This window comes from Nocardioides aquiterrae (assembly GCF_039526625.1).
Lineage (GTDB): Bacteria > Actinomycetota > Actinomycetes > Propionibacteriales > Nocardioidaceae > Nocardioides > Nocardioides aquiterrae.
This window is the reverse complement of record NZ_BAAAJE010000002.1, coordinates 86,579-167,593: the sequence shown is the minus strand read 5'-3', so window position 1 is coordinate 167,593 and position 81,015 is coordinate 86,579. Positions and strand designations below refer to the sequence as shown.

The 81,015-nt window shown below is 73.5% G+C and carries 81 protein-coding genes, 1 pseudogene and 1 riboswitch; of the genes and pseudogenes, 46 read left to right on the top strand and 36 right to left on the bottom strand.

The features are described from left to right. Together ABD086_RS03270 and nicT are read left to right on the top strand one after the other, a co-directional pair. Positions 1-598: cobalamin biosynthesis protein (locus ABD086_RS03270; RefSeq protein ID WP_343905609.1), on the top strand; the 598-nt coding region annotated here is incomplete at its 5' end. Then, complete coding sequence (gene nicT / locus ABD086_RS03265) at positions 598-1,680, top strand: Nickel transporter NicT (protein ID WP_343905607.1); 1,083 nt, start codon at positions 598-600, stop codon at positions 1,678-1,680. The genes ABD086_RS03270 and nicT, both read left to right, overlap by 1 nt. Positions 1,681-1,840: 160 nt before the next feature. On the opposite strand, the gene ABD086_RS03260 is transcribed toward nicT, so the two are convergent. From ABD086_RS03260 to cobN, 3 genes are read right to left on the bottom strand one after another with little or no spacing between them, the layout of a single operon-like run. Beyond that, positions 1,841-2,566: a cobalt-precorrin-6A reductase gene (locus ABD086_RS03260; protein WP_343905605.1), complete on the bottom strand. Its 726-nt coding sequence runs from the start codon at positions 2,564-2,566 to the stop codon at positions 1,841-1,843. After that, positions 2,563-3,303, bottom strand: coding sequence for a precorrin-6A synthase (deacetylating) (gene cobF, locus ABD086_RS03255; protein ID WP_343905603.1), 741 nt, complete (start codon positions 3,301-3,303; stop codon positions 2,563-2,565). Before cobF ends, ABD086_RS03260 begins: the two co-directional genes overlap by 4 nt. Further along, entirely contained in the window at positions 3,300-6,893 is a 3,594-nt protein-coding gene (gene cobN, locus ABD086_RS03250) for a cobaltochelatase subunit CobN (RefSeq protein ID WP_343905601.1), read from the bottom strand. The genes cobF and cobN overlap by 4 nt, the downstream gene beginning before the upstream one ends. Before the next feature lie 36 nt (positions 6,894-6,929). Continuing rightward, positions 6,930-7,043, bottom strand: a riboswitch (cobalamin riboswitch). Positions 7,044-7,231: 188 nt separating this feature from the next. Between cobN and ABD086_RS03245 the strand changes: the two genes are divergently transcribed. Further along, on the top strand, positions 7,232-8,080 hold the full coding sequence (locus tag ABD086_RS03245) for an aldo/keto reductase (protein ID WP_343905599.1): 849 nt from the start codon (positions 7,232-7,234) through the stop codon (positions 8,078-8,080). A gap of 10 nt (positions 8,081-8,090) precedes the next feature. On the opposite strand, the gene ABD086_RS03240 is transcribed toward ABD086_RS03245, so the two are convergent. Next, positions 8,091-8,825, bottom strand: a complete 735-nt coding sequence (locus tag ABD086_RS03240) for a 4a-hydroxytetrahydrobiopterin dehydratase (protein ID WP_343905597.1) — start codon at positions 8,823-8,825, stop codon at positions 8,091-8,093. Between the two features lie 164 nt (positions 8,826-8,989). On the opposite strand from ABD086_RS03240, the gene ABD086_RS03235 reads away from it, so the two are divergent. From ABD086_RS03235 to ABD086_RS03225, 3 genes are all read left to right on the top strand, one after another. Continuing rightward, on the top strand, positions 8,990-9,364 hold the full coding sequence (locus ABD086_RS03235) for a DUF2267 domain-containing protein (RefSeq protein WP_343905595.1): 375 nt from the start codon (positions 8,990-8,992) through the stop codon (positions 9,362-9,364). A 369-nt stretch (positions 9,365-9,733) separates the two neighbouring features. Continuing rightward, positions 9,734-10,231, top strand: a complete 498-nt coding sequence (locus tag ABD086_RS03230; protein WP_343905593.1) for an SseB family protein — start codon at positions 9,734-9,736, stop codon at positions 10,229-10,231. An 89-nt stretch (positions 10,232-10,320) separates the two neighbouring features. Then, entirely contained in the window at positions 10,321-11,310 is a 990-nt protein-coding gene (locus tag ABD086_RS03225; RefSeq protein WP_343905591.1) for an LLM class flavin-dependent oxidoreductase, read from the top strand. Positions 11,311-11,342: 32 nt separating this feature from the next. Here the strand turns inward: ABD086_RS03225 and ABD086_RS03220 are convergent, their stop codons facing one another. The 3 genes from ABD086_RS03220 to ABD086_RS03210 are packed head-to-tail and all read right to left on the bottom strand — an operon-like array spanning position 11,343 to position 12,531. Next, entirely contained in the window at positions 11,343-11,723 is a 381-nt protein-coding gene (locus ABD086_RS03220; RefSeq protein WP_343905589.1) for an HPF/RaiA family ribosome-associated protein, read from the bottom strand. Between the two features lie 59 nt (positions 11,724-11,782). Then, positions 11,783-12,160 carry a DUF2267 domain-containing protein gene (locus ABD086_RS03215; protein ID WP_343905587.1) on the bottom strand — a complete coding sequence of 126 codons (378 nt, stop codon included), beginning with the start codon at positions 12,158-12,160 and terminating at the stop codon, positions 11,783-11,785. 35 nt (positions 12,161-12,195) lie between these two features. Then, entirely contained in the window at positions 12,196-12,531 is a 336-nt protein-coding gene (locus tag ABD086_RS03210; protein ID WP_343905585.1) for a hypothetical protein, read from the bottom strand. 194 nt (positions 12,532-12,725) lie between these two features. Here ABD086_RS03210 and ABD086_RS03205 point away from each other — a divergent pair, with 194 nt between their 5' ends. Beyond that, positions 12,726-12,920 (top strand): hypothetical protein, encoded by a 195-nt coding sequence (locus ABD086_RS03205; RefSeq protein ID WP_343905583.1) that lies wholly within the window; start codon positions 12,726-12,728, stop codon positions 12,918-12,920. A gap of 31 nt (positions 12,921-12,951) precedes the next feature. On the opposite strand, the gene ABD086_RS03200 is transcribed toward ABD086_RS03205, so the two are convergent. From ABD086_RS03200 to ABD086_RS03190, 3 genes are all read right to left on the bottom strand, one after another. Then, positions 12,952-13,761, bottom strand: coding sequence for a patatin-like phospholipase family protein (locus ABD086_RS03200; protein WP_343905581.1), 810 nt, complete (start codon positions 13,759-13,761; stop codon positions 12,952-12,954). A gap of 106 nt (positions 13,762-13,867) precedes the next feature. Beyond that, a complete protein-coding gene (locus ABD086_RS03195) occupies positions 13,868-14,542 on the bottom strand; it encodes a sortase domain-containing protein (RefSeq protein WP_343905579.1) in 675 nt (224 codons plus the stop codon). A 40-nt stretch (positions 14,543-14,582) separates the two neighbouring features. Then, complete coding sequence (locus ABD086_RS03190) at positions 14,583-15,428, bottom strand: prolyl oligopeptidase family serine peptidase (RefSeq protein ID WP_343905577.1); 846 nt, start codon at positions 15,426-15,428, stop codon at positions 14,583-14,585. An 85-nt stretch (positions 15,429-15,513) separates the two neighbouring features. On the opposite strand from ABD086_RS03190, the gene ABD086_RS03185 reads away from it, so the two are divergent. From ABD086_RS03185 to ABD086_RS03175, 3 genes are read left to right on the top strand one after another with little or no spacing between them, the layout of a single operon-like run. Further along, positions 15,514-17,631 carry a thiamine pyrophosphate-dependent enzyme gene (locus tag ABD086_RS03185; protein WP_343905575.1) on the top strand — a complete coding sequence of 706 codons (2,118 nt, stop codon included), beginning with the start codon at positions 15,514-15,516 and terminating at the stop codon, positions 17,629-17,631. Positions 17,632-17,640: 9 nt separating this feature from the next. Next, positions 17,641-19,170: an L-piperidine-6-carboxylate dehydrogenase gene (gene amaB, locus ABD086_RS03180; protein WP_343905573.1), complete on the top strand. Its 1,530-nt coding sequence runs from the start codon at positions 17,641-17,643 to the stop codon at positions 19,168-19,170. Between the two features lie 31 nt (positions 19,171-19,201). Next, a complete protein-coding gene (locus ABD086_RS03175) occupies positions 19,202-20,158 on the top strand; it encodes a lipid kinase (RefSeq protein ID WP_343905571.1) in 957 nt (318 codons plus the stop codon). Between the two features lie 51 nt (positions 20,159-20,209). On the opposite strand, the gene ABD086_RS03170 is transcribed toward ABD086_RS03175, so the two are convergent. The 7 genes from ABD086_RS03170 to ABD086_RS03140 form a co-directional block, all read right to left on the bottom strand. Next, a complete protein-coding gene (locus ABD086_RS03170; protein ID WP_343905569.1) occupies positions 20,210-21,376 on the bottom strand; it encodes an HNH endonuclease signature motif containing protein in 1,167 nt (388 codons plus the stop codon). Positions 21,377-22,335: 959 nt separating this feature from the next. Beyond that, on the bottom strand, positions 22,336-22,971 hold the full coding sequence (locus tag ABD086_RS03165; RefSeq protein WP_343905567.1) for a LuxR C-terminal-related transcriptional regulator: 636 nt from the start codon (positions 22,969-22,971) through the stop codon (positions 22,336-22,338). A gap of 14 nt (positions 22,972-22,985) precedes the next feature. Then, the gene (locus ABD086_RS03160) at positions 22,986-24,578 is read right to left on the bottom strand and encodes a phytoene desaturase family protein (protein WP_343905565.1); all 1,593 of its coding nucleotides are present in this window, start codon (positions 24,576-24,578) and stop codon (positions 22,986-22,988) included. Next, entirely contained in the window at positions 24,578-25,792 is a 1,215-nt protein-coding gene (locus ABD086_RS03155) for an aminomethyl transferase family protein (protein WP_343905563.1), read from the bottom strand. The genes ABD086_RS03160 and ABD086_RS03155 overlap by 1 nt, the downstream gene beginning before the upstream one ends. 38 nt (positions 25,793-25,830) lie before the next feature. Further along, positions 25,831-26,574, bottom strand: coding sequence for an amino acid ABC transporter ATP-binding protein (locus ABD086_RS03150; RefSeq protein WP_425571548.1), 744 nt, complete (start codon positions 26,572-26,574; stop codon positions 25,831-25,833). Between the two features lie 11 nt (positions 26,575-26,585). After that, a complete protein-coding gene (locus ABD086_RS03145; protein WP_343905559.1) occupies positions 26,586-27,488 on the bottom strand; it encodes an amino acid ABC transporter permease in 903 nt (300 codons plus the stop codon). Continuing rightward, the gene (locus ABD086_RS03140) at positions 27,485-28,402 is read right to left on the bottom strand and encodes a transporter substrate-binding domain-containing protein (RefSeq protein WP_343905557.1); all 918 of its coding nucleotides are present in this window, start codon (positions 28,400-28,402) and stop codon (positions 27,485-27,487) included. Before ABD086_RS03140 ends, ABD086_RS03145 begins: the two co-directional genes overlap by 4 nt. 112 nt (positions 28,403-28,514) lie before the next feature. On the opposite strand from ABD086_RS03140, the gene ABD086_RS03135 reads away from it, so the two are divergent. From ABD086_RS03135 to ABD086_RS03090, 10 genes are all read left to right on the top strand, one after another. Next, positions 28,515-29,045: a TetR/AcrR family transcriptional regulator gene (locus tag ABD086_RS03135; RefSeq protein WP_343905555.1), complete on the top strand. Its 531-nt coding sequence runs from the start codon at positions 28,515-28,517 to the stop codon at positions 29,043-29,045. Then, positions 29,042-30,262, top strand: coding sequence for a cytochrome P450 (locus ABD086_RS03130; RefSeq protein ID WP_343905553.1), 1,221 nt, complete (start codon positions 29,042-29,044; stop codon positions 30,260-30,262). The genes ABD086_RS03135 and ABD086_RS03130 overlap by 4 nt, the downstream gene beginning before the upstream one ends. After that, positions 30,259-31,035, top strand: a complete 777-nt coding sequence (locus ABD086_RS03125) for an SDR family oxidoreductase (RefSeq protein ID WP_343905551.1) — start codon at positions 30,259-30,261, stop codon at positions 31,033-31,035. The genes ABD086_RS03130 and ABD086_RS03125 overlap by 4 nt, the downstream gene beginning before the upstream one ends. Beyond that, positions 31,032-32,357: a cytochrome P450 gene (locus ABD086_RS03120; protein ID WP_343905549.1), complete on the top strand. Its 1,326-nt coding sequence runs from the start codon at positions 31,032-31,034 to the stop codon at positions 32,355-32,357. Before ABD086_RS03125 ends, ABD086_RS03120 begins: the two co-directional genes overlap by 4 nt. 124 nt (positions 32,358-32,481) lie before the next feature. Next, positions 32,482-32,682: a ferredoxin gene (locus ABD086_RS03115; protein WP_343905547.1), complete on the top strand. Its 201-nt coding sequence runs from the start codon at positions 32,482-32,484 to the stop codon at positions 32,680-32,682. Then, complete coding sequence (locus ABD086_RS03110) at positions 32,679-33,299, top strand: nuclear transport factor 2-like protein (protein ID WP_343905545.1); 621 nt, start codon at positions 32,679-32,681, stop codon at positions 33,297-33,299. Before ABD086_RS03115 ends, ABD086_RS03110 begins: the two co-directional genes overlap by 4 nt. Beyond that, positions 33,296-34,747 carry an aldehyde dehydrogenase gene (locus tag ABD086_RS03105; RefSeq protein ID WP_343905543.1) on the top strand — a complete coding sequence of 484 codons (1,452 nt, stop codon included), beginning with the start codon at positions 33,296-33,298 and terminating at the stop codon, positions 34,745-34,747. The genes ABD086_RS03110 and ABD086_RS03105 overlap by 4 nt, the downstream gene beginning before the upstream one ends. Before the next feature lie 16 nt (positions 34,748-34,763). Further along, positions 34,764-35,495 carry an SDR family oxidoreductase gene (locus ABD086_RS03100; RefSeq protein WP_343905541.1) on the top strand — a complete coding sequence of 244 codons (732 nt, stop codon included), beginning with the start codon at positions 34,764-34,766 and terminating at the stop codon, positions 35,493-35,495. Further along, entirely contained in the window at positions 35,492-36,292 is an 801-nt protein-coding gene (locus ABD086_RS03095) for an NAD(P)-dependent oxidoreductase (protein ID WP_343905539.1), read from the top strand. Before ABD086_RS03100 ends, ABD086_RS03095 begins: the two co-directional genes overlap by 4 nt. A 70-nt stretch (positions 36,293-36,362) precedes the next feature. After that, positions 36,363-36,743 (top strand): carboxymuconolactone decarboxylase family protein, encoded by a 381-nt coding sequence (locus ABD086_RS03090; RefSeq protein ID WP_343905537.1) that lies wholly within the window; start codon positions 36,363-36,365, stop codon positions 36,741-36,743. On the opposite strand, the gene ABD086_RS03085 is transcribed toward ABD086_RS03090, so the two are convergent. From ABD086_RS03085 to ABD086_RS03070, 4 genes are read right to left on the bottom strand one after another with little or no spacing between them, the layout of a single operon-like run. Continuing rightward, complete coding sequence (locus ABD086_RS03085; protein WP_343905535.1) at positions 36,736-36,981, bottom strand: hypothetical protein; 246 nt, start codon at positions 36,979-36,981, stop codon at positions 36,736-36,738. The two genes, ABD086_RS03090 and ABD086_RS03085, sit on opposite strands and share 8 nt — an antisense overlap. Positions 36,982-37,030: 49 nt before the next feature. Further along, complete coding sequence (locus ABD086_RS03080) at positions 37,031-37,336, bottom strand: hypothetical protein (RefSeq protein WP_343905533.1); 306 nt, start codon at positions 37,334-37,336, stop codon at positions 37,031-37,033. 27 nt (positions 37,337-37,363) lie between these two features. Continuing rightward, positions 37,364-37,918, bottom strand: a complete 555-nt coding sequence (locus tag ABD086_RS03075) for a TerD family protein (protein ID WP_343905531.1) — start codon at positions 37,916-37,918, stop codon at positions 37,364-37,366. A gap of 10 nt (positions 37,919-37,928) precedes the next feature. Then, positions 37,929-39,113, bottom strand: a complete 1,185-nt coding sequence (locus ABD086_RS03070) for an MFS transporter (protein WP_343905529.1) — start codon at positions 39,111-39,113, stop codon at positions 37,929-37,931. A gap of 90 nt (positions 39,114-39,203) precedes the next feature. Between ABD086_RS03070 and ABD086_RS03065 the strand changes: the two genes are divergently transcribed. From ABD086_RS03065 to ABD086_RS03020, 10 genes and pseudogenes are all read left to right on the top strand, one after another. Next, positions 39,204-40,289 carry a phosphatase PAP2 family protein gene (locus ABD086_RS03065; protein ID WP_343905528.1) on the top strand — a complete coding sequence of 362 codons (1,086 nt, stop codon included), beginning with the start codon at positions 39,204-39,206 and terminating at the stop codon, positions 40,287-40,289. Continuing rightward, the gene (locus ABD086_RS03060) at positions 40,286-42,079 is read left to right on the top strand and encodes an MFS transporter (protein WP_343905526.1); all 1,794 of its coding nucleotides are present in this window, start codon (positions 40,286-40,288) and stop codon (positions 42,077-42,079) included. Before ABD086_RS03065 ends, ABD086_RS03060 begins: the two co-directional genes overlap by 4 nt. 46 nt (positions 42,080-42,125) lie before the next feature. Beyond that, positions 42,126-43,592 carry a hypothetical protein gene (locus ABD086_RS03055; RefSeq protein ID WP_343905524.1) on the top strand — a complete coding sequence of 489 codons (1,467 nt, stop codon included), beginning with the start codon at positions 42,126-42,128 and terminating at the stop codon, positions 43,590-43,592. A 24-nt stretch (positions 43,593-43,616) separates the two neighbouring features. Further along, entirely contained in the window at positions 43,617-44,636 is a 1,020-nt protein-coding gene (locus tag ABD086_RS03050; protein ID WP_343905522.1) for an LLM class flavin-dependent oxidoreductase, read from the top strand. Further along, positions 44,627-45,190 (top strand): DUF4396 domain-containing protein, encoded by a 564-nt coding sequence (locus tag ABD086_RS03045; RefSeq protein ID WP_343905521.1) that lies wholly within the window; start codon positions 44,627-44,629, stop codon positions 45,188-45,190. The genes ABD086_RS03050 and ABD086_RS03045 overlap by 10 nt, the downstream gene beginning before the upstream one ends. 26 nt (positions 45,191-45,216) lie before the next feature. Continuing rightward, a complete protein-coding gene (locus tag ABD086_RS03040) occupies positions 45,217-45,429 on the top strand; it encodes a heavy-metal-associated domain-containing protein (RefSeq protein ID WP_343905519.1) in 213 nt (70 codons plus the stop codon). Further along, complete coding sequence (locus ABD086_RS03035) at positions 45,426-46,277, top strand: hypothetical protein (RefSeq protein WP_343905517.1); 852 nt, start codon at positions 45,426-45,428, stop codon at positions 46,275-46,277. The genes ABD086_RS03040 and ABD086_RS03035 overlap by 4 nt, the downstream gene beginning before the upstream one ends. Next, a pseudogene (locus ABD086_RS03030) lies at positions 46,267-48,484 on the top strand (heavy metal translocating P-type ATPase). Before ABD086_RS03035 ends, ABD086_RS03030 begins: the two are co-directional and overlap by 11 nt. Positions 48,485-48,534: 50 nt before the next feature. Then, positions 48,535-49,203, top strand: a complete 669-nt coding sequence (locus ABD086_RS03025; RefSeq protein WP_343905516.1) for a response regulator transcription factor — start codon at positions 48,535-48,537, stop codon at positions 49,201-49,203. A 26-nt stretch (positions 49,204-49,229) separates the two neighbouring features. Then, a complete protein-coding gene (locus tag ABD086_RS03020; protein ID WP_343905514.1) occupies positions 49,230-50,462 on the top strand; it encodes a sensor histidine kinase in 1,233 nt (410 codons plus the stop codon). Positions 50,463-50,469: 7 nt separating this feature from the next. Here the strand turns inward: ABD086_RS03020 and ABD086_RS03015 are convergent, their stop codons facing one another. Then, complete coding sequence (locus ABD086_RS03015; protein WP_343905512.1) at positions 50,470-51,897, bottom strand: MFS transporter; 1,428 nt, start codon at positions 51,895-51,897, stop codon at positions 50,470-50,472. A gap of 64 nt (positions 51,898-51,961) precedes the next feature. Continuing rightward, a complete protein-coding gene (locus tag ABD086_RS03010; RefSeq protein WP_343905511.1) occupies positions 51,962-52,693 on the bottom strand; it encodes an alpha/beta fold hydrolase in 732 nt (243 codons plus the stop codon). A 203-nt stretch (positions 52,694-52,896) separates the two neighbouring features. On the opposite strand from ABD086_RS03010, the gene ABD086_RS03005 reads away from it, so the two are divergent. Genes ABD086_RS03005 through ABD086_RS02995 form a run of 3 tightly spaced genes read left to right on the top strand, consistent with a single transcriptional unit; the run spans position 52,897 to position 56,278 of the window. After that, positions 52,897-55,032, top strand: coding sequence for a DEAD/DEAH box helicase (locus ABD086_RS03005; protein WP_343905509.1), 2,136 nt, complete (start codon positions 52,897-52,899; stop codon positions 55,030-55,032). A gap of 44 nt (positions 55,033-55,076) precedes the next feature. After that, positions 55,077-55,589: a sigma-70 family RNA polymerase sigma factor gene (locus ABD086_RS03000; RefSeq protein ID WP_343905508.1), complete on the top strand. Its 513-nt coding sequence runs from the start codon at positions 55,077-55,079 to the stop codon at positions 55,587-55,589. Next, a complete protein-coding gene (locus ABD086_RS02995; protein WP_343905506.1) occupies positions 55,586-56,278 on the top strand; it encodes an anti-sigma factor family protein in 693 nt (230 codons plus the stop codon). The genes ABD086_RS03000 and ABD086_RS02995 overlap by 4 nt, the downstream gene beginning before the upstream one ends. Here ABD086_RS02995 and ABD086_RS02990 read toward each other — a convergent pair. Next, a complete protein-coding gene (locus tag ABD086_RS02990) occupies positions 56,268-58,301 on the bottom strand; it encodes a CDP-alcohol phosphatidyltransferase family protein (RefSeq protein ID WP_343905505.1) in 2,034 nt (677 codons plus the stop codon). The two genes, ABD086_RS02995 and ABD086_RS02990, sit on opposite strands and share 11 nt — an antisense overlap. A 20-nt stretch (positions 58,302-58,321) precedes the next feature. Between ABD086_RS02990 and ABD086_RS02985 the strand changes: the two genes are divergently transcribed. Genes ABD086_RS02985 through ABD086_RS02960 form a run of 6 tightly spaced genes read left to right on the top strand, consistent with a single transcriptional unit; the run spans position 58,322 to position 62,630 of the window. Beyond that, positions 58,322-59,326, top strand: a complete 1,005-nt coding sequence (locus tag ABD086_RS02985; RefSeq protein WP_343905504.1) for a zinc-dependent alcohol dehydrogenase — start codon at positions 58,322-58,324, stop codon at positions 59,324-59,326. Then, the gene (locus ABD086_RS02980; RefSeq protein WP_343905503.1) at positions 59,327-59,707 is read left to right on the top strand and encodes a 6-pyruvoyl trahydropterin synthase family protein; all 381 of its coding nucleotides are present in this window, start codon (positions 59,327-59,329) and stop codon (positions 59,705-59,707) included. Further along, positions 59,704-60,600, top strand: a complete 897-nt coding sequence (locus tag ABD086_RS02975) for a glycosyltransferase family 4 protein (RefSeq protein WP_343905502.1) — start codon at positions 59,704-59,706, stop codon at positions 60,598-60,600. The genes ABD086_RS02980 and ABD086_RS02975 overlap by 4 nt, the downstream gene beginning before the upstream one ends. Beyond that, positions 60,597-61,349, top strand: coding sequence for a lysylphosphatidylglycerol synthase transmembrane domain-containing protein (locus ABD086_RS02970; RefSeq protein ID WP_343905500.1), 753 nt, complete (start codon positions 60,597-60,599; stop codon positions 61,347-61,349). Before ABD086_RS02975 ends, ABD086_RS02970 begins: the two co-directional genes overlap by 4 nt. Then, the gene (locus ABD086_RS02965) at positions 61,342-62,037 is read left to right on the top strand and encodes a RibD family protein (RefSeq protein ID WP_343905498.1); all 696 of its coding nucleotides are present in this window, start codon (positions 61,342-61,344) and stop codon (positions 62,035-62,037) included. Before ABD086_RS02970 ends, ABD086_RS02965 begins: the two co-directional genes overlap by 8 nt. Continuing rightward, entirely contained in the window at positions 62,034-62,630 is a 597-nt protein-coding gene (locus tag ABD086_RS02960) for a GTP cyclohydrolase II (RefSeq protein WP_343905496.1), read from the top strand. The genes ABD086_RS02965 and ABD086_RS02960 overlap by 4 nt, the downstream gene beginning before the upstream one ends. Positions 62,631-62,897: 267 nt before the next feature. Here ABD086_RS02960 and ABD086_RS02955 read toward each other — a convergent pair whose 3' ends face one another. Both ABD086_RS02955 and ABD086_RS02950 read right to left on the bottom strand, forming a co-directional pair. After that, positions 62,898-63,287 carry an HNH endonuclease signature motif containing protein gene (locus ABD086_RS02955; protein WP_343905495.1) on the bottom strand — a complete coding sequence of 130 codons (390 nt, stop codon included), beginning with the start codon at positions 63,285-63,287 and terminating at the stop codon, positions 62,898-62,900. Further along, the gene (locus ABD086_RS02950) at positions 63,257-64,060 is read right to left on the bottom strand and encodes a DUF222 domain-containing protein (RefSeq protein ID WP_343905494.1); all 804 of its coding nucleotides are present in this window, start codon (positions 64,058-64,060) and stop codon (positions 63,257-63,259) included. The genes ABD086_RS02955 and ABD086_RS02950 overlap by 31 nt, the downstream gene beginning before the upstream one ends. A gap of 564 nt (positions 64,061-64,624) precedes the next feature. Here ABD086_RS02950 and ABD086_RS02945 point away from each other — a divergent pair. After that, positions 64,625-65,935 (top strand): LLM class flavin-dependent oxidoreductase, encoded by a 1,311-nt coding sequence (locus tag ABD086_RS02945; RefSeq protein ID WP_343905492.1) that lies wholly within the window; start codon positions 64,625-64,627, stop codon positions 65,933-65,935. Between the two features lie 480 nt (positions 65,936-66,415). Here ABD086_RS02945 and ABD086_RS02940 read toward each other — a convergent pair whose 3' ends face one another. Beyond that, positions 66,416-67,201: a ceramidase domain-containing protein gene (locus ABD086_RS02940; protein ID WP_343905490.1), complete on the bottom strand. Its 786-nt coding sequence runs from the start codon at positions 67,199-67,201 to the stop codon at positions 66,416-66,418. Between the two features lie 17 nt (positions 67,202-67,218). Between ABD086_RS02940 and pdxR the strand changes: the two genes are divergently transcribed. Next, positions 67,219-68,658 carry a MocR-like pyridoxine biosynthesis transcription factor PdxR gene (pdxR, locus tag ABD086_RS02935; protein WP_343905488.1) on the top strand — a complete coding sequence of 480 codons (1,440 nt, stop codon included), beginning with the start codon at positions 67,219-67,221 and terminating at the stop codon, positions 68,656-68,658. Here pdxR and ABD086_RS02930 read toward each other — a convergent pair. The 3 genes from ABD086_RS02930 to ABD086_RS02920 form a co-directional block, all read right to left on the bottom strand. Next, on the bottom strand, positions 68,582-69,886 hold the full coding sequence (locus ABD086_RS02930; protein ID WP_343905486.1) for an APC family permease: 1,305 nt from the start codon (positions 69,884-69,886) through the stop codon (positions 68,582-68,584). The two genes, pdxR and ABD086_RS02930, sit on opposite strands and share 77 nt — an antisense overlap. A 67-nt stretch (positions 69,887-69,953) precedes the next feature. Beyond that, the gene (locus ABD086_RS02925) at positions 69,954-71,483 is read right to left on the bottom strand and encodes an MXAN_6640 family putative metalloprotease (RefSeq protein ID WP_343905484.1); all 1,530 of its coding nucleotides are present in this window, start codon (positions 71,481-71,483) and stop codon (positions 69,954-69,956) included. A gap of 80 nt (positions 71,484-71,563) precedes the next feature. After that, positions 71,564-71,962 carry an FAD synthase family protein gene (locus tag ABD086_RS02920; RefSeq protein ID WP_343905482.1) on the bottom strand — a complete coding sequence of 133 codons (399 nt, stop codon included), beginning with the start codon at positions 71,960-71,962 and terminating at the stop codon, positions 71,564-71,566. A 45-nt stretch (positions 71,963-72,007) separates the two neighbouring features. On the opposite strand from ABD086_RS02920, the gene ABD086_RS02915 reads away from it, so the two are divergent. The 3 genes from ABD086_RS02915 to ABD086_RS02905 all read left to right on the top strand — a co-directional run bounded on the left by ABD086_RS02915 (position 72,008) and on the right by ABD086_RS02905 (position 74,483). Next, complete coding sequence (locus tag ABD086_RS02915) at positions 72,008-73,270, top strand: DUF445 domain-containing protein (RefSeq protein WP_343905480.1); 1,263 nt, start codon at positions 72,008-72,010, stop codon at positions 73,268-73,270. Between the two features lie 246 nt (positions 73,271-73,516). Next, on the top strand, positions 73,517-74,233 hold the full coding sequence (locus tag ABD086_RS02910) for a tyrosine-protein phosphatase (RefSeq protein WP_343905478.1): 717 nt from the start codon (positions 73,517-73,519) through the stop codon (positions 74,231-74,233). A 4-nt stretch (positions 74,234-74,237) separates the two neighbouring features. Beyond that, positions 74,238-74,483: an RNA-binding S4 domain-containing protein gene (locus tag ABD086_RS02905; protein WP_343905476.1), complete on the top strand. Its 246-nt coding sequence runs from the start codon at positions 74,238-74,240 to the stop codon at positions 74,481-74,483. Between the two features lie 8 nt (positions 74,484-74,491). Here ABD086_RS02905 and ABD086_RS02900 read toward each other — a convergent pair whose 3' ends face one another. Further along, entirely contained in the window at positions 74,492-74,860 is a 369-nt protein-coding gene (locus ABD086_RS02900) for an FKBP-type peptidyl-prolyl cis-trans isomerase (protein ID WP_343905474.1), read from the bottom strand. A gap of 107 nt (positions 74,861-74,967) precedes the next feature. Here ABD086_RS02900 and ABD086_RS02895 point away from each other — a divergent pair, with 107 nt between their 5' ends. Further along, entirely contained in the window at positions 74,968-76,008 is a 1,041-nt protein-coding gene (locus ABD086_RS02895; protein WP_343905472.1) for a PP2C family protein-serine/threonine phosphatase, read from the top strand. A gap of 3 nt (positions 76,009-76,011) precedes the next feature. On the opposite strand, the gene ABD086_RS02890 is transcribed toward ABD086_RS02895, so the two are convergent. After that, entirely contained in the window at positions 76,012-76,443 is a 432-nt protein-coding gene (locus tag ABD086_RS02890) for a CBS domain-containing protein (protein WP_343905471.1), read from the bottom strand. Between the two features lie 51 nt (positions 76,444-76,494). Then, on the bottom strand, positions 76,495-77,361 hold the full coding sequence (hisN, locus tag ABD086_RS02885) for a histidinol-phosphatase (RefSeq protein ID WP_343905469.1): 867 nt from the start codon (positions 77,359-77,361) through the stop codon (positions 76,495-76,497). 48 nt (positions 77,362-77,409) lie between these two features. Between hisN and ABD086_RS02880 the strand changes: the two genes are divergently transcribed. Continuing rightward, on the top strand, positions 77,410-77,856 hold the full coding sequence (locus tag ABD086_RS02880; protein ID WP_343905467.1) for a DUF2231 domain-containing protein: 447 nt from the start codon (positions 77,410-77,412) through the stop codon (positions 77,854-77,856). Here ABD086_RS02880 and rsgA read toward each other — a convergent pair. The 3 genes from rsgA to ABD086_RS02865 are packed head-to-tail and all read right to left on the bottom strand — an operon-like array spanning position 77,853 to position 80,641. Beyond that, on the bottom strand, positions 77,853-78,851 hold the full coding sequence (gene rsgA / locus ABD086_RS02875) for a ribosome small subunit-dependent GTPase A (protein ID WP_425571547.1): 999 nt from the start codon (positions 78,849-78,851) through the stop codon (positions 77,853-77,855). The genes ABD086_RS02880 and rsgA overlap by 4 nt on opposite strands. Next, the gene (gene aroA, locus ABD086_RS02870; protein WP_343905465.1) at positions 78,848-80,125 is read right to left on the bottom strand and encodes a 3-phosphoshikimate 1-carboxyvinyltransferase; all 1,278 of its coding nucleotides are present in this window, start codon (positions 80,123-80,125) and stop codon (positions 78,848-78,850) included. The genes rsgA and aroA overlap by 4 nt, the downstream gene beginning before the upstream one ends. A 21-nt stretch (positions 80,126-80,146) precedes the next feature. Further along, a complete protein-coding gene (locus ABD086_RS02865; protein WP_343905464.1) occupies positions 80,147-80,641 on the bottom strand; it encodes a DoxX family protein in 495 nt (164 codons plus the stop codon). Positions 80,642-81,015: the final 374 nt, after the last annotated feature.

The following is an 81,015-nucleotide window of genomic DNA, read 5'->3' as shown; positions in this document are numbered from 1 at the left end:
CGCCCGGCGGCGGCTCACGCACCTGGTGGGCCGCGACACCAGCCGGCTCGACCCCGCCGAGATCTCCCGGGCGGTGGTGGAGTCGGTCGCCGAGAACACCTCCGACGCCGTGGTGGCACCTCTCGTGTGGGGCGCCCTGGCCGGCGTGCCCGGCCTGCTCGGCTACCGCGCCGTCAACACCCTCGACGCGATGGTCGGTCACCACGGCCCCCGCTACGAGCGCTACGGGTGGGCATCGGCGCGCCTCGACGACCTGGCCAACCTCCCCGGCTCGCGCCTGACCGGCCTGCTCGCGGTCGCGCTCGGCGGCGACCCGCGCCGCGCCTGGCGGGCGTGGCGCCGCGACGCGGCCGCCCACCCCAGCCCCAACGCCGGCGTGGTCGAGGCGGCCTTCGCCGGTGCCCTCGGCCTCCGGCTCGGCGGCCCCAACGTCTACGGAGCGGGCGGTGAGCGGCGCACGGAGCACCGGGCCGTCCTCGGCGACGGCCCGGCGCCCGGCGTCGCGGACGTGGCGCGGGCGGTCCGGCTCGCGCGCACGGTCGCGCTCGGCTCCGTGGTGGCCGCGGTCGCGGTCGCGTCGCGGGGAGGAAGCCGGTGATGGCGCTCTCGTCCTGGACCCGCCGCGACCGGCTCGAGGCGGCCGTCCTGCTCGGCATCGTCGCCCTCATGCACGTCGTCGGCTTCGGCCTGCTGTTCGGCCTGGTCGGGCCGCACCAGTACACCGTGGGCGACCAGGTCCTCGGCGTCGGGCTCGGCCTCACGGCGTACACCTACGGCGTGCGGCACGCGTTCGACGCGGACCACATCGCCGCCATCGACAACACCACGCGCAAGCTCCGGGGGGACGGCCGGCGGCCGAAGTCGGTCGGCTTCTGGTTCGCCATGGGCCACTCCGCGATGGTCTTCGTGCTCGCCGGGCTGGTCGCCGTCGGGGCGCACGTGGTCGGGGCGCTCTCGACCGACGGCTCCCGGACGAACGCGACACTCGGCCTCGTCGGCACCCTGAGCTCCGGGTGCTTCCTCTACCTGATCGGCCTCCTCAACCTCGCCGCGCTCGTCGGGATGTGGCGGGTCTGGCGCGGGCTGCGGCGCGGGGAGTACGACGAGCGCGAGCTCGAGTCCCAGCTGGCGAAGCGCGGTCTGCTCGCGCGGATGCTGGGCGGTCTGACGCGGGCCATCTCCCGGCCGATCCAGATGTTCCCGGTCGGCGTCCTGTTCGGCATCGGCTTCGACACCGCCACCGAGGTGGCGCTCCTGGTCCTCGCCGGGACCGGGGCCGCGGCCGGGGTCCCGTGGTACGCGATCATGGTGCTGCCGCTGCTCTTCGCGGCCGGCATGACGCTGTTCGACTGCCTGGACGGGCTCTTCATGAGCGTCGCCTACGACTGGGCGTTCCTGCGGCCGGTGCGCAAGGTCTACTACAACCTGACGATCACCGGCCTGTCGGTGGCGGTGGCGCTGGTGATCGGCACGATCGAGCTGGTCTCGGTGCTCCACGACAGCGGTGGCTGGACCAACCGGTTCAGCGACGCCGTCAGCTCCGTCGACCTGGACCACGTGGGCTTCGTCGTGGTCGGGCTGTTCGTGGTCGTCTGGGCCGCGGCGATCGCGTACTGGAACCTCGGCCGGGTCGAGGAGCGCTGGCAGCCGGCGGGAGACGGCTACGAGGAAACCTCCTAGGGCGCGTCTCCCACGTCCATGGCCTGCTGCGCGTCGCCCATCACGCACTCTCGCGGCGTTGCCGTCGCTCGCTGGACGAGCCAGTACGGCGTCGCTCCGGCGCCTTGCGAGAGCACGCGCTGGGCGACGCTCGCGACGGCCGAGACGTGAGAGACACGCCCTAGCGGCGCTCCCGCACCCAGGAGACCGCCTCGCCCACGGTGTGCACCGTCGGCACACCCGCCGGGCCCTCGGGACGGCGCACCACCACGACCGGCACGCCCAGCTCGGACGCGGCCTGCATCTTCGGCCAGGTGGAGGTGCCGCCGGAGTCCTTGGTCACCAGCACGTCGGTGCGGTGCTCCCGCATCAGGGCTCGCTCGCCCTCCAGGTCGTAGGGCCCACGGCTGGTCAGCAGCCTCCACCCCGGCGGCAGCGTCAGGCCCGGACGGTCGACGACCCGAGCCAGCACCGCGTGGTCCGCCAGCCGGGGCACGAAGCGGGCCAGCTCCTGGCGTCCCACGGTGAGGAACGGCCGCGCCCCGAGCTCCGCCGCGACGTCGGCCGCCTCGTCGTGGTCCTCGACGTAGCGCCATCCGGGAGCCGGCGCCCATCCGGGTCGCTCGAGCCGGAGGAGCGGGACGCCGTCGGCGCGGCAGGCGGCCGCGGCGTTCGCCGTCATCCCGCGGGCGAACGGGTGCGTGGCGTCCACCACGACGTCGTACTCGACCAGGGCCCTGCGGAGGCCGTCGACGCCGCCGAAGCCGCCGATGCGGACCGCGCCGACCGGCAGCCGCGGCTCCGCGACCCGCCCCGCCAGGGAGGAGGTGACGTCGACGCCCTCGGCGAGCAGCCGCGCCGCGAGGTCGCGGGCCTCGCCGGTGCCGCCCAGCAGCAGGAGCCTCATGCGAGCGACGGGGTGGCCCGTCGGGGCGCCCGCAGCAGGTAGACGTCCATCACCCAGCCGGCGGCCGCCCGGGCGCGACCGCGGGCGCGCTCGAGCTCGGGCGCGACCGCGCCGACGCGGCCGGCGACCAGCTCCTCGGAGTCGGTGCCGAGGTTCGCGCCCCACCAGATCGACCACTCCTCGAGGCCGGTCAGGTCGGGGTCGCCACCGAGCATGACGACGACGTTCGTCTGGCCGGCCGCGACGTCGGCGCGCAGCCGGCGCGCGGTGGTCACGTGCACCGGCGCGCCGACCTGGTGCAGCACGATCCGGTGCCGGGCCGCCAGCAGCTGGGGCGCGCTGATGCCGGGCAGCACGTCGTACTCGACGTCCAGGCGCTCGGCGAGCCGCTCGACGACCCGGATCGTGGAGTCGTAGAGCGACGGGTCGCCCCACACCAGGAACGCGGCCGTGCCGCCGCGCTCGCGCAGGACCCGCTCGTACGCCGCGACCCGCGCCTCGTGCCAGGCCGCGACCGCGCCCGGGTAGTCCGCCGGGTCGCGCCGGTCGCGCTCCGGGTCCGGGACGGGGACCACCTCGACGTCGTGCTGCTCGGCGACCACGCGGCGCAGGGCGAGCAGCCCGTCGTCGCTGCTCTTCTGGGCCGCGACGACGTAGTCGCAGCCCCGCAGCGCGTCCCGCACCTCGGGCGTCACGTGCTGCGGTCCCATCCCGATGCCCAGGACCCGCACCCTCACTCGCGGTCCTCGAGGTCGCCCTCGACCTCCAGGTAGACCTGGCGGAGCCGGTCCATCACCTCGGGGTCCGGTTCGGCCCACAGGCCGCGGTCGGCCGCCTCGTGGAGCCGCTCGACGATGCCGCGCAGCGCCCACGGGTTGGACCGGCGCAGGAACTCCTGGTTGGTCTCGTCGAGGACGTACTCCTCCGCGAGCTTGCCGTACATCCAGTCGTGCACGACACCGGCGGTGGCGTCGAAGCCGAACAGGTAGTCGACGGTCGCGGCCAGCTCGAAGGCGCCCTTGTAGCCGTGGCGCTGCATGGCCGCGATCCAGCGCGGGTTGACCACCCGGGCCCGGAAGACGCGGGCGGTCTCCTCGGCCAGCGTCCGTGTGCGCACGGCGTCCGGGGAGGTCGAGTCGCCGACGTAGGCCCGGGGGTCGGAGCCGGTGAGCGCGCGGACGGTGGCCACCATGCCGCCGTGGTACTGGAAGTAGTCGTCGGAGTCGGCGATGTCGTGCTCGGCGGAGTCGACGTTCTTCGCAGCGACCTTGATGCGCCGGTAGTTGGTCCGCATGTCGTCGGCGGCGGGGGCGCCGTCGAGGTCGCGGCCGTACGCGAAGCCGCCCCAGGCGGTGTAGACCTCGGCGAGGTCGGCGTCGTCGCGCCAGGTGCCCGACTCGACGACCTGGAGGATGCCGGCGCCGTAGGAGCCCGGCTTGGAACCGAAGATGCGGGTGGTCGCGCGGCGGACGTCGCCGTGCTCGGCCAGGTCCCGCTGCGCGTGGGCGCGCACGTGGTTGCGGTCCAGCGGCTCGTCCAGCTCGGCGACCATCCGCACCGCGTCGTCGAGCATCGCCACCACGTGCGGGAACGCGTCGCGGAAGAACCCGGAGATGCGGACCGTGACGTCGACCCGGGGCCGGCCGAGCTCGTCGAGCGGGACGACGTGCAGCCGGCTCACCCGACGCGAGGCCTCGTCCCAGTCCGGGCGTACGCCGAGCAGGGCGAGCACCTCGGCGACGTCGTCGCCGCTGGTGCGCATCGCGCTCGTGCCCCAGACCGAGAGCCCGACGCTCGCGGGGTACTCGCCGGTCTCGTCGAGGTAGCGCTGCAGCAGCGACTCGGCCATCGCCTGCCCGGTCTGCCAGGCGAGCCGGGACGGCACGGCGCGCGGATCCACGGTGTAGAAGTTGCGACCCGTCGGCAGCACGTTGACCAGGCCGCGGAGGGGAGATCCGGAGGGGCCGGCCGGCACGAAGCCGCCCTCGAGGGCGTGCAGGACGCCGTCGAGCTCGTCGGTCGTCCGCGCCAGCCGCGGGACGACGTGGTCGGCGGCGAACGCGAGGACGGCCCGGACCGCGGGCTCGTCGTGGAGCGAGGGGACCACGGCGGTGTCCCAGGCGGCGGCCTCCATCCGCTCGACGAGGTCGCGGGCGCGCGCCTCGGCCTCGTCGACCGCCTTGAGGTCCTCGGCGTCCTTGAGGCCGAGCGCGGCGCGCAGCCCCGGCACGGCGTTGCCCACACCGCCCCAGACCTGCGCGGCGCGCAGGATCGAGAGCACGAGGTTCACCCGGGCCGTGCCGGTCGGCGGCTCGCCGAGGACGTGCAGGCCGTCGCGGATCTGGGCGTCCTTGATCTCGCAGAGCCAGCCGTCGACGTGGAGCAGGAAGTCGTCGAACTCCTCGTCCTCCGGCCGGTCCTCCAGCCCGAGGTCGCGGTGCATCTCCGCCGACCGCATCAGCTGCCAGATCTCGCCGCGGACCGCGGGCAGCTTCGCCGGGTCCATCGCCGCGATGTTGGCGTGCTCGTCGAGCAGCTGCTCCAGCCGGGCGATGTCGCCGTACGACTCCGCGCGCGCCATCGGCGGCACCAGGTGGTCGACGATGGTGGCGTGCGCGCGGCGCTTGGCCTGCGCGCCCTCGCCCGGGTCGTTGACGAGGAACGGGTAGACCAGCGGCAGGCTGCCGATCGCCGCGTCCGGGCCGCACCCGGCCGAGAGGGCGGCGTTCTTGCCGGGCAGCCACTCCATCGAGCCGTGCTTGCCCAGGTGCACCACCGCGTCGGCCCGGAAGCCGTGCTCGAGCCAGCGGTAGGCGGCGAGGTAGTGGTGGCTCGGTGGGAGGTCGGGGTCGTGGTAGATCGCGACCGGGTTCTCCCCGAAGCCGCGCGGCGGCTGGATCAGGACGACCACGTTGCCGGCCTGCAGGGTCGCCAGCACCAGCTCGCCGTCGTCGTTGACGAACAGGCTGCCCGGCGACTCGCCCCACGCCTCCACCATCGCGTCCCGCAGGTCGCTCGGGAGCTCGGCGGTCCAGGCGTCGTACTCGGCCTTCGTGATGCGGACGTGGGCGTCGGTGAGCTGGGCGGAGGTGAGCCACTCCTCGTCCTGGCCACCGGCCGCGATGAGGGCGTGGATGAGAGCGTCGCCGGCCTGGGTGTCGTCCTCGAGGTCGAGCAGCGGCAGCACCGGGTTCTCACTGCCGAGGTCGTAGCCCTCCGCCCGCAGCCGGCGCAGCAGGCGGATCGCCGAGACCGGGGTGTCGAGCCCGACGGCGTTGCCGATGCGGGCGTGCTTGGTCGGGTACGCCGACAGCACGATCGCGAGCCGCTTCTCGTCGTTCGGGACGCGACGCAGCCGGGCGTGGTTGACCGCGATCCCGGCGACGCGTGCCGCGCGCTCGACATCGGCGACGTAGTGGGGAAGGCCCTGGTCGTCGACCTCCTTGAACGAGAACGGCGCGGTGATGATCCGGCCGTCGAACTCGGGGATCGCGACCTGGGTGGCCGAGTCCAGCGGCGTCACGCCGTCGTCGGACGCCTCCCATTCGGCGCGGCTGCTCGTGAGGCACAGGCCCTGCAGCACCGGGATGTCGAGGGCGGCCATCCGCTCGACGTCCCACGCCTCGTCGTCGCCGCCGGCGGTCGCGGCCGCCGGGACGCTCCCGCCCGCGGCCAGCACCGTGACGACGAGCGCGTCCAGCGTGCCGAGCGCCTCGTACAGCTCGTCGGGCGCCGAGCGCAGGGAGCCGGCGAAGACGGGGACGCCGACGGCCCGGCCGGTCGCGTCCACGGCGTCGGCCAGCGCGTGGGCGAAGGCGTTGTTCCCGCTCGCCTCGTGGGCCCGGTAGTACAGCACCCCGACGCGGGGGAGTGCGGGGTCGGGCTCCGGCCGGGCGGCGTACCCCCACGCCGGGACGGCCGCCGGCGGATCGAACCCCTCGCCGGTGAGCAGCACCGTGTCGGAGAGGAAGGCGTGCAGCTGGGCGAGGTTCGCCGGCCCGCCCTCGGCGAGGTAGCGGTGCGCCTCGGCCGCGACGCCGATCGGGACGGTCGAGAGCTCCATCAGCTCGGCGCTGGGCTGCTGCTCGCCCCCGAGCACGACCACCGGAATGCCCCGCTCCCGCAGCTCGCCCACCCCGGGCCAGAGGTCGTGCGGAGAGCCCAGCAGCCGGACGACGACGAGGTCCGCGTCGGCGACCGCGCCCGCGAGCTCGGCATCGCCGGCGCGGCTCGGGTTCGCCCAGGCGTACGACGCCCCGCTGGCCCGTGCGGAGAGCAGATCGGTGTCGGACGTGGACAGCAGTGCAAGGCGCGCAGGCGCGGCCATGGCCGGTTCCTCCTCCGGGGTTCTCGCCCCGTCCATCGGTCGGATACGCCCGCGGCCAGTGTCTGGCTGCATCCCGCGAGCGGGATGTCACAGTGGCGGAACCGCCCCGGAGTCGCACCGGGTTCCTGCACCACAGGCAGTGGGCAGCCTACGGCAGCCCTGAGGGTCGCCACTCGTCGGCGGGACGACCGTGAGACGGGTGTGCTGCGGTCCCGAGCGCGACCGGATGCGGCACATCCCCCAGACGTGGGATGCCGGCGGAGGTCGGCAGTGCGAACGTGACTTGCTGCGAGTGCAGAGCGCGAGCAGCCGACCGAGGGCATTGCGGAGGTGTCTCCATGCCGACCCAGACCGTTCCTACCGTGCGCCTGCCGTCCGGCGAGGCCATCCCGGTCATGGGCCTGGGCACGTGGCACCTGGCCGAGAACCGGGACCGCCGACAGGCCGAGATCGACGCCCTGCGACTCGGCCTCGATCTCGGGCTCCGGCTGATCGACACCGCCGAGATGTACGCGGACGGTGCGACGGAGACGCTGGTGGGCGAGGCCATCGCAGGCCGACGGGACGACGTGTTCCTCGTGAGCAAGGTGCTGCCTGCGCACGCGACGTACGAGGCAACCGTCAAGGCGTGCCGCAGCAGCCTCAAGCGGCTGGGCACGGACCGGCTCGACCTCTACCTGCTGCACTGGCGTGGCCCGGTGCCCCTGGAGGAGACGGTGCTCGCCTTCGAGGAGCTGATCCGACTGGGCCTGATCCGGTACTGGGGCGTCAGCAACTTCGACATCGACGACATGGCCGAGCTCATGCAGGTGCCCGGTGGTGCGGCGGTGCAGACGGACCAGGTGCTCTACAACCTGATGCGACGGGGCGTGGAGTTCGACCTCCTCCCTGCGCTGCAGGAGGAAGGCATTCCCCTCATGGCCTACTCGCCGATCGAGCAGGGTCGGCTGCTTCCCCACTCGGTGCTCGCGACGGTTGCGGACCGACACGGAGCCACCCCGGTGCAGGTCGCACTGGCCTGGCTCATGACGCGCGACGGCGTCACCGTGATCCCCCGCGCGAGCTCGGAGCACCACGTCCGGGAGAATCGCGCGGCGATCGAGCTGGTGCTGACCGAGCAGGACCTGCGCGCGCTGGACGCGGTCTTTCCGCCGCCGCGCACCGCACAACCACTGCAGATGATCTGAGCAGCGTCGGTCAGACGTTGTCGACGATGTCGCTGATCCGGGCGGCCAGCTCGATGTCGAGCTCGGTGACTCCGCCACGGGAGTGGGTCCAGAGCAGGTACGTCGTGCCGTCCTGGTCCTCCTCCACCACGGCGTGGTGGTTCAGCTGCTCCTCGACGCGGGCGATCCGCTCGCGGACGTCGTCGGCCACCTCGGCCGGCAGGCTGACCGTGCGGCGGATCCGGTGCTCGTCGCCGGTCCACCCGGGCAGCTCCTCGAGCGCTCCCTCCACCTCCTCGCGGGTCAGCACGGGCGGGGCCGCAGAGTCGAGCCGGGTGGGCGGCGTGGGCGGGGTGGGCGACGCGGTGGCCTCTCCCGAGCGGGCCGGGGGTCGCGTGAACAGGTCGCCGAACTCGTCGGGCAGCTCGGCGCGGAGGGTCTCGGCGACCGCAGGATCCATCTCGGCGACGAACGACAGCACCGCCTGAGCGACGTACCGCGCTCGCTCCGGGTCGTCGCCGGGGACCGAGGAGACCGTCGCCAGGAAGGACGCGAGCCCGGGGTCCTCCACCGGCGTCGTCGACTCGGTCACGATCTTGGCGAAGCCGCGCGGCAGCAGGCCGGCCAGGCGCGCTCGACCGTCGGGGCCGACCCGGCGGGCCACGCCTGCCAGGACGCTCTCGGTCTCCCTCTCGACGCGGTCGAGGTCGTCACGACCGGCGCGCTTGGCGACGGCGTTCACCAGTGCCTTGTGTCCGATGGCCATGTCTGTGGGCCGCCTTTCAGGGTGCGCCACAGCACCCGTTCACCTCGGTGGCCTCCACGTAACGCCGGTGGACGACCACCGCGCAATCGGCAGAGCTGCCAGTAGACCGGTCCGGCACGCCGTGCACAGACTGCCGGGAGCCCGACCGAAGGAGTTGAGGGGTCGTGACGTACGACGAGTTCATCAGGTCGGTGGCCGATGGTGCCGGCATCTCGCAGGCGGAGGCGGAGCGCCTCACCGCCGCCACCTTGCGGACGCTGGCAGAGCGGATCACCGGTGGGGAGGCCGATGATCTCGCGGCGCAGCTTCCCGAGGAGCTGAAGCCCTCCCTGACAAAGCCGGGCGAGGAGGCCGAACGGTTCGACGTCGACGTCTTCGTGGCGCGGGTCGCCGAGCGCGCCGGGACCGATCCGGACCAGGCGCTGGCGCATATGGGCGCGGTGTTCGCCACCCTCCGCGAGGCGGTCTCGCCCGGAGAGCTCGACGACGTCGCCGCCCAGCTGCCCGACGGCCTGCGGGACCTCCTCGGCTTCCACTGACGGGGCGGGTGTGACGTCACCGACGTTGGAAAGCCCTCCCGCCGACCTAGGCTCGACACGAGGGTCTCGTCGCTCGCCGCGACGGGGCCCGGTTGGTCGATCCCGGAAGGTGGAGGCGATGACCTGCCTCGTGTGCAAGTCGGACACTGTGGAGGGCCACTGCCCCAGGACCAGGCCCGGGTGTGCCTGGTACCGATGCGTGAGCTGCACCACGGTCGTCGACGTCGCCCGGCGGATCCTCTGGCTGCCGTCCCACCAGGTGGTCCGGTACGGCTGAGCCGGAGGACACGCCCCCCGAACACGGGATGTCCCGGCCTGCCGGCCGACCTAGCGTGGTGCGTCGGTGCATCTCTCGTGAGAGGAACGGCCATGAGCACATCGGCCCCAGACGACCAGGCTGCCGATCAGGCTGCCGATCAGGCTGTCGACCAGGCTGCCGACCAGGACGGGAGCGGTCCGGGCGGCATCGATCCGCGGGTCCTGCTCCACGACCTCGCGAACAGCATGGCGCTGCTGCCGCAGGAGCCGCCGCCCGAGGGTGAGGAGCTGCCCGAGGGCGCGATCGCGCTGCCGGTGATCGAGCAGGACGGCACGCGGTACGTCCCCGTGTTCACCTCGGAGGAGGCGCTGCGCGCTGCCGGGGCAGACTCCTCGACCGCCCTCGAGATGCCCCTCGCGCAGCTCGCGGAGACCTGGCCGGACGAGAACCTGTGGCTCGCCGTCAACCCCTCCACCCCGGAGGGCCTGGCGATCCCGCCCGAGGTGGTCCGGGCGCTGCCCGGCTTCGTGCATCCGGCGGGCGACGCGGGGGCCGCGGTCCAGCAGGACCAGCAGGGCCAGCAGGGCGACGCGGGACAGTCGGGCTAGCCGGGCGCCCGTGTCACGACCGCGCGACCCGGGTACCCGCCGGACCCGTCCCCGGCCCAGCCGCTGACAACCAACTGGAGGGTGCTGCCATGCGCTTCCCGCTGTCCGTCCTCGATCTCGCTCCCATCGCTCGCGGGGACACCGCCAGCAGCAGCATCGCGGCCACCGTCGCCCTCGCCCAGCGCGCGGAGGGGCACGGCTTCCTCCGGGTCTGGTACGCCGAGCACCACAACATGCAGCACATCGCCTCGTCCGCGACCAGCGTGCTGATCGCGCACGTCGGCGCGCAGACGAGGTCGATCCGGCTCGGTGCGGGCGGGATCATGCTCCCCAACCACTCGCCGCTGGTCATCGCCGAGCAGTTCGGCACTCTCGAGGCGATGTACCCGGGCCGGATCGACCTGGGTCTGGGCCGCGCACCCGGCTCGGACCAGAACACCATGTACGCGCTGCGGCGGGACCCGAAGTCGTCCGACACGTTCCCGCAGGACGTCCTCGAGCTGCAGGCCTACCTGGCCGGGGAGTCCCGGGTGCCGGGCGTCGACGCGGTCCCGGGCAAGGGTGCGCGGGTGCCGCTGTACATCCTCGGCTCGTCACTCTTCGGCGCCCAGCTCGCTGCGGCGCTGGGCCTGCCCTACGCCTTCGCCAGCCACTTCGCGCCGCAGGCGCTCGAAGCCGCCGTCGCGACCTACCGCCGTGAGTTCAAGCCCTCCGCGCAGCTGGGCGCGCCGTACGTCATCGCCGGGGTCAACGTGATCGCGGCCGACACGGTGGCTCAGGCGGAGGAGAACCTCGAAGCCGTCCGCCGGACGATCGCGGTCGGCCTGTTCGGGCGCGGCCAGACCTTCACCGACGAGGAAGCCGACCGCCTGCTGCAGCGGGGCGCCGGCGAGCACATCGACCAGATGCTCACCTACGCCGCCGTCGGAACCGCGCGTGAGGTCGCCGACTACCTCGAGGCGTTCCGGAGCAAGGCCGACGCCGACGAGCTGATCACCGCCCACCAGGCGCCCACGAAGGAGGGCCGGCTGCGGTCGGTCACGTTGACCGCCGAGGGCATGGGAGCCGACCGCGTCTGACGCGGGCGCAGGAGCGGACGCAGGACGAGAGCTCAGCGGGGCTTGGCCCGCAGCTGTCGGTTGCCCTTGGGGTCGCGCTTGGTCTTCTCGTCCTCGAGCTGCCGGACGAGCTCACGCTTCGCGGCCGCGAGCGCGCCGTCCAGGTCCGGGTCGACGACCCTGGCCACCAACGGCGGGTATCCGGGCAGCTCGGCCCGCAGGGTGACCTGCTGCTCCCTCTTGCCGCGCTCCTTCACCGAGACCTCCACGGTCACGCTCGCCGGGTCCCAGCGGGACAGGTGCGTCTCGAGCGTGGCCAGGTGGCGGCGCACGAGTGGACGGTCGGCTTCCGAGAAGCCGCCGCTCAGCACCAGCACCTCGTCGAGGACTCCGGTCCGAGAGCTCTCCGCTCGGGGACTTTCGCTCTCACTCACGCTGGCCTCCTCTGGACGGCTGCGCTGCAGCCGGTGGCTTCACTGGTCGAGCTCGCCGGTCAGGCCTTCGCGCCGACGAGGCTCGAGTAGTCCTTCGGGAGCTGGGTGAGGACGTCTTCGAGCTGCTCCCGCGGGGTCTCCTCGCGCAGCGTGGCGAACACCGCCCGGATGCCGGCTTCCGCCCGCTCCGGGTCGGTTCCTGCGCGCTCGGCGACCCGACGGACGAACTCCTCGGCGCCGAAGCGCTGGGCGGGTTCGTCGGCCCCGGTCAGGTGCGGCTCGAGCTCGGCGGGGACGTACCTGGCCAGCTGTGCCGCCTCGCCGCCGCTGATCCGCTCCGCCAGCGTCTGCAACGTGGCTGCGGTGAGCGCGCCGGCGGCCTGGAGGCTGACGTCGGCATGTCCTCCTACCTTCGTGATGAACTCGTCGTACTTCATCGCACCACCCTCGGTCGGTGTGCGGGCGGCCCTCGTCACGTGGCTCGGTCGGCGGTGTCCTGAGTGGTGTCCTGGTCGTCGCTCGTCGCGGCATCTCCGAGTGCTCGCACCAGCTCCTTGGCGTCGTCGCCGTCGAAGTCCTCGATGATCTCGACCGCCACCGCGGTGGGCACGAACTCGTCCGCATCCGGGTCGTAGTAACCCTCCAGGCGTTCGACCAGGACGACGAGCTCGCCGTCGTCGCCCGCGTCGACGTCGTCGGCGACGCTGTCCAGCGCCGTGGCGCGGCTGCTGTCGCTGTCGTCACCGGTGCTGCGCCGTGACTCGGCCCGGCCTCGGAGGAATCGGGAGAATGCATCGCGCAGGGCCATGAGGGCGGTCCCTTCCGGACTCGGGGATGAGGCTCAACTCCCGAACCATGCTGGTCCGGCGCCGGGGGGCCGTGCATCCCGCGAATCCGGTAGTCGGGCGACCCCGTTCCCGGGCGCTCGCGAGGAGCCTCGTCAGCCGCCACCGGAACGCGGATGGTTGCTTAGGTCGGGGCGGTCGGGGTACGACGGGGAGCATGACTACCGACCCGGGCTTGCCGGAGGCCGATCCGGCCGACGTCGCTGAGCAGCAAGAGGACGTGGCGCCTCCCCCCGACGACGAAGAGGCGCACGTCGAGCCGGACGAGCCCCCGTGGGAGGCCGACGAGGCGGACGTCGCCGAACAGCGGACGGAGGTGCCCGGCATCGAGGACGACCTGGGCGAGGACTGATCCTCGCCCGGCCCGTACCCAGGGCTCGACGTCAGCCGGCCGACCTGCGGTCGGACGCGGTCGCGATCCCCTCACCCCACCGCGCGCCCTGCTCGTAGGCGAGGGGGTAGACGGCGCGGGCGCGGTCGGGGTCGAACAGGGCCAGCGGTCGGACGCCGACGATCGTCGCCATCTCCCGGTTCGGCCGGATCATGTGGATGCTGGCCTCCGGGTGGCGGTCCTGCCACTGGCCGAGCTCGCGCTGCAGCAGGGCGCCGGCGATCCGGCCCATCGCACCCATCACCCGCCCCGCCAGGGGTGCCACGACGATGACCCGGTCCGCCTCGTCGGCCGCGTCGACCGACGTGGCCGACCACATCCCGCCGTCGACGTACCAGCGACCGGCGACCCGGTGTGGCGGTAGCAGGCCGGGGACGGCCGACGAGGCGGCCACGAGGTCGGCCAGCGGGTAGGTGCCGCCGTCGAGGATGTGCCGGCGCCCGGACCGCAGGCTGACGGCGGAGACGGAGACCAGAGGATGGGTGGCCTCGCCGAAGGCCAGGCGGGCGATGTCGGCCAGGATCCCGGGGCGCCTGGCGGGCACGGTGGGCACCGGCAGGTCGGCGAGGTCGTCGTACGACAGGCCGAGGGCCAGCGCCGAGGCGGTCCAGGACCCGGCCGACGTGCCCAGGGACGGCGCCGCGGCGACGGGCAGGCCAGCAGTGGCCAGGCCGGCGGCGACCCCGGCCGTGTAGGCGATGCCGACGACGCCGCCCCCGCCGTACACCATGGCCAGGGGGTGCCGGTGCTCGAGCAGCGCCGGATGGCCGTCGACCCCCACCCGCGCGTGTCGTCGGGCCATCGCAGCCTCCCGGGGTTGCCTCCGTCCCCAGCGTGCCGGGCTCCCGGCGCGGCGATCAGGGCCGGAATCCCCGGCGCCCCCTCGCCATAGGTCCCGCGTCCGGGCCCTACTTCTTGTGCCAGTACGGGTTCGGCACCCGGCGGACCAGCTTGCCGATCTTGTCGATGCGGTGCTCGGGGTTGCCGTAGCGGTCGGTCCAGTAGTTGCCGCGGGCGTGGTCCTCGGGCGTCGCGCAGGTCGAGATCGTGATGTAGCCGAACCGCGGCTCGACGCCGGGGTGGCCGGGCACCGCGGCGCGCTGCTTGCGCAGCGACTCCGCGGAGCGGAACGACACCCAGCGGGTCCGGGTGACGCGGTAGACGTAGCGCCAGCGGCCGGAGTCGACGAGCACCTTGGCGCCCTTCTTCAGCGACGGGGTGTGGTGGAAGATCCCGCCGTGCGCGGTGCGGTGGGCGGTCACCTGGTAGTTGCCGATGCCGCCCGGCCCGATGCCGCCGTGCGGTCCGTACGGCGCGGCCGCGATGCCGCGGTTCTGGATCCGGGTGCCGGGACCGTCGTCGGTCTTCCCGCGATAGGCGACGACCAGCAGCCGGTGGATGCGCGGCCGCGCCGGGATCGTCAGTCGCGCGTCGCGCGGCTTGCCGCTGCTGTAGTGGACACGGGGATCCGAGCCGGTGCGAGCCGAGGCGGAGGCCGGAGCCGGCGCGCCGGCCAGGGCGACCGCGGCCGCGACGGTGGTGGCGACGAGCGCGGCGCCGGGTCCCGAGAGAGGTGAACGCATGCCCTGCTGTGACCGGTGGCGGCGACCCGCATGCGTCGGACTAGGGCAGGCCCAGCAGCCAGTCGGCGACCGGCTCCCCGGCGACGTCCGCGCGGAACATCCCCAGGTGGTCGACGTCCGGGACGACGTCGACGGTCACCGGGTGGCCGGCGTGCTCGAGTGCGTTGGCGAACTGGATGGTGAAGTCGACCGGCACCGTGGGGTCGTCCTCGCCGTGCATCAGCAGCACGGGTACGTCGGGGCGCCGGTCGGCGCGCACGACCGGGTTCGCGTTCTGCCAGGCGTCGGGGGCTCCGTCCGGGCCGACGTCGAACAGGGCGGCCGCCACGTCGGGCATCCGGCTGATGTCGTACGGGCCGCTCAGGCCCACCAGGGCGTCGGGCTCCACGGCCGGCGCCCGGCAGGGGAACGAGAAGTCGTCGTACGTCAGGACCGCGAGCGCCGCGAGGTGCGCGCCGGACGAGTGGCCGAGCACCGCGACCGGGTCCGGGCGGTAGCCGCGCGCCTGGAGCCGCTGCACCGCGACCGCGACGGCGCACAGGACGTCCTCGACGGGCACGGGGTAGACGACGCCGTCCTCGGCGGCCCGGATGCGGATCGGCGCGGCGGCCACCCCACGCGCGGCGAGGTCGGCCGCGAGCGGCGCGAGTCCGGCGGGGTCGGAGGTGGTCCACGAGCCGCCCGGCACCATCACCACCAGGGGCACGCGGCCCCGGCCGCGGGGCAGGTAGACGTCCTCGGTGAGCCCGGCGGCGTACCGGATCGTCAGCGACGGGTCGGACGCCGGGGTCTCCGGCGACCACGACCTCGCCGCCGGGCCGGAGCCCGCGCAGGAGCTCAGGGCGAGGAGCAGCGCCAGCGCCGGTGCGGCGGTGCGGGCAGGCATGGACCACCACCTCCCGACCATTCTCGGGAGGCGGCGGCCCGGGTCGCCAGGGTCCTTGGACCCGCGGATCTGCCAGAGTTGCCCCGTGGCGGAGGCGATCGACGAGCACCTGGTCGACCGGGTCCGGTCGCTGCCGCCGGCCAGCACGTCGTACGACGGCGACCCGGCGGTGCTGCTCGACCTGCTCGACGCCCAGCTCCAGTCCCGGCACCTCGACCTGGCCGCGCGCCGGCTGCAGGCGCAGGGGGAGGGCTTCTACACGATCGGCTCGGCCGGCCACGAGGCGAACGCCGCGGTCGGGCTGCTCACCCGGGTCGACGACCCGGCGCTGCTGCACTACCGGTCCGGCGGGTTCTACGCCGCCCGGGCGGCCCGGCACGGCGGCACCACGCCGGTCCGCGACGTGCTGCTCGGCCTCACCGCGGCCGCCGCCGACCCCGTCTCGGGCGGCCGGCACAAGGTGTTCGGGCACCCCGCGCTGCACATCGTCCCGCAGACGTCCACGATCGCCTCGCACCTGCCGCGCGCCGTCGGCCTGGCCTTCGCGCTCGGCAACCTCGCGGACCTCGCCCCCGAGCGGCGCTGGCCCGAGGACGCCGTCGTCGTCTGCTCCCTGGGCGACGCGTCGGTGAACCACTCGACCGCGCAGGGCGCGCTCAACGCGGCGGGCTACCTCTCCCGCCGCGGGCTCGACGTCCCGCTCCTGGTCGTGGTCGAGGACAACGGTCTGGGGATCAGCACCCCCACGCCCGAGGGCTGGGTGGCGGCCACGCTGGGCGGTCGGCCCGGCATCGAGTACGTCGCCGCGCCCTCGCCGCGACCGGACCGGCTGCTCGCCGACGTGGCCCGCGCCGTCGACCTGGTGCGCGAGCGCCGGCGGCCGACGGTGCTGCACCTGAGCACGGTCCGGTACCTCGGGCACGCCGGCTCCGACGTCGAGCTCGGCTACCGCACCCAGGCGGAGATCACCCGCGACCTGGAGCTCGATCCCCTGCTCGCGACCGCGGCGTACCTCGTCGAGCAGGGGGTGCTCACTCCCGGCGAGGTGCTCGACCGCTACGAGCGGATGCGCGCCACGGTGACGGAGGCCGCCGCCGCGGTCGTCGGCGAGCCGCGCCTCGCGTCCCGGGCCGCGGTGGTCCGGCCGCTGCACGACCCGGACCCGCGGCCCGTATCGCCCGCGACGCCGTCCGCCGTAGCGCCGGGGGAGCCGCTGACCCTCGCGCAGTCGATCAACACCGCCCTCGGGCAGGTGCTCGCCGAGCGACCGCACGCGATCGCGTTCGGGGAGGACGTGGGCGTCAAGGGCGGGGTGTACGGCGTGACCCGCGGCCTGCGCAAGCGCTTCGGCGGGCGCCGCGTCTTCGACACGCTGCTCGACGAGCAGACCGTGCTCGGCACCGCGCTCGGCACGGCGCTGGCCGGCCTGCTGCCGATCCCGGAGATCCAGTACCTCGCCTACCTGCACAACGCCGAGGACCAGCTGCGCGGCGAGGCGGCGTCCCTGGCCTTCTTCTCCGACGGGCAGTACCGGAACCCGATGGTGGTCCGCGTCCCCGGCCTCGCCTACCAGAAGGGGTTCGGCGGCCACTTCCACAACGACAGCTCGCTCGCGGTGCTCCGCGACGTGCCCGGCCTGGTGCTGTGCGTGCCCAGCCACCCAGCGGACGCCGCGCCGCTGCTGCGCGAGTGCGTCGAGCTCGCCGAGGCCGAGGGCCGGGTCTGCGTGGTCGTCGAGCCGATCGCGCTGTACCACTCCCGCGACCTGCACGAGCCCGGCGACGCGCTCTGGACCGCGCCGTACGACGGCGCCGGGCCGGGCCGCGGTGCTCGCGCGCACGGTGACGGGCCCGACCTGCTGGTGGTGACGTTCGGCAACGGCGTCCCGATGTCGCTGCGCGCGATGCGCGCCGCCGGTATCGACGCGACGGTGTTGGACCTGCGGTGGCTGGCGCCGCTGCCGGCCGACCAGCTGGCGGCGTACGCGAGCGGCTTCGACCGGGTGCTGGTGGTCGACGAGACCCGGCGCTCCGGAGGCGTGGGGGAGGGGATCGTCGCCACGCTGGTGGACCGCGGGTACGACGGGCGGCTGGGCCGCGTCGCGGGCGCGGACTCCTACGTCCCGCTGGGCCCGGCGTCCCGGCTGGTGCTGGTGACCGAGGAGGAGATCGCCGAGGCGGCGCGGGGGCTGCTGGGGGTGTAGGAACGTCCCATGACGACCCTCCCCACCCAGGCCGAGCTGGCGGCGCTCGCGCTCGAGACCGCCCGGCGCTGCGGCGTCGACACCGACGCCCTCGCCGGCGACGTGACCACGACGTCGCCGATCAACGGGCTCCCGGTCACGAGCCTCGCGTGGCAGGGCGCGGCCGAGGTCGACGCCGCGGTGGCGCGGGCGCAGGAGGCGTTCCTCGCGTGGCGCCGGGTGCCGGCCCCGGGCCGCGGTGCGCTGGTCAAGCGGTTCGGCGAACTGCTCGCCGAGCACCGGGACGACCTGGCGACGCTGGTCAGCATCGAGGCCGGGAAGATCACCTCCGAGGCGCGCGGCGAGATCCAGGAGATGATCGACATCTGCGACTTCGCGGTCGGGCTCTCCCGCCAGCTGTACGGGCGCACGATGCCGTCCGAGCGGCCCGGCCACCGGCTGATGGAGACCTGGCACCCGCTCGGGGTCGTGGGTGTCGTCTCCGCGTTCAACTTCCCCGCGGCCGTGTGGTCGTGGAACACCGCGGTGGCCCTCGTCTGCGGCGACCCGGTCGTCTGGAAGCCCTCGGAGCTCACGCCGCTCACGTCGCTGGCCTGCCACGCGGTGCTGCAGCGGGCGATCGCCGAGCAGGGCGCCCCGGCCGGCCTCTCGCAGGTGCTGCTCGGCGGCCCCGAGGCCGGCGAGGCCCTGGTCGGGCACCCGGGCGTCGCGCTGCTCAGCGCCACCGGCTCGACCCGGATGGGCCGGGCCGTCGGACCGCGGGTCGCCGAGCGGTTCGGCCGCTCGCTGCTCGAGCTCGGCGGCAACAACGCCGCGGTGGTCGCGCCGAGCGCGGACCTCGACCTGACCGTCCGCGGCATCGTGTTCTCCGCCGCCGGCACCGCCGGCCAGCGCTGCACGACGATGCGGCGGGTGATCGCGCACCGCAGCGTCGCCGACGAGCTGACCGACCGGCTCGCGTCGGCGTACGACCGGTTGCCGATCGGCAACCCGATGGCCGCCGGCACCCTCGTCGGCCCGCTGGTCAACCGGCGCGCGTACGACGCGATGACGTCGGCGGTGGAGCAGGCGCTCGCGGACGGCGGGACGCTGGTCGCGGGCGGCGGCCGGGCGCTGGCGGACCTCGCGCCCGAGGCGTACTACGCGCGCCCGGCGATCGTGCGGCTGGAGAAGCAGTCCGACGTCGTGACGCGCGAGACGTTCGCCCCGCTGTTGTACGTGCTGCCGTACGACGACTTCCGCGAGGCGATCGACCTCAACAACGCGGTACCGCAGGGGCTGTCGTCCAGCGTGTTCACGTCCGACGTCGCCGAGGCCGAGCTGTTCCTCTCCGCGGAGGGCTCCGACTGCGGCATCGTCAACGTCAACATCGGCACCTCCGGCGCCGAGATCGGCGGCGCCTTCGGCGGCGAGAAGGAGACCGGCGGCGGCCGCGAGTCCGGCTCGGACGCCTGGCGCGCCTACATGCGCCGGGCCACCAACACCGTGAACTTCTCCGGCGAGCTGCCGCTGGCCCAGGGCGTCGACTTCACCGTCTGAGCCGTTCGCACCGGGGTCGTACGCTGAACTGATGGGCACGGACGCGGGGCTCGGACCAGCGGCGCTGGTCGTCAACACCGCGTCCCGGCGGGGTGCCGACGCGTTCCCGGTGGCCCGGGAGGCGCTTCCCCGGCACGGCATCGAGCTGGGCCTGACGCGCGCCGTCACGGATCCCTCGACCCTGCCCGACGTGGTGCGAGAGGCCGCGACCTCCGGGTATCGGCTGGTCGTCGTCGGTGGTGGGGACGGCACCCTCAGCGGTGCCGCGGGGGTCCTGGCCGGCCTGCCGCGGCCGTACCACGCGGTGCTCGGCGTGCTGCCCCTCGGCACCGCGAACGACTTCGCCCGGACCCTCCACATCCCCCCGGACGTCGAGGCGGCGAGCCGCGTGGTGGCCACGGGGAAGGTCGTCGACATCGACCTGGGACGCGCCAACGACAGGGCGTTCCTGAACGTCGCCTCGCTCGGGCTGTCGGTGGAGGTGGCACGCGAGTCGAGGCCGGCCCTCAAGCGCTGGCTGGGGCCCGCGGCCTACCCGGTCGCCGCCCTCCTCGCCTACCGGCGGCACCGTCCCTTCCAGGTGCGGTTGGAGTTCCCCGACGGTGAGCAGGAGCCCCTCGACCTCGGCGACCTGCTGCAGCTCGGGGTCGGCAACGGCCGCCACTACGGCGGCGGTGCCACGGTTGCTCCGGACGCCGGCATCGACGACCACCTGCTGGACGTCTTCGCGATCGAGAAGGGCCGGCTGCGCGACCACGTGACCATCGCCGGCCTGCTGAGAAGCGGCCGGTTCGTCGAGCACGAGAAGGTCCGGCACCTCACCACCACGCAGGTGGTCGTGACCACGGACGGCGGGGAGCAGGAGGTCAACCTGGACGGCGAGATCGGCACGGCCACGCCGGCGCGGTTCCGGGTCCAGAGCAACGTCCTCGACGTGGTCGTCCCCCAGCACGCGCGAGACCTTCGGCGCGAGGCCCGACGCGAGTAGGGCGTCGGCCGGCCGTGTGGTCGAGGTAATCCTGATCTCCGGGCTTTCGGCCTACGTTCGTCGGTGGTAGGCGGCGTGGTGTCGGGGGCAGAGGAGTCGGGCGTGTTCGGTGTCGGTGGGTCCACCGTTGGCCCATGCGAGGTCGTGGTGGGTGTGGCACATGGCGGGTGGCCAGTCGCAGCCGGGTTCGGTGCAGTGCTGGTCGCGGAGGGCGATCGCGATCCGCTGGGCGCGGGTGTGGAAGCGGCGTTTGCGGCCCAGGTCGAGGACCTGGGAACGGCCGCCGAGGACGACGGGGAGCAGGCCGGCCTCGCAGGCCAGCCGGCGGGCCAGGGCCGGAGAGATCTTGCCGCCGGTGTCGAGCAGGCAGGCCTGCTGCAGGCGTTCTTCGAGGACCTCGAGGGGGATGGTGACCACGACCGTGGCACCGACGCCACCGGTGGCGGGTAGGTCCTTGTCCCGGATGCGTTCGATGAGCTCGCACAACGCGCGGCCCAGGGCCTGGGGTCCGGGCCGGCGCGGAGCGCCGGCGCCCTCGGTGGCGGTGCGGTGTCGGGGGTTGGTGAAGGCCAGCAGCATCTTGGTCAGCGCGGCGCCGTGGAAGGAGGGGATGGTGAACGTGCCGTGGCACTTGCCGTGCCCGTCGTCGCGGATCTTGAGCTTCGCGGCGACCAGCGCGTCGGCCTCCTCGCGCGCGAGTTGCTCGGCTTCGTAGGCGTCGACCAGGTCCGGGGCGACGACCTCGAGCAGCCGCTTGCCCAACAGCCGCAGCACCCTCGCGTCATGACTGCGGGCTTCGGCGACCAGGTGCCGTTCGGCCTTGTCCACCAGGCCGGGGTCCAGGTCGGCGGGCAGCTGGTCGAGGGCGTCGACGATCACCTGGGCCTGCTCCACCACCAGGTCACCGGCGGCCAGTGCCGCGCGCAGTCGGGTGCGGGTGGCCAGGGCGTGGCCGAGCCGGGTGGTGCGGAGCACGGCGGGGCGGCGCTGGCGGGTGGCGTGTGCCCAGGTGTCGAGGGTCTGGTCGTCGGCGTGTTCGGCGACCCGGGCTTCGAGCTCGGCGGCCCGGGCTTTGAGGCGGGTGATCTCGACCAGGGTGGCCCGGGTCTCCTCGGGGGTCATCGACCACACCGAGGAGTCGGTGACGGTGTCGAGCTCCGCGTGCGCGTGGGCGACCGCCACCGCGATCCGGTGTCGGGGGGTCGCCATCGCTGTCATGGCTCCACTCAAGCACTGGCCACCGACATCGCGACCCCGCAATCGCCTTGTTTCACAGGGTTCTGGGCATTTCGTAGGTAAAGTTTCGGGGCCACTTTCCGTCCACAGGCCACACACGCGCGCGGCCGAGAGCCGGGCGGCGACCGTGGCCACCGCCCGCCGTCCCCGCTGCTGCCTTGTCGGTCGCAACCCCAGGCCACCTGCACGGTTCCGGGGGTCTCGACAAGCTCGACCAACGGGGGCCCGCCGGACGCGGCCGTGAGCCGGGCGGCGACCGTGGCCACCCGCCCGCCGTCCCCGTCGGTGCCTTGTCGGTCGCAACCCCAGGCCGCCTGAAAGGTTGGGGGGTCTCGACGGGCTCGACCAGCGGGGGCCTCGGTGGTTTCGAGGCTCGCTTCGCTCGCACCTCAACCACCGGGTACGTCCGGTGAGTCCCCGTCGCTGCCTTGTCGGTCGCAACCCGACGCCGCCTGCACGGTTCCGGGGTCTCGACGGGCTCGACCAACGGCGATCCAACGGACGCGGCGGTGAGCCGGGCGCCGGCCGTGATCACCCGCCCGCCGTCCCGTCGCTGCCTTGTCGGTCGCAACCCCAGGCCGCCTGCACGGTTGGGGGGTCTCGACAGGCTCGACCAACGGGGGCCCGCCGGACGCGGCCCGTGAGCCGGGCGCCGACAGCGACCACCCGCCCGCCGTCCCCGTCGCTGCCATGTCGGTCGCAACCCCAGGCCGCCTGCAACGTTCCGGGGTCTCGACAGGCTCGACCAACGGCGATCCAACGGACGCGGCCGTGAGCCGGGCGCCGACCGCGACCACCCGCCCGCCGTCCCCGTCGGTGCCTTGTCGGTCGCAACCCCAGGCCGCCTGCGCGGTTCCGGGGTCTCGACGAGTTCGACCACCGGTGACCCACCCACGTCGGGACGGCACAGCGCCCCAAGCCGCACGGCGACCGTCAGCCGGTCACAACCCCGTGTCGTCGGTGGACTCGAACCCGTGCCGGATGCCCCAGGCGACGGCTTCCGAGCGGTTGCGGGCGCCGATCTTGGCGTACGCCGTGCGCACGTAGGTCTTCACGGTGTTGATGCTGAGGTAGGACCGGCGGCCGATCTCGTCGTTGGTGAGGCCGCGGACGATGAAGGTCAGCATCTCCGCCTCGCGCTGGGAGAGGCCGAGGGCCTGGCCGGGCCAGGTCATCACGGCTTCGCCGTCGTCCTCCACGCGCTCCGGCTCGTGGCCGTCGTGGATCGCGACGATCGCCGCGACCAGCTCCTGCGCGCTGGCCCGCTTGCTGACGTAACCGGCGGCACCGGCGCGGCGGGCCGCTTCCTCGGGGTAGTCGTCCCAGCTGTAGACGATGACCAGGGCGTCGTTCTCGGCGACCACCTTGCCCAGCTTCGGGTCGTCCTCGAAGAGCCGGCCGAACGTGTCGAAGAGGATCACGTCGGGGTCGTGGGTCATCGCCACCTCGGTCGTCAGGGCCACGACGTGCACCTGGTCGGGGTAGCTGGCGAGCATCTGGGCCAGCCCGAGCAGGGCGATCTCGTAGTCGTTCGAGAGAGCGACGCGGATCGGCCGGGGGGCGTGGTCCTCCGACAACAGAGCTCCTCCAGTCAGCGCTTGAGATCGGACAGGATGCGCCGGCTGGCGAGCTTGCCCGGCGAGCCGATGACACAACCACCGGGATGCGTTCCCGATCCGCACTGATAATACCCGTCGATCGGCGTCGCGTACTGGCTCCAGCCCGGTGCGGGACGGAAGAAGTACATCTGCGGGGCGAGGAACTCGCCGGCGAAGATGTTGCCCTCGGTGAGCCCGGTGTGCCGCTCGATGTCGACCGGGGTGACCACCTCGCGGTGCAGGACCAGCTCGCCGAAGCCGGGGAAGTGCGACTCCAGCACGGCCTGCGCCTTGTCGGCGAAGCTCTCCCGCTCGGTCTCCCAGTCGCTGCCGCGCAGCTCGTACGGCGCGTACTGCACGAAGCACGACATGACGTGCTTGCCGGGCGGCGCCATGTCCGGGTCGACGACCGACTGGATGGCGCCGTCGATGAACGGCCGCTCGCTGTACCAGCCGTACTTCGCGGCGTCGAAGGCGCGCTCGACGTACTCGATCGTGGGACCGATGTTGAGGAAGCCGCCGTAGTGGTCGACGGTGTCGGGCAGCGCCGGGAAGACCGGCAGCCCGTCGAGCGCGAAGTTCACCTTCGCGGAGACGCCCCGGTACCTGGTGCGCTCGACGTTGTCGACGAGGTCGCCCGGCAGCTCGCGCGGGTCGACCAGCTCGAGGAAGGTACGCCGGGCGTCGAGCGCGGAGACGACCACGGGGGCGTGGAACTCGGTGCCGTCCTCGAGGGCGACACCGGTGACCCGCCCCTCGCGGGTGATCACGCCGGCGACCTTCGACTCGAGCCGGATCTCGGCGCCGAACGCCTCGGCCGCGCGGGCCAGCACCTGGGTGAACCCGCCGTTGCCGCCCTTGTGGAACGCCCACGAGCCGAGGTGGCCGTCGTGCTCGCCCATCTTGTGGAACAGCAGCACCAGCCCCGAGCCCGGCGACATCGGGCCGACCTGGGAGCCGATGATCGACGAGGAGGCGTGGTAGCCCTTGATCGCCTCGTGCTCGAAGTAGTCGCCGAGCCAGTCCGCGGCGCTGCCGGTCAGCAGCCGCACCGTGTCGTGCATGACGTTGCGCTCGATCGAGCCGAGGTGGTCGAGCAGCCACGCGACGTCCGCCTGGTCCTCCGGGTCCTTGCCCCACAGGTTCGGCGGCGGGTTGTCGAACAGCGGCTGGATCGCCTGGCAGACCCGGTCGAGGTCGTGGTGGTAGCGCTCGTAGGCGTCCGCGTCGTGCCGGGAGTGGCGCCGGATCTCCTGCACGTTCTGGGCGTGGTCGTCGCCGAGCAGCAGGTAGTCGCCGTCGCCGGTCGGGTGGAACGACGAGGGCATCATCAGCGGCAGGAAGCCGTGCTCGACGAGGTTCAGCTCGTGGATGATCTCGGGCCGCAGCAGGCTCAGGGCGTAGGAGAACGTCGTGAACGAGAAGCCCGGCACCAGCTCCTCGGTGATGGCGGCGCCGCCGACCAGGTGCCGCTGCTCGAGCACCAGCGTGCGCAGCCCGGCCTTGGCCAGGTAGCCGGCGTTCACGAGGCCGTTGTGGCCGCCGCCGACCACGATGGCGTCGTACGTCGAGGGGGAGCTGGTCATCAGCGGGCCGTCTTTCTCGCGGGGTTGAACAGGGGCAGCCGGGCCGTCTGCGCGGGGACGGTCACGGTGTGGTGGTTGAGCGTGAGCTCGACGCGCACGGTGGTGCCGGGCGCCGCCAGGTCGGGCCGGACCCGGCCCATCCCGATGTGCCGCTGCAGGACGGGGGAGTACATGAACGCCGTGGCGTAGCCGATCTCCGCGCCGGCGTCGCCGTCGACCTCCTCGCGCAGCATGACCTCGTAGGGCAACGGGTGCGGATCCTTGGGCGGCAGCAGGCCGGCGCCACGGTAGAGCTCGTTCCAGGCCTCCCAGTCGACGACGAAGCCGGTGGTCGCCCAGCGCGAGGTGCCCTCGGCGAGCTCGCGGCGGATCGCGTCGCGGCCGACGAACGGCCGGGCGTCGTCGTCGATGCCGCGCAGCATCCAGCCCATGCCGAGCTCCTTCGGCGTCACGCGGTCGGCGTCGACCCAGGCGGTGCGGCTGTTGTGCCAGTCGACGTCGATGAGCGCGAGACCGGCCTCGATCCGCAGCATCATCAGCGCCTCCTCGCCGAAGGGGCGCACGCCGTGCGGCCGGCCGGCCTCCAGCACGGCGTCGAGCACCGCGACGGCGTCGTCGGCGCCGACGGTGAGCTCGAAGCCGAGGTCGCCGGTGTACCCGGTGCGCGACACGGTGACCGCGGCGGTGCCGATCTTGCCGGGGGCGTGGTCGAAGTAGCCGAGGCCCTCGACCGCGTCGGTCAGCTCCGCCAGCACGAGCCGCGACCGCGGGCCCTGGACGGCGAGCATCCCGTAGTCGTCGGTGACGTCCTCGATGGCCACCCGCAGGTGCCGGGCGTGGTCGGCGAACCAGGCCTGCGCCGGCCGTGCGGCGGTCAGCAGGAACTCGTCGGCCGCGTGGCGGAACACCACGCCGTCCTCCATCACGAACCCGCGGTCGTCGCACCAGACGGTGTACATCGCCTGTCCGGGGCGGCAGGTGCGGATGTCCCGGGTGAGCACGCCCATCAGCAGCCGCTCGGCGTCGGCGCCGGTGATCCGGTACTTGAACAGGGGGGAGGTGTCGAAGACGCCCACGCTGTTGCGGACCGCGAAGTACTCGTGCTTGGGCGCATGGCTGTAGCGCAGCGGCGACAGCGTGCCCTGCCAGTGCGTGTAGAGGTGCTGGTCGTTGAGCTGGCTCAGCCGCTCGTGGAACGGCGTGGTCCTGATCATGGGGTGCCTCCTGGCCGGTGAGCCAGCATATTCAGCGGTCAGAGCACCGCGTCGAGGAACGTCTTCGTCTCGGGGCGGGTCGGCGACGAGACGATCTGCTCCGGCGGGCCCTCCTCGAGGATCCGGCCCTCGTGGAAGAAGCACATCCGGTCGGCGACCTCGCGGGCGAACCCCATCTCGTGGGTGACGACCAGCATCGTCATGTGCAGGTCCGTGGCCAGCGCGGTCATCACCGCCAGCACCTCGCCGGTCAGCTCCGGGTCGAGGGACGACGTCGGCTCGTCGAAGAGCATCACGTCGGGGTGCATCGCGAGCGCGCGGGCGATCGCGACCCGCTGCTGCTGGCCGCCGGACAGCCGGATCGGGTGCTCGCCGGCCTTGTCGGCCAGGCCGACCCGGTCGAGGAGGTCCAGCGCGCGGGTCCGGATCTCGGCCTCCTTGCCCTGGCCCGCGCACAGCGGGCCGACCATGACGTTGTGGAGCGCGGTCATGTTCGGGAACAGGTTGAAGTGCTGGAAGACCATGCCCGTGTGCAGGCGCAGCTGGCGGATCTGCCGGCGCTTGCGCCGGGTCCGGTGCCCGCCGCCGAGGCGGACGCCGGCCACCTCGATCGTGCCCGCGGTCGGGTCCTCGATCATGTTCACGCAGCGCAGCAGCGTCGACTTGCCCGAGCCGGACCGGCCGAAGATCACCACGACCTCGCCGCGCTCGACCTCGAGGTCCACGCCCCTGACGACCTCCAGGCCGCCGAAGCTCTTCTGCAGGCCCTGGATCCGGACGATCGGCTCGCCCATCACACGCCCCCGTCGTGGTCGATCGTCGCGATCTTCACCGGTGTCCGCACGTAGCCGCGGGCCAGCCGGTTCTCCAGCCGGCGCTGGAAGAACGAGAAGATCGCGGTGAGGCCCCAGTAGAGCAGCGCGCAGGCGAGGTAGGCCTCGAGGTTCTTGAAGTCGGCCTTGCCGAGGACCTGGGCGCGCCGGAAGATCTCCGCGCTCGCCATCGTCACGCCGAGGAACGACACCAGGGCGGTGTCCTTCATCATCGCGATGAACTCGTTGCCGGTCGGCGGGATGATCACCCGGAACGCCTGCGGCAGGATCACCTTGCGCATCTTCTGGCCGTGCGTCATCCCGAGCGCGTCCGCCGCCTCGGACTGGCCGACCGCGACGGCCTGGATGCCGGCGCGGAAGATCTCGGTCATGTAGGCGCCGTAGTTCAGGCCGAGCGCGATGGTGCCGGCCACGGCCGGCCCCAGGATCAGCGCGGTCTCGAAGCCGGCGGGGAGCCAGCCGTACTTGTCGCTCAGGTTCCGGGCGGCGGGCGGCAGCGCCAGGTAGATGAGGAACATCTGCACGATCAGCGGCGTGCCCCGGAAGAAGGACACGTAGAAGCCCGAGATGCCGTAGGCGATCGGGTTCGACGACAGCCGGGCCAGGGCGCCGAGGGTCGCGAGCACGATCGCGATCACGATCCCGCCGATCGCCATGGTGATCGTGAAGCGCAGGCCGCCGGCGATGTACCGGATGTTGTCCTGGATCCACTGGCGGTCGATGCCGGCCGCCACGAAGAACAGTGCGAGCAGCACGAAGATGACGACCCAGACGAGCGCCACCTTCAGCCGGAACGGCACCCGCGCGCTGGCGAGCGCGAGCCGCTCCAGCGGTGCCTCCGGCTGCTGCGGCTCCGCGGTCACTGCTGCGAGACGGTCAGGTCGACGCCGTCGTACCACTTCTTGGAGAGCTCGCTCAGCGTGCCGTCGGCGTGCATCTCGCCGACGATCTTGTCGACCGCGTCGGCCAGCGGGGCCGGGTCCTGCTCCGAGGACTTGTCGATGGCGACCGCCAGCGGCTCGTAGAACACCGGGTCGCCGACGATCTTGACCGGGTTGCCGGCGTCGGCGTAGCCCTGGGCGGTCGTCAGCGAGGTGATGACGGCGTCGAGGCGGGTGCCGTCGCCGAGCGCGAGGTCCTGGAGGGCGGTGGTGTCGGTGTCGTAGCCGTGGATGTCGGCGTCGTCGATCACGAAGTCGAACGTGAAGCCCTTGATCGCCAGGGTCTTGTCCAGGTACTGCTCGTAGGTGCAGCCCGAGCAGACGCCGATCTTCTTGCCGTCCAGGTCGGTGCTCAGGTCCGTGACACTGGTGTTGTCGGAGTTCACGACCACGACCGCGGGCGTGTAGTAGTAGGGCTGGCTGAAGTCCAGGACCTTCTGGCGGGCGTTGGTCGGGGTCATCGAGCCGACGCTCATCTGCCAGCGGTCGTTCCAGCTGCCGGCGGTGATGACGTCCCAGCTCGGCGTCTGCCAGTCGATGCCGACGCCGAGCCGGTGCGCGATCTCGGTCGCGACGTCGATGTCGAAGCCCACGAACTCGTTCGTCTTCGGGTCCAGCGACGACTGGGGCGGGTAGGACGGGTCCGTCGACACCGTGATCTTCCCGCGGTCGCACACCTCCTTGAGCAGGCCCGTCGGCTCGCCCTGGCCGCAGACCCCGCTGCCGGCCGCCGGCTGGTCCGACCCGCCGCCGCCGCTGTCGGAGCCGCCGCAGCCCGCGAGGAGCAGGGCCGTGAGCAGCGTCGTCGCCGCCACCAGGGTGTGCCGCTTGAACATGGACAGCCTCCTCGACGAGGGGCGGACGGGGTCCGCGTTGTTCGCAGGATGACAGAAACGCGGGTCGTGCGGGGGCTTGCGGACAAACCGGAACACGTTCTAATTTGGACAGGTGTCCAGCCCGACCGTCGAGCTCCTGCTCGAAGCCGGCCGCGAGGAGCTGCGCGCGGTCGGGCCGCACACGCTGACGATCCGGACCGTCGCTAAGCGCGCGGGCGTCTCCTCCGCCACGGCGTACACCTACCTGGCGTCGAAGAACCGCCTGTACGCCGAGCTGTTCTGGCGTTTCCTCGTCGAGGACGGCGCCGGCGCGCCCGCGGGTGCGGACCCGCTCGAGCGGGTCCGGTCGGTGACCCGCCACCTGTCGCAGCGGCTGGCCTCCGCCCCGGAGCTGGCCGCGGCCGTGACCCCGGCGCTCCTCGGCACCGACCCCGAGGTCGAGGAGCTGCGGCTGCGGATCGGCGGCGAGCTGGTCCGCCGGTTCCGGGCCGCCGTCGGTGCCGCCGACCCCGCGCTGGTGGAGGCGCTGGGCCTGGCGTTCTCCGGCGCGCTGCTCCAGGCGGGCATGGGGCTGATGACCTACACCGAGATGGGCGAGCGGCTGGACGCGGTCGTCGCGGTGATCATGAGGGGCAACACATGACGACGGTGCAGAGCAGCCCGACCGTGCTGGACCCCTACGACTACGCCTTCCAGGACGACCCCTACCCGACGTACGCCTGGCTGCGCGAGCACGAGCCGCTGCACCACAACCCGGACCTCGACCTCTGGGCGCTGACCCGGCACGCGGACGTCGCCGCGGCGATGCGGACCGAGGGCACCTACTCCAACTCCCACGGAGTCGCGATCGAGAAGTCGGCGTGGGGCCCCTCGGCGTACAAGGTGATGTCGATCCTCGGCATGGACCCGCCCCGCCAGAAGCGGCTGCGCTCGCTGGTGTCACGCGGCTTCACCCCGCGCCGGGTCCACGACCTCCTCCCGCGCATCCAGCAGCTCACCGACCGCTACCTGGGCGAGTGCATGGAGCGGAGCGAGTTCGACTGGATCGCCGACTTCGCCGGCAAGCTCCCCATGGACGTCATCTCCGAGATGATGGGCGTCCCCGAGGAGGACCGCGCGGAGGTGCGCCGGCAGGCCGACATCGTCGTCCACCGCGAGGACGGCGTCCACGACGTGCCGCCCGCGGGCGCCGAGGCGTCGCTCTGGATGGTCGCGTACTTCATCGACATGGTCGCCCAGCGGCGGCGGCGGCCGACCGACGACCTCACCAGCGCGCTCGTCGAGGCCGAGATCGACGGCGAGCGGCTGACCGACGACGACGTCATCGCGTTCCTGTTCCTCATGGTCGTCGCCGGCAACGAGACGACGACCAAGCTGCTCGGGCACGCGGCGTACCACCTCACCCGGCACCCCGGGCAGCAGGCGCTGGTCTTCGGAGGTGCCGGGAGCCCCGAGCTCGTGGCGCCGTGGGTCGAGGAGACCCTGCGGTTCGACACCTCGAGCCAGCTCCTGGCGCGCTACCTGCTGCGCGACGTCGAGCTGCACGGCCGGGTCGCCCCGCAGGGCTCCAAGCTGCTGCTCTGCCTGGGCTCGGCCAACCGCGACGAGGCGGTGTTCTCCCGGCCGGGCGAGTACGACATCACGCGCGACGCCGACGAGCTGGCGAGGATCCTGTCCTTCGGCGGCGGCCGGCACTTCTGCCTCGGCGCCAACCTGGCCCGGCTGGAGGCGCGCGTGGCGCTGACCGCGCTCGTCGAGCGCGCCCGCTCGATCGAGGTCGACCACGACGCCTGCCGGCGGGTCCACTCGGTCAACGTCCGCGGGTTCGCCGTCGCTCCCATGCGGGTGGTGGCGAGATGAGCAAGTACGTCCAGCCGGACCGCCGGCCCGCCGTCGTCACCGGCGCGTCCTCGGGCATCGGTGCCGCGACCGCACTCGTCCTCGCGGCCGCGGGCTACCCGGTCGCGCTGGGCGCGCGTCGTACCGACAAGTGCGAGGACGTCGCGGTCGCGATCCGGGAGGCCGGGGGAGAGGCGTTCGTCCACGCGCTCGACATCACCGACGCCGACTCGGTCGACGCGTTCGTGAAGGCGGCGACCGCCGACCTCGGTGACATCGAGGTCCTCGTGAACAACGCCGGCGCCGTAGGCCCGGGCGTCGTACACGAGGTGGACAGCGAGCGGTTCGCCCGCGAGCTCGACCTCAACGTCGTCGGTGCGCACCGGATGGTGCGCGCGGTCGCTCCCGGCATGGTCGAGCGCCGTCGTGGCGACATCGTCTTCGTCTCGAGCGACGTCGCCGTCCGCGCCCGGCCGTTCATGTCGTCGTACGCCGCCGGAAAGTGGGGTCTCGAGGGCATGGCGCACGCGATGCAGATGGAGCTCGAGGGCACCGGCGTCCGGGCGTCGATCGTGCGCCCTGGTGGCACGTGGAGCGAGATGGGCTCCGACTGGGACCCTGAGGCCGGCGCTGAGGTGCTCAACCACTGGGTGCGCTTCGGGTTCGCGCGCCACCCGCACTTCCTGAAGCCGCGGGCGATCGGCGAGGCGATCAGCACGATCGTCTCGGCGCCGCGCGGCGTGCACCTGAACCTCGTCGAGGTGACGCCCGAGGCACCGTTGGAGGACACGTGATCCGCGAAGTCTCCTACGCCGTTCCCGATGACGGGCACGGCCACCTCGCCGAGATGCGGGTCGACCCGATCGGCCTGTTCCAGCGCGTGTACGACGAGTGCGGCGAGATCGGCCGGTTCCGGCTCGCCGACCAGGACGTCGTGCTGGTCTTCGGCGCGGAGGCGCAGGAGCAGTTCTTCCGGGCTCCCGACTCGACGCTCGACCAGGCCGCGGCGTACCCCTTCATGACGCCGATCTTCGGCAAGGGCGTGGTCTTCGACGCCTCGCCCGAGGAGCGCCAGCAGATGCTGAAGAACCAGGCGCTGCGCGGTGACATGATGCGCGGCCACGCGTCGACGATCGAGGCCGAGATCCGCCGGATGGTGGCGGACTGGGGCGACGAGGGCGAGATCGACCTGCTCGACTGGTTCGCCGAGCTGACGATCTACACGACGTCGGCCTGCCTGATCGGCAAGCCGTTCCGCGAGGAGCTCGACGCGTCGTTCGCCAAGGCCTACCACGACCTCGAGCGCGGCACCGACGCGATCGCCTACGTCGACCCGTACGCCGACATCGAGTCGTTCCGCGTACGCGACGCCGCGCGTGAGCGGCTGGTCGAGCTGGTGCAGGGCATCATCGACCGCCGCAAGGAGCGCGGGACGGTGCCGCGCGACGAGCGCGACCTGCTCGACGTCCTGATCTCGATCGACATGAGCGCCGACTACGTCACCGGCATCTTCATCTCGATGATGTTCGCCGGGCACCACACCTCGTCCGGCACCGCGTCGTGGGCGCTGATCGAGCTGATGCGGCACCCGCAGGTGATGAAGGACGTCGTCGCCGAGCTCGACGACCTGTACGCCGACGGGGCGGAGGTGTCGTTCCAGGCGCTGCGCTCGATCCCGCGGCTGGAGGCGGCGCTCAAGGAGACCCTGCGGCTGCACCCGCCGCTGATCATCCTGATGCGCGTGGTGGCCGAGGAGATCGAGCTGGCCGGCCACACCATCCCGGTCGGCACCGTGGTCGCCGCGTCGCCGCGCGTGTCGAACCGGATCGCCGCCGACTTCCCGGAGCCGGACTCCTTCGACCCGGGCCGCTACCTGGACCAGCGCCAGGAGGACCTCCAGAACCGGTGGACGTGGATCCCGTTCGGCGCCGGCAAGCACCGCTGCGTCGGCAACGCGTTCGCGATGATGCAGATGAAGGCGATCTTCTCGGTGATCCTGCGCGACTACGAGTTCGAGATGGCCCAGCCCTCCGAGACCTACCGCGACGACGTCTCGAAGATGGTCGTCCAGCTCCAGCAGCCCTGCCGGGTGACGTACCGCCGGAGGCGGCGATGAGCGCCACGCCGTTGGTCGAGCTTGTCGAGACCCCCGCACTCGAGGCAGGCGCGCAACCTTCCGGGGTCTCGACGACGCTCGCTGGCGCTCGCTGCTCGACCAACGACGTTCCCGGGGGTGCCCGATGAGGGTGGTCGCGGACCTGGGCCTGTGCCAGGCGCACCAGATGTGCCAGGGCGAGGCGCCGGACGTGTTCGGCTTCGACGCCGCCGCCGACCAGGTGACCGTGCTCCAGGAGCACCCCGACGAGTCCCTGCGGCCGCAGGTGCGGGCCGCGGTCCGCTACTGCCCGGCCATGGCGCTGGCCATCGAGGAGGATCAGTGAGCATCACGAGGGCCGAGATCGAGGCGTTCTGGGCGACCTGGCTCGACGTCAACCGCCGGGCCGAGCGGTCGGGCGACTGGCGGCCGATGGCCGACTGGTACGCCGAGGACGCGACGTACGGGTGGATGCTGACGCCCGACGAGCACTTCATGGCCGTGGGCCGCGAGCAGATCCGGGACTGGGCGATCGGCATCGAGATGGACGGCTTCGACGGCTGGCACTACGACTACCAGGCGACCGTGATCGACGAGAAGAACGCCATGGTCGTGGGGTTCTGGAAGCAGCGGGCCGGCATCGTCGACGACGAGACCGGACGCGAGTTCGAGATCCCGGGCCTGGGCGGCAGCTGGTTCGGCGTCGAGCGCCAGCCCGGCGGTGAGCTGAAGTTCGCCTGGCAGCGCGACTGGTTCGACTTCGGCGCCATGGCGCACACCATGGGCCGGGTCGTGAAGTCGGGCAAGGCGCCGGACAGGCTGATGCAGCGGCTCCAGGTCTTCGGGCTGGAGGTGCCGGGGCACTACCGGCCCGAGGACCTCCCGTCGACGGTCTGGCCGCCGCCGGTCGAGCGCGGCGCCCACATCACGCAGCAGAGCATCACCCAGGAGCCCACGGCATGAGCCTCCCGCCACCGGCCCAGCAGCTCATCGACGGCAAGCTCGTCGGTGCCGCGGCGACCTACCCGATCCTGAACCCGGCCACGGGACAGGAGATCGGCGTCGCCCCCGACGGGACGGCCGCCGACGTCGACGCCGCGATCGCCGCCGCCCGCCAGGCCTTCGACGAGACCGACTGGTCGACGAACACCGCGTTGCGGGTGCGCTGCCTGCGCCAGCTGCACGCCGCCCTGCTCGACGACGCGGACGCCTTCAAGGAGCTCACGACCGCCGAGGTCGGCATGCCCGGCTTCATGATGGGCGCGGCCGGCTTCGACGTACCGGTCGACGGGCTGCGATGGGTGACCGACCTGCTGGAGTCGTACGAGTTCGAGACCGACCTCGGCGTCGCCGAGCCGATGGGCATGCCCAGCCGGCGCACGGTACGGCGCGAGCCGGTCGGTGTGGTCGCGGCGATCACGCCGTGGAACGTGCCGACCCAGATCAACCTCGCGAAGATCGGGCCCGCGCTGGCCGCCGGGTGCACCGTCGCGCTCAAGCCTGCGCCGGACACCCCGTGGGTCGCGTGCGAGCTCGGCCGGCTGGTGGCCGAGCACACCGACATCCCCGCGGGGGTGGTCAACGTGGTCACGCCCCAGGCGAACGAGGTCGCCGCCCTGCTGGCGACCGACCCGCGGGTGGACATGGTGTCCTTCACCGGCTCGACGGCGACCGGCCGCTCGATCATGGCCGCCGCCGCACCGACCCTGAAGAAGGTGTTCCTCGAGCTCGGCGGCAAGTCGGCGGCGATCGTCCTCGACGACGCCGACATCGCTGCGGCGGCCGGTGCGACCGCGTTCGCCGCCTGCATCCACGCCGGCCAGGGATGCGCGCTCACCACCCGGCTCCTGGTGCCCCGCGAGAGGTACGACGAGGCCGTGCAGGTCGCCGCCGCGACCATGGCGTCGATCGGCGCCAAGGACCCGGCCGACCCGGGTGCGATCTGCGGCCCGGTGATCTCGCGGGCGCAGCGCGACCGGGTCGAGTCGTACCTGCGGCTGGCCGAGGAGGAGGGTGGCACGTTCGCCACCGGCGGCCGGGTGATCGACCGGGACGGTCACTGGGTCGAGCCGACGGTGATCGCAGGCCTGGACAACTCCTCGCTCCTGGCGCAGGAGGAGATCTTCGGCCCGGTGCTGGTCGTGATCGCGCACGACGGCGACGACGACGCGGTGCGGATCGCCAACGACTCGCCGTACGGGCTCTCGGGCTCGGTCGAGTCCGGGTCGCTCGAGCGGGCGAGGGCGGTCGCCGCGCGGATCCGCACCGGCACGATCGCGGTCAACGGCGGGGTCTGGTTCAGCCCGGACGCCCCGTTCGGCGGCTACAAGCAGTCCGGCCTCGGCCGGGAGATGGGGGTCGCGGGGTTCGAGGAGTACCTCGAGACGAAGACCGTGGCCGAACCCGCCTGACAAGGGGAAGACGAGCATGCGTTTCGAGAACAAGGTCGTCGTCGTCACCGGCGCCGCGCAGGGCATCGGCGAGGCGTACGCGCGGGCGCTCGCGGCCGAGGGGGCCTCGGTCGTGGTGGCCGACCTCGCCGTCGAGGCGGGGGAGAAGGTCGCGGCCGACGTCGGCGGGCTCTTCGTGCGCACCGACGTCTCCTCGCACGAGGACGCGGCGGCACTGGTCGCCGCGACCGTCGAGCGGTTCGGCGGCATCGACGGGCTGGTCAACAACGCCGCGATCTACGGCGAGATGGAGTTCGACCTGCTGATCAGCGTCGACTGGGACTACTACCGCAGGTTCATGTCGGTGAACATGGACGGCGCGCTGGTGATGACCCGCGCGGTCTACCCCGAGCTGCAGCGGCGCGGCGGCGGGTCGATCGTCAACCAGTCGAGCACCGCGGCGTACCTCTACTCCGGCTTCTACGGCCTGGCCAAGGTCGGCATCAACGGCCTGACCCAGCAGCTGGCCCACGAGCTCGGCGGCATGAACATCCGGGTCAACGCGATCGCGCCGGGGCCGACGGACACCGCTGCGACCCGCACGCAGGCGGGCGACGCCGCGAAGGAGCTGGTCAAGGACCTCGCGCTCAAGCGGATGGGGCAGCCCGAGGACATGGTCGGCGCCTGCCTGTTCCTGCTCTCCGACGAGTCGGCGTGGGTGACCGGTCAGATCATCGCGGTCGACGGCGGACAGACGTTCCGCGCATGAAAGTGGGCTTCGTCGGTCTCGGCAGCATCGGGAAGCCGATGGCGCTCCGCCTGGCCGCGGCCGACGGCATCGACCTGACCGTGTACGACGTGGCGCCGGAGCCGGTCGCGGCGCTGGTGGCCGCCGGGGCGACCGCGGCGCCGGGCGTCGAGGCGCTCGGCGCCGACGTGGTGTGCGTGATGGTGCGCGACGACGACCAGGTCCGCGAGGTCGCGCGGGCCGTCGGCCCGGGGCCCGTGCTGGTCGTCCACTCGACGGTCGCGCCGGGCACCCCGGCGGAGCTCGCGGCGGAGGGGCTGACGGTGCTCGACGCCCCGGTCTCCGGCGGGCCGATGGGTGCGGCCGAGGGCTCCCTCGCGATCATGGTCGGTGGCTCCGGCGACGCCCTCGACGTCGCCCGGCCGGCGCTGGACGCGCTGGGCTCGAAGGTCGTGCACGCCGGTCCGCTCGGCGCCGGCACCCGGATGAAGCTGGCCCGCAACCTGGTCCACTTCGTCGCGTTCACCGCGGTGACCGAGGCCCAGCGGCTCGCCGAGGCGGCCGGCCTCGACCTGGAGGCCCTGGGGGAGGTGGTCCGGCACACCGACCGCGTCACCGGCGGGCCGGGCGCGATCATGTACCGCGACACCACGGCGCAGCTCGACCCCGGCGACTTCTGGTACGGCGTGTTCGACCACGTGCGGGCGCTGGGGGAGAAGGACCTGGCGTTCGCGATCGCGCTCGCCGACGAGCTGGGCGCCGACGTACCGCTGGCACGCGAGGCGCTGCCACGGCTGGGGAAAGGGCTCGGTGTGTGAACACCCCACGGAATTCTGGCTTTCCCCCGCTTCGCTCCTCCAACCCACAATTCCGAGGGGACCCCGAGTAATGGGCAAGTTCGACGACCTCCCGGAGGTCCGCCGCCGCGGCCTGGAGAGGATGGAGCAGGTCTACGGCTTCGAGATGACCGACGGGACCGGCGACTTCTTCGCCTACACCGCGGACCACCTGTTCGCCGACATCTGGAACCGGCCCGGGCTCAGCGACCGCGACCGGCGGCTGCTGCTGATCGGCCTGCTCACGGGCTCCAACCAGCACGACGTGCTCACCATCCAGATCCCCGCGGCGTACGCCGCCGGCGAGCTCGACGAGCAGCAGCTGCGCGAGATCGTGATCCTGCTCTGCCACTACGCCGGCTGGCCCAGCGGCTCGCGGGTGAACCAGGTCGTGGAGGAGACGATCGCGCAGGCGCAGCAGGCTCCTAGGTGACCGACAGCCCCACGATGAGGAGCGGGACGCCGACCAGCCCCATGTTCGACACCAGGTCGTAGGTGATCCGGTCGCGCCAGGCCAGGCAGGCCGCCACGGCGCCCAGGGCCACGGCGATCGTGAAACCGACCTCGCCCCCGAGCAGGTCGGCGGTCGCCGCCCACACCACCAGCACGCCGATCACCAGCGAGACCGCCCACAGGCCGGTGCGGTCGGCGACGGGATCGGGGGCGGCCATGGAGGACCGGTACCCACCCCGCCCCCGTTGAATCTCGACTCGACGTGGGTCAGAGGCCGTCCTCGTCCAGGTACGAGCGCGGGGGCGGCGGCTCGGAGGGCTCGGGGTCGAGGAGCCCGGACCAGCGCACCCCGAGCCGGGCGCCGACCGCCACGAGCGCGACGAACAGCGCGAGCTGCCCCAGGAGGCCGATCGCGGCGCCGACGAAGGCGACGAAGGCGTTGCCGTGGTGCTCGAAGCCCTGGTCACTCGGCCACTGGGTCGCGGCGAGCACGCCGCCCAGCACGGAGGCGAGCACCCCGCCGACGGCGAGGAACACGACGGCGTTCTCCGCGTCTTCCCGAGGAGTCCCCATACCGGTGTTGTACCCCAGCGGGACGCCTCAGAGGAACGGGCGGAGCTTGGCGGTCGACTCCGACGGCACCCGCATCGCGATGCCCCGGCCGATGGTGACCAGCTTCCAGCCGGCGCCCTGGCGGACCAGCTTCGCCAGGACCAGCCCCGTCTCGGGCACGCCGTTGGTCATCGTGAACCGGGCCAGCTCGGTGCCGCGCTCCTCGTCGACGATCCGGCAGGAGGCCCGGGCGATCCACTCCAGGCTGTGGCCCTGGTAGCTGCTGACCACGAAGAACACGGTGTCGACCGGTCCGTGCACCCGGGCCAGGTCGACGGTGATCTCCTCGTCGTCGCCCTCACCGCGGCCGGTCTTGTTGTCGCCGAGGTGCACGACCGAGCCGTCGCGGGTGCTCAGGTTGTTGTAGAACGCCAGGTCGAAGAGCTGCCCACCGGCGAACTGCACCGCCGAGGCGTCCAGGTCGACGTCCGGCAGCCCGCTCCCGGCGGCGCCGGCGTTCGGCAGCCGGTCCCACCCCAGCCCCATCCGGACCCGGGTCACTCCGTCGAGGTCCAGCTCCTCACCGCGGCTCAGCTCGATCACGTCGCCGAACCTACCCCCGGTGCCGCACCGCCGGGACCAGCGTCGCCAGCGCGACCGCCTGGAGGACGGCGACGACCGTCACCAGCAGCCCGAGGTGGTCGGCGTAGAGGGCCCCCGCCAGCACGCCGCCGACCAGGGCCGCCCCGCCCTGGGCGGCCGCGAAGACGCCGTACGCCGTGGCCAGCGACTCGTCCGGCACCAGGTCGGCCACGAGCGCCTTCACCGTCGAGTCCTGGACGCCGGTCGCGAGCCCCCACAGCACGACGCCGGCGAGCACCGCGCCGAGGGCCGGGGCGAACACGAGAGCAGGGACGGCAGCGACCAGCAGGGGCAGCGGGTACAGCACACGCGGGCCGATCCGGTCGTAGGCGAGCCCGGTGCCCAGCGCGGCAACGGCCTCGACGGCCATCGCGCCCGCGTACACCACCGGGACGACCGCGAGCGAGACCAGCCCGGCGTCAACGAAGGCGTAGGAGACGACCCCGAAGGTCATCAGGCCGAGCGTGCTCGCCGAGCACGAGAAGGCGAACAGGCGGAACGACCGCGGCAGCCGGACCCGCTCGTGCCGCGGCCGCCGGGGCCGCGGACGCGGCTCCTCGATCGGCGCGTGCCGGCGCAGGTCGGCGAGCAGCACCAACGAGACGGCACCCGGGATCGCGAGCACGAGGAAGCCGAGCCAGAGCTCGCCGGACAGCGCGGCGCAGCCCGCGACCACCAGCGGCCCCGCGAACGCGCCCACCTGGTCCAGGGCCTTGTGCACGGCGAACCCGCGGCCCCGCCCCACCGACGCCGCCATCCCCGCGAGCAGCGCGGACTTCGAGGGGGAGCGGATCGCCTTGCCGGTGCGCTCGGCGAGGATCAGCAGGCTGGCCACCGCCACCCCGGCGCCCCCGAGGAACGGGGCGATCGCGAGCAGCGGCACGCAGACGGCCGTGAGCCCGTAGCCCAGCGTGGTCAGGCCCCAGTGCCGACCGGTCCGGTCGGCGACCGGGCCGGTGACCAGCCGCAGCGCGAGCGCGACGGCCTCGCCACCGCCGGTCACGAGTCCGACCGTCACCGCGGACGCGCCGAGGGAGCCCAGGAACGGCCCGGCCGCCGACCGCATCCCCTCGTAGACCATGTCCGCCGCGAGCGACACGACGCCGAACGCGACGACCGAGCGCCACGGGGTCCACGTCGACGGCGTCACGGTCATCGAGCCAGTGTCCGCCATCGCGATGCGAGGCAAACCCGCAGGTAACGATAAAGTCACAAGCGTGCTGGCGGTGATGACGGCGGGTACGGCGTGAGCGCGCACGAGCAGCTCCGCCCCCTCCCGGAGCGGACCGACCGGACGGGCGAGCGGCCCGCGCCGGCCGGCGGCACGTCGCGCCGCGAGGCCCTCCGCCTGACCGCCGTGCTCTGGTCGATCGTCGCGGTGTTCGCGATCATCACGTTCGCTCGCTCCCAGCAGGTGGGCGTCCCGATGCGCGACCCGGGCGGCCGGATGTTCAGCGGCCGCCTGCAGAGCGCCGTCACGCTCGGGCTGGTGCTCGTCGTGGTCGACGCCGCCGTCCGCACGCTCTGGCGCCACCGCGCGGCCCGGGGCTTCCTGCCGGCCGCCTGGCGGACGCTGCGTGAGCGCTGGACGCTGCAGCGCACCGCCCTGGTGGTCTCGGGCCTGGTCGCCTACCACGTCGTCTACGTCTGCTACCGCAACCTGAAGAGCTGGGACGCGTTCAACACCGACCGCGACCAGCACCTGCTCGACTTCGACCGCACGCTGTTCCTCGGCCACAGCCCCGCGGAGCTGCTGCACGGCCTGCTCGGCACCGACCTCGCCGCCCGCCCCCTGGCGTTCTTCTACGAGGTCTTCGTGTACGTCGTCGTCGCGGCCGTGGTCGGCGCCGTCGCGCTGCTGCCGCGGGTCAAGGACTCCTACGTGATGCTCTTCGCGGGCATCTGGGTCTGGATCCTCGGTGTCGGGTCCTACTACCTGGTGCCCAGCCTCGGTCCGTTCGCGTCGGCCGCGGAGGAGTTCGCGAAGCTCCCCCCGACCGGCGTCACGGCCTCACAGGCCGAGTACCTCGTCGACCGGGCGCACCTGCTGGCCAACCCGGCCGCGCCCGACGCCTTCGCCAGCATCTCCGCGTTCGCCAGCCTGCACACGGCGTTCACCTGCGCGATCCTGCTCGTCGCCCTGTACCTGCGGATGCGGCTGCTCAGCATCGTGCTGGCCGGCTACCTGGCCGTGGTCATGGTCGCGACCATCTACTTCGGGATGCACTTCGTCGTCGACGACATCGCCGGCATCGTCATCGCGCTGGTGGCCGTGGCGCTCGCGCGGTTCACCGTGCACTGGCCGCGGCTCGAGGCCCGGGACGAGGGATGACGCTGGTCGAGCGGCCGCCGCTGGTGGTGCCCGACCGGATCCGGTCCGTCCCGCCGGTGCTGGCGGCGCTGCTCGTCGCCGCCGTCCTGCACCTCCTCTGGTGGCAGTTCCTGGCGACCTCCGGCGGGGACATCGCCGCCCAGGACGCCTGGGCCGAGTTCGCCCGGACCCACCCGGGCAGCGCCTACAACCTCGGCTGGTACGGCGGCATGCACCCGGTGTCCTACAGCGTCGTCTCGCCGTACATCATGGCCGCGATCGGCGTCCGCACCTCGATGATCGTCGCCGGCACCCTCTCCGCCGGCCTGCTCGCCTGGCTGGCCGTCGGTCGCAGGGAGGGCCCGGGCCGGTGGCAGGTCGCGCTGTACGGCGCGGTCGCACTGGCCGGCAACGCGCTCTCCGGCCGGGTGACGTTCGCGCTCGGCACCCTCTTCGGCCTGCTCGCGCTGTGCGTCGTGTTCGCCTGGCCGTGGGAGCGACCCGCCCGATCCGCCCGATCCGCCCGGTCCGCGCGGTGGGGCCGGGGCGTGCTGGCGGTGCTCGCGAGCGCGCTCGCGACCGCCTCCAGCCCGGTGGCCGGTGCGTTCCTCGGGCTCGTGGCCGTGGCCCTGTGGGTCCGCCGCCGCCGGGCGGCGGCGTGCGCCCTCGGCATCCCGCCGATCCTGGTGGTGGCGGTCTCGGCGGCGCTCTTCCCGTTCTCGGGACGCCAGCCGATGGCGTGGTACTCCACGATCCTGCCGGTCGTCATGGGCGTGGCCGTGGTGATCCTGACCCCGCGCCACTGGCGGCTGGTGCAGGCGGGCGGCGTCCTCTACGTGCTCGCGGTCGTCGGCGCCTGGCTGATCCCCTCGCCGGTCGGCACCAACGTCTCCCGGCTCGGCCTGCTCTTCGGTGGCGTCGTCCTCGTCGCCGCCGTCGCGCTCGGCCCGTGGCGCACGTCGCTGGTCGGCCGCCGGTACGGCGCCCGGGCCGCCGCGGTGCTGCTCGGCATGGCCCTGATCACCTCGACGATCTGGCAGACGGCGTACGCCGTGCGCGACGTGGTGAGCTCGGCGCCGCCGGCGTCGTTCACGTCCGACATCGACCCGCTCATCCACGAGCTCCAGATGCGCGACGCCGACCTCGGGCGGGTCGAGGTGGTCCCGACCAAGAGCCACCGCGAGGCCGCGGCGCTCGCTCCCCACGTCCCGCTCGCCCGGGGCTGGAACCGGCAGGCCGACGCCGAGCGCAACCCCGTCTTCTACCGCGACCGCGAGCTGAGCGCCGACGCCTACAAGCGCTGGCTGCGCCGGTGGGCGGTCCGGTTCGTGGTGCTCTCCACGGCTGCGGCCCCGGACCCGGCCGCTGCCGACGAGGCGGAGCTGGTAGCCGGAGGGCTGCCGTACCTCGACCGGGTCTGGTCGGACGACCAGTGGGCGCTCTACGAGGTCCGCCACCCGACGCCGCTGGTGTCGCCGCCCGCGAAGGTGGTCGCCTATGACGCCGCCGAGCTGACGATCACCACGCCGGTCGCGGGACGGATCGTGATCCGGATCGCCGACTCCCCGTGGCTCAGCCTGGTCGACGCGAACGGCGACCCGCTGCCCGACGTCGACCCCACCGAGGGTGCCGAGGCCCTGGGGAGCGGCGGCCCGGCGTGCCTGACCCACCTCGACTCCGAGAAGAGCGACGACGCGACGCGGGGCCCGCGCGACGACTGGCTGGTGCTGCACGCTCCCGCGCCCGGCACCTACCGGATCGCGGCGCCGTACAAGCTCCCGCGCGGCACCTCCTGCCCGCCGATGCCGTAACCCGCACTTCATCGTTCCTTCAGGTCGCCCGCCTACCGTCGGAGGCGTGCTCGACGCAGCTCGACGTCCGACGTTCCTCCGGGCGCCCCGGGCCGCGGTCGTGGGTGGGCTCGCGGCGGTGGCGGCCGCCGCCTGGCTACCGGTGTTGAGCCGTCCGCTCAGCCCCGACGAGGGCGGGTTCCTGATGGTCGCCGCCCAGTGGGGCCCGGGCACGTCGCTGTACGGCGACTACTGGGTCGACCGGCCGCCACTGCTGATCGGCCTGTTCCAGCTCGCGGACCTCGCGGGCGGAGCGGTCGCCCTCCGCGTGTTCGGGATCCTCGCGGTCGTCGTCTCGGTGCTGCTCGCGGGAGAGCTCGGCCGGCTCCTGGCACCCGGCCGACCGATCGCGGCGGTGGCGGCCTCCGCCACCGCCGCGATCTTCCTCGCCACGCCGTTCTTCGGCACCACCGAGGTGAACGGCGAGCTGCTCGCGCTGCCGTTCCTGCTCGGCGGTCTGGTGGCGCTGGCCCGCCGGTGGTGGGCGGCCGCCGGGGTCCTCGCGGTCGCCGCCGCGGCCGTGAAGCAGAGCGAGGTCGACGTGGCGGTGGCCGCGGTGGTGGCGATCGGCGCCCTGGTGTGGCAGCGCGCGTGGGCGACGGCGGCGCGCGGCGCGGCCGCGTTCGTCGCGGCGGCGCTCGCGTCGACGGCCGTGATCCTGGCCTGGGCGGCCGCGAACGGCACCGACCCCGCCGGGCTCTGGGACGCCGTCGTGATCTTCCGGGGCCGGGCCGCCGAGGTGATCTCCGCGTCCGCGAGCAGCGCGACCGACGAGCGCGCGCACCTGCTCCTCACGTCGTTCCTCGTGAGCGGAGCCGCGGGCGTCGTGCTGGTGGCGCTGGTCGCGCTGGTCCCCGGCCGCCGGGGGCGCCGGCGGGCGGCGGCGGCGCCGCTCGACGTACGCCTTGTCGCGGTGGCCCTGCTGGCCTGGGAGACCGTGGTCGTCGTGGCCGGCGGCAGCTACTGGCTGCACTACCTGATCGCCACCGTGCCGGCCCTCGTGCTGCTCGTCGTGGCGACGGTCCGGCACCGTCCGGAGCGCTGGCGGTGGCTGGCGGGCGCCGTCGCGTACGCGGGCGTCACCGCGCTGGCGTCGGTGGTGGCCCTCGCGGTGGTCGGCAGGCCGGTGCCGGACGACGCCGGGGTGAAGCAGTACCTAGCCGCCGCCGCCGGCCCCGGCGACACCGCTGTGGTCGCGTTCGGCGACCCCGCGATCCTCCAGGCGGCCGGGCTGCAAAGCCCGTACCCGCTGCTGTGGAGCCTGCCGGTCCGGGTCCGTGATCCCGAGCTGACCGAGCTCACCCGCGTGCTGGCCGGACCGGACCGCCCGACCTGGGTCGTGGTCGACGGCACGAGCCTGGACACCTGGGGGGTCGACGCGACGGCGGCGCAGCCCGTCCTGGACCGTGAGTACATTCAAGAGCGCGTTGTGGGGAACTGGACCGTCTACCACGTCGCCGGACGGGAACACTGACGACTCGAACTTGTTGGGAGCGGCATGAAGAAGATCGGGTTCCTCTCGTTCGGGCACTGGACGCCCTCCCCGCAGTCGCAGACGAGGTCGGCGGCGGACGCCCTGCTGCAGTCGATCGACCTCGCGGTCGCCGCCGAGGAGATCGGCGTCGACGGGGCGTACTACCGGGTGCACCACTTCGCGCGCCAGCTCGCCTCGCCGTTCCCGCTGCTCGCCGCCGTCGGCGCGCGCACCAGCCGGATCGAGATCGGCACCGGCGTCATCGACATGCGGTACGAGAACCCGCTCTACATGGCCGAGGACGCCGGGGCCGCCGACCTGATCTCGGGCGGCCGGCTCGAGCTCGGCATCAGCCGCGGGTCACCGGAGCAGGTCGTCGACGGGTTCCGCTACTTCGGCTACGAGCCCGGCGAGGACAACGACCACGGCGCGATGGCGCGCGACCACGCGCGGGTCTTCCTCGAGGTGATCCAGGGCAAGGGGTTCGCCGAGCCGAACCCGCGGCCGATGTTCCCGAACCCGCCCGGCCTGCTGCGGATCGAGCCGTACTCCGAGGGCCTGCGCGACCGGATCTGGTGGGGCGCGGGCACCCGGGCGACCGCCGAGTGGACCGCCGAGCAGGGGATGAACCTGATGAGCTCGACGCTGCTGACCGAGGACACCGGCGTCCCGTTCCACCGGCTCCAGGCCGAGCAGATCCAGCGGTTCCGCGACGCGTGGAAGGCCGCCGGCCACGAGCGCGAGCCCCGCGTCTCGGTCAGCCGCAGCATCTTCCCGGTCGTCAACGACATGGACCGGGCGTACTTCGGCCACGAGTCGAGCAGCCAGGACCAGGTCGGGCACATCGACGGGGGCATCGCCCGGTTCGGCAAGTCGTACGCCGGCGAGCCCGACCAGCTCGTGCGGGAGCTGGCCGAGGACGAGGCCATCGCCGCCGCGGACACCTTGCTGCTGACGGTCCCCAACCAGCTCGGCGTCGACTACAACGTCCACCTCCTCGACAGCGTGCTGCGCCACGTCGCCCCGGAGCTCGGGTGGCGCTGACCCTGGACCGGATGGCGGTCAGCGCCACGCTGCACTGCCTGACCGGCTGCGCCATCGGGGAGATCGTCGGCATGCTCGTCGGCACGGCGGCGGGGCTCGCCAACGGCGCCACCGTGGCGATCTCGGTCGTGCTGGCGTTCTGCTTCGGCTACACGCTCTCCACCCTGCCGTTGCTGCGCGGTGGGATGGACGCGGGCGCGGCGCTCAGGGTCGTGCTGGCCGCCGACACGCTCTCGATCCTCACCATGGAGGTCGTCGACAACCTGGTGATGCTGGTGATCCCGGGTGCCATCGACGCCGGGCTGGTCAACGTCGTGTTCTGGTGGAGCCTGATGCTCGCGCTGGTGGTCGCGTTCGCCGCGGCGTACCCGGTCAACCACGCCCTGCTGCGGCGGGGCAAGGGGCACGCGCTCACCCACGAGCACCACGACCACCACGGGGACACGCCGGCCCGGCCGTGGATCCCGGCGATCCCGACCGGCTCGCTGGTCGGGGTGATCGCCGCGTTCCTCCTCGGGGGACTGGTGGTCGCGATCGCCGACGCCTTGTCCTAGATACCCTAGGGGGGTATGGTACGGACATGACCACCCCGCACACCTCGTCGTACATCGTCACCGGCATGACCTGCGACCACTGCGTCGCGTCCGTCACCGAGGAGATCCAGGAGATCTCCGGCGTCACGGACGTCCAGGTGGACCTCGCGAGCGGGGCCCTGACGGTCACGAGCAGCCAGCCCGTCGACGACGAGGCCGTCCGCGCCGCCGTCGACGAGGCCGGCTACCGGCTGGCATGAACGCCGGCGCGAAGGTCGCGGGGTTCGCGGCCGGCCTGGCGGTCGTCCTCGGCGTCGCCTGGGCCGCCGGCGCGGCCGTCGGGCCGGTCGTCGACGAGCCCGAGCCGATGGGCCACGACATGACGGAGTCGGCCGGTCACCAGGAGGCGGGCGAGCACCTGCCGGGCGGACTGGCGGTCGCCCAGGAGGGCTATCGCCTGGCCCTGGCCGACGACGTCCTCGCGCCGGGCTCGCGCCGGCTCGCGTTCACGATCGTCGGTCCCGACGGGCATCCGGTCACGGCGTACGACGTCGAGCACGAGAAGCGCCTGCACCTGATCGTCGTCCGCCGTGACTTCACCGGCTTCCAGCACGTCCACCCGGTCCTCGACGCGGCCACCGGCGAGTGGAGCACCGACGTCCGGCTGACGCCCGGTCCCTGGCGGGTGCTGGCCGACTTCGTGCCGACCGGCGGCCCCGACCTCACGCTCGGCGGCGACCTGCTCGTCCCGGGTGAGGTCGCGCCGCCCGCGGCGCAGCCCGTGCAGCGCACGGACACCGTCGCCGGCTACACCGTGACCGTCGCCGGCGACCTCGCGGCGGGGGAGCACTCCATGCTGGCCATGACCGTGACCAGGGACGGCGCTCCGGTCACCGACCTGCAGCCGTACCTGGGCGCTTCCGGCCACCTGGTGGCGCTGCGCGAGGGCGACCTGGCCTACCTGCACGTGCACCCCGGGGAGGACGGCCTGGACTTCGGCGCGGAGGTGCCCACCCCCGGCCGCTACCACCTCTACCTCGACTTCAAGCACGCTGGTGTCGTGCACACCGCCCGGTTCGTCCTGGAGGCGGCAGAACATGGCCACTGAGACCGAGCTGCTGCTGACCGGCATGACCTGCGCATCCTGCGCGAACCGGATCGAGCGCAAGCTGAACAAGGTCGAGGGCGTCACCGCCACCGTCAACTACGCCACCGAGAAGGCGAAGGTCACCTTCGACGACTCGGTCACCACCGACCAGCTGATCGCGGCCGTCGAGGCCGCCGGCTACCACGCGCGGCTGCCCGAGACGCGGGCGCAGGCGCCCGACGGGGACGGTGAGGAGGGCGAGGATCCCGAGGTCCGCGCCCTGCGTCAGCGGATCCTCGTCTCCGCGGTCCTCACGGTGCCGGTGATCGCGCTGGCGATGGTGCCGGCGTGGCAGTTCACCTCCTGGCAGTGGGCGTCGCTGACGCTGGCCGCGCCGGTCGTGGTCTGGGGCGCCTACCCGTTCCACCGGGCCGCGTGGGCCAACCTGCGGCACGGCACGTCCACGATGGACACGCTGATCTCGATGGGCGTACTGGCGGCGTTCGGCTGGTCGCTCTACGCCCTGTTCCTCGGGGACGCCGGCGAGCCCGGCATGAAGCACCCGTTCGAGCTCACCATCGAGCGGATGAGCGGCACCGGCAACATCTACCTGGAGGCGGCGGCCGGCGTCACGACGTTCCTCCTGGCTGGCCGGTTCTTCGAGGCCCGATCCAAGCGCCGCGCCGGTGCCGCCCTGCGGGCGCTGATGGGCCTCGGGGCTCGCGACGTCGCCGTGCTGAGGAACGGCGCCGAGCAGCGGGTGCCGGTGGACCAGCTCGGCGTCGGCGACCGGTTCGTCGTCCGGCCGGGCGAGAAGGTCGCGACCGACGGTGTGGTCGAGGAGGGTACCTCCGCGGTCGACGCCTCGATGCTCACCGGCGAGTCGGTGCCCGTCGAGGTGGGCCCCGGCGACCAGGTCACCGGCGCCACCGTGAACGCCGGCGGCCGCCTGGTCGTCCGGGCGACCCGGATCGGGTCCGACACCCAGCTCGCCCAGATGGCGCGGCTCGTCGAGGAGGCCCAGAACGGCAAGGCCTCCGCGCAGCGGCTGGCCGACCGGATTTCCGGGGTGTTCGTGCCGATCGTGATCGCGCTCGCCGTCGGCACCCTGGGGTTCTGGCTCGGCACCGGCGCCGGCGCGACGGCCGCGTTCACCGCCGCGGTCGCGGTGCTCATCATCGCCTGCCCGTGCGCGCTCGGGCTTGCGACGCCGACCGCGCTGATGGTCGGCACCGGCCGCGGCGCCCAGCTGGGCATCCTGATCCGGGGCCCGGAGGTGCTCGAGCAGACCCGCAGGGTCGACACGATCGTGCTCGACAAGACCGGCACGGTCACCACCGGCCGGATGGCGCTGCTCGACGTGGTCGCCGCGGACGGCGAGGACCACGACGAGGTCCTCCGGCTGGCGGGGGCGCTCGAGGACGCGTCCGAGCACCCGATCGCCCGGGCGGTCGCCGACGCCGCGCGCGAGGTGGGACCGCTCCCCGCCGTCGAGGACTTCGCGAACGTCGAGGGCCTCGGCGTGCAGGGCGTCGTCGACGGCCACGCCGTGCTCGTCGGCCGCCCCCGGCTGCTGGCCGAGTGGTCCCAGCACCTGACGCCCGAGCTCGAGCGGGCCCTGGCCGCCGCCCGGGAGACCGGCGGCACCGCCGTCGCCGTCGGCTGGGACGGCCGCGCCCGCGCCGTCCTGGTCGTCGCCGACCGCGTCAAGGAGACGTCGGCCGAGGCGACCGATGCTGCGCGACCTGGGCCTGCGGCCGGTGCTGCTCACCGGCGACCACGAGGCGGTCGCCCGGAGCGTGGCCCGGGAGGTCGGGATCGAGGAGGTCGTCGCGGACGTGCTCCCGGCCGACAAGGTCGACGTCGTCAAGCGGCTGCAGGCCGAGGGCCGCGTGGTCGCGATGGTCGGCGACGGCGTCAACGACGCCGCGGCGCTCGCGCAGGCCGACCTCGGCCTGGCGATGGGCACCGGGACCGACGTCGCGATCGAGGCCAGCGACCTCACCCTGGTGCGCGGCGACCTGCGCGTGGCCGCGGACGCGATCCGGCTGAGCCGGCGTACCCTCCGGACCATCCAGGGCAACCTGGTCTGGGCGTTCGGCTACAACGTGGCGGCCCTGCCGCTCGCCGCCGCGGGCCTGCTCAACCCGATGATCGCGGGCGCGGCGATGGCGTTCTCGTCGGTGTTCGTGGTCGGCAACAGCCTGCGCCTGCGGCGGTTCCACTAGGACCGGCGGTTTCATCGTCCGTTCAGGCGGCGGGCACTACCGTCGATGGCATGCGCATCCTTGTCGTCGAGGACGACGACCGCCTGCGCGCGCTCCTGGCGGCCACGCTCGCCGAGGCCGGCTGGGAGGTCGACGAGGCCGCCGACGGCCGCTCCGGCTACGGGGCGGCCCTCGGCGGCGGGTACGACGTCGTGCTGCTGGACGTCCTGCTGCCCGGCATGGACGGCGTCACGCTGTGCCGCAAGCTGCGGGCGACCGGCCTCGAGGTGCCGGTGCTGATGCTCACCGCGCGTGGCCAGGTCGCCGCCCGCATCGAGGGGCTGGACGCCGGCGCGGACGACTACCTGCCCAAGCCGTTCGACGTCGACGAGCTGCTGGCCCGCCTGCGCGCGCTGACCCGTCGTACCGCGGCCGCGGGCGGGCCGATCACGGTCGGCGACCTGACGGTCGACCCGGCCGCGCGGCGGGTCACCCGGGGGAGCACGGAGATCGAGCTCACCGCCCGGGAGTTCGACATCCTCGAGCTGCTGGTCTCCCGGGCCGGCCAGGCCGTGTCCCGGTTCACGATCCTCGACGAGGTGTGGGACGGGGAGACGGACCTGAGGAGCAACGTGATCGACGTGTACCTCGCGTCGATCCGCGCCAAGATCGACCGCCCGTTCGGCACGTCGACGATCACCACCCTGCGGGGCGCCGGCTACCGGGTCGACGTCCCGTGAGCCGGTGGCCGATCCGGGTTCGCCTGGTGGCCGGGTTCTCCGTCGCCATGCTGGTCCTGCTCACCGCCTCCGCCGTCTTCGTGTACTGGCGGGTCGAGTACGCGCTCGACCGCGGCCTCGACGGCGACCTGCAACGCGCGACGGTCGCGCTGGAGCAGGCGACCGGGCCGGACGGCAGGATCACCGACGAGGACGCGATCACGGCCACGGGCGCGATCTACCAGGTGCTCGACAGCCGCGGCGAGGTGGTCGCGCACAGCCCGTCGGCCGGCGCCGAGCCGATCGTCGAGCCGCACGGCGTCGACCACCCGGAGACGGTCGACGTCGGACGATTCCTGGCGTTCTCCGACCGGCCGCTGCGCGCGCAGCTGACGCCCATCGAGGTCGCCGGCGGAACGGGGTACCTGGTGGTCGCCGTGCGCCGCGACCACCGGGACGAGGCGCTGCGCGAGCTGCTGGTCCAGCTGGCGATCTCCGTGGTCGGTTCGCTGGCGGTCGCGTCCGCGGTCGGCTACCTGCTGGCCCGCTCGGCGCTGCAACCGGTGGAGGCGTACCGGCGGCAGGCGGCGACGATCGCGTCCGGCGCGACCGGCGTGCGCCTCGACGTCCCGGCCAACCGCGACGACGAGGTGGTCCGGCTCGGCAACACGCTGAACGACATGCTCGCCGCCCTGGAGCGGGCGCTGGAGGCCGAGCGACACTTCGTCGACGACGCCAGCCACGAGCTGCGCACGCCCCTGACCGTGCTGAAGAGCCGGGTGCAGGCGGCCCAGCGCCGGACCCGCACCGTCGAGGAGCACGAGGAGATCCTGGGGGAGCTGCTCGTCGACGTGGAGCGGCTCGCGCGGCTCGCCGAGCAGCTGCTCGAGCTGCGGCCCGAGGTCACCGAGGACGTGCTGGACCGGATCACCGCGAACCTGGTCGCCAACGCGCACCTGCACGGCCGGGCGCCGGTCCGGGTCGACCTCCAGCGGGTGGGGGACTGGCAGGTGCTCACCGTCGAGGACAACGGGCCCGGGATGGACGCCGCGATGCTCGACCGGGCCACCGACCGGTTCGCCCGCGCCGACGACGCCCGGGCCCGGCCGGGCTCGGGGCTGGGCCTGGCCATCGTCCGGTCGCTCACCGAGTCCGCGGGCGGTCAGCTGCGGCTGTGCAGCCACGGTGAGCACCGCCGGTTCGGCACCCACGTGGACCTGCCGTGCCGGCACGACCCGGACCGGATGACGGCGACGGTCTACCTGCCCGCCGAGCAGTAGACCGGGCTCACGCCGCGGAGCGGGCCTCCGCGCGCTCGGACTCCCGCTCGGGCGTCTGCCGCCGCGGGATCGCCGCGGTGATCGCGACGCCGAGGAAGGCGGCGGCCGCGCCGGCGACGAAGCACAGCTGGAACGCGCCGAGCGTCGGGACCTCGAAGCCGGCGGCCGCCTGGGTGCGGCTGGTGAGGATGGTGCCCATCACCGCCGCGGCCAGCGTGGTGCCGACCGAGCGCATCAGCGCGTTGAGGCCGACCGCCGAGGCCGCCTCGCGCATCGGGACCGCGTCCAGGATGAGCGTGGGCATCGCGGCGTACCCGATGCCCACGCCGGCGCAGGCGACGCAGGACGCGACCAGCAGCTGCCAGGGCGCGTCCATCAGGACCAGCGCGACGAGGTAGCCGGCGCCGAGCGCGGTGGCGCCGACCATCAGCGTGACCCGGGCGCCGGCGCCGCCGATCAACCGGCTGGAGACCGGTGCGAACACGAGCATCATCAGGCCGCCGGGGGCGAGCCAGAGGCCGGCCGCGAGGATCGACTGGCCCAGGCCGTAGCCGGTCGCCTCCGGCAGCTGCAGCAGCTGCGGGACGACGATCGACTGGGCCATCATCCCGAACCCGATCGCGATCGCGGCGACGTTCGTCATCAGCACCGGCCGCTGCGCGGACGTGCGCAGGTCGACGAGCGGGTCGTCCTGGCGCAGCTCGAAGGCGGCCCAGGCGACCAGCACGGCCAGGCCGGCGGCGATCGAGGCGAGGGTCCTGGCGTCGCCCCAGCCCCAGGTGGTCGCCTTGGAGATCCCGACGAGCACGGCCACCAGGCCGACGGCCAGGCCGAGGCCGCCGACGACGTCGAGCCGCCCGGGCTGGGCGTCGCGCACGTGCGGGACCGCGAACCAGGTCAGCACCGCGACGACCCCCGACAGGCCGGTCGCCACCCAGAACAGCGTGTGCCAGTCGCCGGCCTCGACGATCCACGCGGAGAGCGGCAGGCCGATCGCGCCGCCGACGCCGAGGGTGGCGCTCATCGCGGCGATCGCGGTCGACGTCAGGTGCGGGGGAGTGATCTCGCGCATCAGCGAGATGCCGACCGGGATGAAGCCCATCGCCAGGCCCTGCAGGGCCCGGCCCGCCAGCACCGGCGCGAGCGAGCTGGACAGGGCGCAGACCAGCGAGCCGGCCAGCAGGATGAGCGAGCTGGTGACCAGCACGCGCTGCTTGCCGAACAGGTCGGCCAGCCGGCCCGCGACCGGCATCGCCACGGCGCCGGCCAGCAGCGTCACGGTGACGACCCAGGCGGCGTTCGCCGCGGAGGTGCCGAGGAACCCGGGCAGCTCGCTCTGGATCGGGATCACGAGTGTCTGGGTCAGCGCCGCGCACAGGCCGCCGAAGCACAGAACGACGACCGGGAGCATCGGGTGGCGTGGAGCGGTGGACACCGGTGCAGGCTACATATGCTTGCCGACGACAACCAATTCGGACGCCGGCTGCCGGTCCTGCCGGTCACACCGGGCGAGCCGGCCGCCGTGCCACCTCGTCCAGGATCCGCGCCAGGTCGGCCGGCCGCGACCACATCGGCCAGTGCGACGTCGGCAGGTCGACGTACTCGAGGCGCCGCAGGTCGTTGAGGCCGGCCAGCCAGGGCGCGCCCTCGGCGGCGGCCTTCTGGTACTCGCCGGAGGGGAACGCGGTGGCGACCACCACCGACGGGACGTCGAGCCGTGCATCGTTCGACAGCTCGGGCGCGTCCCGCATCGGCCCGGCGGGCTCGGGCACGGCGCGCTCGCGGAACTCGGCGAGCTGCTGCTCGCTGATGCCGTCGAGGTTCTCGCCGAGCTCCTCCCAGGTCGCGGGCAGCGGGTACTCGGCGTCGGCGAAGTCCGGGTTGATCGCGCCGGTGCCGGGAGCGGTGTCGACGTAGACCAGCGTCGCGATCCGGTCGGGCACCCGGTCGCTGGCGAGGTAGCCGGGCTGGCTGGCGCCGCTGTGCACGGCCAGCACGACCGGCCGCTCGTGGGCCTCGATCGCGGCGACGATCGCGTCGGCCTGGTCGGCCAGCGACACCGAGCCGCGGTCGGGGTGGTCGGGCTCCAGGCCCGGGAGCGTGAGCGCCGTGACGTCGTGGCCGTCGGCCCGGAGGCGACCGGCTACGTCGTCCCACGCCCACGCCCCGAGCCACCAGCCGGGGACCAGGACGACGGGGGAGGCGATCGGGGAGTCGGGGGGAGAGGTCATGGCGTCAACGTAGGGGTGCCCGCCGACGGGCGCCCGGCTGGTACGCTGGTGGTGCGCCGACGTTCCTTTCGTCTGTCGGCGGGGTGGTGCAGCACCAGGACCGACCGTCTGACCGGTGGTCCCAGATCGATCGCTCAGCGCGGCTCGCCCGGGCCGTCCCTGAGCCGCAGCTTCTGTACTCGGGCACTCCGGAGGAGGGGTCCTTGGCTCGACAGGGCCAACGCCAGCAGGCGAACCGTCGTACGCCCGCGCGCAACCAGCGCCGGGGCCGTGCCCTCGACAACGAGGGCATCATCCCGGTCCTGGCCCGTGCGGTGCGCGAGGTGGAGACCGCGGTCCAGCGCGGCGCCGTGAACGGCTCGACGCGCACCAAGTTCCAGGTCGTCGCCCTGCTGGTCCGCGAGGAGCGGGCCAGCGTGAAGGCCGACGCCGAGGCCACCGAGGCGCACCGCGCGGACCAGCTCAAGCGGCTGGACGGCATCGCCACGATCCTCGCCAAGACCGCCGCGGTCCACCCGTCGCTGCTCGCGCTGCTCGCCGAGGACGCCGAGGTGACCGACGAGGCGCGCGACCTGCTGCGGCGGATGAAGCAGCAGGCCGGCCTCGAGGTCCCCGAGGAGGAGGTCGTCGAGCCCGACCCGGCCGAGGCCCCGGCGGTCGCCAACCGCCGCGTCGTCCCGCAGTCGGTGATCTCCCGGCAGCTGGCCAACCCGTTCCTGGTGCCCGACTTCTCGGCCGTCCAGCAGGGCTCCGGCCGGGCTCGCCGCCTGGCCGGCTGGGAGCTGCTCGGGCCGCTGTTCCGCTCCTTCGAGTACTCCAGCAACGGCGTCTCCTGCATGCCGCTGCCGGAGGCCGCCGACGTCCGGCTGCCCGCCGGCCGCGAGCTGATGCACCACCAGGCCCAGCTGGTCGCGGGGGCCGCCGACGGCCACCGCACCTTCCTGCTCGCCGACGAGCCCGGCCTGGGCAAGACCGCGCAAGCGCTCCTCGCCGCGCAGGCCGCCGACGCCTACCCGCTGCTGGTCGTCGTGCCGAACGTCGTGAAGATGAACTGGGCCCGCGAGGTCGGCCTCTGGACGCCGGAGAAGACCGTGACGGTCATCCACGGCGACGGCGAGGACGTCGACGGGTACGCCGACATCTTCGTGGTCAACTACGAGATCCTCGACCGGCACGTCGGCTGGCTCGGCAACCACGGCATGCGCGGCATGGTCGTGGACGAGGCGCACTTCATCAAGAACAAGTCGTCGCAGCGCTCCCAGCACGTGCTGCACCTCTCCGACCGGATCCGCAGCCGCTTCGGCCGCCCGCTGCTGATGGCGCTGACCGGTACCCCGCTGATCAACGACATCGAGGACTTCCAGGCGATCTGGGAGTTCCTCGGCTGGATCGACGAGAAGAAGCCGCTCGGCGCGCTGATGGACGCGCTCGAGGACACCGGCCTCACCCCGGCCGACCCCGGCTTCTACCCGAACGCGCGCCGCGCGGTCGTCGACATGGGCATCGTCCGGCGCCGCAAGATCGACGTCGCCGCCGACATCCCCGCCCGCCGGGTCGCCGACCTGCCGGTCGAGCTGGACGACGACGCCGGCCGCTCGATCCGCGAGGCCGAGCGCGAGCTGGCCCGCCGCCTGGTCGAGCGCTACGAGGTGGCGCTGCAGACCCGCAAGTCCGGTCCGACCGTCGAGGGCATCGACCACGAGCTGGTCCGCCGCGTCGCGACGTGGGAGCGCGAGGACATGGACACCTCGACCGGCGAGAACGTGTTCAGCATGATGCGCCGGATCGGCCGCGCGAAGGCCGGCCTGGCGGCGGACTACGCCGCCCAGCTGGCGCGCAGCGTCGGCAAGGTCGTGTTCTTCGCCAAGCACATCGAGGTCATGGACCAGGCCGAGGAGACCTTCGCGTCGCGCGGCATCAAGTTCTCCTCGATCCGTGGCGACCAGACGACCGCGGTGCGCCAGCGCAACATCGACGCCTTCGTCAACGACCCCGAGGTCCAGGTCATCGTCTGCTCGCTCACCGCGGCCGGCGTCGGCGTCAACCTCCAGGTCGCCTCCAACGTCGTGCTCGCCGAGCTGTCGTGGACCGACGCGGAGCAGACCCAGGCGATCGACCGCGTGCACCGCATCGGCCAGGAGGAGCCGGTCACGGCCTGGCGGATCATCGCCTCGCAGACGATCGACACCCGGATCGCCGAGCTGATCGACAGCAAGGCGGGCCTCGCGGCCGTCGCGCTCGACGGCTCGGACGAGGAGGTCGGGTCGTCGGTCGACGTCCAGCTCGAGGCGCTGGTCGCGCTGCTGACGCGGGCGCTGGAGGAGAAGGCGGCGGCCTGATTGAACCGCCCGGGCCGCCCCGACGTGACAGGGGTGGAGGTGTGATGGCCGAGAGCCCGGTTGCATTGATGACCCAGCTGCACGACGAGCACGCCGCCGCGCTGTGGGGCTACTGCCTGCGCCTGACGGGCAACGACCACGCGCGCGCGGAGGACGTCGTGCAGGAGACGCTGCTGCGCGCCTGGCGCAGCTTCCCGAGCCTGGATCCGGCGTCCGGCTCGGTCCGGGCCTGGCTGTTCAAGGTCGCCCGCAACATCGTGATCGACGAGTGGCGCACCAAGCGGTCGCAGAGCGAGCTCGCGGTCGCCGACGTACCCGAGGTGTCCGCGGACGCGGACCGCACCGACCAGCTGCTGCTCTCCTGGGTGGTCGCCGACGCGCTCACCCGGCTGTCGCCCGAGCACCGGGCCGTGCTGCTCGAGTGCTACTACCGCGGCCAGTCGGTGGCCGAGGCGTCCCGCAAGCTCGGCGTACCGGAAGGAACCGTGAAGTCCCGCACCCACTACGCGCTGCGCGCGCTCCGGCTGGCCCTCGAGGAGATGGGGGTCGTCGCATGAGCACGTGCGAGCTCGCCCACCTCGACGCCGCCTACGTGCTCGGCGCGCTCGCGCCCGAGGAGCGGCTCGCCTTCGAGCGGCACCTCGCGACCTGCCCGTCCTGCTCGGCCGCGGTCCGCGACCTGGCCGGCCTCCCCGGGCTGCTCGCGCAGGTCTCCCCGGAGGTGGTCGAGTCCCCTCGGGAGCCGGAGCCGGTGCCGGACACGCTGCTGCCCAGCCTGGTCCGGGAGGTACGCCGGTCGCAGCACCGCCGGCGCTGGGGCGTCGGCCTGGCCGCGGCCGCCGCGGTGGTCGCGCTGGGGGCCGGCACCGTCGCCGTCGTCGCGGCGACCGGTGACGACGGCCCGACCCCACAGGCGACCCCCACCGTCGCCGCGGCCCGGGAGATGACCCAGCTCGACCAGACGGCCGTGTGGGGCGAGGTGTCGCTGACCTCGGTGCTGTGGGGCACCCGGCTCGACCTGACCTGCAGCTACGACGAGCCGGCGAGCGCCTACCTGGAGGGCGAGCACACCTACGCGCTCGTGGTGCACACCCGGGACGGCGGCACCGAGCAGGTCGCGACGTGGAAGGGCCTGCCGGGCCGGACGATGCGCGTCACCGGGGCGACCGCCCTGACGACCGACCAGATCGCCTCGGTCGAGGTCCGGGACGCCGCGGGCCACCCGCTGCTCGAGCTCAGGAGCTGAACGCCGCGAGGAGCCGGTCCCGCACGGCGTCCATGCGCCAGACCGGTGCGTCCGGCGCGGGACGGATCCCCGGCTGCCAGCCCCAGCCGGCGATCCGGCGTACGACGGAGGGGTCCTGCGCGATCAGCGAGACCGGTACGTCGTGCCCCGGGTCGGGGCCGGTCACGTACGAGTGCGGCTGGTGGTCGCCCAGGACCAGCAGGACCAGGTCCGGGTCCGGGTGCTGCTCCAACCAGGAGACGAGCGTGCCCATCGTGTACTCGATCGACTGCCCGTAGAGGGTCCGCACGTCCGGGGAGCCGGGCTGCGTCGGCGCCCCGGTGAACACCGACCCGTCGCCCACGCGGTCCCAGGGCACCGGCAGCGGCGACGGCGCCCAGGGGTGGTGGCTGGAGACCAGGTCCAGCTCGGCGAACACGGGCCCCCGGTCGCGGGGGTCGAGCTCCAGCTGCTGGAACCGGTGCAGCGTGAACTGGTCGGGCATCGGCGCGTAGCCGAACTGCGGCCCCGCGTACCCCACGTTCCGGGAGTCGTAGAGCCGGTCGAAGCCGTAGAAGTCGCGGCCCTCGGGCCAGTCCCGGGTGTTCGCCGGCACGTCGAAGACCGTGCGCCAGCCGGCCCTCTCGAACGCCGAGGTGAGCGTCAGCCGGTCGGCGCCGACCAGCTGGTCGTAGCGGCGCTGGCTGTCCACCCACAGCCCGGACTGGAGCGTCGAGTGCGCGAGCCAGCTCGCGGCGCCGAACGTCGGCGAGGTGAGGAACGCGCTGCGGGCCCGGTAGCCGGCCGCCCGCAGCCGCCGGGTCCCGTCGTCGAGCACCGCGTCGACGCCGCCGAAGCCGGTGCCCTGCACGGCCACGCGGCCGTAGGACTCGACGAACACGACCAGCACGTCCTTGCCGCGCAGGCCCCGGAGGAGGTGTGCCCGGCCCGCGAACGGGTCCGCGGCGATCTCGCGGCCGAAGGTCCGCTGGTCCGCCAGGTCGGCGCGGACCTGCACGACCTCGTCGTAGGCCAGCACCGCGGCGTTGGTCGAGCCGACCTGCGCGACCGCGGCCAGCGCGACCACGGCGCCGAGCACCGTCGCCGCGCGGCGGTGCCCGGCCACGGCCCGGGTGGCGCGGACGGTGGCGAGGGGGATCGCCACGAGCACGGTGAGCACGAGGACGACCGCGGCGACCGCGGTGGCCCGGGCGGCGGCGACGCCGATCGAGTCGCCCAGCACGCCGACACCGGGACCCAGGTAGACCCAGTCGACGGTCGGGTCGAACGGGCGGTCCAGGATCCTCTCGAAGCCGACGTCGAGCGCCTTGACCACCACCAGGGCGCCGAGCACCACGCCCAGCCCCATCGCCGCCGCCCGCTGGGCGTGGCGCCACGGGAGCAGCGCGGCCGCGACCAGCGCCAGCACCTCGACCGGCAGTCGGACCAGGTCGCCGGGGCTGTCCGGCAGGACGAGGGCGACCCAGACCGTGCCCAGGGCGACCAGGGTGAGCCCGCCGCCGCGCGGGTACGGCGCGTCGGCGTACCGCGTCCGCCACAGCCACCACACGTCGCGGCCGAACGACTCGGCCAGCAGCGCGAGCGCGGCCAGCAGCAGCGCCTCGGTGAGCGCGTGCGGCAGCACGCCGGCGACCGCGACGGCGAGCACGACGCCCTGGACCGCGGCGACCACCTTGCGCCAGGGCCGCGGCGGCACCGGCCGCCGCAGCCAGGGCAGCACCCGCTCGGCCAGCCAGAGCAGGTAGCGGGCGGCGCCGATGAGCAGGACCCACCAGCCGTACGCCGGAGCGGCGTACGCGCTGAGCACGGCGATCAGGAACGCGTCGGTCTCCATGTCGAAGCGCGCGCCGAACGGGGACGCGGTGCCGGTGCGCCGGGCGACCCGGCCGTCGACCCAGTCCAGCGCGAGCGCCGCGACCAGGATCCAGAGCACCCGGCCGTCGGGCCCGAGCACGGCCACCGCGACCGCGAGCGCGGCGCGGACCCCGGTGACGACATCTGCGGGTCGCTGAACCAGGCGCACGCTGCCTCCGTGTGTGGGGTGTGACCAGTCGTACGGAGACGGCGCCGTCGGGGTTCACGGCAGCAGCCTTCTGGGTCCGCGCGCCCGGGCACGGGGAGATCCGCCCCGTCGCGGTTGCCGGGCCGGGCCCCGGCGAGGTCCTCGTGCGCACGCTGCACTCCGGCGTCAGCCGGGGCACCGAGACCCTGGTGTTCCGCGGCGGGGTCCCGCAGAGCCAGTGGGAGGAGATGCGGGCGCCGTTCCAGGACGGGTCGTTCCCCGGACCGGTGAAGTACGGCTACCTCAACGTGGGGGTCGTCGAGGCGGGCCCCGATCCGCTCGTGGGACGGACGGTGTTCTGCCTGCACCCGCACCAGACGGCGTACGTCGTCCCGGCGTCGTCGGTCGTCCCGGTGCCGGACGGCGTGCCGGCGCGGCGGGCGGTGCTCGCCGGCACGGTCGAGACCGCGCTCAACGCCGTCTGGGACCTCGCGCCGCTCGTCGGCGACCGGGTCACCGTGGTCGGGGCCGGGATGGTCGGGTGCAGCGTCGCCCGGCTGCTGGCCCGCATCCCCGAGGTGGAGGTCACCCTCGTCGACGTCGAGCCCGCGCGGGCCGGCGTCGCGGAGCAGCTGGGCGTCGCGTTCTCCATCCCCCGGGACGCGGACGGCCAGCGGGACGCCGTCGTGCACACCAGCGCGACGGCGTCCGGTCTCCAGCTCTCCCTCGAGCTGCTCGCGCCGGAGGGCACCGTGCTGGACCTGAGCTGGTACGGCGACCGGCGCGTGCACCTCTCGCTCGGCGGCGCGTTCCACTCCCGGCGGCTGCGGCTGCGGTCGAGCCAGGTCGGCGTGGTGGCCGGCCGCGCCCGCCGTACCCACGCCGACCGGCTCGCGATGGCGCTGCGGCTGCTGCGCGACCCGGCGTTCGACCTGCTGCTGACCGGGGAGTCGCCGTTCGCCGAGCTGCCCGAGGTGATGGCCCGGCTCGAGGCCGGCTCGCTGCCGGCGCTGTGCCACACGATCGCCTACCCGGAGGTGCCCTGAGTGTTCACGGTGTCGGTACGCGACCACATGATGGTCGCGCACAGCTTTCGCGGCGCGGTCTTCGGACCGGCGCAGCGGCTGCACGGGGCGACGTACGTCGTGGACGCGGCCTTCTCCGGGCCGGAGCTCGGCCCGGACGGGATCCTGCTCGACATCGGTGCGGCCACGGAGCTGCTGCACGAGGTGCTCGGCGAGCTGACCTACCGCAACCTCGACGAGGAGCCCGCGTTCGCGGGCGTCAACACCTCGACCGAGGTGCTGGCCAGGGCGGTCGCCGACCGGCTGGCCGGGCGGGCCGCCGGGCTCGGCCCCGCCACCCGGCTGGTGGTGACCCTGCACGAGTCGCACGTGGCGTGGGCGAGCTACGAGAGGCAGCTGTGATCCACCTGGTGCGCCCCGCGGACGTCGACGACCCGCAGCGGCCGTCGGGCGGCAACGTCTACGACCGCCGGGTCGCCGACGCGCTCGGGATGGTCGAGCACACCTCCGTGGCGACCGTGCCGGACGGTGCGGTCGCGCTCGTCGACGGGCTGCTCGCGTCACCGGCGCTGCTCCCGGAGTCGTCCCGGGTGCGGGTCGTCGTCCTGGTGCACATGCCGCGGTGGCAGTGGTGGGAGGGACCGGTCCTCCAGGCCGCCGCGGGCGTCGTCGCGACCAGCCGCTGGACGCGGGACCGGCTCGCCGCCTGCTACGGCCTCGACCGCGTCGTCGTCGCCGAGCCCGGCGTCGACCCGGCGCCGGTCAGCCCCGGGTCGGCCTCGGGGGCGTCGCTGTTGAGCGTCGGCGCGGTCACCGCGCTCAAGGGGTACGACGTGCTCGCGGCCGCGCTGCGCCGGATCGACGACCTCGCGTGGTCGTGCCGGGGCGTGGGGTCCACGGCGGTCGAGCCGGACTTCGCGGCGTCGCTGCCGGCGACCGTGCGCCTGACCGGTCCGCTGACCCGCGCGCAGCTCGACGCGACGTACGCCGAGGCCGACCTGCTGGTGCTGGCGTCGCGGGCCGAGGCGTACGGCATGGTCGTCACCGAGGCGCTCGCGCGCGGGGTGCCGGTCGTGGCGTCCGACGTCGGGGGCGTGCGTGAGGCGCTCGGCGACGGCGGCGTCCTGGTGCCGCCGGGCGACCCCGACGCGCTGGCGGCCGCGCTGCGGGAGTGGCTGACGTCCCCGTCGCACCGGTCGTCGCTGCGGGCGGCCGCGCGCGCCCGCCGTACCGAGCTCACCGGCTGGGACCGGACGGCGGCGCTCGTGGCGCAGGCGCTGGAGGCGGCCCGGTGAGGTGGCTGCGCGTGCTCGGCGGTGCCGCGGTCCTCGCCGTGGTCGTCTGGCGGGTCGGGCCGCAGCCGTTCGCCGACGCGATCCGCTCCGCCGGTCCGCTCGCGCTGGTGGCTGCCGTCGCGATCACCGCCGTCACGACGGTCGCGTGCGCGTGGCGGTGGCGGGCGCTGGCCCGCCGGCTCGGCACCGAGGTGCCGCTGCGCGAGGCGGTCGCGGCGTACTACCGCTCGCAGTTCCTCAACGCGACGCTGCCCGGCGGCGTCGTCGGGGACGTGCACCGCGCCGTGCGGCACGGTGCGGTGCCGGTGGTCGCGGACCGCGGGACCGGCCAGCTCGTGCAGGTCGTCGCCGCCGGCGCCGTCCTCCTCCTCGGGCCGGCCCCCGGGGCCTCGGCGCTCCTCGCGGCCGTCGTGGCCGTAGCCCTCGCGCGCTGGCCGGCCGTGGTCGCGACGTCGCTCGTCGCCGCGGCCGGGCACGTCGTGGTGTTCCTGGTGGCCGCCGACGCGGCCGGGACCTCGGCCTCGCTCGCGGACCTGCTGCCGCTGGCGCTGCTGGTGATGCTGGCGGCCGCGATCCCGCTCAACGTCGCGGGGTGGGGACCGCGGGAGGGCGTCGCCGCGTGGGCGTTCGCGGCGGCCGGGCTGGGCGCGGCCCAGGGCACCACGGTCGCGGTGCTGTACGGCGTGCTCGCGCTCGTCGCCACGCTGCCGGGTGCCGTCCTGCTGACGAGGGGAGCCGCCCGTGGCTGACCGCCCGTACACGCTGCTCAGCTGCGGCATGTCCATCGACGGCTACCTCGACAGCGCCGGCGACGAGCGGCTGATGCTGTCCAACGACGCCGACCTGGACCGGGTCGACGACGTCCGCGCGGGCTGCGACGCGATCCTGGTCGGCGCGACGACGGTCCGCAACGACAACCCGCGGCTGCTGGTCCGGTGCCCCGAGCGGCGCCTGGACCGGATCGCGCGCGGCCTCAAGCCGTCGCCGGTCAAGGTCACCGTCACCCGCGGGGCCCGGCTCGACCCGGCGTCCCGGTTCTTCACGACGGGGGAGTCGGAGAAGCTCGTCTACTGCCCGTCCGCGTCCTTCCGGGCCGCCCGGTCCCGGCTGGGCGCCTCGGCGACCGTCGTGGACGGCGGCGCGCGCGTCTCGATGTCCGCGGTCGCGGCCGACCTCGCCGAGCGCGGGGTACGCCGGCTGATGGTCGAGGGCGGCGGCTCGATCCACACCCAGTTCCTCGCCGAGGACGCCGCCGACGAGCTGCAGCTGGTCGTCGCCCCGTTCTTCGTCGGCGACTCGCGGGCCCGGCGCTTCGTCGGCGACGGTCCGTTCCCCATCGGCCCCGACCGCCCCGCCCGGCTCGCCGACGTGCAGCGCATCGGCGAGGTCGTCCTGCTGCGCTACGCGCTCTCCGAGCGCTTCGAGGAGTCCGCATGAACGCCACCATCCGCACCTGCATCACGCTGCCGGTCCGCCTGCACGGCTGGTCGGGCGTCGCCGACGTCGTGACGTTCAACGGGCTCGCCGACGGCGCGGAGCACCTCGCGATCCGGCTCGGCACGCCCGGCGCCGTACCCCTCGTCCGCGTGCACAGCGAGTGCCTGACCGGCGACGTGCTCGGCTCCGAGCGCTGCGACTGCGGCCCGCAGCTGCACGAGGCGGTGCGCCGGATCTCCGCCGCCGGCGGCTACCTGCTCTACCTGCGCCAGGAGGGCCGCGGGATCGGCCTCTACGCGAAGCTCGACGCCTACGCCCTCCAGGACGACGGCCTGGACACCTACGAGGCCAACCTCGCCCTCGGGTACGCCGCCGACGCCCGCGACTACACCGCCGCCGCGCAGATGCTCACCGCCCTCGGCGTCTCCCGGCTCTCGCTGCTCAGCAACAACCCGGACAAGGGCTCGCAGCTCTCCGCGCACGGCCTGTCCGTCGAGCTCGTCCCCACGGCCGTGCACCTGTCGCCCTCGAACGCCCGGTACCTCGCCGCCAAGGCGCGCGGCGGGCACACGCTGCTCAGTGACGCCGGATAGGGGGCGGCCCGACGTCACACCCTCAGCACCAGCGCAGCTTCGCCGTCGCGCGTGGTCACATCCCACCGCTGGTGCCCGTACCTTCTGGCCCGCAGGGGTTGCGACCGACGGTGACGGGATATGTGGTCACCGTCTGCTGGGGTTGCGGTGCTTGGTTGCGGTGGCGTGCCGGCTTGCGGTCCGCGGGGGTCGACCGTTGTGGTCACCGCCGAAGACGGCCTCCGAGCACGGTGATGGCCCCGCCGGCCGTGGTCGGCGGGGTCCTGGTCAGTTGATATGTCGCTGGCCGTGGGGGTCGGTCCACACGAACCCGGTGCCGGGTTCCCAGTGGTAGGTCCAGGGGGTGTGGGTCTTCAGGCGGTGGTGGCCGCGGCACAGGGGCGCGAGGTTCGAGGTGGCGGTGGGGCCAGCGGGCCAGGGGATGACGTGGTCGAGGTCGCAGTGCCGCGACGACCAGTGGCAGTGCGGGAACACGCACTCGGGGTGCCGCAGCCGGACCTGCTCGGCCAGCTGGTCGGTGGGCCGGTAGTCCTCAGTGGTGATCTCCTCGTTGAGGTCGATCACCGGGCGGACGGTGACCTTCGTGCCCGCGGCCTGGCACCACTCGCGCAGGTGGTCGGGGGTGATCACCGACCGGGTGTTGTCGACGTCGACCATGGTCTGGTCTGGTCGGGGCGGACGTGGGCGTAGATGACGATCCCTTGGTCGGGGTGGTCGGTGGCGCCGAGCATCCCGGCGGCGGCCGCACGCCGCACGTCCAAGGGCAGCGCGGGATCCAGGGTGGCGGCCTTGGCGGCGATCCGCTGGTCGAGGGCGACCGCGTCGGCGAGGTCGAGCATCCCGGTGACCGGGACCAGTCCGTCGTGGGTCATGTCGCGCAGGTGCACGTCGAAGCGCCGCTTCTCCGCGGCCTTGCGGCGGCGTTCCTCGGCGGCCTCGGGGTCGAACTCGGCCCGGGCCTGGTCGACCTGCCGGTCGATCTCGGCGAACGAGCACTTCCTGAGTACGAAGTACAGCGCACGGTCCACGAACGCCGCACCGTCGATGGGCAGGGAGCGGGTGGCCTGGGCGACCTTGCGGGCCTTCCACACCGGAACCACCCCGGCGGTGACCTTCGCCCAGATCCGCGGGAGCCGGTACTTCAGCTCCACCGCATCACCGAGATAGAGCCGGCCGGAGTCGGTGGACACCCCGATGGCGAGCGCGAACTCCGCGACCGCGCCCTCGTCGATGGTCGGTGCGCCGTCGCCGGCGATCTCCAGGTCCCGCATCCCCCACTCGATGCTGGTGTCGACCTGGTCACCGGGGTGCAGCTCCACCCACTCCACGGCGAGCTGGAGCTTGCGGATCGCGGCGATGTTCTCGATGGCTTGCTGCTCGCGGGCGGCGTCGATCACCTGCTGTTCGCGGGTGACCGGCGGGGTGTTCATGGGTCTACTCAAGCACTGGCCACCGACATCGCCTCTGGCGAGAATCCCCTGTGTCCACAGGGGTTCTGAGCATCGTGAGTTTCAGGGTCGTGTGCCTGAGACCGCGCTATGGCGCGGTCTCAGGCACACGACTCGAAAGCCGCGAACCGCGACCCGGGAGCCGGCCGCAACCACCCGCCCGCCGTCCCGCTTTGCTGCCATGGCGGTCGCAACCGGAGACCACCCGGAAGACGCAGGCAGTCGCTCGGCTTCCGGGGTCTCGACGAGCTCGACCAACGGTGTCTCGGCTTCCGGGGTCTCGACGAGCTCGACCAACGGTGTCTCGGCTTCCGGGGTCTCGACGAGCTCGACCACCGGTGTCCCGGCTTCCGGGGTCTCGACGAGCTCGACCAACGGAGCCGCGGCCAGCGAGCCGGCACCCGACCGCAACCGAAGGCAACCCGCAGCCCACCGGCAGTCACCCGGCTTCCGGGGTCTCGACGAGCTCGACCAGCGGAGGGCGCAGGCCGCAACCACCCGCCGTGCCGCCACGGCGACGGCCCACCTCACCGGCAGGATGGGCGCATGACCGACTACGGCCACGATCTCCAGTTCGGCACGTTCATCACGCCGGACGCCGGCCATGCGGAGCGGGCCGTCGAGCTCGCGCTGCTGACCGAGTCGGCGGGGCTGGAGTTGGCGACCTTCCAGGACCACCCGTACCAGCGGCGGTTCCTCGACGCCTGGGCCCTGGTGGCGACCGTGCTGGCCCGCACCACCACGTTGCGCGCGACGACCAACGTCAGCAACCTGCCCCTGCGCCCGCCGTACGTGCTCGCCACGACCGTCGCGAGCCTGGACGTGCTCAGCCGCGGCCGGGTCGAGCTGGGCATCGGCGCCGGCGCGTTCTGGGACGCGATCGTCCAGGCCGGCGGCCCCCGCCGTACGCCGGGCGAGGCCCGGCGGGCCCTCGACGAGGGCATCGCGACGATCCGGCGCACGTGGGAGCGCGGACCCGCGCCCGTGCACGACGTGGAGGTCTGGGTCGGGGCGGTCGGGCCGAAGATGCTGGCCCTGACCGGGCGGGTGGGGGACGGGTGGCTGCCCAGCCAGTCGTACGTCCCGCCGGAAGCGCTGGCGGAGAGCAACGCCCGGATCGACGAGGCGGCGGTCGCCGCCGGCCGCGACCCGGTCGCCGTGCGGCGCCTCTACAACGTCGAACCCTCCGGGGATCCCGCCTGGGCGGAGTGGCTCGCCGAGCTCACGCTCGAGCACGGCACCAGCACGTTCATCGTCACCGGCGACGACCCGGAGCTGATCCGGCGCTTCGGCGCGGAGGTCGCGCCCGCCGTCCGCGAGCTGGTCCGCGCCGCGCGGGAGGGCAACCCGGCGCCGCTGGCGGAGCGGCCGGCCGCCGCTCCCACCTCGACCGGCCGGCACCTGGTCGACGTGCACGACCACCTGCGCGCGGAGCTCGTCCAGGTCTTCGACCTCATCGGGCAGGTCGAGTCCGGCGCGCTCGACCCGGCCGCCGCGCGAGGGGCGATCAACCAGATGACGCTGCGCCAGAACGAGTGGACGCTGGGTGCCTACTGCCAGTCCTACTGCCGCCTCGTCGCCACCCACCACACCATCGAGGACAGCTCGGTCTTCCCGCACCTGCGCCGCAGCGACCCGACCCTCGGTCCGGTCCTGGACCGTCTGGAGCAGGAGCACCACGTCATCCACGGGGCGCTCGAGGCCGTCGACCGGGCGCTGGTCGCGGTCCTATCGGCGCCCGACGGGCTCGGCCGGCTGCGGACCGCCGTGGACGAGCTGGCGACCACGCTGACCGCGCACCTCGCCTACGAGGAGGAGCAGCTGGTCGGCCCGCTCGACCGGTACGGCTTCTACTAGGCCTGGACGCAGAACCCCCACGTCTGCGGGCGTGGTCAGGTCGTCGCACGAGGCCCGCCGCCACCTACGTCCGGGGTGGGGAGCGGCGGTGGCGCCAGGGGGGACTGACGCCACCGCCCGGGGGTCGGAGACCCCCGCCTCGGCCTGCCCCGCCGAGCACCGAAGCGCTGGTGAGCAGGCTGGAGACCAGGGCGAGCACCAGTGGGATCCGATCCAGCGCGCAGGACCACTTCGCACCCGGGCGTCCGCGTCCGTGGGATGCCAGGGGTCGACGTGCCGCGTCGCCCGCGCCGAGCGCGAGCACGAGTTGTTTCGACATGGTGTTCTCTCCCAGAGTCCGGCCCGCAGGCCAACCTTCGGAGAAACGACGCACACGTCGTCAGACCGCCACCCCAGCGCGGCATGCCGAGCGCATGCAGCGACTTCTCCCTCCCCAAGAACGTCGCCGTCCCCCATGCCACGGCTGTGATCTAGACCACGTCATACCACCTGGTCGGCGGTCCGAAACACCCCCTCCGGGGTTTCTTTGCCGGGGCTCGCCCACAGCCGGAACAGCAGGTAGGCGGACGCCGCGCCGAGCAGGTGCCAGGCGGCGTGGCCCTGCAGCAGCGAGTGCGGGTCGCACCAGCGCGACCTCGTGGCGTTCCAGATCGCGAAGGCGAGCAGGATCGTGCCGAGCGCCGCGGCGCCCCAGCGCAGGTCGGTGCCGTGGTCGCGGCGGTGCAGCCGCACCTCGGTCGCGATCGCGACGGCCAGCAGCACGGCGAACGCGACGTTGCCCGCCTGCTGCACGACCGGCACGCCGTCGCCGGCCAGCCCGACCAGCTCGCATGCGGCGACGAAGAGCAGGAACAGCTGCCAGAAGAAGGTCCGCCCCTGGCGCACCCACCGCATCAGCGCGTACGCCGCCGCGAACGACGCCACCAGGTACATGCTCAGCAGGTCGAACCGGCCGCCCAGCGACGACTGGGTGGCGTGCATCGCCGCGCTCGCCGGCCCGAGGAGCACCACCAGGCAGGCGTACGGCGTCGCCAGGCCGCCCAGCGGCCACCGGGTCGCCTGCGCCGCGATCGCCAGCCCGGCCGCGACGAAGCCGAGGTTCGAGAAGGTGTTCGCCGGCTGCTTCACCCACCCGTCCCGGGCGGCCTCGCAGAAGTGGGCACCGCGACCGACGTCCGGGCCCAGCCAGCCGGCGCCGACGGCCACGGCCAGCAGCCCGGTGGAGGCGAGGGCCACGAGCGTCGCCCAGGCGAGGGGTCGGTGCACGGACCTAGTGTGTCGCCGTGGACCTGCCGGTGGACCTCGACGCGCGCGGCGACCGTACCGGCGCGATCTACCGGGCGCTGCTCGACGCGATCCGCTCCGGCCGCCTCGGCGTCGGCGACCGGCTCCCGCCGACCCGCGCCCTCGCGCAGGACCTCGGCGTCGCGCGCAACACCGTCGCGACGGCGTACGAGCGACTGGTGGCCGAGGGCTTCCTCGAGGCCCGGGTCGGTGACGGGACGTACGTCGCCGGCCTCGCGGCCCCGGCACCCGCGCCGCGGCACCCGGGGGCGCTGGACCCCAGGCCGGGGTGGACGTTCCGCCCGCTCCCGGTGAGCGGCGAGAGCGCCCCGCCGCCGTACGACTTCCGGGCCGGTATCCCCGACGCCGGGCTGTTCCCGTTCGACACCTGGCGCCGGCTGGTGGCCGCCGAGCTCCGGGGCGGGGCGCACCATCCGGGCACGTACGCCGGGCCGGCCGGCCACCCCGAGCTGCGGGCCGCCATCGCCCGCTACCTGTCCCTCGGGCGCGGCGTGGCCGCGGATTCCGACGACGTGGTCGTCACGCACGGCACCCAGCAGGCGCTCGACCTGGTCGCCCGGGTGCTGCTCGAGCCCGGTGACGTGGTCGCGGTCGAGGACCCCGGCTACCCGTTCGCGCGCGAGCTGTTCGCGTCGTACGGCGCCCGCGTGGTGCCGGTCCGCGTGGACGGTGACGGGCTGGTGGTCGCGGAGGTCCCGGAGCGGGCCCGGCTGGTGTTCACGACGCCGTCGCACCAGTTCCCGCTGGGTCCGCCGCTCTCGCTCGCGCGCCGGCAGGCCCTGCTGGAGCTCGCCAACCGGGCGAGCGTCGCGATCGTCGAGGACGACTACGACAGCGAGTTCCGGTTCACCGAGCGGCCCCTGGAGACGCTGCACGCGCTGGACCGGCACGGCCGGGTGATCTACGTGGGGACGTTCTCGAAGTCGCTGATCCCGGCGCTGCGCTCCGGCTACCTGGTCGCCCCGCGCAGCCTGCGCGACGCGCTGCTCGGGGCCCGCCAGCTCGCCGACGGGTACGGCGCGCCCGCGGAGCAGGTCGCGCTGGCGCGCTTCGTCTCCGACGGCCTGCTCGGTCGGCACCTGCGGCGCGCGCACAAGGCGTACGCCGAGCGCCGTGCCCTGGTCCTCGAGGGGATCGAGCGGCTGCTGCCGCAGCTCGAGGTGGTGCCGTCCGCGGCCGGGCTGCACGTGACGGCGCTCTTCCGCGAGCCCACCGACGACGCGGCGGTCGTCGCGGCGACGGCCGGGGCCGGGGTGGCGGTCGAGGCGCTCTCGTCGTACGCCGCCGGCGCGCCGGTGTCCGGGCTGGTGTTCGGCTACGGTGCGGCCCGGACCGACGCGGTCACGCCGGGTCTGGAGCGGCTGGCGCGGCTGCTCGGGCGCGGGACAGCCACACCACCGCGGCGAGCCCGACGATGAGCTGCGGCAGCAGGTAGCGGCCGGTCAGCCCGAGCAGCGCCAGGGACGACACGAACGCGACGACGCTGCCGCGCCAGACCCAGGTCCCGCGGGGGAGCAGCCGGATCGCGGCGGCGGTGCCCACCAGGTACACGATCGCGAAGGCCCCGGTGACCAGCAGCATCGTCTTCTCGATCGCGATCCCGGACACCGCGATCGCGAGGAGGGTGCCCAGCGCCCCGGCGGTGACCACGACCAGGGAGCGTCGCGGCACCTGGCCGGCGCTCGAACCGTGCGCGAACCACGCCGGCAGCGAGCCGTCCCGGCCGAGCGCGCCGCCGAGCCGGGCGCTGCCGGCGAAGTAGGCGTTCATCGCACCCAGCGAGAGCAGCACAGCGACCACGGTGGTCACCGTGCGGGCCGGCTCGCCGAACCCGATCACGAGCAGGTCCGAGAGCGGCGCCTTGCCGGTGTGCGGGCCGAGCACCGCGACGGTGGCGAACGCGACGCCGAGGTACATCACGCCCATCACGACGAGCGCGATCACGGTCGCGCGGCCGATGTCGTGCGCCGGGTTGCGGTACTCCGACGACAGCGAGGTCACGACCTCCCACCCGGCGAACGCCCAGATGAGCAGGGCGGCGGCGGTGCCGATCGCGGCGTACCCGTGCGGGGCGAACGGGGTCAGGTTGGCGGTGGTCGCGTGGGGGAGCGAGACCAGCGTGGCGACGAGCAGCAGCAGCGCGAGCGTGCCGGCGATGACCAGCTGGACCCGGCCGGAGACGCGGATCCCGAACCAGTTCATGACCGCGACCACCCCGATCAGCGCGCCGGCGGTGAGCAGCTGCGTCTGCCGGCCGCCGCCCGCGCTGTCCGCGACGTACGCCCCGGCGAAGCCGGCCGCGGCCGGGGCGCCCAGCGGGATCGCGAAGTAGAAGCACCACCCGATCACCGTCGCGACCCGGGCGCCGAAGGCGCGCCGGGCGTACGTCGAGACGCCGCCGCCGTCGGGGTAGCGGGCGCCGAGGGCCGCGAAGGTGGTCGCGAGCGGCACGGAGAGCAGCACCAGCGCCAGCCAGGCGACCAGGGACGCCGGTCCGGCCTCGTGGGCGGCGAGTGCCGGCAGCGAGATCACGCCGGTGCCGAGCACCGCGCCGAGCGTGAGCGCCGCGCCCTGCGGGACCCCGAGGCCACCGGCGGCGACGGGGTCGTCGGCGGGGATGGTGTCGGGGGTGAGGGCGCGCGTCACGCGCACAATCTAGGGGGCCAGAGGTCCGGCCGCAGCGCCAATACCCGACAAGGCGTTCGGGCCAATCTCACTTCTTCCGGGGCGGCACCGCCGTCACCCGGACCGCGAAGCCCTCCTGGTCGTCGCGGGCCTTGCCCTGGCAGGACCACGAGGTGCGGTGCCAGCACGAGAACCGGGTCGAGCCGTTGACGAGCACGACCTTCGCCCACACGACCCGGCTCGCGCCGAAGCCGACCAGCGCGTGCCCCTTGCCCTTGCCGTTGAGGCGGATCGGGGTGCCGTTGAACCCGCGCTTGGTCTTCGACAGGACGTACGCCGACGGCTCGGTCTTGCCCGCGGGCCCGTCGACGACGACCCGCAGCCGCCAGCGCTTGTCCTTCATGCTCGCGGCCGGCCGGACGATCGCGTTGCGCGAGGACATGTGGCTGATCGTCGTGCGGGCGTGCTGGCGCGGCGCGTCGTGCGTCAGGGTCCAGCCGGCGAACGTCGGGGCGACCGGCCAGGCCTTCCCCTCGGGGTAGTAGTGGCCGGGGGCGGTGTTGGCGGCCGCGAACCCGCGGTACACCGAGCCGAAGCCGCCGTGCTTCTTCAGCACGCCCTTGACCGCGGTCGTCGAGTACTGGTGACCGGCGCCGCGGTAGGCGCCCGCCCGAGCCCAGATCTGCTTGACGACGCCGAGGCCGAACCGGTGGCTGAGGTACTCGAAGAACGTCCAGTTGCCGTACTGGTTGAAGCCCTGCCGGTTGAACAGGTCCAGCGCCTGCCCGGGCGCGCCGACCTGCCCGTAGGGGAGGTACTGCCGGTTGTCGTTGACGTCGTCGGCGACCCGCTCCTCCATCCAGGTGGCGGTGCTCTCCATCAGCCACGGGTCCTCGCCGTAGTCGTAGGCGAACTGCACCGCGTGGAAGAACTCGTGGGCGCCCGTCACCCGCAGGCTCTGCACCGGCGGGGCGCCGTACTGGGCCTCGGCGAAGTCGTTGTCGAGCACGCAGTAGCCCGAGGCCAGCCACTTCTGGCCCGGGGCCCGCCGCTCGGGGGTGCAGTAGCCGTAGATCCCGCGGGAGCCGAGCTCCTTCAGGTACACGTCGAACTTCGCGTTGCCGCCCCGGTGCCGGTCGCTGACCGGCTTGCGGTAGCCCATCTTGCGCACCTCGACGCGCCACACCTTGTTCATGAACGACAGGTTCTTCTTCACCCAGGCGGTGCTGGGCGGCGCGTCGGCCGTGGTCGGCACCCAGTGGATGCAGAGGTGGTTGCGGCACTTCTTCTTCGCGGGGACCGTGTAGCCGTCGCCCAGGCCGTCGGCGGCGCCGTCCGTGGGGCGGGCGAGGTAGCCCTGCGCCGTACGCCGGTCCGCGTCGTCGAGCCGCGGCAGCGCGGCGAACAGGTCACGCATCGCCAGCGACACCTCGGGCCGGCCGGTCCGCGCCGTGCGCGCGAGCGGCGCCGACAGGTCGAGCAGGCGCTGGACCGTCGCGAGCGCCTGCGCGGGGCTCGAGGGAGCGGACGGCTCGGGTGCTTCGCTCGCGGTGGCGGGCAGGAGACCGGAGAGGCCCAGGGCGGCGGTGAGGGCCACCACGACGAGCGGTCGACGCATCTTTCTCCTCGAGAACGAAAGGCGGGTTCGGCTCTTCGAGCCTGCCCGGCGGGTGGGTGCGCCCAAACCAGGCGGTGGGATCAGCTCCCGCCGGAGATCTTCTCGATCAAGGCGGTGGTGGAGATGGCGGGCGTCCGGGGCAGGTAGACGACCTCGCAGATGTCCTCGAACTCGTCGAACCGGCCGGCCCAGTCGTCGCCCATCACGAGCACGTCCGCGCCGTACTGCACGATGTAGTCCCGCTTGAGCTCGAGGCTCTCCTCGACGAACACCTCGTCGACCGGCTTGAGCGCGGCGACGATCGCGAGCCGCTCGGCCTGGCTGAACACCGGCTCGCGGCCCTTCTTGCGCAGGTTGAGCTCGTCGGCGGAGACGCCCACGACGAGGCGGTCGCCCAGGGCGGCGGCGCGCTCGATCACCCGCAGGTGCCCGACGTGGAAGACGTCGAACGTGCCGAAGGTGATGACCGTGCGTGGCATGCGGCGCATTCTGGCATGTGGGGCAGTGCGCGAGGATGGCGGGCAATGAGCACTATCGCCATGATCACCCCCAACCCCGCCGCCGACGCCGTACGCCGCCAGGGCCTGCGCCGGATGCGCACGCTCGCCGTGTCGCTGCTGCTGTTCGCCGCCCTCGTCTACGTGGCCACGCTGGACCAGGACGGGTTCCTCGGCTTCGTCAACGCGGGCGCCGAGGCCTCGATGGTCGGTGCGATCGCCGACTGGTTCGCGGTCACCGCGCTGTTCAAGCACCCGCTCGGGCTGCCGATCCCGCACACCGCGCTGATCCCGAAGCGCAAGGACGAGCTGGGGCGCGGCCTGGAGGAGTTCGTGGGGGAGAACTTCCTGCAGGAGGGGATCATCCGCGACCGGGTGGCCGCGGCGACGGTCACGCTGCGGCTGGGCCGCTGGCTCGCGGACCCCGAGCACGCGCGGCGGGCCGTCGACGAGGTCGCCGACGTCCTCGCGATCGGGCTGCACCGGGTGCAGGACTCCCACATCGAGGAGCTGTTCCGCGACGCGCTGGTCCCGCGGTTCCGCGAGGAGCCGATCGCGCCGCTGCTCGGGTCGCTGCTCGAGGAGACGATCCGCGACGACCTCCACCACGGCCTGGTCGACCTCGGTCTCGACGAGCTGCACCGCTGGCTGGTGGCGAACCCGGACACCGTCGCGGAGGTGCTCGGCGAGCGCGCCCCCTGGTGGGCGCCCACCCGGCTCAACGAGGCCGTGACCTCGCGCCTGCACCGCGAGCTGGTCCGCTGGGTGGCGGACATCCGCGACGACCCGCGCCACCACGTCCGCGAGGCGCTGGACTCGATGCTCGACCAGCTCGCCCACGACCTCCAGCACGACCCCGCCGCCCAGGAGCGCACCGAGCGGCTCAAGGAGCGCCTGCTCGACCACCCCCAGGTGCTCGCCTCGACGGTCTCGCTGTGGAACGCGCTGCGTCGTTCGCTGCTCTCCTCGCTGCGCGACCCCGCGGGCGCCGTCCGCACCCGGCTGCTGGCCGAGGTCTCCTCGTTCTCGGCCCGGTTGCTGTCGGACGACGTCTTCCGGGCCCGCCTCGACGCGCTCGCCGCCGACGCCGCGGTGTTCGCCGTCGAGCGCTACGGCGCCGAGGTCACCACCGTCATCACGCACACCATCGAGCGCTGGGACGGCAAGGAGGCCGCCCGCCGGATCGAGCTGCACGTCGGCCGCGACCTGCAGTTCATCCGCATCAACGGCACCATCGTCGGCGGGCTCGTGGGCGTGCTGATCCACGCGGTGTCGGTCGTCCTCGGCTGAGGTGCGACGCCGTTGGTCGAGCTTGTCGAGACCCAAGAAGTCGAGTAACTGCCGGCGGCCTGCGGGTTGTCAGGGTTGCGACCGACGGGGCAGCGAAGCGGGACGGCGGGTGGGTGGTTGCGGCCGGCTCTCGGCTTGCGGTCCGCCACTTTCGGGTCGTGTGCCTGACAACGCGCTATGGCGCGGTCTCAGGCACACGACCCGAGAGCCGCGCCGCGGCCCCGTCCGCGTGCCACGATGGCGCCCGTGTGGGACGGCGCGCGCAACCTCATGGACCTCGGCGGCCTGCCGGTCCGCGGCGGCGGGACGACGGCGCAGGGGCGGGTCTGGCGGTCGGCGGCGCCGGAGTCGATCACCGGACCCGGCTGGGCCGCGGCCCGCGCCGCGGGGCTGACGACCGTGGTGGATCTCCGCAACGACGTCGAGCGCGCGGACGTGCGGGACGTCGACGGCGTCCGGATCGTGCACGCACCGACCGAGGACCCGGACGACCCGGACTTCCTCGCGGAGTGCGGGCCCTGGCTCGACCACCCGCGCTCCTGGGCGCCGAACCTCGCCCGGTACCCGGAGAAGTTCGCGGCCGTGTTCACCGCGATCGCCGACGCGGAGGGCGGCGTGCTCGTCCACTGCGCGGGCGGGCGGGACCGCACCGGCCTGGTCGCCTCGATGCTGCTCGGGTTGGCCGGCGTCGAGGACGAGGCGGTCGCGGACCACTACGAGCAGGGGTTCCGCGGCGCCGCGGACCACCGCGGCCACGGCCTCGGCTACGACCCCGTCAGCGGGGAGTGGGTGGCGGCGCCGGACGAGGCGTGGGAGCCGGACGCGCTGGACGCCGCGCTCGCCGACCGGCGGCCCGTGCTCCTCGGGTGGCTGCGCGACACCGACGTCGCCGCGTATCTGGGCGACGCGGGGGTCGACGCACCCCGCCTCGCTCGGCTGCGCGGGCTCGTGCTGGGACAATGACCCCATGGCCGAGCCGTACGACGTCCCGATCCGCGACGAGTCCATCCGGCTCGGGCAGTTCCTGAAGCTGGCGAACCTCGTCGAGTCCGGCTCGGAGGCGAAGCCCCTGATCGCCGCCGGGAGGGTGCGCGTCAACGACGAGGTCGAGACCCGGCGCGGTCGTCAGCTGGTGCAGGGCGACGTGGTCCAGGTGGCCGGGCACGCCGCCCGGGTCGCCGCGGAGGGCGCCGACGACGGCCTGCCCTGGTGACCGGCGGCTCAGCGCACGTCGAGCAGGTCCACCACGAAGATCAACGTCTCGCCCGGCTTGATCACGCCGCCGGCGCCGCGGTCGCCGTACCCCAGGTGCGGCGGGATCACGAGCTGGCGGCGGCCGCCGACCTTCATGCCCTGGACGCCCTGGTCCCAGCCGGAGATGACCTGGCCGACGCCGAGCCGGAAGTTCAGCGGCTCGCCGCGGTTGTACGACGCGTCGAACTCCTCGCCGGTCGAGTGGGCGACGCCGACGTAGTGGACCGAGACCGTGGCGCCGGGCGTGGCCTCGGCCCCGGAGCCCTCGGTGATCTCGGTGATCTCGAGGTCGGCGGGCGGGTCGAAGTCGGGGAAGTCGATCTCGGGCTTGTCCATCGCTCCAGCCTACGGCGTGGTCCGGTGGGGCGAGTTCCCGGATCCTTCCGGTCGCGAGTCGTCGCGTTCGGTGCGCGGGGCCTGGAGCGGCCTGACATCATGCCCAGGTGACCTCCGCACGCGCACCCTGGCGCCGGCTCGACCTCGGGCTCGCTGTCGGGGCGGCCGTGCTCGCCCTCCTCGTCCTGCTCTCGATGACGACCGAGGTCCAGCTGATCGCGGTCTTCGCCTCGGGCGCGGTCGTCGCGAGCCTGATGACCACGCCGCGCCGCACGGCATACCTCGCGATCGCCGCGGTGCTGCTCGGCCTGCTCGCCCACCAGTGGCACGACGACACCAGCACCGTCGACTGGCTGGCCCGCGTGCTGCTGTGCGGTCTGCTCGGCCTGGTCGCCATCCAGGGTGCCGCGCTCCGGGAGCGCCGCGAGGGGCGCCTGGAGCGGATGACGGTGATCGCCGAGACTGCCCAGCGCGCCGTGCTGCGCTCGATCCCGACCGCGATCGGGTCGGTCGGCCTCTCCGCCCGCTACGTCTCGGCGACGGCGGAGGCGCTCGTCGGCGGGGACCTCTACGAGGTCGCGGCCACGCCGTACGGCGTGCGCGTGATCGTCGGTGACGTCCGCGGCAAGGGCCTCGAGGCCGTGCAGACGGCGGCGTCGGTGCTCGGCGCCTTCCGGGCCGCGGCGTTCACGGAGCCCGACCTCGCGGCCCTGTCCCGCACCATCGACGAGACGCTGCAGCGGCTCGTGGCCGACGAGGAGTTCGTGACCGCGATCGTCGGCGAGTTCCACGGCGACAAGGTCACGCTCGCCAACTGCGGCCACCACCCGCCTCTGCTGGTCCACGACGAGCAGGTCACCGAGGTCGACACCGGCGAGCCGACGGTGCCGCTCGGCATGGGCTCGGACCCCGGCCTGACCGAGCACTCCTGGCCGACCGGCGCCCGGATGCTCTTCTACACCGACGGCCTGGTCGAGGCGCGGGACAAGACGGGGGAGTTCTTCCCGCTGGACGTCTACGCCGCCGAGATCGGCGAGGGCAGCGTCGAGGAGGCGCTGGACCGCCTCGTGGAGCACCTGCTGTCGTACGCCGGCAACCGGATGAACGACGACCTCGCGCTCGTGCTCGCCGAGAGCGAGAGCCAGTAGCGCTCAGGTCTGGTGCAGGTAGCTGTCGAGCTGGTCGCGCTCGAACTCCAGCTGGTCGATCTTGTGCTTGACCACGTCGCCGATGCTGATGATGCCGGTCAGCCGGCCCTCGTGGACGACGGGCACGTGCCGGATCCGCCGCTCGGTCATGGTCTTCATCAGCTCGTCGAGGGGCGTGTCCTCGTCGCACGTCTGCACGACCTCGGTCATGATCGCGCCCACCGTGTTGTTGATGACGGTGCCGTCGCTGTGCAGGTGGCGCACGACGTCGCGCTCGCTCACGATGCCGGCGACGGTCGTGCCGTCCGAGCTCACGATGAGCGCGCCGACGTTGTGCTCGGACAGCCGCGCGAGGAGCTCCCGCACGCCGGCCTCCGGACCGATCGTGACCACCTCACGACTGGGCTTGGCCTTCAGAACGTCGCCGATCCGCATGACCCGAAGGTAGCCGCCCGCAGTGGCGGCCGTCACCCCTCTGTCCGCGGGTCAGTCGCGCCGGTGGTCGCGCAGGTCCGAGACCGAACCGGGGCCGGTACGGCGCACGTCCGGGTCGTCCTCGTCGTCGGGCAGCGTGCCGAGGAACGACAGCGCGGCCTCGTGGAGGTGGCCGTTGCTGGCCAGCGCGTTGCCGCCGAACGGGCCGTCGGTGCCGTCCAGCGACGTGAACCGGCCGCCGGCCTCGCGGACGATCACGTCGAGGGCGGCCATGTCGTACACCTCGAGCTCGGGCTCGGCCGCGATGTCGACGGCGCCCTCGGCGAGCAGCATGTAGGACCAGAAGTCGCCGTACGCCCGGGTGCGCCAGCAGCGCCGCATCAGCGCGAGGAAGTCGTCGAGCCGGTCCCGCTCGTCCCAGCCGGACAGCGAGGCGTAGGACAGCGAGGCGTCCTCGAGCCGGCGGACGTCGGACACCTGGCAGCGCGTCGCCTTGAGCAGCGACCGGCCGGTCCACGCACCGCTCCCGGTGGAGGCCCACCAGCGCCGCTGGAGGAGGGGAGCGGACACCACGCCGAGGACGACCTCGTCGTCGACGACCAGCGAGATCAGCGTCGCCCAGACCGGCACGCCGCGGACGAAGTTCTTGGTGCCGTCGATCGGGTCGATCACCCAGCGGCGCTGGCTGTGCCCGGTGGAGCCCTGCTCCTCGCCGGTCACCGCGTCGCGGGACCGCACCCGTGAGAGCGTGCGGCGGATCGACTCCTCGACGGCCTGGTCCGCGTCGGTGACCGGCGTGAGGTCGGGCTTGCTCATCACGTGCAGGTCGAGCGCCCGGAACCGGCTCTCGGTGATCGAGTCGGCGTCGTCGGCGAGCACGTGCGCCAGGCGCAGGTCGTCCGTGTAGTCCGTGGCCACGTCGCCACCCTAGTGAACCCGCCGGCCCCGTGGGCCGTAGGCCAGGGCATGGAGATCAACGGACTTCCGCTCCACCCGCTCGTCGTGCACGCGGCCGTGGTGCTCGGCCCGCTCGCGGCGCTGGCCGCGATCCTCTACGCGGTGCTGCCGGGCTGGCGCGACGGGCTCCGCTGGCCGATGGTCGTCCTCGTGCTGGTGGCGACGGCGGCGATCTGGACGGCGTACTACACCGGCATCAACTTCCGCGGCACCAAGGACTTCTTCAACCAGCCCCCGGTCGCGGCGAAGATCGACCAGCACGCCCGCTACGCCAACATCCTGCGCTGGGTGACGACCGGCCTCGCGGTCGTGGCGGTGGCCGCCGCGTGGCTGCACGCCCGGGTGGGCACGATCCGCATCGTGCTGAGCTCGGCCCTGGTGGTCGCGGGAACCGTCACCCTCGCGTACGTCGTGCTGACGGGGGAGGCCGGCGCGCGGTCGGTCTGGGGGTCTTAGTAGGCCGGCTCGCTCCGCGCGGCCAGCAGCCGGCGGAACGACTCGACCCGCACCGGGTCGGCCTCGCCCTTCCGGACCGCCTCGTCGAGGCCGCACTCGGGCTCGTCGTCGCCGTGGGTGCACCCGCGCGGGCAGTCCTCGGTCATCTCGTCGAGGTCGGGGAACGCCTCGATCAGGCGCTCGGGCTGCACGTGGGCGAGCCCGAAGGACCGGATCCCGGGCGTGTCCACGATCCACGCGTCGAGCTCGGGGATCTCCAGCAGGTACGCCGAGGTGGAGGTGTGCCGGCCGCGCCCGGTCACGGCGTTGACGACGCCGACGTCGCGCCCGGCGTCCGGGATCAGCGCGTTGACCAGCGTCGACTTGCCGACGCCGCTGGAGCCGAGCAGCACGCTGGTGCGACCGCGCAGCCGCTCGCGCAGCTCGGTCAGGTCGCCGCCCTTGCGGGTGATCACCCACGGCACGCCGAGCGACCGGTAGGTCGTCAGCAGCGTCTCCGGGTCGGCGAGGTCGGACTTGGTCAGGCACAGCAACGGCTGCATGCCGGCGTCGTACGCCGCCACGAGCGCGCGGTCGATCAGCCGCGGCTGGGGCTCCGGGTCCGCGAGCGCGGTGACGACGACGAGCTGGTCGGCGTTCGCGACGATCACCCGCTCGACCGGGTCGTCGTCGTCGGCGGTCCGTCGCAGCGTCGTGCTGCGCTCGACGACCTCGACGATCCGTGCGAGGGCGCCGTCGGCGCCGGAGGTGTCGCCGACGACCCGGACGCGGTCGCCGACGACCACGCCCTTGCGGCCCAGCGGCCGGGCCTTCATCGCCAGCACGGTCCGGTCGTCGACCAGCAGCGTGAACCGCCCCCGGTCGACGGTGACGACCACGCCGTCCTCCGCGTCGTCGTAGGTGGGCCGCTCCTTGGTGCGCGGGCGCGTACGCCGACGGGGACGGTCGTAGTGCTCGACGTCCTGGTCGGAGTACCGCCCGGTCACCGCGCTCAGCCCTCGGGAGTGATCAGCCCGGACCAGAAGTCCGCGAAGTCCGGGAACGTCTTGCCGGTGGTCGCGATGTCCTCCACCAGCACGTCCTCGACCGCGGCGCCGACGATCACGCCGGCGTGCGCCATCCGGTGGTCGGCGTAGGTGTGGAACACGCCGCCGTGCAGGGGAGCGGGCTCGATGTCGAGCCCGTCGGCATGCTCGGTCACCTTCGCCCCGAGGCCGCCGAGCTCCCTCGCCAGCGCGGCCAGCCGGTCGGTCTCGTGGCCGCGGATGTGCCCGACGCCGCGCAGGTGCGACGGCGCCTCCGCCAGCGCGCAGAGCGCCGCGACGGCCGGGGTCAGCTCGCCGACGTCGTGCAGGTCCACGTCGATCCCGAGCAGCGTGCCGCTGCCGGTGACCTGCAGGCCCTCGTCCACGAACGCCACCTCGCACCCCATCGCGGTGAGGATGTCGCGCAGCGCGTCGCCGGCCTGGGTCGTCTGCCGCGGCCAGTCGCGGACGGTGATGCTGCCCCCGGACACCGCGGCGAGCGCGAGGAACGGCGCGGCGTTCGACAGGTCCGGCTCGATCAGGTGATCCACCGGGCGGACCGGTCCCGGGGCGACGCGCCACCGGTTCGCGTCGCCACTCGACGACGGGGCGTCCACGTCGACGCCGTGCTCGCGCAGCATCGCGACGGTCATGTCGATGTGCGGCAGCGACGGCACGGGCTTGCCGTCGTGGCGCACGTCGACGCCCTCGTCGTACCGAGCGCCGGCCAGCAGCAGCGCGGAGATGAACTGGGACGACGCCGACGCGTCGACGACGACGGTCCCGCCACGCACCGAGCCGGTCCCGTGCACCGCGAACGGCAGGGACTCCCCGGGTACGTCGACGCCGAGGGCGCGGAGCGCGCCGAGGATCTCGCCGACCGGCCGCTGCCGCATGTGCTCGTCGCCGTCGAAGGACACCGTGCCGGTCGACAGCCCGGCGATCGGGGGCACGAACCGCATCACGGTCCCCGCCAGGCCGCAGTCGACCTGGGCGTCCGCGGTGAACGGGCCGGGGGTGACCCGCCAGTCCTCGCCCGAGGTGTCGACGGCGCTGCCGAGCGAGGTCAGCGCCGCGGCCATGAGCGTGGTGTCCCGCGACCGCAGCGCCCTCCGGACGACCGACGGCCCGTCCGCGATCGCGGCCAGCACCAGCGCGCGGTTGGTGAGCGACTTGCTGCCCGGCAGCGAGACGACCGCGTCGACGGGGTGGCGGGCGCGCGGGGTTGGCCAGGGCTCGGTCACGGGCGGCAGCCTACCGAGGGGTCACGGGTGCACCTTCGCCTTGATCAGCTTCGCCTCCCGCTTGGCGTCCTTGGCGGCGTGCCGGGCGCGCCAGGCGACGCCGGGCCGGCCCTCGGTGTCGCCGGCCGCGATGATCAGGCCGCCGACCAGGGCCACGTTCTTGAAGAAGTGCAGGCGCTGCTGGGTGCGCGTCGCGTCGTCGTCGGCCTCCCAGAACCGGTGACCGGCGGCGGTGGTCGGGATCAGCGACCCGGCCAGGACCGCCGCCGAGAGCCGCGGCATCCGGCCGGTCGCGAGCGCGAGACCCGCGCCGATCTGCACGCCGGCGTTCAGCTTCACCAGCGTCTCCGGGTCCTCCGGGAGCGGGATCCCCGCCTTCCGGGCCAGCGGCACCAGCCGCGAGGTGACCGGGTCGGCCTTCTCGGCCGGTCCCGACGTGTTCTTCAGCGCGGCGGCGGCACCGACGACGAAGATCGACGCGAGCATCGGGCGGGCGATCATTCTGCTGACGGTCATGCCCTCCTGTGTACCCCGCGGCTCCCGACGCCAGTCATGCCCGGTCGGGTCCGGTCCTGCCCGGCCGGCTCAGGGGACGGGGATCGTCGCCCCCACGGACGGCAGCTGCTGGCCGACCACCGAGCCGCCCGCGGTGGCGCCCACGCCGCCCGGGCCGATGGAGACGTCGACGTCGAGCTGCACCAGCGGCGACTGCGGCGGAGCGGACGGCGGCGTCGACGGCGCGGGAGGCGGCGTCGAGGGGGGCGGCTGCTGGCTGGGTTGCTGCGACGGCTGCTGGGTGAGCTGCTGGGTCGGCTGCGGGGACTGGGACGGCGCCGCGGCGTCCGTCGGTGCCGAGGTCGGTGCCGCGGTGCCCGGCGCGCCGGCGGCCG

What these genes read in the sequence shown, in the direction of transcription:
- nicT (WP_343905607.1), top strand. Translation starts at nt 598, where the DNA reads ATGGCGCTCTCGTCCTGGACCCGCCGCGACCGGCTCGAGGCGGCCGTC.
- ABD086_RS03260 (WP_343905605.1), bottom strand. Translation starts at nt 2,566, where the DNA reads ATGAGGCTCCTGCTGCTGGGCGGCACCGGCGAGGCCCGCGACCTCGCG.
- cobN (WP_343905601.1), bottom strand. Translation starts at nt 6,893, where the DNA reads ATGGCCGCGCCTGCGCGCCTTGCACTGCTGTCCACGTCCGACACCGAT.
- ABD086_RS03245 (WP_343905599.1), top strand. Translation starts at nt 7,232, where the DNA reads ATGCCGACCCAGACCGTTCCTACCGTGCGCCTGCCGTCCGGCGAGGCC.
- ABD086_RS03240 (WP_343905597.1), bottom strand. Translation starts at nt 8,825, where the DNA reads ATGGCCATCGGACACAAGGCACTGGTGAACGCCGTCGCCAAGCGCGCC.
- ABD086_RS03230 (WP_343905593.1), top strand. Translation starts at nt 9,734, where the DNA reads ATGAGCACATCGGCCCCAGACGACCAGGCTGCCGATCAGGCTGCCGAT.
- ABD086_RS03225 (WP_343905591.1), top strand. Translation starts at nt 10,321, where the DNA reads ATGCGCTTCCCGCTGTCCGTCCTCGATCTCGCTCCCATCGCTCGCGGG.
- ABD086_RS03215 (WP_343905587.1), bottom strand. Translation starts at nt 12,160, where the DNA reads ATGAAGTACGACGAGTTCATCACGAAGGTAGGAGGACATGCCGACGTC.
- ABD086_RS03210 (WP_343905585.1), bottom strand. Translation starts at nt 12,531, where the DNA reads ATGGCCCTGCGCGATGCATTCTCCCGATTCCTCCGAGGCCGGGCCGAG.
- ABD086_RS03205 (WP_343905583.1), top strand. Translation starts at nt 12,726, where the DNA reads ATGACTACCGACCCGGGCTTGCCGGAGGCCGATCCGGCCGACGTCGCT.
- ABD086_RS03200 (WP_343905581.1), bottom strand. Translation starts at nt 13,761, where the DNA reads ATGGCCCGACGACACGCGCGGGTGGGGGTCGACGGCCATCCGGCGCTG.
- ABD086_RS03195 (WP_343905579.1), bottom strand. Translation starts at nt 14,542, where the DNA reads ATGCGTTCACCTCTCTCGGGACCCGGCGCCGCGCTCGTCGCCACCACC.
- ABD086_RS03190 (WP_343905577.1), bottom strand. Translation starts at nt 15,428, where the DNA reads ATGCCTGCCCGCACCGCCGCACCGGCGCTGGCGCTGCTCCTCGCCCTG.
- amaB (WP_343905573.1), top strand. Translation starts at nt 17,641, where the DNA reads ATGACGACCCTCCCCACCCAGGCCGAGCTGGCGGCGCTCGCGCTCGAG.
- ABD086_RS03175 (WP_343905571.1), top strand. Translation starts at nt 19,202, where the DNA reads ATGGGCACGGACGCGGGGCTCGGACCAGCGGCGCTGGTCGTCAACACC.
- ABD086_RS03170 (WP_343905569.1), bottom strand. Translation starts at nt 21,376, where the DNA reads ATGACAGCGATGGCGACCCCCCGACACCGGATCGCGGTGGCGGTCGCC.
- ABD086_RS03160 (WP_343905565.1), bottom strand. Translation starts at nt 24,578, where the DNA reads ATGACCAGCTCCCCCTCGACGTACGACGCCATCGTGGTCGGCGGCGGC.
- ABD086_RS03155 (WP_343905563.1), bottom strand. Translation starts at nt 25,792, where the DNA reads ATGATCAGGACCACGCCGTTCCACGAGCGGCTGAGCCAGCTCAACGAC.
- ABD086_RS03140 (WP_343905557.1), bottom strand. Translation starts at nt 28,402, where the DNA reads ATGTTCAAGCGGCACACCCTGGTGGCGGCGACGACGCTGCTCACGGCC.
- ABD086_RS03130 (WP_343905553.1), top strand. Translation starts at nt 29,042, where the DNA reads ATGACGACGGTGCAGAGCAGCCCGACCGTGCTGGACCCCTACGACTAC.
- ABD086_RS03125 (WP_343905551.1), top strand. Translation starts at nt 30,259, where the DNA reads ATGAGCAAGTACGTCCAGCCGGACCGCCGGCCCGCCGTCGTCACCGGC.
- ABD086_RS03115 (WP_343905547.1), top strand. Translation starts at nt 32,482, where the DNA reads ATGAGGGTGGTCGCGGACCTGGGCCTGTGCCAGGCGCACCAGATGTGC.
- ABD086_RS03105 (WP_343905543.1), top strand. Translation starts at nt 33,296, where the DNA reads ATGAGCCTCCCGCCACCGGCCCAGCAGCTCATCGACGGCAAGCTCGTC.
- ABD086_RS03100 (WP_343905541.1), top strand. Translation starts at nt 34,764, where the DNA reads ATGCGTTTCGAGAACAAGGTCGTCGTCGTCACCGGCGCCGCGCAGGGC.
- ABD086_RS03095 (WP_343905539.1), top strand. Translation starts at nt 35,492, where the DNA reads ATGAAAGTGGGCTTCGTCGGTCTCGGCAGCATCGGGAAGCCGATGGCG.
- ABD086_RS03090 (WP_343905537.1), top strand. Translation starts at nt 36,363, where the DNA reads ATGGGCAAGTTCGACGACCTCCCGGAGGTCCGCCGCCGCGGCCTGGAG.
- ABD086_RS03085 (WP_343905535.1), bottom strand. Translation starts at nt 36,981, where the DNA reads ATGGCCGCCCCCGATCCCGTCGCCGACCGCACCGGCCTGTGGGCGGTC.
- ABD086_RS03080 (WP_343905533.1), bottom strand. Translation starts at nt 37,336, where the DNA reads ATGGGGACTCCTCGGGAAGACGCGGAGAACGCCGTCGTGTTCCTCGCC.
- ABD086_RS03070 (WP_343905529.1), bottom strand. Translation starts at nt 39,113, where the DNA reads ATGACCGTGACGCCGTCGACGTGGACCCCGTGGCGCTCGGTCGTCGCG.
- ABD086_RS03060 (WP_343905526.1), top strand. Translation starts at nt 40,286, where the DNA reads ATGACGCTGGTCGAGCGGCCGCCGCTGGTGGTGCCCGACCGGATCCGG.
- ABD086_RS03050 (WP_343905522.1), top strand. Translation starts at nt 43,617, where the DNA reads ATGAAGAAGATCGGGTTCCTCTCGTTCGGGCACTGGACGCCCTCCCCG.
- ABD086_RS03040 (WP_343905519.1), top strand. Translation starts at nt 45,217, where the DNA reads ATGACCACCCCGCACACCTCGTCGTACATCGTCACCGGCATGACCTGC.
- ABD086_RS03035 (WP_343905517.1), top strand. Translation starts at nt 45,426, where the DNA reads ATGAACGCCGGCGCGAAGGTCGCGGGGTTCGCGGCCGGCCTGGCGGTC.
- ABD086_RS03025 (WP_343905516.1), top strand. Translation starts at nt 48,535, where the DNA reads ATGCGCATCCTTGTCGTCGAGGACGACGACCGCCTGCGCGCGCTCCTG.
- ABD086_RS03010 (WP_343905511.1), bottom strand. Translation starts at nt 52,693, where the DNA reads ATGACCTCTCCCCCCGACTCCCCGATCGCCTCCCCCGTCGTCCTGGTC.
- ABD086_RS03000 (WP_343905508.1), top strand. Translation starts at nt 55,077, where the DNA reads ATGGCCGAGAGCCCGGTTGCATTGATGACCCAGCTGCACGACGAGCAC.
- ABD086_RS02995 (WP_343905506.1), top strand. Translation starts at nt 55,586, where the DNA reads ATGAGCACGTGCGAGCTCGCCCACCTCGACGCCGCCTACGTGCTCGGC.
- ABD086_RS02960 (WP_343905496.1), top strand. Translation starts at nt 62,034, where the DNA reads ATGAACGCCACCATCCGCACCTGCATCACGCTGCCGGTCCGCCTGCAC.
- ABD086_RS02955 (WP_343905495.1), bottom strand. Translation starts at nt 63,287, where the DNA reads ATGGTCGACGTCGACAACACCCGGTCGGTGATCACCCCCGACCACCTG.
- ABD086_RS02950 (WP_343905494.1), bottom strand. Translation starts at nt 64,060, where the DNA reads ATGAACACCCCGCCGGTCACCCGCGAACAGCAGGTGATCGACGCCGCC.
- ABD086_RS02945 (WP_343905492.1), top strand. Translation starts at nt 64,625, where the DNA reads ATGACCGACTACGGCCACGATCTCCAGTTCGGCACGTTCATCACGCCG.
- ABD086_RS02925 (WP_343905484.1), bottom strand. Translation starts at nt 71,483, where the DNA reads ATGCGTCGACCGCTCGTCGTGGTGGCCCTCACCGCCGCCCTGGGCCTC.
- ABD086_RS02920 (WP_343905482.1), bottom strand. Translation starts at nt 71,962, where the DNA reads ATGCCACGCACGGTCATCACCTTCGGCACGTTCGACGTCTTCCACGTC.
- ABD086_RS02915 (WP_343905480.1), top strand. Translation starts at nt 72,008, where the DNA reads ATGAGCACTATCGCCATGATCACCCCCAACCCCGCCGCCGACGCCGTA.
- ABD086_RS02905 (WP_343905476.1), top strand. Translation starts at nt 74,238, where the DNA reads ATGGCCGAGCCGTACGACGTCCCGATCCGCGACGAGTCCATCCGGCTC.
- ABD086_RS02900 (WP_343905474.1), bottom strand. Translation starts at nt 74,860, where the DNA reads ATGGACAAGCCCGAGATCGACTTCCCCGACTTCGACCCGCCCGCCGAC.
- ABD086_RS02890 (WP_343905471.1), bottom strand. Translation starts at nt 76,443, where the DNA reads ATGCGGATCGGCGACGTTCTGAAGGCCAAGCCCAGTCGTGAGGTGGTC.
- ABD086_RS02880 (WP_343905467.1), top strand. Translation starts at nt 77,410, where the DNA reads ATGGAGATCAACGGACTTCCGCTCCACCCGCTCGTCGTGCACGCGGCC.
- ABD086_RS02865 (WP_343905464.1), bottom strand. Translation starts at nt 80,641, where the DNA reads ATGACCGTCAGCAGAATGATCGCCCGCCCGATGCTCGCGTCGATCTTC.